General features: G+C 42.5%; 106 protein-coding genes, 3 pseudogenes and 1 riboswitch (2 of these 110 running past the window's edge). Of the genes and pseudogenes, 38 read left to right on the forward strand and 71 right to left on the reverse strand.

Going from position 1 to position 115,343, the window contains the following annotated elements; genetic code table 11:
* The 4 genes from NSU15_RS29835 to NSU15_RS29850 form a co-directional block, all read right to left on the reverse strand.
* On the reverse strand, nt 1-909 hold the 5' portion of the coding sequence (locus tag NSU15_RS29835; protein ID WP_339288569.1) for an EAL domain-containing protein. The gene continues 75 nt to the left of window position 1, outside the view; 909 of the gene's 984 nt are visible here — the first part of the coding sequence; it begins with the start codon at nt 907-909; its stop codon lies off the left edge, out of view.
* A gap of 127 nt (nt 910-1,036) precedes the next feature.
* Nucleotides 1,037-2,026, reverse strand: coding sequence for a sensor domain-containing diguanylate cyclase (locus NSU15_RS29840; protein ID WP_339288571.1), 990 nt, complete (start codon nt 2,024-2,026; stop codon nt 1,037-1,039).
* A 40-nt stretch (nt 2,027-2,066) separates the two neighbouring features.
* Nucleotides 2,067-2,861 carry an alpha/beta hydrolase gene (locus NSU15_RS29845; protein ID WP_339288572.1) on the reverse strand — a complete coding sequence of 265 codons (795 nt, stop codon included), beginning with the start codon at nt 2,859-2,861 and terminating at the stop codon, nt 2,067-2,069.
* Between the two features lie 120 nt (nt 2,862-2,981).
* On the reverse strand, nt 2,982-3,743 hold the full coding sequence (locus NSU15_RS29850; RefSeq protein ID WP_339288574.1) for an SDR family oxidoreductase: 762 nt from the start codon (nt 3,741-3,743) through the stop codon (nt 2,982-2,984).
* A gap of 266 nt (nt 3,744-4,009) precedes the next feature.
* Here NSU15_RS29850 and NSU15_RS29855 point away from each other — a divergent pair, with 266 nt between their 5' ends.
* The gene (locus tag NSU15_RS29855; protein WP_339288576.1) at nt 4,010-4,576 is read left to right on the forward strand and encodes a TetR/AcrR family transcriptional regulator; all 567 of its coding nucleotides are present in this window, start codon (nt 4,010-4,012) and stop codon (nt 4,574-4,576) included.
* Between the two features lie 64 nt (nt 4,577-4,640).
* Here the strand turns inward: NSU15_RS29855 and NSU15_RS29860 are convergent, their stop codons facing one another.
* The 3 genes from NSU15_RS29860 to NSU15_RS29870 are packed head-to-tail and all read right to left on the reverse strand — an operon-like array spanning nt 4,641 to nt 8,141.
* Nucleotides 4,641-6,701: a carbohydrate-binding domain-containing protein gene (locus tag NSU15_RS29860; protein ID WP_339288578.1), complete on the reverse strand. Its 2,061-nt coding sequence runs from the start codon at nt 6,699-6,701 to the stop codon at nt 4,641-4,643.
* Between the two features lie 23 nt (nt 6,702-6,724).
* Nucleotides 6,725-7,405 carry a DUF4956 domain-containing protein gene (locus NSU15_RS29865; protein ID WP_339288579.1) on the reverse strand — a complete coding sequence of 227 codons (681 nt, stop codon included), beginning with the start codon at nt 7,403-7,405 and terminating at the stop codon, nt 6,725-6,727.
* Nucleotides 7,398-8,141: a polyphosphate polymerase domain-containing protein gene (locus tag NSU15_RS29870; protein ID WP_339288580.1), complete on the reverse strand. Its 744-nt coding sequence runs from the start codon at nt 8,139-8,141 to the stop codon at nt 7,398-7,400. The genes NSU15_RS29865 and NSU15_RS29870 overlap by 8 nt, the downstream gene beginning before the upstream one ends.
* Nucleotides 8,142-8,516: 375 nt before the next feature.
* On the opposite strand from NSU15_RS29870, the gene NSU15_RS29875 reads away from it, so the two are divergent.
* Both NSU15_RS29875 and NSU15_RS29880 read left to right on the forward strand, forming a co-directional pair.
* Complete coding sequence (locus tag NSU15_RS29875) at nt 8,517-9,194, forward strand: response regulator transcription factor (protein WP_339288581.1); 678 nt, start codon at nt 8,517-8,519, stop codon at nt 9,192-9,194.
* A complete protein-coding gene (locus NSU15_RS29880; protein WP_339288582.1) occupies nt 9,194-10,468 on the forward strand; it encodes a HAMP domain-containing sensor histidine kinase in 1,275 nt (424 codons plus the stop codon). The genes NSU15_RS29875 and NSU15_RS29880 overlap by 1 nt, the downstream gene beginning before the upstream one ends.
* A 70-nt stretch (nt 10,469-10,538) precedes the next feature.
* Here NSU15_RS29880 and NSU15_RS29885 read toward each other — a convergent pair whose 3' ends face one another.
* The gene (locus NSU15_RS29885) at nt 10,539-11,294 is read right to left on the reverse strand and encodes a class I SAM-dependent methyltransferase (RefSeq protein WP_339288583.1); all 756 of its coding nucleotides are present in this window, start codon (nt 11,292-11,294) and stop codon (nt 10,539-10,541) included.
* Nucleotides 11,295-11,308: 14 nt separating this feature from the next.
* Nucleotides 11,309-11,851 carry a hypothetical protein gene (locus NSU15_RS29890; RefSeq protein ID WP_042192886.1) on the reverse strand — a complete coding sequence of 181 codons (543 nt, stop codon included), beginning with the start codon at nt 11,849-11,851 and terminating at the stop codon, nt 11,309-11,311.
* 95 nt (nt 11,852-11,946) lie between these two features.
* Between NSU15_RS29890 and NSU15_RS29895 the strand changes: the two genes are divergently transcribed.
* Nucleotides 11,947-12,861, forward strand: coding sequence for a phosphatidate cytidylyltransferase (locus tag NSU15_RS29895; RefSeq protein ID WP_339291521.1), 915 nt, complete (start codon nt 11,947-11,949; stop codon nt 12,859-12,861).
* A gap of 117 nt (nt 12,862-12,978) precedes the next feature.
* Here NSU15_RS29895 and NSU15_RS29900 read toward each other — a convergent pair whose 3' ends face one another.
* The 8 genes from NSU15_RS29900 to NSU15_RS29935 all read right to left on the reverse strand — a co-directional run bounded on the left by NSU15_RS29900 (nt 12,979) and on the right by NSU15_RS29935 (nt 22,107).
* Entirely contained in the window at nt 12,979-13,725 is a 747-nt protein-coding gene (locus tag NSU15_RS29900) for a uracil-DNA glycosylase family protein (protein WP_076120359.1), read from the reverse strand.
* A 20-nt stretch (nt 13,726-13,745) separates the two neighbouring features.
* Nucleotides 13,746-14,969, reverse strand: coding sequence for an amidohydrolase (locus NSU15_RS29905; RefSeq protein ID WP_339288584.1), 1,224 nt, complete (start codon nt 14,967-14,969; stop codon nt 13,746-13,748).
* Nucleotides 14,970-15,236: 267 nt separating this feature from the next.
* Nucleotides 15,237-16,766, reverse strand: coding sequence for a methyl-accepting chemotaxis protein (locus NSU15_RS29910; protein WP_339288585.1), 1,530 nt, complete (start codon nt 16,764-16,766; stop codon nt 15,237-15,239).
* Between the two features lie 137 nt (nt 16,767-16,903).
* Complete coding sequence (locus tag NSU15_RS29915; RefSeq protein WP_339288586.1) at nt 16,904-17,533, reverse strand: polysaccharide deacetylase family protein; 630 nt, start codon at nt 17,531-17,533, stop codon at nt 16,904-16,906.
* Nucleotides 17,533-18,135, reverse strand: a complete 603-nt coding sequence (locus NSU15_RS29920) for a polysaccharide deacetylase (protein ID WP_339288587.1) — start codon at nt 18,133-18,135, stop codon at nt 17,533-17,535. Before NSU15_RS29920 ends, NSU15_RS29915 begins: the two co-directional genes overlap by 1 nt.
* A 26-nt stretch (nt 18,136-18,161) precedes the next feature.
* Nucleotides 18,162-18,758, reverse strand: coding sequence for a sensor domain-containing protein (locus tag NSU15_RS29925; RefSeq protein WP_339288589.1), 597 nt, complete (start codon nt 18,756-18,758; stop codon nt 18,162-18,164).
* A 195-nt stretch (nt 18,759-18,953) separates the two neighbouring features.
* Nucleotides 18,954-20,741: a hybrid sensor histidine kinase/response regulator transcription factor gene (locus tag NSU15_RS29930; RefSeq protein WP_339288591.1), complete on the reverse strand. Its 1,788-nt coding sequence runs from the start codon at nt 20,739-20,741 to the stop codon at nt 18,954-18,956.
* 187 nt (nt 20,742-20,928) lie between these two features.
* Complete coding sequence (locus tag NSU15_RS29935; protein ID WP_339288592.1) at nt 20,929-22,107, reverse strand: PQQ-binding-like beta-propeller repeat protein; 1,179 nt, start codon at nt 22,105-22,107, stop codon at nt 20,929-20,931.
* A 164-nt stretch (nt 22,108-22,271) separates the two neighbouring features.
* Here NSU15_RS29935 and NSU15_RS29940 point away from each other — a divergent pair, with 164 nt between their 5' ends.
* The 4 genes from NSU15_RS29940 (at nt 22,272) to NSU15_RS29955 (ending at nt 25,687) form a co-directional block, all read left to right on the forward strand.
* Entirely contained in the window at nt 22,272-22,733 is a 462-nt protein-coding gene (locus NSU15_RS29940) for a DinB family protein (RefSeq protein ID WP_339288593.1), read from the forward strand.
* A 29-nt stretch (nt 22,734-22,762) separates the two neighbouring features.
* Entirely contained in the window at nt 22,763-23,377 is a 615-nt protein-coding gene (locus tag NSU15_RS29945; RefSeq protein WP_339288594.1) for a LysE/ArgO family amino acid transporter, read from the forward strand.
* A gap of 240 nt (nt 23,378-23,617) precedes the next feature.
* Nucleotides 23,618-24,601 carry a GMP reductase gene (guaC, locus tag NSU15_RS29950; protein ID WP_339288595.1) on the forward strand — a complete coding sequence of 328 codons (984 nt, stop codon included), beginning with the start codon at nt 23,618-23,620 and terminating at the stop codon, nt 24,599-24,601.
* A gap of 195 nt (nt 24,602-24,796) precedes the next feature.
* On the forward strand, nt 24,797-25,687 hold the full coding sequence (locus NSU15_RS29955; protein ID WP_339288596.1) for a diacylglycerol kinase family protein: 891 nt from the start codon (nt 24,797-24,799) through the stop codon (nt 25,685-25,687).
* A 103-nt stretch (nt 25,688-25,790) separates the two neighbouring features.
* On the opposite strand, the gene NSU15_RS29960 is transcribed toward NSU15_RS29955, so the two are convergent.
* From NSU15_RS29960 to NSU15_RS29970, 3 genes are all read right to left on the reverse strand, one after another.
* Complete coding sequence (locus tag NSU15_RS29960; RefSeq protein WP_339288597.1) at nt 25,791-26,972, reverse strand: multidrug effflux MFS transporter; 1,182 nt, start codon at nt 26,970-26,972, stop codon at nt 25,791-25,793.
* A gap of 236 nt (nt 26,973-27,208) precedes the next feature.
* Nucleotides 27,209-27,745, reverse strand: coding sequence for a DUF2798 domain-containing protein (locus NSU15_RS29965; RefSeq protein ID WP_339288598.1), 537 nt, complete (start codon nt 27,743-27,745; stop codon nt 27,209-27,211).
* A gap of 5 nt (nt 27,746-27,750) precedes the next feature.
* On the reverse strand, nt 27,751-28,308 hold the full coding sequence (locus NSU15_RS29970) for a TetR/AcrR family transcriptional regulator (RefSeq protein WP_339288599.1): 558 nt from the start codon (nt 28,306-28,308) through the stop codon (nt 27,751-27,753).
* 412 nt (nt 28,309-28,720) lie between these two features.
* Here NSU15_RS29970 and NSU15_RS29975 point away from each other — a divergent pair, with 412 nt between their 5' ends.
* Nucleotides 28,721-29,122: a Rid family hydrolase gene (locus tag NSU15_RS29975; RefSeq protein WP_076284986.1), complete on the forward strand. Its 402-nt coding sequence runs from the start codon at nt 28,721-28,723 to the stop codon at nt 29,120-29,122.
* A gap of 126 nt (nt 29,123-29,248) precedes the next feature.
* Here the strand turns inward: NSU15_RS29975 and NSU15_RS29980 are convergent, their stop codons facing one another.
* Entirely contained in the window at nt 29,249-30,661 is a 1,413-nt protein-coding gene (locus tag NSU15_RS29980) for an alanine/glycine:cation symporter family protein (protein ID WP_339288600.1), read from the reverse strand.
* A 199-nt stretch (nt 30,662-30,860) separates the two neighbouring features.
* On the opposite strand from NSU15_RS29980, the gene NSU15_RS29985 reads away from it, so the two are divergent.
* The 6 genes and pseudogenes from NSU15_RS29985 to NSU15_RS30010 all read left to right on the forward strand — a co-directional run bounded on the left by NSU15_RS29985 (nt 30,861) and on the right by NSU15_RS30010 (nt 36,812).
* The gene (locus NSU15_RS29985) at nt 30,861-32,426 is read left to right on the forward strand and encodes a catalase (protein ID WP_076120374.1); all 1,566 of its coding nucleotides are present in this window, start codon (nt 30,861-30,863) and stop codon (nt 32,424-32,426) included.
* 116 nt (nt 32,427-32,542) lie between these two features.
* Nucleotides 32,543-33,076: pseudogene (locus NSU15_RS29990) on the forward strand (SDR family NAD(P)-dependent oxidoreductase); the annotation flags it as partial.
* 133 nt (nt 33,077-33,209) lie between these two features.
* A protein-coding gene (locus NSU15_RS29995; RefSeq protein ID WP_139328450.1) for an IS3 family transposase occupies nt 33,210-34,561 on the forward strand; the annotation gives its coding sequence in 2 pieces (ribosomal slippage) (nt 33,210-33,597 and nt 33,597-34,561; 1,353 coding nt in all).
* Between the two features lie 27 nt (nt 34,562-34,588).
* Nucleotides 34,589-35,026, forward strand: coding sequence for a polysaccharide biosynthesis protein (locus tag NSU15_RS30000; RefSeq protein WP_339291523.1), 438 nt, complete (start codon nt 34,589-34,591; stop codon nt 35,024-35,026).
* Nucleotides 35,023-36,129: an undecaprenyldiphospho-muramoylpentapeptide beta-N-acetylglucosaminyltransferase gene (locus NSU15_RS30005; protein ID WP_042131624.1), complete on the forward strand. Its 1,107-nt coding sequence runs from the start codon at nt 35,023-35,025 to the stop codon at nt 36,127-36,129. The genes NSU15_RS30000 and NSU15_RS30005 overlap by 4 nt, the downstream gene beginning before the upstream one ends.
* Before the next feature lie 164 nt (nt 36,130-36,293).
* Nucleotides 36,294-36,812: a DinB family protein gene (locus NSU15_RS30010; protein WP_042131625.1), complete on the forward strand. Its 519-nt coding sequence runs from the start codon at nt 36,294-36,296 to the stop codon at nt 36,810-36,812.
* Between the two features lie 19 nt (nt 36,813-36,831).
* Here NSU15_RS30010 and NSU15_RS30015 read toward each other — a convergent pair whose 3' ends face one another.
* A complete protein-coding gene (locus tag NSU15_RS30015; protein WP_042131626.1) occupies nt 36,832-37,419 on the reverse strand; it encodes an NAD(P)H-dependent oxidoreductase in 588 nt (195 codons plus the stop codon).
* Nucleotides 37,420-37,540: 121 nt separating this feature from the next.
* Between NSU15_RS30015 and NSU15_RS30020 the strand changes: the two genes are divergently transcribed.
* A complete protein-coding gene (locus NSU15_RS30020; RefSeq protein ID WP_076120376.1) occupies nt 37,541-37,978 on the forward strand; it encodes a MarR family transcriptional regulator in 438 nt (145 codons plus the stop codon).
* A gap of 62 nt (nt 37,979-38,040) precedes the next feature.
* Here the strand turns inward: NSU15_RS30020 and NSU15_RS30025 are convergent, their stop codons facing one another.
* From NSU15_RS30025 to NSU15_RS30065, 9 genes are all read right to left on the reverse strand, one after another.
* Nucleotides 38,041-38,922 (reverse strand): SMI1/KNR4 family protein, encoded by an 882-nt coding sequence (locus NSU15_RS30025; RefSeq protein ID WP_076120377.1) that lies wholly within the window; start codon nt 38,920-38,922, stop codon nt 38,041-38,043.
* A gap of 371 nt (nt 38,923-39,293) precedes the next feature.
* On the reverse strand, nt 39,294-39,992 hold the full coding sequence (locus NSU15_RS30030) for an ABC transporter ATP-binding protein (protein ID WP_339288602.1): 699 nt from the start codon (nt 39,990-39,992) through the stop codon (nt 39,294-39,296).
* Entirely contained in the window at nt 39,992-41,113 is a 1,122-nt protein-coding gene (locus tag NSU15_RS30035) for an FtsX-like permease family protein (protein WP_339288603.1), read from the reverse strand. The genes NSU15_RS30030 and NSU15_RS30035 overlap by 1 nt, the downstream gene beginning before the upstream one ends.
* Before the next feature lie 122 nt (nt 41,114-41,235).
* Entirely contained in the window at nt 41,236-41,802 is a 567-nt protein-coding gene (locus NSU15_RS30040) for a TetR/AcrR family transcriptional regulator (RefSeq protein ID WP_042131631.1), read from the reverse strand.
* A gap of 160 nt (nt 41,803-41,962) precedes the next feature.
* On the reverse strand, nt 41,963-42,874 hold the full coding sequence (gene hprK, locus NSU15_RS30045; RefSeq protein ID WP_042131632.1) for an HPr(Ser) kinase/phosphatase: 912 nt from the start codon (nt 42,872-42,874) through the stop codon (nt 41,963-41,965).
* A 149-nt stretch (nt 42,875-43,023) separates the two neighbouring features.
* A complete protein-coding gene (locus NSU15_RS30050) occupies nt 43,024-44,340 on the reverse strand; it encodes an extracellular solute-binding protein (protein ID WP_339288605.1) in 1,317 nt (438 codons plus the stop codon).
* A gap of 48 nt (nt 44,341-44,388) precedes the next feature.
* Complete coding sequence (locus NSU15_RS30055; RefSeq protein ID WP_339288606.1) at nt 44,389-45,498, reverse strand: efflux RND transporter periplasmic adaptor subunit; 1,110 nt, start codon at nt 45,496-45,498, stop codon at nt 44,389-44,391.
* Between the two features lie 10 nt (nt 45,499-45,508).
* On the reverse strand, nt 45,509-46,366 hold the full coding sequence (locus tag NSU15_RS30060; protein WP_339288607.1) for a carbohydrate ABC transporter permease: 858 nt from the start codon (nt 46,364-46,366) through the stop codon (nt 45,509-45,511).
* Between the two features lie 14 nt (nt 46,367-46,380).
* Nucleotides 46,381-47,247 carry a sugar ABC transporter permease gene (locus NSU15_RS30065; RefSeq protein ID WP_339288609.1) on the reverse strand — a complete coding sequence of 289 codons (867 nt, stop codon included), beginning with the start codon at nt 47,245-47,247 and terminating at the stop codon, nt 46,381-46,383.
* 176 nt (nt 47,248-47,423) lie between these two features.
* On the opposite strand from NSU15_RS30065, the gene NSU15_RS30070 reads away from it, so the two are divergent.
* The 5 genes from NSU15_RS30070 (at nt 47,424) to NSU15_RS30090 (ending at nt 51,861) form a co-directional block, all read left to right on the forward strand.
* Nucleotides 47,424-48,134 carry a response regulator transcription factor gene (locus NSU15_RS30070; protein WP_339288610.1) on the forward strand — a complete coding sequence of 237 codons (711 nt, stop codon included), beginning with the start codon at nt 47,424-47,426 and terminating at the stop codon, nt 48,132-48,134.
* A 1-nt stretch (nt 48,135) separates the two neighbouring features.
* A complete protein-coding gene (locus NSU15_RS30075) occupies nt 48,136-49,524 on the forward strand; it encodes a HAMP domain-containing sensor histidine kinase (protein ID WP_339288611.1) in 1,389 nt (462 codons plus the stop codon).
* Nucleotides 49,525-49,671: 147 nt separating this feature from the next.
* Nucleotides 49,672-50,262 carry an urea carboxylase-associated family protein gene (locus NSU15_RS30080; protein WP_076120379.1) on the forward strand — a complete coding sequence of 197 codons (591 nt, stop codon included), beginning with the start codon at nt 49,672-49,674 and terminating at the stop codon, nt 50,260-50,262.
* A 106-nt stretch (nt 50,263-50,368) separates the two neighbouring features.
* Nucleotides 50,369-50,995 (forward strand): LysE family transporter, encoded by a 627-nt coding sequence (locus NSU15_RS30085; RefSeq protein WP_042131634.1) that lies wholly within the window; start codon nt 50,369-50,371, stop codon nt 50,993-50,995.
* A gap of 92 nt (nt 50,996-51,087) precedes the next feature.
* On the forward strand, nt 51,088-51,861 hold the full coding sequence (locus NSU15_RS30090; RefSeq protein WP_339288614.1) for a YqcI/YcgG family protein: 774 nt from the start codon (nt 51,088-51,090) through the stop codon (nt 51,859-51,861).
* A 4-nt stretch (nt 51,862-51,865) separates the two neighbouring features.
* On the opposite strand, the gene NSU15_RS30095 is transcribed toward NSU15_RS30090, so the two are convergent.
* The 3 genes from NSU15_RS30095 to NSU15_RS30105 form a co-directional block, all read right to left on the reverse strand.
* Nucleotides 51,866-53,176, reverse strand: coding sequence for an amino acid permease (locus NSU15_RS30095; protein ID WP_076120381.1), 1,311 nt, complete (start codon nt 53,174-53,176; stop codon nt 51,866-51,868).
* Between the two features lie 145 nt (nt 53,177-53,321).
* Nucleotides 53,322-53,906 (reverse strand): spore coat protein, encoded by a 585-nt coding sequence (locus NSU15_RS30100; RefSeq protein WP_042132573.1) that lies wholly within the window; start codon nt 53,904-53,906, stop codon nt 53,322-53,324.
* A gap of 131 nt (nt 53,907-54,037) precedes the next feature.
* Entirely contained in the window at nt 54,038-54,625 is a 588-nt protein-coding gene (locus NSU15_RS30105; RefSeq protein WP_042131637.1) for a DUF1349 domain-containing protein, read from the reverse strand.
* Between the two features lie 151 nt (nt 54,626-54,776).
* On the opposite strand from NSU15_RS30105, the gene NSU15_RS30110 reads away from it, so the two are divergent.
* Entirely contained in the window at nt 54,777-55,799 is a 1,023-nt protein-coding gene (locus tag NSU15_RS30110) for a hypothetical protein (RefSeq protein ID WP_076120382.1), read from the forward strand.
* Between the two features lie 65 nt (nt 55,800-55,864).
* Here NSU15_RS30110 and NSU15_RS30115 read toward each other — a convergent pair whose 3' ends face one another.
* The 9 genes from NSU15_RS30115 to NSU15_RS30155 all read right to left on the reverse strand — a co-directional run bounded on the left by NSU15_RS30115 (nt 55,865) and on the right by NSU15_RS30155 (nt 64,540).
* The gene (locus NSU15_RS30115; protein ID WP_339288617.1) at nt 55,865-56,341 is read right to left on the reverse strand and encodes a YiaA/YiaB family inner membrane protein; all 477 of its coding nucleotides are present in this window, start codon (nt 56,339-56,341) and stop codon (nt 55,865-55,867) included.
* A 190-nt stretch (nt 56,342-56,531) separates the two neighbouring features.
* Nucleotides 56,532-56,816 carry an alpha/beta-type small acid-soluble spore protein gene (locus tag NSU15_RS30120; RefSeq protein ID WP_339288618.1) on the reverse strand — a complete coding sequence of 95 codons (285 nt, stop codon included), beginning with the start codon at nt 56,814-56,816 and terminating at the stop codon, nt 56,532-56,534.
* A gap of 24 nt (nt 56,817-56,840) precedes the next feature.
* Nucleotides 56,841-57,026, reverse strand: a complete 186-nt coding sequence (locus NSU15_RS30125; protein WP_339288619.1) for a hypothetical protein — start codon at nt 57,024-57,026, stop codon at nt 56,841-56,843.
* A gap of 1 nt (nt 57,027) precedes the next feature.
* On the reverse strand, nt 57,028-58,620 hold the full coding sequence (locus tag NSU15_RS30130; RefSeq protein WP_339288620.1) for an ABC transporter substrate-binding protein: 1,593 nt from the start codon (nt 58,618-58,620) through the stop codon (nt 57,028-57,030).
* 53 nt (nt 58,621-58,673) lie between these two features.
* Nucleotides 58,674-59,555: a carbohydrate ABC transporter permease gene (locus NSU15_RS30135; RefSeq protein WP_339288621.1), complete on the reverse strand. Its 882-nt coding sequence runs from the start codon at nt 59,553-59,555 to the stop codon at nt 58,674-58,676.
* A 39-nt stretch (nt 59,556-59,594) separates the two neighbouring features.
* Nucleotides 59,595-60,515, reverse strand: a complete 921-nt coding sequence (locus tag NSU15_RS30140; RefSeq protein WP_042192982.1) for an ABC transporter permease subunit — start codon at nt 60,513-60,515, stop codon at nt 59,595-59,597.
* 169 nt (nt 60,516-60,684) lie between these two features.
* Nucleotides 60,685-62,265 (reverse strand): response regulator, encoded by a 1,581-nt coding sequence (locus tag NSU15_RS30145; RefSeq protein WP_339288622.1) that lies wholly within the window; start codon nt 62,263-62,265, stop codon nt 60,685-60,687.
* A gap of 5 nt (nt 62,266-62,270) precedes the next feature.
* Nucleotides 62,271-64,007, reverse strand: coding sequence for a sensor histidine kinase (locus NSU15_RS30150; protein WP_339288623.1), 1,737 nt, complete (start codon nt 64,005-64,007; stop codon nt 62,271-62,273).
* Between the two features lie 98 nt (nt 64,008-64,105).
* Nucleotides 64,106-64,540 carry an Lrp/AsnC family transcriptional regulator gene (locus NSU15_RS30155; protein ID WP_339288624.1) on the reverse strand — a complete coding sequence of 145 codons (435 nt, stop codon included), beginning with the start codon at nt 64,538-64,540 and terminating at the stop codon, nt 64,106-64,108.
* Nucleotides 64,541-64,699: 159 nt separating this feature from the next.
* On the opposite strand from NSU15_RS30155, the gene NSU15_RS30160 reads away from it, so the two are divergent.
* Nucleotides 64,700-65,182: a VOC family protein gene (locus tag NSU15_RS30160; protein ID WP_339288626.1), complete on the forward strand. Its 483-nt coding sequence runs from the start codon at nt 64,700-64,702 to the stop codon at nt 65,180-65,182.
* Here NSU15_RS30160 and helD read toward each other — a convergent pair.
* Nucleotides 65,146-67,569 carry an RNA polymerase recycling motor HelD gene (gene helD, locus NSU15_RS30165; RefSeq protein WP_339291525.1) on the reverse strand — a complete coding sequence of 808 codons (2,424 nt, stop codon included), beginning with the start codon at nt 67,567-67,569 and terminating at the stop codon, nt 65,146-65,148. The two genes, NSU15_RS30160 and helD, sit on opposite strands and share 37 nt — an antisense overlap.
* Before the next feature lie 296 nt (nt 67,570-67,865).
* Nucleotides 67,866-71,996, reverse strand: coding sequence for a glycosyl hydrolase 53 family protein (locus NSU15_RS30170; RefSeq protein WP_339288628.1), 4,131 nt, complete (start codon nt 71,994-71,996; stop codon nt 67,866-67,868).
* A gap of 245 nt (nt 71,997-72,241) precedes the next feature.
* Between NSU15_RS30170 and NSU15_RS30175 the strand changes: the two genes are divergently transcribed.
* On the forward strand, nt 72,242-72,448 hold the full coding sequence (locus NSU15_RS30175; protein WP_339288630.1) for a hypothetical protein: 207 nt from the start codon (nt 72,242-72,244) through the stop codon (nt 72,446-72,448).
* 88 nt (nt 72,449-72,536) lie between these two features.
* Here NSU15_RS30175 and NSU15_RS30180 read toward each other — a convergent pair whose 3' ends face one another.
* A complete protein-coding gene (locus tag NSU15_RS30180) occupies nt 72,537-72,923 on the reverse strand; it encodes a MerR family transcriptional regulator (protein WP_042131650.1) in 387 nt (128 codons plus the stop codon).
* 137 nt (nt 72,924-73,060) lie between these two features.
* Between NSU15_RS30180 and NSU15_RS30185 the strand changes: the two genes are divergently transcribed.
* The gene (locus NSU15_RS30185) at nt 73,061-73,819 is read left to right on the forward strand and encodes an SDR family NAD(P)-dependent oxidoreductase (RefSeq protein ID WP_339288631.1); all 759 of its coding nucleotides are present in this window, start codon (nt 73,061-73,063) and stop codon (nt 73,817-73,819) included.
* Nucleotides 73,820-73,877: 58 nt separating this feature from the next.
* Here NSU15_RS30185 and NSU15_RS30190 read toward each other — a convergent pair whose 3' ends face one another.
* The 7 genes from NSU15_RS30190 to NSU15_RS30220 all read right to left on the reverse strand — a co-directional run bounded on the left by NSU15_RS30190 (nt 73,878) and on the right by NSU15_RS30220 (nt 82,419).
* A complete protein-coding gene (locus tag NSU15_RS30190) occupies nt 73,878-75,080 on the reverse strand; it encodes a macrolide family glycosyltransferase (protein ID WP_339288633.1) in 1,203 nt (400 codons plus the stop codon).
* Nucleotides 75,081-75,356: 276 nt separating this feature from the next.
* Complete coding sequence (locus NSU15_RS30195; RefSeq protein WP_339288635.1) at nt 75,357-75,902, reverse strand: hypothetical protein; 546 nt, start codon at nt 75,900-75,902, stop codon at nt 75,357-75,359.
* Nucleotides 75,903-76,128: 226 nt separating this feature from the next.
* Nucleotides 76,129-77,493 carry an MATE family efflux transporter gene (locus NSU15_RS30200; RefSeq protein WP_042131654.1) on the reverse strand — a complete coding sequence of 455 codons (1,365 nt, stop codon included), beginning with the start codon at nt 77,491-77,493 and terminating at the stop codon, nt 76,129-76,131.
* A 75-nt stretch (nt 77,494-77,568) separates the two neighbouring features.
* Entirely contained in the window at nt 77,569-78,228 is a 660-nt protein-coding gene (locus tag NSU15_RS30205; RefSeq protein WP_042131655.1) for a dihydrofolate reductase family protein, read from the reverse strand.
* 21 nt (nt 78,229-78,249) lie between these two features.
* Nucleotides 78,250-79,386 carry an extracellular solute-binding protein gene (locus NSU15_RS30210; protein ID WP_339288638.1) on the reverse strand — a complete coding sequence of 379 codons (1,137 nt, stop codon included), beginning with the start codon at nt 79,384-79,386 and terminating at the stop codon, nt 78,250-78,252.
* Nucleotides 79,387-79,401: 15 nt separating this feature from the next.
* A complete protein-coding gene (locus tag NSU15_RS30215) occupies nt 79,402-81,342 on the reverse strand; it encodes an alpha-amylase (protein WP_081954224.1) in 1,941 nt (646 codons plus the stop codon).
* A gap of 36 nt (nt 81,343-81,378) precedes the next feature.
* Nucleotides 81,379-82,419, reverse strand: coding sequence for an alcohol dehydrogenase catalytic domain-containing protein (locus NSU15_RS30220; RefSeq protein ID WP_339288639.1), 1,041 nt, complete (start codon nt 82,417-82,419; stop codon nt 81,379-81,381).
* Nucleotides 82,420-82,720: 301 nt separating this feature from the next.
* Between NSU15_RS30220 and NSU15_RS30225 the strand changes: the two genes are divergently transcribed.
* Nucleotides 82,721-83,872 (forward strand): metallophosphoesterase, encoded by a 1,152-nt coding sequence (locus NSU15_RS30225; protein WP_076120397.1) that lies wholly within the window; start codon nt 82,721-82,723, stop codon nt 83,870-83,872.
* A 139-nt stretch (nt 83,873-84,011) separates the two neighbouring features.
* Here NSU15_RS30225 and NSU15_RS30230 read toward each other — a convergent pair whose 3' ends face one another.
* Entirely contained in the window at nt 84,012-84,566 is a 555-nt protein-coding gene (locus NSU15_RS30230; RefSeq protein ID WP_339288642.1) for a TetR-like C-terminal domain-containing protein, read from the reverse strand.
* A gap of 166 nt (nt 84,567-84,732) precedes the next feature.
* Between NSU15_RS30230 and NSU15_RS30235 the strand changes: the two genes are divergently transcribed.
* A complete protein-coding gene (locus NSU15_RS30235) occupies nt 84,733-86,196 on the forward strand; it encodes a DHA2 family efflux MFS transporter permease subunit (protein ID WP_339288644.1) in 1,464 nt (487 codons plus the stop codon).
* A gap of 137 nt (nt 86,197-86,333) precedes the next feature.
* On the opposite strand, the gene NSU15_RS30240 is transcribed toward NSU15_RS30235, so the two are convergent.
* Entirely contained in the window at nt 86,334-87,686 is a 1,353-nt protein-coding gene (locus tag NSU15_RS30240) for an amino acid permease (RefSeq protein WP_339288646.1), read from the reverse strand.
* 132 nt (nt 87,687-87,818) lie between these two features.
* A riboswitch (glycine riboswitch) is annotated at nt 87,819-87,899 on the reverse strand.
* Nucleotides 87,900-88,096: 197 nt separating this feature from the next.
* Here NSU15_RS30240 and adhP point away from each other — a divergent pair.
* From adhP to NSU15_RS30255, 3 genes and pseudogenes are all read left to right on the forward strand, one after another.
* Nucleotides 88,097-89,113: an alcohol dehydrogenase AdhP gene (gene adhP, locus NSU15_RS30245; protein WP_042131662.1), complete on the forward strand. Its 1,017-nt coding sequence runs from the start codon at nt 88,097-88,099 to the stop codon at nt 89,111-89,113.
* Nucleotides 89,110-89,908: pseudogene (locus tag NSU15_RS30250) on the forward strand (alpha/beta hydrolase). The gene adhP and the pseudogene NSU15_RS30250 overlap by 4 nt, the downstream one beginning before the upstream one ends.
* A gap of 203 nt (nt 89,909-90,111) precedes the next feature.
* Nucleotides 90,112-90,582 (forward strand): pyridoxamine 5'-phosphate oxidase family protein, encoded by a 471-nt coding sequence (locus tag NSU15_RS30255; RefSeq protein WP_339288647.1) that lies wholly within the window; start codon nt 90,112-90,114, stop codon nt 90,580-90,582.
* Nucleotides 90,583-91,153: 571 nt separating this feature from the next.
* Here the strand turns inward: NSU15_RS30255 and NSU15_RS30260 are convergent.
* A complete protein-coding gene (locus NSU15_RS30260; protein WP_042131664.1) occupies nt 91,154-93,397 on the reverse strand; it encodes a U32 family peptidase in 2,244 nt (747 codons plus the stop codon).
* A 122-nt stretch (nt 93,398-93,519) separates the two neighbouring features.
* Here NSU15_RS30260 and NSU15_RS30265 point away from each other — a divergent pair, with 122 nt between their 5' ends.
* From NSU15_RS30265 to NSU15_RS30285, 5 genes and pseudogenes are all read left to right on the forward strand, one after another.
* Nucleotides 93,520-93,783, forward strand: coding sequence for a hypothetical protein (locus NSU15_RS30265; RefSeq protein ID WP_339288650.1), 264 nt, complete (start codon nt 93,520-93,522; stop codon nt 93,781-93,783).
* A gap of 5 nt (nt 93,784-93,788) precedes the next feature.
* On the forward strand, nt 93,789-94,040 hold the full coding sequence (locus NSU15_RS30270) for a hypothetical protein (RefSeq protein WP_339288652.1): 252 nt from the start codon (nt 93,789-93,791) through the stop codon (nt 94,038-94,040).
* 362 nt (nt 94,041-94,402) lie between these two features.
* Nucleotides 94,403-94,570 carry a hypothetical protein gene (locus NSU15_RS30275; protein ID WP_339288653.1) on the forward strand — a complete coding sequence of 56 codons (168 nt, stop codon included), beginning with the start codon at nt 94,403-94,405 and terminating at the stop codon, nt 94,568-94,570.
* A 176-nt stretch (nt 94,571-94,746) separates the two neighbouring features.
* On the forward strand, nt 94,747-95,364 hold the full coding sequence (locus NSU15_RS30280) for an S-layer homology domain-containing protein (protein WP_339288654.1): 618 nt from the start codon (nt 94,747-94,749) through the stop codon (nt 95,362-95,364).
* Nucleotides 95,365-95,413: 49 nt separating this feature from the next.
* Nucleotides 95,414-96,633: pseudogene (locus tag NSU15_RS30285) on the forward strand (IS256 family transposase).
* Nucleotides 96,634-96,706: 73 nt separating this feature from the next.
* Here the strand turns inward: NSU15_RS30285 and NSU15_RS30290 are convergent.
* Nucleotides 96,707-97,132 carry a hypothetical protein gene (locus tag NSU15_RS30290; protein WP_339288656.1) on the reverse strand — a complete coding sequence of 142 codons (426 nt, stop codon included), beginning with the start codon at nt 97,130-97,132 and terminating at the stop codon, nt 96,707-96,709.
* Between the two features lie 166 nt (nt 97,133-97,298).
* On the opposite strand from NSU15_RS30290, the gene NSU15_RS30295 reads away from it, so the two are divergent.
* Entirely contained in the window at nt 97,299-97,703 is a 405-nt protein-coding gene (locus NSU15_RS30295) for a hypothetical protein (RefSeq protein ID WP_339288657.1), read from the forward strand.
* A gap of 422 nt (nt 97,704-98,125) precedes the next feature.
* Here NSU15_RS30295 and NSU15_RS30300 read toward each other — a convergent pair whose 3' ends face one another.
* From NSU15_RS30300 to NSU15_RS30320, 5 genes are all read right to left on the reverse strand, one after another.
* Nucleotides 98,126-99,676 (reverse strand): N-6 DNA methylase, encoded by a 1,551-nt coding sequence (locus NSU15_RS30300; protein WP_339288658.1) that lies wholly within the window; start codon nt 99,674-99,676, stop codon nt 98,126-98,128.
* A gap of 579 nt (nt 99,677-100,255) precedes the next feature.
* Complete coding sequence (locus tag NSU15_RS30305; protein ID WP_339288659.1) at nt 100,256-100,921, reverse strand: MAE_28990/MAE_18760 family HEPN-like nuclease; 666 nt, start codon at nt 100,919-100,921, stop codon at nt 100,256-100,258.
* On the reverse strand, nt 100,908-102,095 hold the full coding sequence (locus tag NSU15_RS30310; RefSeq protein WP_339288660.1) for a DUF262 domain-containing protein: 1,188 nt from the start codon (nt 102,093-102,095) through the stop codon (nt 100,908-100,910). Before NSU15_RS30310 ends, NSU15_RS30305 begins: the two co-directional genes overlap by 14 nt.
* 675 nt (nt 102,096-102,770) lie before the next feature.
* Nucleotides 102,771-103,250: a 23S rRNA (pseudouridine(1915)-N(3))-methyltransferase RlmH gene (rlmH, locus tag NSU15_RS30315; protein WP_339288661.1), complete on the reverse strand. Its 480-nt coding sequence runs from the start codon at nt 103,248-103,250 to the stop codon at nt 102,771-102,773.
* Nucleotides 103,251-103,381: 131 nt separating this feature from the next.
* Nucleotides 103,382-103,732: a helix-turn-helix transcriptional regulator gene (locus NSU15_RS30320; RefSeq protein ID WP_339288662.1), complete on the reverse strand. Its 351-nt coding sequence runs from the start codon at nt 103,730-103,732 to the stop codon at nt 103,382-103,384.
* Nucleotides 103,733-103,873: 141 nt separating this feature from the next.
* On the opposite strand from NSU15_RS30320, the gene NSU15_RS30325 reads away from it, so the two are divergent.
* A complete protein-coding gene (locus NSU15_RS30325; RefSeq protein WP_339288664.1) occupies nt 103,874-105,286 on the forward strand; it encodes an MFS transporter in 1,413 nt (470 codons plus the stop codon).
* A 96-nt stretch (nt 105,287-105,382) separates the two neighbouring features.
* On the opposite strand, the gene NSU15_RS30330 is transcribed toward NSU15_RS30325, so the two are convergent.
* The 8 genes from NSU15_RS30330 to NSU15_RS30365 all read right to left on the reverse strand — a co-directional run bounded on the left by NSU15_RS30330 (nt 105,383) and on the right by NSU15_RS30365 (nt 114,113).
* Complete coding sequence (locus NSU15_RS30330; RefSeq protein ID WP_076120603.1) at nt 105,383-105,550, reverse strand: CxxH/CxxC protein; 168 nt, start codon at nt 105,548-105,550, stop codon at nt 105,383-105,385.
* Between the two features lie 229 nt (nt 105,551-105,779).
* On the reverse strand, nt 105,780-107,531 hold the full coding sequence (gene cydC, locus NSU15_RS30335) for a thiol reductant ABC exporter subunit CydC (protein WP_339288665.1): 1,752 nt from the start codon (nt 107,529-107,531) through the stop codon (nt 105,780-105,782).
* On the reverse strand, nt 107,528-109,294 hold the full coding sequence (gene cydD, locus NSU15_RS30340; protein ID WP_339288667.1) for a thiol reductant ABC exporter subunit CydD: 1,767 nt from the start codon (nt 109,292-109,294) through the stop codon (nt 107,528-107,530). Before cydD ends, cydC begins: the two co-directional genes overlap by 4 nt.
* A complete protein-coding gene (cydB, locus tag NSU15_RS30345) occupies nt 109,294-110,310 on the reverse strand; it encodes a cytochrome d ubiquinol oxidase subunit II (RefSeq protein ID WP_076120605.1) in 1,017 nt (338 codons plus the stop codon). The genes cydD and cydB overlap by 1 nt, the downstream gene beginning before the upstream one ends.
* Nucleotides 110,307-111,701, reverse strand: coding sequence for a cytochrome ubiquinol oxidase subunit I (locus tag NSU15_RS30350; protein WP_076120606.1), 1,395 nt, complete (start codon nt 111,699-111,701; stop codon nt 110,307-110,309). The genes cydB and NSU15_RS30350 overlap by 4 nt, the downstream gene beginning before the upstream one ends.
* A 223-nt stretch (nt 111,702-111,924) precedes the next feature.
* Nucleotides 111,925-112,155, reverse strand: coding sequence for a cold-shock protein (locus NSU15_RS30355; RefSeq protein ID WP_042131698.1), 231 nt, complete (start codon nt 112,153-112,155; stop codon nt 111,925-111,927).
* 93 nt (nt 112,156-112,248) lie between these two features.
* Entirely contained in the window at nt 112,249-112,449 is a 201-nt protein-coding gene (locus NSU15_RS30360) for a cold-shock protein (protein WP_019914582.1), read from the reverse strand.
* Between the two features lie 419 nt (nt 112,450-112,868).
* The gene (locus NSU15_RS30365) at nt 112,869-114,113 is read right to left on the reverse strand and encodes a trypsin-like peptidase domain-containing protein (RefSeq protein WP_042131699.1); all 1,245 of its coding nucleotides are present in this window, start codon (nt 114,111-114,113) and stop codon (nt 112,869-112,871) included.
* A gap of 477 nt (nt 114,114-114,590) precedes the next feature.
* Between NSU15_RS30365 and NSU15_RS30370 the strand changes: the two genes are divergently transcribed.
* Nucleotides 114,591-114,800 (forward strand): hypothetical protein, encoded by a 210-nt coding sequence (locus NSU15_RS30370; RefSeq protein ID WP_042131700.1) that lies wholly within the window; start codon nt 114,591-114,593, stop codon nt 114,798-114,800.
* Here NSU15_RS30370 and NSU15_RS30375 read toward each other — a convergent pair.
* Nucleotides 114,766-115,343: the 3' portion of an MBL fold metallo-hydrolase gene (locus NSU15_RS30375; protein WP_339288671.1), read on the reverse strand. The gene runs 232 nt beyond the window's last position; only the last 578 of its 810 coding nucleotides appear in the window; the start codon falls outside the window, past its right edge — the gene reads right to left on this strand; it ends in the stop codon at nt 114,766-114,768. The two genes, NSU15_RS30370 and NSU15_RS30375, sit on opposite strands and share 35 nt — an antisense overlap.

The raw sequence follows: 115,343 nt of genomic DNA on the forward strand, positions 1-115,343 counted from the left end.
TTCAAAGTCCTCTCTAAACTCCACACCTTCTGCTAAAGGAACGGATTGTATTTCTAAAGCTTTTTGTAAAAATTGTTTAGCTATTTTCTGTTTGTTCAGATCGCTGGACACACCCTGCACATATTTCATATCCAGCTTCATGTAATGGGGTTTAAGCTCCCATAACATCTCGATTGTGCTGAAGCCCTCGCCAACATCATCTAAAGCGTATTCAAATCCCCGATCCTTGTAATATGTCAAAATAGCTTTCAAATGAGCGAGATCATCCACTTTCTCCGTCTCAACAACTTCAAAGACAAAAAGAGACGGATCGACGCCTAATTGATTGGCCAGTTCAACGGTTGATCTTAAGCAGAATTCTGGAGCGTAGATCGACGTTGGGATAAAATTAATAAACGTTTTTTTATTTAAGGGTGCAGCATATTTTACAGCAGTCATTCTACATAACCGGTCTAAAGCATATAAACGCCCACGATTCCGTGCCGCCGCAAATATCTCATTAGGATAGATTAGGGACCCATCTTCTTTTTTAAATCTGGATAGGAGCTCGTATGCAAAAATCTCTTCCCGTACGTTCACAATCGGTTGGAAGTGACAAGTAACTAAGCCCTTAGTTATAACCTCATCAATCCACTTCATATCAAGTACAGTGGGTAATTCGGATAGAGGTCTCCATGTTTGGTCATCTATACGGAATTCAGCCTGCTCCGACTCCATATGGTCATTACAGAAATCTAGAAAATCCCGCACCCCAGCCTCCTTAATCGTAATCACATTTTCTTCTACCTTATGTATCGTATTACTTCTACTCAAGTGATGAATAACCTCAGGTAAAATCCTTAGATTAAGCTCACCATGAGCCTTGATTTCAAAATTCAGCTCTCTTACTACACAATGATTACAAGCCACGTATACAACTCCTCTGATAATATGTTCTATAAAAAAAGATCCTTATTCTTATCCATTCAATCAACTTCGGTATATTCGATTAGAGCAAAGAGGATGTATCGTTTATAAATAACAAAAAAGCCCCCTGTTAAAGAAGCTTTTCATTCAAATCTATGCTATGCGTGACTCGGTTTCTCCCCTGTTCTTTAGAGGTATAGAGCGCTTGATCAGCTTTTTGCAGTAGGGTGGTTTCTGAATCGGTGGGAATAAATGTAGCTACACCAATGCTCACCGTAATCTGGCCCATTTCCCAAGTTGAATACGCGATAGATTGCCGTAAATTCTCAGCTATGGTCTTTGACTCCGAGACATCTGTATTAGGTAAAAGAAGTACGAATTCTTCACCGCCATATCTAGCCGCAATATCCTCTTTACGAGATTGCACTTTCAAGATACTTGACAATTTCTCCAGCACATAATCACCTGTCTGATGCCCATAGGTATCGTTCACTTTTTTAAAATGATCAATATCTATAATACACAGCGAAAATGCGGCTTGAACTTGGCCATACCCTGCAATCTGCTCTTCCAGCTTCTCTTGAAGAAACCTTCTATTCTTCAGTCCAGTAAGCTTATCTGTATTAGATAGCTCTACCAAAACGGCATTCATCTCCAACAGCTCGGCCTGCTTCTGTTCAATTTCCAAATGAATTCGCTTGAGCTCGGCAAGCGCCTGATCCTTTTCCCAGTAAGCTACTTCTATTTGCTTCTTGGCAGACCGAAGCTCCAGCTCATAGTCAATGCGTTTTCCCATCTGTACCAAGATACAATCAATGATCTCTACGCCTTCACACTCAAACCGTCTGCCATTTAGTAAATATGGAATCGATTTCCCTTCACTGTCTTTCAAATTTATAAATAACTCTTCCACTTGTCCATTTAGATTAATAAAAGGATAGAAGTATGAATGAAAAATAAGCTTGTTTGCCGTAGACATGATAGATTCAAAATGCTTATGCACCAAATCAACCTGTTTATACCCCATACGGTCCAAGAAAGTCTGATTCACGTCCTTGATTATTCCTTCATGGGTAATAGAAACATAGCCACAAGGCGCATATCTTAATCGGTCATCCATGATCTAAATATCCTTTCAACACAGCATAATCTCGTCCAGCTTACGTAAGATATTCATTAATTAAAGTGATGGTCTCGTTAGGATGGCTAATATGCGGGTAATGACCTTTAGCCTCCATCAACCGGAAGGTACTATTATTCAAGTGTTTATGTAGATATTCTCCGGCCGCTATAGGTACGATACTGTCATCCGAGCATTGCAGAATAAGTGTAGGGATTGTAGCCTTAGGTAGATCTTTCCGATGATCCGAAAAGAACGTAACCTCTGCAAATTCTCTTGCGATCACAGGATCTGCCGAAATAAAGCTGCGTTCCAGCTCTTTCGTTAACATCGGGTCAGGGTTGTTCATGGCAAGAGGAGCCATAAAGCTAGCCCAGCCAGCGAAATTCATCTCCATCATCTCCAGAAGCTCAGTAATATCGCTCTTCTCGAAGCCTCCAAAATAAGTATCTCCCTCATTTAAATAACATGAAGAAGGACCAATCATAATCATTTTATCAAAATAATCCGGCCGCTCAATCGAAGCAAGCATCCCGATCATAGAGCTAATCGAATGACCTATAAAAATAATATCTTTAAGTTCCAACGTTTCGATGACATCCAATACATCCTGTACATAGCCGTGGAGCGTATGATATTTATCTGTTGTATATGCACTTAAATCTGAGTTACCCGAACCTACATAGTCAAATAGAACGATTCGATATTTCTTCTCAAAAGAAGGCGTAATAAACTGCCACATGCTCTGGTCACACCCAAATCCATGCGCAAAAAGGATGGTTCTTTCTCCTTCTCCAATCACTTTCACGTGATTCCGCGCCTTAACATCGTTCATTTCATATAACTCCCTCTATAGTTAGCATTCTCTCTATTTTGAAGGGTTAACCTGGAAATATCAAGAGCATAAAAAACTCCGCTAGAACAATCTCTAGCGGAGTTTTTATGGTCGATTAGTTTAGAATGCTGAAGTCCAACCCGCATCGGCAGCGATGATAGCTCCGTTTACAAAACTCGAGTCATCCGAAGCCAGGAATAACGCAACTTGTGCGATTTCTTCAGGTGAACCTACACGAGGAATTACAGCCTGTGTTAGTTGAGTGCGGCTCATGCCGAACTCATTCATATTTTTCATAGAAGCACTAATGTTAGTGGCAGTAGCTCCTGGTGCGATGGCATTACAACGAATGCCTTTGTTGGCGTACATAAAAGCTGTATTTTTCGTCAAGCCTACTACTGCATGTTTGGAGGCAGTATAAGTTGCTCCAGCATGAGCACCACTTACGCCACCGGTAGAAGCGGTATTCACAATAACGCCCTTTCCTTTTTCGAGGAAAATAGGTAGCGCTTTACGTGTGGACCGCATTACACTTTTAGTATTTATATCAAAAATAAGATCCCATCGTTCATCCGTAATATCACCAACAGGTTCGAATCCATCCATAATACCTGCATTATTCACTAGTATATCTAGCGTTCCATATTCATTTACTGCGGTATCAATCATGTTATTGATATCTTCGACTAGAGCAACATTTACTTTCAACGCCTTAGCTACTCCACCATTACTAACGATTCCTGCTGCGATTTGTTCTGCACCTTCGAGGTTAAGGTCGGCTACAATCACTTTTGCACCTTCTTTAGCGTACAACTCTGCGATCGATTTCCCCATACCTGATGCTGCTCCAGTAACAACTGCAACTCTGTCTTGAAGTTTCATGTTGGAAGTCTCCTTTACGTTTATCTATAATGTAAGTATCAATTTATAAAATCTCTAAATCACTTAAAATTTATTCTACTCAAGTTTAATCTTCTGCAATTTAACTATCAATATACAAATGAGACACCAAATGTTCATAAATATATATAACTTGGAATTGTGTTGAAATAGGAATAGAAAATAGACAGTTAGGTGGTCTTCTGTTGCTTAAAAATCGAAGAACAAGTAAATCGAGGAAAGAATTAAAAAATGCATCGATTTTACTCATGGAAAAAAAGAATTTCCGCACCATTACGATAACCGATATTGTTACCCTTGCCGATTTAAACCGTGGAACCTTCTATAAGCATTATCAAACCAAAGAAGAACTTCTGAATGAGCTGATTGATGATGTGCTGGAGGATTTAATTAAGGCTTATAAAGACCCCTATCTCCATACTGATAAATTCGTGGTGAGTGAGCTTACTACCTCTAGCATCAAAATTTTTGAGCATGTCGTTTCCTACTCTAATTTTTATACCATCATTGTAAATTCCAATGTTCTGCCTGGGTTTCAAAATAAGATTTGCGACATCTTAAAGGAGCTAACTAAGCAGGACTTAGTCGCGGTTAATAACACTAACAACAATATAAATATCGAATTATTTTCTAGTTATACGGCCTATGCTCTATTTGGATTAATCATGGAATGGGTAAAGGGAGGATTCAAATATACTGCGAACCATATGGCAGAGCAGCTGATTCAAATTCTGTCTTTTAATTCTCACAATGTGATCATAAAGACTTCAAATCAACCCATTAAGCAGAATTTCATCTCTATTAATAGCGACTAATTATCTGTACCACCAAAAAGCCACTCCAATGTGCTGGAGTGGCTTTTAATATGCAATTTATAGCTTATGGTCTCCTTTTTCCACCACCACCACCGCCACCTGGACCTGAATTGGTGTTCGCGGTGGTTACTCCGGATTCATTCAGCCAAGTTACACTACTTGTGATTTCAAACGATACTACTTTCGCTCCTCCAGTATATTCGCCATCCGTATACAATCCATTTGCTTCACTGCCAGACGAGGTGCCTCCCGAATAGAGGGTGTATGATCCACCGTCCTTCAAATCCGGTGAACTGATCACGAGCGACTGATAATCCTTTGATGGAGCAAAGGTCAGGATCGCGTTGCCTTCGCTATCCTTTAGTTGAACCACTGTTCCAGCCTTTTGAGTCTGAGGGAACGTCATGCTGACTGCATGTTGGCCGGAGGTGTCAGATGTTGCCTGAGCCATACCCGAGCTTCCCGCGGCTATTAGAGTTCCGCCACTCTGATCAAAGCTGCCATCGTAATCCAGAGAACCGTTACCACCATTGGTAGGTCCATTTACAATTACCGTACCACCTGACATCACGATAGAGCCATTCGAATCCAATCCGTCACCTGTAGCATCGACCGTTAATGTTCCTCCACTAATTGTGAGCACATTAGCTGCAGCATCGCTGAATTGATCCTGCTCCTGAGGGCCACCTCCTACAGTCGCTTCGTCATTACCTCCTGCTACATTCACTCCATCATCAGAAGAGACTACATTAGCTTCGCCTCCGGATATCGCGATGTTGGCTCCTTCAATGCCTTCATAGCTCTTCGTTATATCAATCTTTCCACCCGATATCGCCACCAAGGCATCGGCATGGATTCCATCATCACCAGATTGGATTTGGAGTTCTCCATCTGTTAAGGCAATGTTGCTGTTGCTGTGTACTGCATCATCCGCAGAATCGATCGTAAATGTTCCGTTGTTGATACTGATATCTCCTCCAGCCTTCAACCCTTTTGTACTTGCTGTTTCGGATTCTGCCGTTGTCGTTGTTGATGTAGTTGATGCTTCCTGTGTTGGTGTCTCCGGCATTATTTCTGGTTTTGTTGCTGGTGTCGATGTTTCTGAGGTTCCTGGTGCTTGGCCACCTGTTCCTTGACCCCGGTCACCTCTCATGCCCATGCCTGCCCCTTGATCACCAGTCTTCACTTCGCCATTCTCGCTGCCTCCGCCCGTAACCACGGTGTACGTTCCGCCATCGATTACAAGTGTAGTTTCCGCCTGAATTCCGTCATTGCCGGCCTTAATATCGAACGTTCCTGCTGCGATACCAATAAAGCCTTTATCCGTTTCGGTATCATTGGTCGATTTGATTCCATCGCCTTCTGCCGTTATGCTGATATTTCCGTCTTGCATAGCGACAAGATCTTTACCTACAATCCCGTCATCGGCAGCCTTAATTTCAATAGTGCCACCCATAATTTTCAGATCGCCCTTGCTCGTAATTCCGTCATTATAGTTAGCGGAAACAGACAGCTTCCCGGTACCATTAATCGTTAAATCCGCTTTACTGAAGATAGCCGCACTCGGTTCATCTGTGGTTTCATCGGCATACACATAAGTTGCTCCGTCAGATACGGAGTTCTCGGTCCCGTCTTCCAAGGTGATGATCACTTTGCCCGCTTCTTTAATATCAATTGCTGCACTATCGCTGTTCGTAATGTTCACACCGTTCAGTATAAAATGCACAGTTCCTTCATCCTGATTATTAACTACAATCTGCCCATCACTCAACTTACCTGAAAGCACATAGGTTCCTGCTGCAGTAATCGTCACTGACCCATCCTTGGATTCAGCTCCCGTACCATCGACAACAGCGCTCGTACCAGCTAGGGCAATATCCGTCGATTGGTCCGCCGTCCAACTTGTATTTGAATCGTCTTCATCGAACGTAACCAGATCGGATAATTTGACACTTGCCAGTTGTACTCCAGTAGCAGCTCCGTTCTGAGTTATCGTTGTTCCCGAGGCTGCTGCTGTACCCGCCGCTTCAGACTGTGTTGTTGTGGAATTGGTGCTGCAAGCCGACATAAGTAATGCACACAATAGCAAGATTCCTACTTTACTTCCGGTTATATATTTATCCATTTTTCATCCATCCTTTCGTTATCTTAATAGTCATTAGCAGTTGGAGTCATGGTCAGAGACAGGTCTAAATTACCGTTCCGGGTACGAATCGCATCCAAAAATTCCTTCTGGTTCACAGCCTCGCCCAGCGTAACGGCATAGACTAGTTCATATAAACTACCAAGCTCAGTCGTTCTAATCTTCTTAAGCTCATACCCCACATTAAATTTGTTGAAAACTTCAGCGAATGCCTCCTCATAGCCCAGACTCTCTGGAATAGTCACTTTTAGTGTTTTTTGCGAAGTTGTTCTAACCCCAAAGTTAGTCCGATTCAGAATAAACATCAGAGCGCATAGGATAAGGGTGAACAAGACCGCGTATCCAAAGGAACCTACTCCACAGGCCAGTCCTGATGCCATGGTAAACAATACAAATGTGATATCCTTCGGATCACCAGGCGCACTTCTGAACCGAATGATGGAGAATGCTCCGGCAAGACTGAAAGCTCTGGCAACATTACTGCCAATAAGCAGAATGATGATGGCTACAATTACGGGCAGCAGTACCATCGTAAGTGTGAAGCTTTGCGAATACCCGCCGGAATTTGTCTTCATATAGGTGTAGCTAATGATCCCGCCAAGGGCGATAGCTATAAAAATAGTTAGGATTGCGTTGGTAAACGTCAACTCTGTACTCGTAGCTACGGTAAATAATGAATCAAGCATAGAGGGCACTCTCCCGTTCTGTTTTACTGTTCTTCAGCATTTTTTTATATTCGTTACCGTACTTGGAGAAGCTTGTACGGTACATTTGATGCTCTGAGAGCATTTTGGCCAGCCAGACCGGAATCGTGTTCTCAGCCTTTACTTCCATAAGCCACTGCCCCAGCTCCAGCAAAGGTTCGCCATAGACGCCGTGCTCCATCTTCAGATCGTACCGCCGACTTCGGATGTTCGTATCGAACGTGATTCTTAAATCGCGATTTTTTTTACAGAACAATGCTTTTCGGTCATACGACAGATACACCTTAGGCTCCAATTCATACCGCGTTAAAAAGTATTTAATCTCTTCAATCACCTGTTTGTTCATATAATCCTTAAATTCTGGCTCTCTACCGGTGGCAATAAAAGCATAAGCCTCGTTCAATTTGAGCGATGTTCTTCGTTTATTAACCAGCCCGAATACCTTTTTCTTGATTTCCAGATACACCTTTGTATCTTGATTCGGAACACCGTAAGCTCTTAAACGAAGCTTCTCTTTGTACTTGGGCTTCGCAAGACTGTTACGAATCAGGGTGTTGTGCTCGGTGTCATAATATAAGTTGGTGATGGAGTAAAACTCATGTTGTTTGTTGAAGTCGTCTAGTTCCATATATTCAAGCAATTGGTTATAAAATCTATAATAGGCTTCGTTGTCTAACAAATATTTGTTCTCATAACGGTTGAATACCTCAATCGCCATATCGGATCATTCCTTTCTGTTTATCGTTGTCTCATGTGCTTATGAATGTATCTTAGATCCCAAACCTTTAATGAATCTTAAATGGTTATACAAACTACCCCACTACAGGTGTAAATCGTAACTCCGGTGAATGTTGGACTTCCGGCCGCTGTTGTCTGCAGATTTCTTGATTTAAACTGCTATTCGCAGTGGAAATCCGCAGACAAAGGCGGACGCTATCGCTCCTACAGTTCCAAAATCCCCCTCCGTTACTTGCCACCTATTCAATTTTCACACTACACTTTTATACCAACCTTCATTAAGGTTCAATAAAGGTAATACTGATATAATGACCTCAATAACAAATACTGGTTCTATGTAGGGGATGGCAAAACCATGAGAATATTAATCGTAGAAGACGAGCTTCATCTCGCTGAAGCCTTAACTCAAATAATAAAAAAACATAATTATTCAGTAGACGCAGTCCATGACGGTAGATCGGGTCTGGATTACGCACTGAGCGGAATTTATGATTTGCTGCTGCTCGACATTATGCTGCCTGAGATGGATGGGGTTAGCGTCCTCAAGACGCTGCGCAAGAAAGGGGTATCCACTCCTGTTATCCTGCTTACTGCAAAGGGGGAGATAACAGATATGGTCACTGGCCTGGACTACGGGGCTGATGATTATATCGCCAAACCTTTTTCCTCGGAGATCTTACTGGCACGAATAAGGGCTGTACTAAGACGTAAAAGCGAGGTTATTCCAGATGATACTTTAAAGTTCGGGGATATTGAATTGAATACATCGACTCTGAAGCTTACCGTGGGTGGCAAAGAGATCAAGCTGAACCTAAAGGAAAGTGAATTATTGGAGCTTCTGATCTTGAGGAAACAAGCCGTAACCTCCAAAGAACAAATTATTGAGAAGTTATGGGGCTTCGATTCTGACGCTGAGCACAACAATGTGGAGGTGTACATTTCTTTTTTGAGAAAAAAACTGACCTTCTTAAGTTCGACTGTACGCATTAGTACAATCAGAAATGTAGGGTATGTATTAGAGGTGACGGCCTAATGTTCACGAAGCTCAGAAATCGATTTCTTATTGTTAACCTAGTAACTATATCCGTAATAATGCTGGTGGCTTTCATCTCGATTTATGTCATTACGTACCAAGATGTCCAAAACAATATTCAGATGGATCTTCACAGAATTATGGAGAACTACAAGTCTCCTGGTGGTGATACAGGACGAATGGGCTCAACTAAGGGAAGTTCCCAGTTACCCCATGCTGATAATAAACGTATGGATAACGGAACTCCGCCTCCAGAACGGTCCGTCTCATTTATGCTGAAGATAGATACAGCGTCGAACCTCATAGAGAAAGATTCCAAATTTACGATGGATGATGAATTTTATAATACGGCTCTGCAAGAAGCGCTAAGTGCCAATAAAGATACCGGAAGGTTCACCTTGGATAGCAGCAAATGGATCTTCAACATCCAGCATACGAATGATGGGGCGATGCTTGTATTTCTGGATATCACTGCAGAGCAAAAAATCCTCACCAATCTAATCTATACCTTCTCTGTAGTTGGCTCGGTGATGCTGATTATCTTATACTTCGCAAGCCGATTTTTTGCTAATCGTTCCATTGCACCGGTGAAGGAGGCTTTTGATAAACAGAAGCAGTTTATTGCTGATGCTTCCCATGAGCTGAAGACGCCATTGACCATAATTAATACCAATACAGATGTTCTTCTGTCCAACAGTGACGACACCATTCACAATCAGTCGAAGTGGCTGCAGTATATTAAATCAGAAACAGAGAGAATGACCAATCTGACCAATGATCTACTGTACCTGACTGAGATTGACAATTCCAGATCGACCATGATGTATTCAAAGTTTAATCTGAGCGATGCGGTTGAAAATATTATTTTGACGATGGAAGCCGTAATCTTCGAGAAGCATATCTCGCTTGAATATGACATTGAGCCTAACCTGACCGTGCTAGGGAACAGTGAACAGATCAAACAAGTGATTATGATCCTTTTGGACAACGCTGTAAAATATTCGAATCCAAAAGGCTCAGTCACCTTATCCCTTAAAAAGCAACATAATGACATGGTATTAGCAGTCACCAATACGGGTGAGGGTATTGCATCGGAGCACTTAGCAAGAATCTTTGACCGATTCTACCGTACGAATGCTTCCCGAGCGCGTAAACAAGGGGGTTATGGCCTGGGGCTGGCGATTGCCAAATCCATCGTTGAACAACATAAAGGAAAAATTTACGCCAAAAGCACGGTCGGCGAATCCACCACCTTTTACGTTCATCTTTCGTAACTAAAAGTAAAAAAAGACTCATTCCCTGTTATCACTAGGATTTGAGTCTTTTTAATATACTGATAATTTTCTATACTTCGCCCCAATAGACCTCTGTCTCATATTCAAATATTACTTTATCATCCTGTTTATTTCGTTCAAATAGGCTCCGCAGCTCCGTCATCATATTCTCGTAACGTGGATCTCCAGGGGCCGGAATGTAGGAAGACGATCTCGCCCGCCCGCTTAATCCTTCGAAATCAAACACCTGCTGATTGCTAAAGTGCGCTACTTGCATCTGTCCTGTCTTAAAAAAGGAACTAAGGATCTCAGGTGTAATGTTCTTATGATTAACTTGAGTGTAGTCCGTGCCGAAGGTTTGCACCAGCTGCTCATATTCCTCCAGAAATGGGGTACCGTAAGTACGCCGAGAATTCCATATCAGAACCGCCTTTCCGCCCGGTTTAAGAATCCGTCTGAACTCCAATTGCGCTGCGTCCCTATCAAACCAGTGAAACGCTTGGGCACACACGATAAAGTCTATGGAATGGTCCGAAAGTTCTGTCTTTTCGGCAGACCCTGGCGATACGCGGAAATGATTATCCTTTGCGAACTTCTCTTCCGCAGCTGTGCGCATTTCCGGATTTGGTTCAACGGCAGTCACGCGACTCCCGCGCTCCAGAAGCAATGCTGAGAATATTCCCGTTCCTGCGCCAATATCAGCAATATCACAATTCGGTTTTAGCCCAATCGTATGATACAAATAATCAATGGCTTCTTTAGGATAACTGGGGCGATATTTCACATACGAATCTACCCGATTTGAAAACCGTTCTTTGTTATTCATCTAAATACTCTCCCTTAGCTTTTAGGTTCGTACTCACTTAATTTGCCTTGATAGATCAGCTTCAGCCGATCGCTTTGCCGAAAATCATCCGGCGTTACGAGCGCAGGCAGCTTGTTCCATAGCTTAATGCCGGACCTCTCCAGAATTTCTGCTACAAATTGTGAGCAGAAGTAGGAGTTGCTGAATTCGACGGGTTCCTTTAGTGCGATACCAATCACGCCGAGAATATTATAAAGATACTTTTGACGACTTCGGATAAAGACTTTGAGTACCCGCTCCATTTTCTCCACTTCACGGGCTGTTACTTGAAGTTCGTAAAGAACACATGTTGTATTGGGATACTTACTGAACGTGCCTGTCTTAATATCCTCCTTCACGAATCCTCCATTCAGAGGGTTGCTTGGATGCTTTCTGCCAAAGCTATATAACTCGGAGAGCTCCCGATTAAAGGAGATCGAGGCATGATTATAAGGAGCTCTCGTGTAGCCTTGAATAAGCTTCGTAAAGAGCGTTCCGGTATTCGTAAGTAAGATAAAGACCGATGGATCATCTGCCATTTACAATTTTCCCCTTATCAAGATTGGACGTTTCCTTCATAATAACATATGAACCCATTAATGGAATCTACTCTACGACAAGTTGGTGATTAGCTATCGACCGCTCTCTATTAACGGTAATCCTGATTTTTGCAGCCTTATCGGCCATTCACTTGATGTATGCAGTTATAGGCAAATTACAGCCCAGTAAAGATTATACAGGGATCGGCTTCCGCATCAAAACCTGGTGGGGAATGCTTTTTATCTTTTGTTTGGCTACTCTCTTTAATCCAGTCGTCTCACTACTGGCACTAATGGTGCTGACCTTCTTCGCACTCAAAGAATATTTCTCCATGATAAAGTCGCGAAAGTCCGACCGCAGACTATTTCTGTGGGCGTATTTATCTATTCCACTACAGTTCTACTGGATTTATATCGAGTGGTACGGGATGTTTATTGTGTTTATTCCGGTCTATGTATTCCTGCTCCTACCGCTCCCTAGGTTGATCAATAAAGGAACAGTCGGTTTTCTACGCAGCGTTAGTTCAACGCAATGGGGACTTATGCTAATGGTTTTTGGGCTTAGTCATTTGGCATACTTTCAATTTGCTACACCGGAGTATGGAGCGGGGCTTGTATTATTCCTAGTAGTGCTGACACAGCTGAATGATGTGATCCACTATCTCGCATCCCTCTATCTGGGAAAGCGCAAAGTGGTCCCAACCGCCAACCCGTATTTAACCTGGGAAGGTTTTGCCTGTGCGTTTGTCGTAACAACCGGGGTCTCCTATTTGATCTATCCCTACCTGACGCCGCTCAACCCGATCTTCGGTTTCCTGTCAGGCATGCTAATCAGTTTGAGCGGCTTCTTGGGTAGCTTAACGGTTTCCGTGCTGAAGCGAGATTTGCTCATCGGTGATGGGGATAAATTCGTAGCTTTAAAAGAAAGCTATTTAAGCCGTGTGGATAGCTTGACCTACACCTCGCCGGTCTTTTTCCATGTCATCCGTTATTTCTTCGATTTCATGTAAATTAGTTTTCTACAACGATTTTGGTCGCTTGGCCGATAGGTTCTCCACTGCCTTGCTCCTTAGAATTAATCGTATCTTAACGTGAGGTTCAGGAAAAATGTCGCAATAGATAGCCGTTCAGGCGTTCCATAAATGATCTTGGAGCGTCTTTGTCATGTCCTCTCGATGGCTGGCAAACTGCTTAAATCTATGTCCGTTCGCCCCAGATGGATGAGGAAATCCCCATAAACAGCGGTGATCATCGAGCTTACCCTCAGAAACCAAAAGCTGGAGCATTTCCTCCACCGTTTTTCCTAAAGGAATAATTAAAGCTTGGCTCAGGATGCCCAGCTCCTGCTCTAACGACAATAGCGCACATTCACTAAGGAACGGATCTGAACGTAGCTTAGGATGTGCCCCATTATAATTTTTCTTCTCTACGAATACAGGAAAACGCAATAAAGAGGTGGTATGCAGGTTCGTTTGCTGCTTCTGAAACAATTGGTCACAAGAGGTAAGGTTCAAGTACTGATGAAGCCCAAGTGTATCTAGCATGTGAATTAACGTACTCCTCATGGAGCCTGCGAATCTCGCCGCTTCTTTTGCTTTTCTGCATACCTCTTCATCTGAAAGCCCGGCTTTCAACCCAATGACTGCTTCTTGTATGGCTATTCTCATTTGTGTAAAACCGGGTGTTAGTCCGATAATAATCACCTTTGCAGAAGGATTAATGTATTCATTGTGCGGTGCATAGTACATTTCAAGCTTCCCGCTTCGCTTCATTAGAAGCTTATCCACCTGCAGATCATCTTTCGATAGCGCGGTCCCCTTCGGAAGAGAGAGCATCGCTGCTTTATACTGTTGTAAATGGTTAGAGATGAGCATGTCATCCACCTCTCATATCCCTATAATGATCCACTCACGAGACACCCTTCGAACCATACCGCTTGACGGTCCGCTCTTCTTGCTACTGCTTCGGCCGAGCAGCTGGCATGCAGCAGCACAAAGCTTGCCGTGTCTCCTACTTTTGGCCATACCTGTTCACCTTTTAGATTAAGAGGCGTTATCCCTCCTGTTATGAATCTAAGGGATTGCGATAATGACCGTTCATCACTACACCCATATAACTCTGCGTACCGTCCCGCCTTCTCCAATTGATCTCCATTTCCAAAAGGAGACCAGTGATCCGTAAGGCTGTCTGTTGCCAGTTTCACTTGTACACCTTGGCTGTGCAGCATCGGTAGTGGCATCATCATTCTTCCAATAGGTACTGTGGATGCAATACCCATACTAAGTGATGCCATCCGTGCAGCCATTTCTTCTGCTTCCTGCTGCGGAGCACCTGCGAACCAGAATGCGTGACTAACGGTCACCTTGCCCTGTAAGCCAGCTTCTTCTGTGAGATCAGCCAAACGCGACAGCGTCTGCTTTCCTGCTTCTTTTCCATCATGTAAGTGAAGATCAATACCAGCATTATTCATTACTGCTAGCTCGACCATGGTCTGAAGTGACTTCTCGATATCTCCATCCACTGAGTATGGATCGACACCACCTACATAGGTTGCCCCCTCTGCCAGGGATTGCTTTACTAATTCAACAGAATTAGAGCGAAGCAGACCATGCTGCGGGAAGGCTACAATTTCAGATGATATCTTGCCGGAAAAGGTCTCCAAGGCTTGCATTGTTGCCTCTAAACGCTTCAGACCGCTGACAGGCTCAATATTACAATGACTACGCACATGTGTAGCACCAAACCGCTGTATAAGCGTCAAGATGCTCTCCGCTTGTTGTCTCGCCATGGGCAGCAGCTTAGGCAATAATATCTTCTCTTCCTCAATCCGTTCAAAGACACTGGACGCAGGCTTTACTGCCTTCCATGGTCCAGCAAAATATGTTTTATCTAAATGGATATGCGCCTCCTCAAAAGAAGGAAGCATTAATAACCCCTTGCAGTCATATTTAGGTAGATGACTCTGAAGCTCCACGTCCGCTCCAACCACTTCTGAAATCTTATCCCCGTCAATTCGGATATGACAAACCTTCGTATCCGTACCAACCACTTGTCCATCCTCAAAAACATAACCCTGCTCTAAACTTATATGGGTTAACCAGTAAGAAGCATTTAACATGCTACCCCATCCTTTTCTCAACAATTTAATATAGGTGCGAACCACATTCTAAATGTACTGTTATGGTACCATAGCCCTCACCATATAAAAAATGATTGAAAGGTTTTTAGCATAAGACTATATCGTAAACATCCCAACCTCTAACTTTAAAAATACAGATAACTCACTGAGTTCTCTAAGTTTGGTCGTCATCTCATCGATAGTCGCAAGCTGCTCCTCCGTGGAAGCCGCCACTTCCTGTGAGGAGGACGCCGACTGATCAATGAGCTATGAAGATTGTACCAGAGCCTTCAATGATTGCTGTGACATTGTAGACAACTCACCAAATATGCCTTGAATTCGCAGCGTGCTTTGGGTCGTTAGATTAACTTTCCGAACGATTTCCTCCAGGGATTGTTGCCCTTGTAACACTAAACCATTCTGTTGATTGACCACTTGTTGACTCGATTCCATCGTTTTGACCGCTGCATTCGTATCCGCTTGAATCGCGCCAACAAGCTCGGCAATCTGCTCGGCCGCTCTTTCGGAGCCTTCAGCAAGCTTACGGATCTCTCCTGCAACTACAGCAAAACCTTTCCCTTGTTCTCCAGCGCGGGCCGCTTCAATGGCTGCATTAAGCGCGAGTAGATTCGTCTGACTGGCTAATTCAGAGATCACGGTAATAATCTCACCAATTTGGTTGGATCGGTTGTTCAGCTGTGCAATAGTCTCTGTTGAGCGCTCAATGGAACTAACCATAGTTTCCAAGTGATCAACAGATGCCTGGTTTGCACGCTGGCCAGTTTGCACGGCTTGTATTAAATGATTGGAATCGTGAACTGTCTTTACCGTCTCCTGCATAATTCCCTCGGAGATTTCACCTGTCCGTTCCATCATCGTGAGTACTTGCCGCACATGCTCTGCTTGCTCCGCGGACCTCTCAGCCATGTCCGTAATAATCGTTGTGATTTGCTTAGATGTTTCATTCGTCTGCTCTGCTGAAACTTGCAGCAGCCCTGCATTTTCATTCAGATGATTGGCCTGTGAAGTGACATTCCCAACGATGGCCCGAATGTTATCCAGAAACTGATTCATGGAATACGCCAACATCCCAATCTCATCATTTCGCTTCATGTCCAGCTTCTTGGTCAGATCGCCTCCGTGTTCCACAAGCTCCATTACATGCTCATTGATCCTGCGCAGCGGTCGTACAATAAGTCGGGTTAAGATAATGAAGAGCACAACAATAAAAATAATCAAAGCGATAATAAAACCGCCTATAATTAAAAATTGGTTATCCATCATAGGCTCCAAAATCTGTTTTACAGGCATCGCCAGCACTAACTTATAATCTGTATCGCCAATCCTTGTAAAGGCATACACATTCTTCGAATCCTCCGTACCGCTAGTTCCCATAGATCGTGCTATGACCTCACCAACTTTTTGCAGTTGTATGTCCGGTTCATCAGATATAGCTTTACCTATAACGTGCTTAGGGTTCTGGCTTGCTACGTATCGTCCAGCTTTATCTATGACAAAATAATAACCTGCACCCTCCTCCTTCATTCCAGCCAAGCTCTTCTCGAAATCATTCGAGAATTGACTATTTAGTTTAGTAGAAGTAAGTTCCACCTTATAGTTAAGCTTTTGTTCAACTTCATGACTGAGAATTTCATTAAACTTAGAAAATGTGTACATACATAGACCTGCAAAAATCAACACCATGTATACTACAGAAACGGTCATAACGATGGTTCGAACAGTTTTCTTTTTCAATGTCAGAATTCCCTTCCAATCTAGTGACATCATGTCATCCATATCTACAGATTAATCTGACCGTGATGTTTGACTCTCGACCTAGCTTCTCCAATACGACTAGCTTCCTTGTTCAACAGCTCATCCACCCGCAGGCCCGTTAACCCCCTTCTAGGAATCTCCTTTAAGACTTCTTCCAGTCATGTGATCATGTTCAATGGCGCTTCTCGATCTGCCCCCGGTGTATCACCATTGTCGTGCAGAACGATGATAGAACCGGGTTTTATCTTTTTCAATAAGTCATGCTTTATTTGCGCTGCGCTAACTGACGCTTTCCAGTCCCCCACCATTACAGACCACAACACTACCCGATAAGAACGTCTAAGAAAGATAAGATCGCCTAAATTAAGGAGCCCCCACGGTGGGCGATACAAGATAGGCCGCTCTCCTGTAATCCGCTCCACAATATCAGCTGTTCGATCTACTTGCTTCCGTCTATTCGTCCATGGGGTGTAAATCCAGTTAGGCGTATGCGTATAATTATGAATGCCGATCTGATGTCCTTCCCGGTGCATTCGCTGGATTAAATCCGGGAATTGCTCAGCCTTTTTGCCTAATACGAAGAAGGTTGCCTTAAGGTCATGTTCATGTAACAAGTCCAGTAGTTCAGGGGTATAGCATGGATCTGGTCCGTCATCGAAAGTAAAAGCCACTTCCTTCGCAGCATTTCCTCTGGATACAACACCCCATCCTAATATTCGAGTAATCACAAACGGAACAATCATATAAAGAATAATCGCATCTATAGCTAAAACAAGGAGCGTCCACATTAGGAAACCGCCTCTTTCCTTCGAGGAGCAAACCGCGCTTTCAAAGACTGCTTACTAAGCACGAGCATCTTAGGAGACAACTTCTCCGTGCTGTCCTCAACGCGATGTTTCCCCTCCGGATGCAGCATCCGAAGTAAGAACCGAAGATAGATTCCGAACCATCGCCGCTGCCATTTGGACTTGATAGGATGCTGCTCAAACCCTATTCCATGAATGATCCCGCGGTGAAGTAGCGTAATCCCCGTTAACGCCTGCACTTTGCTTAGTTCTGGATTGCTATCCAGTTCACGACTAATCTCCTTCATGGCCTCGCGAAGCATACGTGCAATACGGATTCCGGCCCGGTCAGCGCCGAGTGTGCGCGTTAGCTGCACTACCTGACGATTATCCAGATGAAGCTCACCCACCCAATCTCCGGGAAGTATCTGATGCCCATCTTGGCAGACTATACTTTCACCGTGATACTTCAACACTACCAATTTACATATCCCGTATCTCCACACGGACTGGCTGCGGAATTTGGTGACAACAGCAAATAGGTTCTCCCACATCATCCAAAGGGATTGAGAGAATATTTTTATTAATGAAACTGAAGCTACCATTATTCTTCCTTCTTTCCTGTTTAAGATTATCTTCTAGCAAAATCTTTCACTAAACGCCGCGTATACCTGCCGATCATCTTTACCAGCCTGTTTCCGAGATAAGCACCTATCCATAGAAACAATGCACCTAACAGCATGAAAAAAAGTGAAATGTTCAGCGTATTATTTTCAATCCCGAATAACGATATAGAAGAGATGCCGAGTAAGTACAAGACAGGTGCGAACAAGAGAATAATAGGGGCCAAGTAAAAAAGAGTTGCACAGATAAGGCTGAGCATTCCAATTCCAAGTTGCAGCATCAACCCTATAATCGCTCTCCAATTATGTTCATTCAGAAACTCTGCCTTAACTTTTTCCCACAAGCTTCCTTCTTCTTGAGATCGGGTTGGGAGCGTGCGAACGGAGATATCCGTATAGACTTTCGTTCGAATTCGCTCATGCTGTAAAAAAGTCTCGGTAGAACGTAAAACATAATAAAGGATCGGAATCCCTACTAAGGTAAAGGACATCGCAACTCCAAAGGTGATGCCTACCAAATAAAAGCAGAAGTAAAATAGCCCTGTGGCAAAAGTAATTAATAAGAAACAGAAATTCCTCACATGTTTCCGGATCATTTGATTCATTTTCTTTTCTCCCTCTCTGCACTAAAAATTTGTTCATCTATGCAGCTCTTATGCTAATGCTCCTGATGTAAAATCGACCAGTGCCATAATGTCATATGACAGTTTTTCATACAAAGAAGCACCTTTCGCCTACTCCCACAAGGGAAAATAGACAACAAGGTGCTCGCTCTACAATTTCAGATCATTCGGTTTTAGTTATTCCGAAGTGCCAAAGGCTTTCTCTACAGCCTCTTCGCGTTTCCGGACACCTAGCTTAGCATAGATGGTAGAAGCATAATTCCTCACCGTTCCATCGGACAAATACAATTTGGCAGCAATGGACTTATAACGCATGCCCTTTGACAGACATTCTAGAATCTCCAGCTCACGCGGCGTCAGCCCATATTCATTACTCTGCTCAGTCGGCGCTTCAGAAGATGGATGCATCTCATAATGATCAATTAATACATTCGTAATATCTGGTGTGATCATCTTTACCCCCCGATGTACAAGACGTATTCCTTCGAATAGTTCTTGCGGCTCGGTAGACTTTAATAAGTAGCCATCTGCCCCGTTTTGCAGTGCTTCGACTGCCATATCTGTTTCTTGAAAAGTGGTCAGGATCAATACTCGTACCCCTGGCCATTTTTGCTTAATAAGCTTGGTTGCTTCTGCACCGTCCATACCCGGCATATTTAAGTCCATCAGCACCACATGAGGTTGATCTTGCTCGCAGAAGCTTATTGCTTGTTCACCATTCTCTGCTAACCCTAGGATCTCAAAATCGGGTTCCTGCTCTAAAATAATTCGCAGACTATCCCGGATATAAGGCTGATCATCTACCAGTAGTAAGCGAACCGTTTCCTCCTGTATCTCTTCAAGCCTTGGTAAACTGCAGGTCACTAGGGTTCCTTCCCCTGGCTTAGAGTAGAGATACACTTGGCCTTGCAGGTTAGAAGCACGTTCCTTCATCGCGTTCACACCAAATCCTGCTTTTAAATCTTTAGTGCCTAATCCATTATCCTGCACTTCCAGTCGAATTAACTTCTCTTCGTAATGCAGGGTGATGACAATTTCACTGGCTTGACCATGACGAACAGCGTTGGTTATCGACTCTTGCAAACATCTATATAAGGTCATTTTAGCCTGCTTGGATATTGTATAAGCCTCTCCGAAAGTTCTTAGACGAACCTTAACCTTCGAAAAGGTTTGGAAATCATCCACTAATTTCTGCAGGGACTGCATAAGCGTCAATGAATCCTGCGAAGAGCCGACATGGTGCAAATATCGACGGACATCATCTAGGCCATTACGAGTTAGCTTTAACAAGGTATCTATCTTTTGCTCCCCATCCGGGGTGTCCACCTCAGAACGTAAAGTTTCTAGTCCCATAATAATTGAAGTATATGAGTGACCCACCGTATCATGCAGATCTTTGGACAACCGATCTCGTTCTTCCAGAAGCGTCATACGCTCGACTTGTGAGATATACTGCTCCAAGACCGCATTCTGATCCTTAATGATTCCGCTCTGCTTGTGATTCACCACCAGTAAATGAAAAGCAAAACCAAGCGTATACACCAAACCAATATTCAGGATCATCGATACAGCATCCATTTGTTGTGACAATCTAGATAACATAATTGGAATCAGAATAACCGTGATCGGAGCTGACCAACGATAGGACTTCTGTGCACTATTGCTGGCAATCATAAAAGCGATAGGCAGGAAAGTTACATACGATTCAGGGAACAGAGCAGCCAAATATAAGCATAGACCACCCGAAAGGAGGATCTCCGCAATCAGATAATACTTGTAATGCAACTGCAAACAAAACCAAGGCACTGAAAAAGAGAGCACGCCCCATACAAACGCGATCCAGAAAGGAATCGTAAAATCCTCCGAGAGATAACACATGGTGATCATAAAAGAAGTAGAAAAACAAATCCGAAACAGGAGGACGAGCCAATCGTACCAGAACCACTGTTTGACCAGATTAAACAAGACATTTCCCCCTATAAATTCTGCTGACTAGACCCTTATTATAGTGTAACCCCCTGAGGCCTTACTAGTTACAAAAGGTCATGATATGGGATGACATTTCCGCTAAGGGTGTAATTACTGAATAAGAAAAAGGACGCCATCCCTTTAGGGGCAGCATCCTTGATCCATCCTCTATAGATTTCTGGAATTAAAACTTAATTCGTGAAAATCCATTATTCGTCATTACATACCCCACGCCGTTACCCACATAGTTGAAATTAATATCATCCTTCAGCTTAAAAGTATAATCTACTGCGAGCGTTTTAGGATTTAAAACATATGTGGCGGAACCCGGGAAGCCAAGCTCAATATTACCATCCTGTAATCGGTCCAACGATACAAAAAATTCTGTCTCATCTTTAAGCGCTACCGACTTAACCAATCCTTTGACATTATATAGAGACAGCTTGCCATTGGCATAAACCCCATAAACTTCACCAAGTGAGGATACGACAGCATCACCTGCGATATCTCTTCCCCACAGTAGATTACCTTTAGTGTTGAATCCGAATAACCGATTCCCTGTCTTTGGTATATTAGTACGGATTAGTACTGTTCCATCGGAAAGCACCTGATTGTAAGACACTTCAGTGTACGAATCGGCTGGCATTTGATATGTAAACACTGAATTTAAGGAAGAATCGAGTGCCTGGATACGTGAGCCTTTCCCACCACCGTAATTCGTTTGAATTAAGACACGATTTCCTTGCGCCAATACCGTTCCTTTATAAGAAATTTTTTTTACTTTGGTACCACTTTTATTAATTAAAGTTAGTGACCCGTTATAATTCCCATTGTTATCAAAATTACCTTGGGATGCAAAGACTAAACTCCCGTTATCAAGTCTATATAAGTATCCCTCTGTCTGAGACAAATTCACTTTCCATTTCCGTTTTCCGTCTGGTCCCACCGCATAGATCTGAGTTGCGTCAGGTGAAAGATTATCTGTAAAGGTTATGTATACCGTTCCATCTGGCGCCACTATATAATCTTTCGATTCACGAAACATCGCTGTGCCAGGGTCTGCAAAATTAACTGACCACTTTAGCTTCCCTGTCTGTATATCATAAGATTTCAGCGTATCAACCAACCATACCTTAGTTTGGGTAGCATGCTCTTCCTTAGTGTGGAGATACACTGTATTTAATGATGGAACCTCCACGGAACCCCCTTCTATGCTTTCTAATGCTCCCACAACATTCAGCTGACTCCATTGGGGGCTAGGTAATTTCGTTACTGTTCCAGCGGCCTCTACAACATTAAAAGATAGCGTACTGGCGGTAATCAGCAAGAGCGCAAGAAGACCTGTAAATATTCCTTTTTTCAAAAAATATCAACCTTTCTTTCCATAAATAGTATATATCATGTTACTTTACTACCTTTTTTAAGGGACAACAAGATTATATTAATCATCTTTTTTTATAAAGGCATAAATTGTATGATAGTACATATTATTTAGCCAGAAATTATAGATGAAGGGGTTGATAACCAATGGGCGAGAATATCCAGATACAAAATGTAATGGATCAATTAAACAAATGGCTCATTAAATTACCTCAAGAGTTCAACCTTATGTCAGAAGCAGAAGTGTCAGAACGCCCCCAGCCTCATAAATGGTCACGAAAAGAAATATTAGGCCATCTATGTGACTCCGCGATCAATAATCTTGAACGATTCATCAAAATTCAATATGAGGAGCAGCCATACATCCTGCAGAAATATAATCAAGAGAAGTGGGTTGATCTACAGGATTATCAGAATGCCTCTATCGAAGAAATCGTGCTTTTATGGAGCAGCTTAAATAAACGAATCGTCAAAGTCATTGCCACGATTCCTAATGACAAGCTGAGCTACCTCTGTGATTTAGGAAATCACCAACTAATGACTTTTGAATGGTTGATTCAAGACTATCTCGAACATATGGAACACCATATTCATCATCAAATTTTATAATGTATTAATCATCATCGGAGGAATCATCTATGTTAGCCGCACTACTTCACGGGATCGCCCTAGCCTTTGGATTAATTCTTCCGCTTGGCGCACAAAATGTTTTTGTATTTAACCAAGGGGCCTCACAGCCACAGTTTAAAAAAGCCATCCCAGTTATTATTACGGCCGCTTTATGTGACACCCTTCTTATTTTATTAGCCGTATTAGGTGTTTCCGTTCTTGTGTTTGCCATCCCTGTTCTGCAGACCGCTTTATTTGCTGTGGGACTTGTATTTCTTTTGTATATGGGATGGTCCATCTGGAGAAGCACACCTACCTCTTCATCCCAAGACGCAGCACCTCTATCTTCAAGAAAACAAATTCTGTTTGCGATGTCCGTTTCTTTATTAAATCCACACGCGATCATGGATACCATTGGGGTTATAGGCACCAGCTCCCTTAGTTATACTGGCATAGACAAAGTTACATTTGCCGTTTCGACTATCCTTGTTTCTTGGATTTGGTTCTTTGGGCTAGCTATAGCAGGAAAGTCCGTAGGACAAATAGATTCGAGCGGCAAAATCATGTTGATCATTAATAAGATCTCCGCGATTATCATTTGGATCGTTGCAGCATATATTGCTTACAAACTTTTTCAGATGTAATAGAACAAAGGTCAGCCCTATAGGGATGACCTTTTGTTAATATCTATACATATTCTTGTCCCTTCATTCAGTTCACTATATGAATCATTACCCGTACACCAAATCGTCGTATAATTAAGCCCAATTTACACCATAATGTACTAGAATTTTGACTTCTTGTTCGGAATGCTGTACATTACAAAGTGGACGAACAATCTACAAAGCAAAATACTATAATGTTCGCATTTAGAGGTGTATATAATGAAAAAAGTATTCGATTATGAAGATATTCAGTTAATTCCTGCAAAATGTATCGTAAATAGCCGTTCCGAATGTGATACAACAGTCTCCTTAGGTGGTCATACTTTTAGATTACCTGTGGTACCCGCAAATATGCAAACCATCATAGATGAGAAGATCGCCAGCTTCTTAGCCCAAAATGGCTACTTTTACATTATGCATCGTTTTGAACCGGAGAAGCGTACGTCTTTCATCAAGGACATGCACTCCCGCGGATTAATTGCATCCATTAGTGTCGGAGTCAAAGAAGAAGAGTACGATTTCGTTGAACAATTAGCTAACGATCAGTTGATTCCAGAATTCATTACTATTGATATTGCACATGGTCATTCCGAGGCTGTCATTCGAATGATCAAGCATATTAAACAGTACCTACCTGCTAGTTTCGTTATTGCTGGAAACGTGGGAACGCCTGAAGGCGTTAGAGAATTAGAGAACGCTGGGGCCGACGCTACTAAAGTAGGAATTGGACCAGGGAAAGTATGTATCACGAAGATTAAGACTGGATTCGGTACAGGGGGCTGGCAATTGGCTGCACTGCGCTTGTGTGCCAAGGCTGCAAGTAAGCCTATCATCGCTGACGGAGGCATTCGGACGCACGGGGATATCGCCAAATCCATTAGATTTGGTGCTTCCATGGTCATGATTGGTTCCCTGTTTGCAGGACATGAAGAATCTCCTGGTGATACCATCGAGATCGATGGAAAGCTGTATAAAGAGTACTTTGGCTCCGCTTCTGAATACCAAAAAGGTGAAAAGAAGAATGTTGAGGGCAAAAAAATAGTTGTCGAACACAAAGGCGCTTTAGCAGAAACGTTGAGAGAGATGGAGCAAGATCTTCAGTCCTCGATTTCTTATGCTGGAGGCAATAAATTAGAAGCCATTCGTAAAGTAGATTATGTTATCGTTAAGAATTCCATTTTTAATGGTGACAAGGTCTATTAACAAGCGTTTAAGCGAGAAATATAAGACATAAAGTATCGTGTGAAACTTATACTTTCTTATATTTTCAAAAAGAGGTGAGTAAGACGACTTAGGTCGCTCTTGCTCACCTTTTTTTAGGTTGTTATGATTTCCGCCATACCACTTTGGGGTAATCATCTAATAGGCTATTAGATTGAACAAGAGAGGATAATCCCTATGCGGCAAGCTATGATTATTATTAACCCCTCATCCGGTAAAGAAGAAGCTGGCGAATATGTCAGATATGCAGAAAGAGTTCTAGCTGATCAAGGCTACTTGGTTACGATCAAGGAGACGGAAAAAGAACTAGATGCAACTCGTTATTGTATCACTGCTTGCGAGGAGTGTTACGATCTAGTCGTCTCCATTGGCGGGGATGGCACGCTTCACGAGACCATTAATGGTCTTATGGATCAGAAACAACACCCAAAGTTAGGTGTAGTCCCTTTAGGAACGGTTAATGATTTTGCCCGCGCGTTACAGATTCCGCTGAATCCCGAAATAGCCATTCAAACCCTTGCCTCCTCTAACGTAAAGACAGTAGATATTGGTTGCTTGAATGACCGCTTATTCGGTAACGTTGTTGCTGTAGGTTCAATCGCCGGATCGTTATCCTCCGTATCAACCGAAGAGAAAACCAAGCTCGGCTCATTGGCATATCTAAAAGAAGGGCTAAAACAGCTTACAAGCACTTCCCCCCACCCTCTTGTCATTCATTATGACGAGAAGACATGGCAAGGCGATTCCCCGCTTTTTCTCGCCGTGTTAACCAACTCCGTTGGCGGATTCGAGAATCTGATACCTGATGCTGCGGTTGACGATGGTCTGCTTCACTGTTTTATTATTCAAGACCTCAGTATACTCAATACCATTACAGCCAGTATTTCTTTACTACTTGGCAACCTTAAGGATCATAAAGACGTTGTCTATTTCACGGCCCAAAATGTGACTGTGAGCTCTCCAGAAGCCGTAAGAACCAATGTGGATGGTGAAGAAGGTCCGATTTTACCAATTACGCTAAGTGTTCTCCCTCGTCATATCCAAGTCATTGTGCCGGAAGTAGACTAACAAATAAAAAGCAGTCCGGAACTCAAAAAGTTCCAGACTGCCATTAATCTAATCTATGGATGCCCCGTTCCATATCTTCTTTTTACAAATGACTTATAAAATTCTATTCCGCTACAATAAACTTTTTACTTAATAACCACATTCCGCCGCTGATCCCTAAGAAATAGATGGGCATTGTCAGTAATGAACCATTATGCAGAGCGCTCATTCCCCATGTCGCCAAGCTAACCAGCAAATAATACCCCAAGCTGAAGATCGCACCTGCTGTCCCCACAACATCCTGGAAATTGACAAGCGCAAGACTAAGACAATTAGGTAAGGCAATACCGGCCCCCATTAACATGACAAAAAGGGTTATTAGAATGCTTACCATCACTATCATATCCGGCAACGAGACAAGGCTGCCTGCGATTGTTAATAGGAAAGCTCCGCTGGTCATCACTAGACAACCGATGTGAATTATTTTTTCCGGAGCATAGACAGTTAATAATCTTTTGGAGATCATCGCTCCTATAATCGATGCCAGGGCTACAATAATGCCTAAGAAACCATAGACTCCCGGCGAAATGTTAAAGTGTTCAATGAATATAAAGGGTGCTTCAGCATAGTAACTAAATAAAACTCCATTGATGCCCCCGATTAGTAATCCAAACACCAGTACACGTGGCAACGCGAGCATTCTTTTAAATATAGGTAAAATGGCTACCTTTTTTCTCGCGGAAACATCAGTTGTTTCTGGCAGCTTCCAAAAAGCATACATAAATAACAACATACTTATCATTACTAATGTAAAGAAAACCGCTCGAAAGCCAAAAGCTTGATCCACGAATCCGCCAATAAGCGGCCCTAATGCTGGAGTAAAAGCAATCACAGCCGAGATTTGGGCAAACATGGCATGCCGCTTATTCCCGGAGACACTCTCCCGAAGAATCGTTTGGGTAATAATTGAGCCTGTTGCTGCTCCAAACGCTTGAATGAAACGGCTGACTAACAGTAGATCAATGGATTCCGAGTAAAAACACATCAAGCTTCCAATACCATATACAATGAGGCCACCCAGCATGGCTGGTCTCCGTCCGATGAAATCAGAGAGCCACCCCCAACAGAAAACACCTAAAGCAAATCCAATAAAATATATACTTAATGTTAATTGTACAGAACTATTGGAGACCCCAAGTGCTACGGCAATATCCGGCAAGGATGGAGTGTAGATCGTCTCACTAATTTGCGGAAAAGCCACAAGAGCAATCATTAGTAGTAAAGATGGTGCTGCGTATTTTTTCATATTAAATTCGCCCTCCTACAAGCTTATATCCTAGAACAACAAGAATATGAGCCTAGCTAGGGAAATGGGGGCATCATTATGGCAAGACGACTATAGATCATCATGTTCGATATTACCTTTCATGGTTAATCTTTCTTTGTTATATAGGAGGGTTTCAATTATTCAACCAAGATATCATTATATACGGTAATTGAAAAGCTCTCAAACGAATCGCTTCGCTTGAGAGCTTATTTATGTTACGAATTTTGTTCCGATAACCCATGTATAGTTACGCCAACAGTGCTCGATTTCTTTTTGTCCTGAGAAGCATGTAGCTTTACCATCACAAATCTTGCAAATGGCTGTATCAATATACTTTCTGCGAACAGTGCAATCAGGAAATTTCTTGGCCAATTCGCTAAGAAGTGATTAAACGTTTGCGAACTCAAACCGTTTCCGATAATGTCTCCAATAAACGTCATACAAAGTGACATTCCTAATACAGTAAACAAGATGCGGAATAGAATTTTGGCGTTGAAGCTATCGGTGGATTGTGTGAATTTAGCTGTCAGCTTTTCTGCAATACGACCAATAACAACAGGTTCAATAATCATGACAATTACCCAAATGATCGGAAACATTTTAAGAATCGTTAAGGCAACTTCACCATTGAATTCTCCAACCCCTAAAATGATATTTATTGAAGACATAAACAGTACAGTCAATGTACAGATGATTGCGCCGTATATTGCACCCTCTTTGCCGTTTCTTGGTAATCTTACTTCTTGATTCATGATGTTCATCCTTTCAATATTGTCGGTAATAGTTTGGAGATAGTCTTTAGGGGCGCTGTAGATTGTTGTGTCTGACACAGCATGATCGCACCCTCAATCGAAGTTGTCATCAATATAGCAACATCAGAAGCCGCTTCATTCGAGAAGCCTTCAGTTACAAGCTTCGTGTAGTAAACAGTCTGAATGTTCTCATAAAGTGAGTTACATGCTTGGCGGACAGGTTCACTGACCGTAGCCATTTCACTGACAATACTGCTAAATGTATAGCCTGTAAGCTTGCCCACGGTTTCTAAGTTGCGAATAAATTTATTAAGCATGAATTGCGTGGCCTCTTGCGTAGAAGAATGCCCTTTGAAAATGTCCTCCATATCTATTGTTATTGCTTCATTTAATCCCTTTAAACAAGCAATTAATAGTTCTTCTTTTCCATTTGGAAAATGATGATAGAGCGCTCCTTTTGTAACATCACAAGCTTTTAAAATTTCACTAACGCCTACACTCTTATAACCTTTTTCTTGAAAAAGGATTGTTGCCTTCTCAATTATTAGTGATTTCGTATCCACAATTACGTATCCCTCCTAACATACCAACCGGTCTGTTTGCTATTATAACAATATAGTATCCGTTAATGTAAGTGTTTTTTGCTTTATTTCAAAAAAATCATTGAAATTTTCATTTAATAGAGCAAAAAAAGTCCCTACTCATGTTGTGCCGGTGGAGGCAAAGTTGCCGTCTCACGTGGATTAATGTTATCATTCTGATGAAGTTATCTTACTTTAAATATGAAGGAGGAATACCTGATGAAAAAGAGATCCCTTAAATATTTATCTTTTGGTATTGGGTATTCTACTGCTGTTTTTTTCTAGAATTAATGATTGATAGGATAAGTCTGTCAAAAATTAAAACTAAAAAACAGTGGAGATATATAACCTAGCTATCGTTATGTATCTTCTATTTAAAGGAGACTTCATAAAAATGAATTTAAATAATAATGTGATCACAAGATATAATCCAGAAAATATTGCGAAACCCGTTGGTAACTACAGTCATGTAACAAAAATAAGCAGAAACGCGGAAATGTATGTATTTTCTGGTCAAATTGGAATCGATCAAAACAGTAATATCCCTACAGATTTTAATCAACAAGTAACAAACACGATGAGTAATATTGTGGAAGTCCTCTCTTCTCAAAAGTTGACTCCCGATAACGTAATCAAAATCAACATTTGGGCCACAGAAGAAATCGATTGGGATCATTTCTATGGAATTTGGAATAAAGTATTCGGGATGACGCCTCCTTCAATGACCATTGCTTATGTTAAAGGATTAGGTTTACCTGAATTGAAAATTGAATTAGATGTTTGGGCTGCAGGATAAACTATATTAAGCAGGACTAATTTAAAATACTGTACGCAAAACGAGCCTTAGAAGCAATTCTAAAGGCTCGTTTTTGTAATCTGACAGCAAAAAGAGCTCAGTCTCCTGAGCCCTTCAAATACATTTCTATCTTTTTATATCTGAAGAATTGCCCCAACCTTCAACGTTCTCGAGCCCCGGAATGCTGTCTTTATAGAAAACAGGATCCTTTCCTTCACGTTTCTGCTTTTTATAATCCTTCAAGGCGGCAAAGGCCACTTTAGATAATAGCAGGATGGCAATCAAATTCACGATAACCATGAAGCCCATAAATAAGTCGGCCAAATCCCATACCAATTGAACCTTTGCTACGGAACCAAAAATAATCATCGCCAAAACACTGTATCTATAGAATAGTAATACTTTTTTATTGGAATTCAAAAATTCTATATTAGTCTCACCGTAATAATAATTTCCAATTAACGTGCTGAACGCAAACAAAAAAATCATAATCGCTAGTGATCCGGATGCCCAAGAACCAATATGCTCGCTTAATGCGGCTTGTGTCAGCTTGATTCCATCCAGCCCTGGCTGCTTATAGGCATCAGACAACAAGATAATGAACGCCGTACTCGAACAAATGAGTAACGTATCTGTGAGTACGCCTAGCGCTTGCATTAGCCCTTGCTTCACCGGATGACTCGTGGTTGCCGTTGCCGCAGCATTAGGCGCACTACCCATACCCGCTTCGTTAGAGAACAAGCCACGCTTCACACCCTGTAGAACTACTGCACCAAGAGAGCCACCAGCGACTTGTTCAAATCCGAAGGCACTTTTCACAATGAGTGCGATAACTCCCGGGAGCTCCGTAATATTAATCAGCATTATAATAAGAGCAGCCCCAATGTAGAGCCCTGCCATTACCACTACAATGTATTCAGACATTCTTGCGATACGCTTAACACCGCCGAAGATAACCACCGCAAAGGCAGCAGCCATTACAAGCCCAAGAATGGCCCGGTTGGTGCCAAACGAATTTTCAAAAGCCACTGTGACCGTATTCGATTGGACCGCGTTAAATACAAGGCCGAAGGATAATGTAATCAGAACCGCGAATATCGCTCCCATCCAGCGCTTGTTCAGGCCTTTCTCCATATAATAGGCAGGGCCACCGCGAAATCCGGTCTTATCCTTCACTTTATATACCTGTGCCAAGGTGCTTTCTATAAAGCCGGATGCTGATCCAATAATGGCAATCACCCACATCCAGAAGATAGCCCCTGGACCACCTATGGCAATAGCAATTGCGATCCCCGTTATATTACCTGTCCCTACCCTCGCCGCCATACTAATGCAGAAGGCCTGGAAGGATGAAATACTATCTTTTGACCTTTCATTGGATCCTTTAAGAACCCGAAACATTTCTTTGAACATACCAAACTGTACAAATTTCGATCTTACGGTGAAATAAAGTCCACAAGCAATAAGAAGGATCACCAATATTTTTGACCACAAAAAATCATTTGTTACGCTAATCATACTATCTAAAAATTGTTGCATGTAATTCCGCCTCTCCATTCTGTCGATACCAAGTTGCTAAGCTTATAACGCATAGTATTTTCAAATATAACAGTCATTATTTCAAATGCCAATAAAAATTGTAACTTTCATAACATCTCTTGTCAGTGGGTTTCGCATACTTTTCAGAATTATGGTAGAAAATACTATTCATATCTGAATAGAGGTGGAGCTTTGTCATATGGATAAGGAAAAAGAAGATATGATTTTAACGGATCGACAGGGACATCCGATTACAGATAATCAAAATATACGAACGGTAGGAAATCGCGGGCCATCGACGCTCGAAAACTACCACTTCATCGAGAAGATATCACATTTTGATCGAGAGCGTATTCCAGAAAGAGTTGTGCATGCTAGGGGTGCAGGCGCTCACGGGTATTTTGAAGCTTATGGAAAAGTAGGCGATGAACCCGTCTCGAAGTATACGCGTGCTAAGCTATTTCAAGAAGCAGGCAAAAAAACACCTGTATTCGTACGATTTTCTACGGTAGTTCATGGTCTTTACTCTCCGGAGACCTTTCGTGATCCACGCGGCTTCGCCACAAAGTTCTATACAGAGGATGGCAACTGGGACTTGGTCGGTAACAATCTGAAGATCTTCTTTATCCGTGATCCGCTAAAGTTCCCTGACATGGTTCATGCTTTCAAGCCAGATCCTGTGACCAATCTGCAAAATCCAGAGCGGATGTTTGATTTCGTATCGAACTCACCTGAAGCTACTCACATGATTACGTTTCTGTTCTCTCCTTGGGGGATTCCAGCCAACTATCGGCAAATGCAGGGGTCTGGGGTCAATACCTACAAATGGGTGAATGAACAGGGTGAAGCCGTCTTAATCAAATACCATTGGGAACCACTGAAACATGGCATAAAGAATCTAACTCAGCAGGCTGCAGAAGATATACAAGCTAAAAATGTCAGTCACGCTACGCAGGACTTATATGAGGCGATTGCACGCAAGGATTACCCCGAATGGGAACTTTGTGTGCAAATCCTGAGTGACGATGAGCATCCTGAGCTCGATTTTGATCCACTCGATCCTACTAAGCTTTGGGATCATGAACGTTTTCCATTTTTACCTGTCGGAAAGATGGTTCTGGATCGGAATCCAGACAATTATTTTGCCGAGGTGGAACAGGTCGCTTTCGGGACTGGAGTTCTAGTAGACGGTCTGGATTTCTCGGATGACAAGTTGCTGCAAGGCCGGACGTTCTCCTATTCGGATACTCAGCGGCACCGGGTGGGCGCGAACTACATTCAATTACCGATCAACGCTCCAAAGACAAGGGTAGCAACCAATCAGCGGGATGGGCAAATGACTTATCATGTGGATAAGGCGCCTGAGCAAAACCCGCATGTCAATTACGAACCTTCCTCGCTTGGCGGGTTAAAGGAGGCAGCTCCTTCTGGCAAAGAACATCAACCGATGTATAATGATCGACTAGTTCGCGACAAAATTAGTCGGACAAATGACTACGGGCAAGCTGGAGATACCTATCGCAAGTTCGAGAATTGGGAACGGGATGAATTGATTCATAACTTGGTCGATGCCCTAAAAATTTGTGCGCCGGTTATTCAGAACAATATGATCGAGCATTTCACAAAGGCTGATCCCGACTACGGCCGCCGAGTGGCTGAAGGTCTTGCTCAAGCCAAAGCCGACCACAAACATCTAGGTACCTCAGATAATCGAGAGGGCGCGGAAATTGCAGAGCAATCTGGTACACAAACGGACGGATATTAAAGATCTAAAAAAGGGTTAAGGGGCCGATTGTAAAGGCTTCTTAACCCTTTGCCATATTCACGTAACATACCAACACTATGATTATTCTATAGCTAAGATCATAGGAGGAACAAATCGTGCAGAATACAACCATATTAATTACCGGAGGAACCGGATCTTGGGGACGGCAGCTAGTAAAACGTTTATTGGAAAGAGAACCTAAAGAAATCAGAATATTTTCCCGTAATGAATCTCTTCAAGTAGAACTACAACAGGAATTTCTTCATAATCCCAAACTAACCTTCATCATTGGTGATGTTCGTGATAAGCATGAACTGATGCAGGCTTGCTATCAAGTAGATTATATCTATCACTTAGCAGCCTTGAAGCATGTGCCGATCTGTGAACAACAGCCGGACAGTGCGATGAAGACTAATGTACTCGGAACTCAGCATGTGATTCAAGCCGCTATTAAACATGGCGTAAAAAAAGTAGTCTATGTCTCAACCGATAAAGCAGCGCAACCATCGAGCACCTACGGAATGACAAAATCACTCGGCGAAAAGCTAATGGTGCATGCCAATCTCAGACAAACCAAAACTCAGTTTGTTTGTGTGAGAAGTGGCAACGTCCTGGGCTCAACAGGCAGTGTGGTTCCTATTTTCAAACAAAGTATTGCAAATGGAAAAGACATTTCTCTTACAGTGAACTGTGACCCGTAAGATGGAAACTTTGAAAAAAGTGACCCTCTTACGGGTCATTTTGTGTTTTAATCGAAATATCGAAATAACGGAGGAAGCCTTCATGAATAACAAAACAAGAGGAAGCTCAAGGATATTCAACGAAAATGAGATCAAACAACTAGAGAACAATCCAAATGTAGAGAACGTGACGGAAAAGAGTATTACCTATTCACCAACGTTTAAGTTGGCTGCGGTTAAGGCCTATAAGGAAGGCCAAGCCCCAATGGAGATCTTCCTTAGCGCGGGATTTAACCTAGATATTATCGGTCGCAAGAAGCCTAAGCATTGCCTAACCCGTTGGCGTAATACGTATAATGCTCTGGGAGAGGCTGGACTACTAGAGGAACAACGAGGAAAAGGATCCCCGGGCAGACGACCGGCAGGGGAACTTTCTACCGAGGAAAAGTTAAAACGTGCAGAAGCACGAATCAAGCTTCTGGAGATGGAGAACGACTTCTTAAAAAAGCTGGAGGCGCTCGAAAAGCAGAAGATGCAGAGGAAACGTTGACCCCCTCCGAGCGCTACGAAATTATTAACCAAACGATACGTAAGCACGGTCTGCAGCGAATGACGCGTTATTTGTGTAAGCTAGCTTGTGTGAGCTTAAGCGGATATTACCGTTGGCAAGTCGCTGAGGAAGCAAGACAGTTGCGAGAGAAGGCAGACGAACGAGACGCTTTCCTTATCAAGAAACACTATGACGCTTTGAATGGTAAAGCTGGAGCATTGGTCGTGAAGATGTGGCTGGAACGGGAGAATGGTATCATCATGAATCATAAAAAGATTCGAAGATTAATGCGAAAATATAAGCTTGTTGCTACGATCCGGCAAGCAAATCCCTATCGCAAGATGGCAAAAGCCACACAAGAGCACCAAACGTGTCCCAACCTACTCAAGCGCCAGTTTGACCAAGGAGAGCCTGAGAAAGTTCTGCTGACGGATATTACCTATATGCATTATGGTAATGGACAATGTGCTTATTTATCCGTGGTGAAAGACGGGGCTACGAGACAAATTTTAGCTCACTACCTCTCTTCTTCATTGGCTATGCCAATTGTAGAACGAACACTGGAGAAACTACTTGAACGACTGGATGGCAATATTCATCCAGAAGCCCTTTTACATTCGGATCAAGGAATGCACTATACTCACCCTAGATTCCGCCTTCTCGTACGCGAAGCTGGGTTTACACAGTCCATGTCACGGAAAGGGAACTGCTGGGATAACGCCGCCATGGAGAGCTTTTTTGGCCATATGAAGGATGATTTGGAGTACAAGACATGTATGACTCTCTTGGAATTACGAACAAAGGTTGATGACTATATCGCCTACTATAACTCCGAGCGATATCAATGGACATTAAAAAAGATGACTCCCGATGAATTCAGGAGTCACCTATTAATTGCTTCTTAAAGGTCTTCTTTTTTCAACTTTCCACAAATACGGTCACAGTTCACAGATGCTAGAATGACTCGTTTTTTCTTAACCATAGATGATGCAATTACCTTACTCCTTAAGGCGACAGAAGACAGCAAAGGCGGAGAAATTTTTGTGACCAAGATGCCTGCATGTCGCATTAAGGATCTTGCCCAAGTCTTAATTGATAACTTATCAACTGGCCCGATCCAAATCAAGGAATCAGGAATCCGCCCCGGAGAGAGCTTAAGTGAGGCTCTAATTTCGGAATTCGAGAGCACATCTTCTATTCATCTGGATGATCACTATTATGTGATTCTCCCTCCTTTTCCTATAGAAGGGTTACAAAAAGTTTATGCCTCTTGCCCGCCCGTGGACTTCCAAAGCTATGATTCCGATCATGTGTTGATGAGCAAACCTGCGATAAAAGAAATGTTACAACAAGGTGGGTTTCTAGTATGAGTACCTCGATCGTATTTACAGGTGGAGGCTCCGCTGGCCATGTATCCGGCAACCTCGTGTTGATCCCTAAGTGTTTAGCAGAGGATTGGGACGTTCATTATATAGGTTCCGAACAAGGGATTGAGCGTAAGCTTTTGTCTGATTACAAGGAGGGTGTGACCTATCATCCTATTTCCACAGGAAAATTGAGACGCTACTTCGATTGGAACAATGTAACTGATGTATTCAAAATCATGAAGGGCATCTTTCAATCCTACAGGCTCCTACGAACCATCAAACCAAGTGTAATTTTTTCTAAAGGTGGATTTGTTTCTGTACCCGTCGTGATTGGGGCTAAACTTAACAAAGTGCCTATCATTATTTATGAACCGGACCTAAATCTTGGACTAGCTAATAAAATATCACTTCCGTTTGCCACTCATCTGTGTACAAATTTTCTGGATACTGTAACCCAGTCCGCTTCCCTCAAAGCCGTTCATGTGGGACCTCTCTTGAAGGAGCAATTCAAATTAGCTGATAAACAACGTGGTTTAGCCTTTTGCGGATTCACCTCTGCTAAGCCTGTTCTTCTTATTATGGGAGGAAGCCAAGGGGCACATAGCATTAACCAAATGGTGAACAATGTACTCGCTGAGTTGATAAATAAATTTCAAGTGGTTCATATTTGCGGGGAGGGAAAAGTTGATTATCACCTCTCGATGTCAGGCTACAAATCGTATGAATTCATTACAAGCTGTGAGTTGCCGCATTTATTAGCTATGGCGGATGTTGTCGTATCCCGTGCAGGCTCAAATTCTATGATGGAGCTTCTTTCTATGCAAAAGCCAATGTTATTAATTCCGCACACGAATGGTGGCAGCCGCTCTGGTCAACTTGCCCAAGCGCAGTATTTTCAACAAACTGGACTCGCTGAAATGTTACTTGAAGAAGAGATGACCACTCAAACCTTTGTTCATTCGATTATGACGCTATACGAGAACCGCTCTACTTACAAAGATAAGATGAAGCCTTATGAGAACGGCAGAGGAGCCTATAAGGTAATGAATTTAATCAAACAAGTAAGTGGTGAGAACTTAACAATGATCAAGGCAGGTACGGTTTAGATGGGAATGAAGCTAGCGGATTGGTTACTCCTCTGCTTTATCGCTGTCGTCTGTATTCTGGTTTATTTTGGACAAAAGATCCTGTAATAAACATTTCTAAATTGTACCGGGCTTTCTGGGGATGGGTATAATTAAAGCATCCATAATTTTAGGGGGAGAAACTCATGAAAAAGCATCCCGCGTTAGAAATGTATGATTATAATGTATGGGCCAATCAAACGATCATCCATCGCTTAAAGGAGTTGCCTAAAGACATTTATCATAAGGATATTCAGAGTGGTTTTTCTTCGGTAGCAAAGGTTGTGACGCATATTTATGTCGTGGAGAATATTTGGTTTGACTTGATTTCAGGACGAACTAGGAATGAAGCTAAAGCATCAGCTGCCCAATTAGAGCCCTTGTTAGCAATAAAAGATATTGAAGAAATGGATGTCCTCTATCGTGAGCTAACCAGCAAAAATAAAATGGTGTTGGCTAGTCAAATAGATAAGGATCCCACCGTTGTGTTAGATCATCCAACGATGGGATCGCTTGAGACATCCATTTCTGGCGCTATCTTTCACGTTGCGAACCATGGCAGCTATCACCGTGGGAATATCGGTACAATGCTACGACAAATGGGCCATACTTCAGTACTGCAGGATTATGTTGCTTATCTATACAACGAGCCGAAAAAATCATAGTGCTGCTGAGTCTATCTTATTAATTAGCTACAGATTTAAAATATTGATACACCTGATTTAGCTTCTTTTCATGTTTACCTTTCGGGCTCTCCATATTCCCAAACTCGAAAAACTTCACTTTCTTGATCCCACAATATTGAAATAATGCTTTTCTCATCAGCACTTTATGGGAGTTATTTAACCAGTATAAAGGATACAGGGTTGGCCCCTTCATACTGGAAATACAAACTACTGACTTCCCTTTCAGCAGCCCTTCAGGTATAAGCCCGCCCTTTTCTCTGTAAGCGAAATTAGAAGCGAACATTTGATCAATATACCCGAGTAGCATAGCGGGAGGCCGGCCCCACCAGATCGGGTACACGAACACAATTTTGTCGGCCTGACGAATCTGCTCACGATATTTCTCTAGCTTGGGATCGATATGCATGTCTCTTCTACGTTTGTTTTCATTAAAGACCAGCACCGGATCAAATTGCTCTTCATATAGATCAAGCACCTCGATCTTCGAGATCTTAGCATTCTCATTACTTCCTTGAATGACTTTATTGAAAAAAGCATAACTTAAACTTTTATGATTCGGATGTGTATAGATAACTAAAACGTTCATTGCTCCACCTCTTTAATTATCATTTGATAACAAAATCGTATCATAACCTTTATTTAGTTGTCAAATGATAATTGTATTATGATAATTAATTTGTTAAAGTTTAAACTAAGAGGTGATCGTTATGGACAAAGAAGCGTTTTTTCATAAATTTGTGACCTTTACGACGGCAGTCCATGAAGTAACATTCGACTTAACCAAAGATGTTAGACCGGAAGGTATTACGCCCGTTCAATATAGTATTCTGGAGTATATAGCGGTCAGTCAGCCTGTGACTCTCAGTCAAATCAGTGATTGTAAGAATATCTCTATGCCGAACACGAGCCGTGAGCTCAAGAAATTAACAGAAAAGAATCTTTGCGAAAAGCTGGATGTCGCAGAAGATCGGCGTAAGCAATTCATCCGACTGTCCGAAGAGGGACAAGCGATGATGAATGCAGCTTTTGAGCGGATCGGCGAACGTTTCCTGGACCGGATTAAGGATTCTTCTGTTGAAGAACTAGAAGAAATCAACCGAGCGCTGGATGTGCTTCAATCTAAGGTATTCCATAGCGACAAGTGATAAAGAAAGGCACTCCTGTTAAGGAGTGCCTCGGTAATCATATTCTTAGCCAGCGAAACCCACTATTTCACCAGTCCGCCGATAAAGGTCTCAAAATTGTCAGCCAAGCGTGTGATCTTGTATTTGTTATCTCGATCTACATGAATAACCTCGGGTTCGCCATCATTTCCAAACTCGCGGTAATCCAGCATGATTACTTCATTCTCAGAAGGACAATCACAAATCACCACGCCAACCTCAGGATAACGTCCATTCTCAATCACAGTCCGGCTGCCTGAAGCTCCACACAGCGACTTATTCTTATCTCGTCCAATCCCGAGGATCCCTGAGATCGTAATAAACTCTCCTGTGCCCGGAATCGGGTAGCGATTGTTATGAGGAATCCCCCCATTATGTAACTTCATCATTTCAACGTAATATTTTGGCAGCTTAAATACCAGCTCTTCTTCCACTGAAGCAATCAATGCATCTGTAGGCGGTTCAGAGATATATTCTGAGAACGCATACTCGCTGTCATCCCAAAAATTGGTGGTGTCGATCGCTACTACAGGCTTCTTTGCAGGTTTGCTCACAGGCTTCTTCGCAGCTTTCTTAGCCAATTTGCGTTTGATCCAACCCAAAAACTCCAAGGTGTCCTCATCATCAGGCTCTAGCTCATCTGCAATTGTAAATGCTTTTAAAGCTTCATCATACCGCTTAAGATAATAATAGGAAACTCCGATACGGTAATGCCAGAGTGGGTCTCCTTCGCCCTCTTCTTCAATGCTCAAATACTGCTCTAAGGCCTCTTCATATTGCCCGAGATTATTAAGCGCTCTTCCCAAGTGACTAGTTAAAACATAATCTCTTTCCTCTTCAGGAATTTCTGTTATTGCATCCACGATTTCCTGAAATTCATCTTCCTCATGCCACTCATCCAGTTTTGCCAATAGTTCATCACTCATCATTAATACCTCCTATTAACGATCACTCAAAATACCTATTAGAAATTATACCATTTATAGCCTATGACCTTCCAATCATGCATGCCCTCCTGCATATCCATACCCTTGAGGCGGTTATACCTAGGAATAGTATGTCGTAATAGGAATACAATCATCAAAAAAAAGCGCCGTGTCATCCACAGTCGCTCTTTGTTTACTATTCTTTTCACTATGAGAGCAGCCTTTAACAAAAGATTCAAACACAGCAACTGACTCGAACTGGTTGAGTACACCCTCTGATCTTAAATGATCCTCTAATTTCTCAATTAGATCTAGAACGGCTAATCTTAGCGGCTCTAAATCCGCCTGGGTTAATAGTACGAAGGCATAATTTATTTATAAACATCTTTTAGAGGAAACAAAGATAACTTACCATCCTCCATCCGGTATACTTTATCACAATATTCAAGCATACGCTCATCATGAGTAACCATAATCGCTGCTTTCTGGCGTGACTTCACCTCTTGCGCAATTAGACTAACTACTTCATGGGCCCGTTTAGTATCCAAACTTGCTGTAGGCTCGTCCGCCAAGATGACATTAGGATTATTTATTAATGCCCGAGCGATGGCTGTCCGTTGCTTTTCCCCACCTGATAACTCTTCTGGAAGACTTGTTAGCTTCGCGCCAAGACCCAGCTCTTCGAGCAGCTTAGCCGCCAATTGCTTATCCTCTCTAGTTACTTTACTCGACATCCTTTTTACTATTAGCAATTGATCCAAAACATTTAAATAAGGAACCAAATTTGAAGATTGCATAATAAATCCGATTTCTTGTAGTCTTATATTCGACAGTTCTTTGGCAGAAAGCGTAGAAATAGAATGCCCATTCAGCTTAACTTCCCCTTCTGAAGCTTCAAGCATCGCTCCAGCAATAGACAAGAACGTACTTTTACCTGAACCCGACGGTCCAACTACAGCCACGAACTCACCCGGCTCGACCGACAGCCTTACATGATCAAGTGCGGCGATACGATTACTTCCTTCAGCATAGTATTTTGTAACATCATTCATTTGTAATCCCTTAGTCATTATTCAATCCTCCCCAATGCCTGTAGCGGATCAATCTTTGTAATCTTTCGAACGGATACCATCGAACTTAACACAGCGATAATTAGTAAGATTACAGAATAAGTTACGACAAGATTCGTTTCCAGCTTGAAAGGCATACCCTTCGGCATAATGGCGGCTGTCCCATAAGTCAGTAAGATTCCAATTACAATACTAGTCAAAGAAATTATAAATACTTGCGATACAATGGCTTTTCCAAGGAATTTGTTACTAGCACCTATAGCTTTCATAATGCCAAACTGGTTGGTCTTCTGCATCGTAATTACATAGAAGAACACTCCAAGCACGAATGCTGAGATCGCCAGCAAAAATGCTAGCATCATTAAAATCGTACCATTCTCTTCCTTGTAGCCTGGCATCCCTTGAACAGCTCCTGCCCGGGTAACCGTATCCGTACCTGATAATTTGCTATTTATTACTTCTGGATCGATATCCTTGCCTTGCAGCATAATTGCATTAACCGGACCTGGAACTCCTTTATCTGAACCCGGAGCAGCAAAATTAATCTTCCGCCACTCCTCCATCGGAGTAAATACGGAAGCAACGTGGTTATAGGTCTGATCCTTCACAAACCCGACAATCGTCAATGATTCCGTTGTACCGTCTAACTGAAAAGTATCACCGAGGCTATAGCCCTCATCCTTCATGGTCGAGTTCACCAGTACACCAGTAGAATTCTCAGAAGTTAAGCTCTCCCCTTCCACGATAGCCGGCTCCAAGAAACTTCCTGGATTAATTCCTATAATTGCGATGTCTACCTTGTCCTCGTTCTTAGCACCTTGCCCTTTCAGCGCTGTTGCCATTGTACTTCCCATCGGTGCTGCAGCACTAACATTTGGCAATAGCTCCACTTTGGCCAATAACTGCTCAGACAGAAGGGACTTGCTCATCGAAGACTGCGACCCTTCTTCAAAAACTACATAATCAGCCTTCATAGTCTTGAATGTGGATGCAGCTAGTGTAGATAATCCAGTACCTAAACCTGATAAAATGAATACCAACCAAGCAATTAATACAAAAATAACGGTAATCATTGAAAACTTCATTTTACTATGCATCAATTCCTTCATAGCTAAGAACATTATCTTTTTCAGCTCCCTTTACATTTAATTTGACACATGTGTCAAATTAAATGGCACTGACACACGTCTAATTTATTAAACAACATAAATGACACATGTGTCAAATTTTATTCAAAATTAAATTAGCTCTTTGCGCCCCCAATCCACATTTCAAATAACACCTTACCCCAATCAGGCGTTGGGATATTTAACATATTAGGTGTATTAATTAGGTTAAAAAAAACGCCAATAAGTACAGGAAGTGGGATATCCTTCCGAAGGCTATTTTCCTGCTGTGCGCGTGCGAACAAGCCAGATAACTGAATCTTAAGAGTCTTATGTGCTTCCTCAATAAATTCAAGGTCTCTCGCCGCTGCAGCAGAATTCGCTGTGTTTATTTTACTGGCATCTCCCAGGAGCTGATGGAGCGAAGATTCTTCTACGTAAATAAGAAGTAACTGCTCAAGAGCGTCCATGGGATTTGCCTCATTAATTGTTAATGCCTTATCTAATACCGCTGCGATTACGCGCTTCATACAAGCGGCAACGATCTCTTCTTTATTAGAATAATATTGATAAATGGTACTTCGGGCGCCGGACAGATGCTGCGAGAGCAACTTGAGATGAAAGCCATCATAGCCATGATCCAATACTAATTTTTTTGTCATATCAAGCAGCTCGGCTTCAGTAAAAGATTGTTTTCTACCCATGATTCATCCCCTTTTCATTATTATCAGTTTAGCACACACAAAAAGTAATGCGTAGGTCATAATAAATAGACAGACTGTCCATAAGCAGTACTCTCACCTGCGGACAGTCCTTTCAAAAATACTAGGATATTCTATTTATTGATATGTTTTACCTTCACGACTACATCCCGTTTTCAATCCTCTGCATAAACTCTTCAACAGCGCTATAGCCAAGCTGCTTCAGATACCAGTTGTTAGCGGCAGCTTCGATTAGACCAGCTACGTCACGGCCGGGCTGAAGCTGGATTTCAATATGCGGAATTTGAACACCGAGATAATCTGTGAACTTCGGCTCCAGTTCGAGCTCATTGTTCAAGGAATTCTCTCGCCAAGGAGACAACTCGATGTCGAGTACAATTCGCGTCTCATCCTGAAAAGCTCTACGCCCGTACTGGCGTACAACGTTGATCAGACCAATACTGCGCAGCGCTAGGAATTCGCGGGTCGTCTCGTTATGTGTGCCGAGAAGCGTCGCTGGTCCCAGCTTCTTCAGCACCACGATATCATCCGCCACAAACCGATGGCCTCTTCTAATAAGCGTATGCGCGGTTTCGCTTTTTCCAATTCCTGACTTGCCCCTGAGTAGGACACCTATACCAGACACGTTTACACATACCCCATGAATTGAAAGCTCTGGCGCTAGCGCCTTCACTAGATAGGTATCAATCTTTGCAATGATCTCTGTCGTCGTCTCCTGCGTCCGAAGCAGCGGGATGCCCTCTTCTTCGCAGAATAGAGTTAAATAAGGAATCTCCTGCTGACCTGTCGTCACAATAAAGCAGGGTGGATGATACTTGACGATATTACCAATATGTAACTTGCGTTCTTCAACGCTTAGGGTTAACAGATAATTGATTTCCTTGCAGCCCAATACTTGTACCCGCTTCGTTGGGAAAAAATCAAAGTAACCCACGAACTCCAGACCAGGTCTATGCGCCTTTGAACGAGTGATTTCACGATCCATACAGCTAGCACCTGCAAGCACTTCCAGCTTAAACGTCTCCGTAAGGCTTTGAACGGTAGTCGATTTCAATGTTGTTCCCTCCTGTGGCTGCGTATCTTGAATACGCAATACGGTTAACGGGATATATTCAACGACAAATGGGATGATTCCTGCAAAATAAACAAAAGGCGCTCCATCACCGTTGAATGATTGAGCGCCTATCGATTAGAACGTTCTATTTACTCGTTAATGTAAGTGTTGACTCGATTTTGAATCAGCTTGCTGACGTCTTCAGCGGATTTCTGACCATTCATATATGAATCAAACTCTTCAATTGCAATTGAAACGACCTTATGATCACTAGATAAATTCCTACTTGCTCCATCTAGAAGCTGATGTAATTCTTGGATTTTAGTTTCTACAGTCTCAGCATCAAACTTCTGTTCTAGAAGAGGTAGTGTTCCCGCTACTGCCTGCTGCTTAGCATCATTAAGCTGTTTCTCCACAGTTCCCTTATGCAGCGGAAAGCCCTGTACCACTGGTGAAGATTGCATATCTTCGGAAAGCATGAACTTAATAAAGTTCCAAGCTTCATCTTGAACCTTGGACTTGCTGTTAATGCCTAAAGTAAAGTATGACTTAAATGGAGTTCCGTTATATTTTCCATTGACTGTTGGATTTTGATATAGTTTAAGCTTTGGATCAAGAACTTGAGAGAGGCCTGACATTGGATCGAAAAGGTTAGCTTTGCTGAACAAAGTTTTGGAATAATCGTACGAAAATTCCTCTTTAAGTACGCCTTCATCATACATCAATTTGATTTGCTTCATCATGTCTCGAAACAGATCAGAATCAAAATTAGCTTGACCTTGATCAATGAGCTTATCATAATTCGCTTCTATATACTCCGCTAACATTTGGATCGGAAATAGATTAACAAATGCTACATAATCCTCACCAACTTGTTCCTTAAGCTTTTTAGAAATTTTTTTAAATCCATCCCATGTCCAGGTCTTATCATCGATTTTAATATTAGCTTTTTCTAACAACTCTGTATTCCCAGTAAGCGCGTCGATGACAAATGAGAATGGCATTGCATACAATCCGTCCCCATCCTGGGAGTTCTTAAAGATATTTTGATAGTAATGATTTCGATCAAATTCTGAGTCCTGATCCATCAGATCATAGAAATTAGTCAGCATGTTCTTGGCGACATATTTGTCCTGCGGCAGATCGTTCATTACGATGATGTCTGCCCCTTTGCCGGACATCATCTGTGTGCTAACCGTTTGTATATATTTCTCAACATCGCTCTTTGAGAATGATTCGCTCGATGTCATTTCCTCCGTTTGAGGTCTGGCTAGATACTCTTTGATTTCAATTTGTATATCTGGGCGAATTTTTTTATATTGCTTAACCGCCTCATCTAAATAAGGAGTTACCGCCATGGTCGCAATCTCAATCTTATTGCCATTCTGGCCTGATTTTTCATTAGATGATCCTTCTGTACCTGATCCCACGCTGCTGCTAGAGCATCCCGATAATACGACTATCATTGCTAATAAGGACAAAACCCATCTTCTTTTCAAATTCATTCATTCCCTTCAATATACTCGGATTCGATTACCTTCCTGAAGTGGTTCACTTGATTCAATAATGATCTCATCATCAGGACTTAAGCCGCTCACAGTTACAATCTCATCTTCGGTTGAATCACCCGTTACAATATAAGCCTTGCGTGCAATAAACGTATTGCCGAGTGAGCTTTTCTTCTCCTCAACTACAAAGACATAGCTCCCTGTTGTATCTTTGTGAACCCATTTCTTTGGTAACACATAACCTTTTTCATTTGACTCCTTCTTTATATCCAGACTGACTTGTTCGCCGCCTTTAATACCATCATCGGAGACAGAAACGACAATCTGATAACTCGATTTATCGAATGATTCTTCTTCACTGCTCTCTTGGGATGCAGCTTTAATCTCTTCAATTACACCGTTAACCAGTGTATTGTCTTTCTGCAATCGAACAGAAACCTTAGATCCAATCTCGAATAATGCCGTATTATCCGACTCGACAGCAAATGAAAATTCGAAGCCCTTACCACTATCCATTAAGGTCAGGATTGTCCCCCCTTGTGAAGCATTTATACTATCCTCTGCTGTAATCTTTGTGACTTTTCCATCAAAGGGGGCAGTCAGTGTCTGTTTATCCGCTTTATCTTTGCGCAGCTTATTCATCTTTCTTTGCGCCAGTTCAAGATCCATATTATCCAGTTCAAGAGCTCGCTCTGCCTTGGCAATCACCTGCTCATCACCATCTATCAAAGCATTAAGCATATCCTCCTCCAGAATCTCCCGATTTAACTGTTGTTTCTTTAGCGTCGTTTCCTCTTGATAAATCTGCTCATCCAGATCAAAGCTATCAAATGTCACGAGCTTTTGCCCCTTCTTAACCTCATCATTCTCTTTTACATGTACCTTCACAATTTTTGAGCCAGTCTCATTCAACAAATCTACCTGCTTTCGAGGTGTTAAGACTCCACTCCCTTTAACCTGATGAACTAATGATTTCGAGGTAAGTTTCTCCGTAACTACTTTGGGCAGCGTCATCGTTTCGAGTGTTCTGCTAAAGAAAGTCAGGCCAGCCAATATCGCAAAGAACAATACAAACAAAGCAGCCGTTAATCGTTGTCGCTTAGATGTGCTTGTCATCTCATTTCCCCTATCCTTTAATTCCAGAAAGCTCTATGCCCTCAATAAAATATCGTTCCGCCAAAAGAAACAAGAGAATCATAGGCGTCATATACAAGACCGCGGCCGCAAAGGATACCCCAAGCGCATCTTCCTGTAGACGAGATAGAAAAATGGACAAGGGCTGCAAATTGGCATCCTGCAGAAAGATCAGGGGCTGCTCCACCATATTCCAGTAATCTGCAAACAGCAGAACAACAAGCGCTGCCATTCCAGGTTTAACCATAGGCAGGACAATCCTGATAAAAGATCGAAAATAACCCGCCCCATCCATTTGGGCTGCTTCCATATATGCCGTTGGAATTTGGAGCATAAATTGTCTGAGCAGGAACACACCAAACGCCGCAAATACCCCTGGTAAAATAATGGAGCTTGGACTATTAATCAGCCCTAGCCGATCGGACATGATATAGTTCGGCACAAGCGTGACCTGGAACGGCATGAGCATCGTGATCAGATACATAATAAATAATGGCTCTCTGCCAGGAAAACGCAGCTTGGCAAATGCAAATGCCGCTAATGTTGCCACCACGACCTGGCCTATAATAATTGGAAACACCATAAATACAGAGTTCCAGAACATACGAAGAAATTGCGAGGTTGAAATAAGCACCTTATAAAATTGCCCCAGCGAAACCCAATCTGGAACCAGCTTCAAATTCACAAAATCGTTCATCTGTGTGTTACCTAACATGCCGTAATTCAGCATAATTTCCTTCTCCGTCATCAAGGAGCTTACCATTGTAAGTACAACTGGAAATAGCATTACCAGCGCGATTACGGCTAAGAAAATAGTAAGTAGCATGGTTCTTATCTGTTTCTTGTTCATCTACACCCCTCCCTTTACTCCATAAATGAACGGAACTTATGTTCAACTCGGAAGAGCATCAACACAATGACTAAAATGCAGAGCACCATTAAGAAAGCTGCAGCCGACAGCTTTTGAATATCGAGCGATAAGAACATATTGTTCATATAGTGCTGAAGCATATAGATACTGTCATGAGGATAGTCACCCGCAACTAAATAAATTTCCCGAAATACCTTGAATGAGTTCAGAATCGACATCAGCATCACTAAAAATCCTGTCGGTATTAAATAAATCAAGGTGATCTGGTGCTTACGAGCCCAGCTTGCACCTTCCAGGTTTGCTATCTCATAATATTGATCTGGGATATTTTGCAGTCCAGCCAAGAATAGAACCACATTATAGCCAATGTTTTTCCATACATAGATAAAAATAATGACCCCTTGCGCCCACTCTGATTTCATCCAATCGATCCGCTCAATTCCAATCCACTCTAATGCATGATTGAAAAAACCATTCCAGTCAAATAGGATCTGCCATACGAGCACAATTGACGCTACTGGAACAACCAGTGGCAGTACATAAGAGGTACGCAGCCAATTCCGAAGGTAGACTCGTTTGTTAAGCAGCATGGCAAGAGAAAGTGACAACAGCATAAGGATCGGAACACCAATTATTGTGAACCAGAATGTATTCCCTGCCGCCTTTTGAAAGGACGAGCTAGCTAATAGGCTCTGATAATTGGCAAGCGATAACCCTGCCTCACCACTCGGATTCTCAAATGAAAATACAACACTCTGACCAAACGGAATCAAATAAAATAGCGCAAACCCGATCAAACTCGGAGCAAGAAAGCAGAACGCCACAAGAATCTCCTTGCGAGCCAAATATGAAATTCTCACAGCCTCAACCTCCTTTCGAGCTTGTTCCATACAAGCAACATGTTTACCGTACAAATAACTATTCTATAGATCAGCTTCGGTATTAATTTGGAGCAATTGTGGAAAAAGTATGGAAAAGCCCGCTTGAAAGGACAACTTTGTTAGAATAATAGATGTATTGGTTAGGGGGGCTGTTGATGAAGAACTATCAAATCGCAATCGTTGAAGATGATTGTCATATAAGAGATATCGTTGAGAATTTTTTACAGAAGGAAGGCTATAGCACCATATCGTTAGGTGCAGCAGAAGAAGCGCTCATGTTATGGAACACAGAGCGGCCGGATATGTGGATTCTAGACATCATGCTTCCAGGTATGAATGGCTACGAATTCTGCAAACAAATTCGCAAGGAAGCCGAAGTTCCTATTATTATGATCTCTGCTCGTGATGAGGAAGTTGATAAGATACTTGGACTTGAGCTTGGAAGCGATGATTATTTAACTAAGCCTTTCAGCCCACGTGAGCTGGTCGCACGAGTAAATCGTTTATTCCATCGGCTTAACTCCCTTACAGAAAGATCAGAACAGAGTATAGTCTCTTCTAAATCAAACGACCTCATCATCGATGAGCTTCGTCTAGTATTAGATAGTCGTCTGGTTTACTGGAGGTCTAAAGAAATTGAAATGACGGTGAAGGAATTTTCATTGCTTCATACCTTAGCAGCGCAACCGAATCGTGCTTTTTCTCGCAATGAGTTGTTAACTTTAGTGTGGGGGGATGACTATTTCGGTAGCGATCGGGCAATTGACGATTTAGTCAAAAGACTTCGTCGTAAAATGGAAGACCTGCCTCTTGAAACCGTTTGGGGCTATGGTTATCGAATGCGCGTGGATGGAGTGAAGACCTAACATGAAACTAATCTATAAGCTTCATTTATCATTTGGAATATTACTGGTATGCGTACTCGTACTTACAGCTACATTCGTTTATCCTCTACTAATGGACACACTAATCAATAATCAAAGAGAAGAGCTAAGATCACAAGGCAGTGCAATGATGGAGTTGGTCAATTCGTTACCTGTTCAAGACCAAACACCTTCTCAGTCAGCAGCAGCTATCGTACAGCCGGCTCAAGAAATTAATAGATCCGTCGATGCGTTACTCATAGAGCCGAATCGTAATATATTATTTAGTACAATGACTGAAGCGCAGACACAGACATGGCTACCGCTCATTGAACAGCATTCAAGTCACAATCAGCAGGATTTATGGGAAAATGGACAGGAGAAATATATTGTTGAGACCTTAACTTCTAATCCACAGAATCTTGATCCAGCTAGTGCTGTAACCCCAGCCACCCTTGTCTTGTCTACACCGCTGAGCAAAGTGAAATCATATCAATCAGAGCTTTTTACAAGAATGATGTTCATTATGGTGATTGGGGGCATTATTGCCTTTGGCCTAAGTTTATTTATTACCAAACGTCTCGTTACTCCTCTTGAGAAATTAAAGCTTGAGCTCAAAAAAGTTGAAAAACGCCAATTCGATGAGGTGCAGCTCATTCAAACTGGCGGGGAAATTGGTGAGGTAGCCCAAAGTGTCCATCATCTCGCAGGAGAACTTAAACAATACCATCATGCTCAAAGACAATTTTTCCAGAATGCTTCTCATGAACTTAAGACCCCACTAATGACGATTCAAGGTTATGCAGAGGGAATACGAGATGGTATTTTCACCGGGGATCGTGCTGACAATGGTCTTGATGTCATCTCAAGTGAATGTGAACGACTTAAGGGAATTGTTACAGAGATGATCTTGTTAGCCAAGCTTGAAAGTGAAGATGGTATTTTTGATCAAGAAGAAGTGTCAGTAGAACAATTAATCGATAAAACCGCCGATCGAATACGTCCATTAGCTATAAATGAGAGAGTTGACATCAAAGTAAAGTACGAGGTGGATAACCCGAGAAAACTTCATATTCATGGAGATTCGGAAAAACTCTTACAAGCAGTACTAAATATTATGAGCAATGCGATCAGACATGCATCACAAGCCGTGGATATAGAAATTTCGGAGCAGGATGGACAAGTGCAGATCGATGTCATTGATGATGGTCAAGGTATTCCTGATCAATTACTGCCTCAGCTATTTCAGCGTTTTATTAAAGGTAAGAATGGAGAAACGGGACTTGGACTCGCCATTTCACGTGCAATTGTTGAACGGTGCGACGGTACTATATCCGCTCATAACGGAGAGCAGGGTGGAGCTATCTTTCGAATGAGTTTCCCTTCAAAATAAATGCATTCTGATGCTCAAAGATTGTCATCGAATCGAATACGAACTCTTTCTATGATGCCGCCAGACAGCTCTATACTTTGCATGACTTTTTTGGCAAAGAGCCATACTAACCCTCACAGACTATGACTATCCCGAAGGAGAGTACTGATGAGCGAACAACAATGGCTGATTCCAGCAACCAAGGGATTGGGCTTCAAGTTGGACAAAGGACAGATTGTCCGGGTAACCGATGTAGAGGGTGAGCAGGTAGCCGATTTCGCTGCTTATAACGCCGTTCGCCCTAATGAACGGATTGACCCCGGTGTAACGATAGATGCTCTAGGCAAGATGAATGTGCTCCCGGGGGACATCCTCTATTCCAACCAATACAGACCACTGCTTACGATTATTAAGGATACTGTGAGGCGCCATGATTTCATTAATTCTGCCTGCCGTCCCGAGATGTATGAGGTGCTGTATAACAAAAAGGATCACGCCAGCTGCTACAATAACCTGAATGAGGCACTGGCGGAGTTTGGCCTGCCCGCTCCCGATCAGCATTATCCGTTTAATCTTTTTATGAATACTGTCATTGATCCTTCTGGAAAAGTCAGCGTGGAGCGACCGCTTTCTAAAGCTGGGGATTATATTGAGCTGCGGGCTGAGATGGATCTGATCATTGCCATATCGGCTTGTCCCTGCTCCGAAAGTGTCTGCAATGGGTATAAATGTACACCGATTGCCGTAGAGATCCTTTAGAGTATGTCGCAAAGAGGTTAGTGCCAAAAGGCTCGTCTTCTAACTTACCTACTTCTTGAATAGAATGACTTGTACAAGTTAACATCTCATTCAAGGAGCGATGACCATGAATAGCTTTTTAACCTATATCGTACTCGGAATATCGTTATCTGCACCGATTGGTCCCATCAATGCAGCCCAGCTCGACCGGGGAGCGCGGATGGGATTTTTCCAATCCTGGATGATTGGACTGGGAGCCATGTGTGCAGATTTAGTGTATATGCTACTCATTTACTTTGGACTAGCCCACTTTCTGAATACCCCGTTTATGAAAACCTTCCTGTGGACATTCGGCAGCTTCGTTCTCCTTTATACCGGAATTGACACTTTGAAAAATATCAATGCCGTGCCTGGATCCGCCTCGCGTGGTGCACAGACCGGTACTAGCGCCTTCCGTACTGGCTTTTTGATGGCACTGATGAACCCACTCAGCATTCTCTTCTGGTTAGGCATCTACGGCTCCATTCTGGCCAAAAGCATAGAAAATCAACATTTGGATCAGGTGCTGTGGAATAGCATGGGTATTTTTGTTGGTATTCTACTCTGGGATGTAGTGATGGCGATGTTGTCTAGCTTCCTTCATCGGTTCACCGGCCCTTCTATGCTCCGATTCATTTCCCTTACCGCGGGGATTTGCCTTCTTGGTTTTGGCATCTACTTCGGTTTTCAGGCTTTTACACAGTTGTTTGGCTAATATGTTTAACAAGCAGGAGCTTTTCTAGGCCTTCACCCATCTCCCTCCCTTCGCATAGGATGTTTTGAACTTAATGAGGAGGGTGTTTTTGGATGGCCCATTTGAACACAAAGGTCTGGCTCGATGAGCATCTAGCTGAGCTGACATACTGGCAGCAGGATGCTTTTCGTCAATTTACATCTATGATTGCAGATCCCGAAGGTAAATACCCCTGTATTCCGGGACGTCAGGGGTTTCTGTCCAATCATTTGCGTTTTGGTTTCGTAGCTGATCCACGAAGTGAGGAATCTGCAATAGAGGTCGCTCAATTACTTCGTCAATATGGGGAATGCTCACGGGATACCGGCAAATATGCGTCCCTTGTTCTTTTTTTCGAAACACCGGAAGATTTGGCCAAAGGTTTCACCATTGAGGAATATGAGGATTTGTTCTGGTCGGTTCTGGACCGCGTCAGCGCGGTGGACACGGTGCCCTGGCCGGATGAAATTTCTACAGATCCCTCCCATCCTTCGTGGGAGTTCTGCTTTGGTGGGCATCCGTATTTTGCGTTCTGCGCAACCCCGGCGCATGAGCTGCGGAGAAGCCGCCATACCCCTTATTTTGTCATTGCCTTTCAGCCGCGTTGGGTATTTGAGAATATTAACGATTCTACCGCATTTGGGCGCAATATGAAGAAGCAGATCCGCAAGAAGCTCGCTGACTACGATAGTGTTCCCGCACATCCTTCCCTTCAATGGTATGGGCAGGAGAGCAATTTAGAATGGAAGCAATATTTTCTACGAGATGACGAGAGTGCACCGTCTAAATGTCCATATACTTATATGAAGAACAAGTTCAAAGCAATAGGAATGAAATTTCACTCTTAAGCGCTTATGAAGTTTGTCCGCGTTTTTTCAAAAGGTGCTCCCTAAACCAGGTAATCAACGCAATGACACAGATGATCAGAAGGCTGGACCAGAAGCCGGGACGGCCCCCTTTTTCAAAAAGTGTACCTGCCACGGCAGCAATGATCAGCGCCATAGCGACCATGGATCTAATCCAACCGCCCATCTTTGGTTTCAGTAACTTAAGGAAAGAGGCAAGGATGAATAGCCATGTGTACAAAATAACTAGACCGGCCGCTGTGGTAATATGCTCAAAAATTTGCTTTGGCAGAAACAAGCTCAGTACAATTGTCACGCACAGGCCCAGCATATTGATACCAAGCGCGTAGAGCGGCATCTCCCTTTTTCCTTTAGTCACCGCCAGCCAAGAAGGAGCATCTTTATCCTCAGCCAAGGTCACCAGCATAGTCGAGACCGCATACAATGAAGCCACTAGAATGGAGAATCCGGCCACGATCATTACCCCATTCAGCACATATACAAGAATAGGTAGTTCCATCGCTTCAAGTGCAGCAATAATTGAGCTTTGATCAGGTCTCACTTTCTCAGGGCTCACGAATAATAGGGCGAGTCCTATCGATAGTACATACAGCAAGGTCACGCCCAGCAGCATAAACCTGCCTGCTTTCGGAGCTTCTTTGGAGTCCCGGAGATCCGACGCCATAAAGCCCATGACCTCAATGCCGCCAAAAGCATAGAACGCATAAAGTAATCCTTTCCAGGCACCCATCCAGCCTTTATTCAGCCATGCTGCCGAACTGTGAAGCGTATCCCAATTCCCCCTCCCTCTCAAAAGGGCAACCGCAGCGACCACGATAAACATCAGTACCGCGGCGATTTTAATCATGGCGAATAGATTTTCCGCTTTGTTAATCCCCTGGCTGCCTAGAATAATGACCAGCAGACCCATCACAGCATAAATTGCGGTAAAAATCCAAAGCGGCCAGCTCGGAAACCAGACCCGCGAGAACAGGCCCAAGGCAGTTAAGGTGCTGCCAAGTATTAGAATTTCTGAACACCAATAGATCCAACCCATGCCAAAGCCTGCCCAGCGGCCAAAAGCCTCCTTGGCATAACTACGAAAAGAACCTTTTTGAGGATCCTGCATAGTCATTTGGGCTAGCGCCTCATAGACGAACAAAGTTGCCACAGCCGCCAACACAAAAATAACCAACACCAATAATCCGCTTTTACGGATAGCGATGCTGGAACCAAGAAAGAATCCCGTGCCAATCGTGCAACCTACACCAAATAGAGTAAGCTGCCACCAAGGTAGCTTGCCAGTTGGAGTACCCATATGTATATCCCCTCCGTCTGGTTTTACTATGCGTTATCGGGTGCTATTTTATTCTGGTACAAGCTTAGGCAGGCACAAGAAAACCCGGCCTCTGTTCAATAACGAACGAAGCCGGGTAATTTACAATTTAGAGATCGGTAGTGCTCTAGTTGCTTGTCGGCATCTGAGGAGATCCGGCAGCAGGAACATAGGCATCCAGCATCTGCTGTATTACTGAAACCTGAAGCTGCGGAACCTGATAATAGGCATGTTTGTTCTGATAAAGAAACAACTCATAACCCATTTCAATAAATTGCTGCACCTGTGAAGCCAATACCCGGCGTAGCGCTGGGTTCGTCACTTCAGGTGATGACATGGCCAGCAAAGAGGCATGGGATTTGATTAGACCAAGCATATACCCGCTGACCCCTGCATCTTTCACATCTGTCAGTGACGTGTTAGGCTTCTTCGGCTGGGCAGGTTGGAGGCCGTAAACTGGCTGTGTCATATTCGGGATGAGATAGGTAGCCGTTTCCTGGCTCGGCTTTTGCCCTGTCTTAAAACATTGGCAGGTCAAGTTGTACTGATCCAGCATGAAATTGTACTGACGATCCAAGATGGACAGAAGCTCCTGATCCTGAACAAAAGTTCTGAATATCATGAACTGGTCCAGTACATTGATCTGGCAGGACAATACCTCGTGCACATCGAACATTTCGTGGGCGCCGTGACCTAGCTGCTGTCCGCCCATCGTCACGCTTCCTGACTGTAGTTGCTGCTGCAAAGTATATTCTCCTTTGTTCTTAGATGAGTACCCTCTATAATATGAAGGAGAAGATAGCCAATTATGCATGCTGTAGCCGCTTGAGTGCTTTATGAATCTTATTTGTGCTCCAACCACCGACATTCTGTTATTTCTAATTCTGTGAATGTTGCTGTAAATGACGAATCCTCTGGACTACAAGCATATAAACCAAAGTTTATATGCTCACTCCCTTCAAACAAATGGAATATACGCATCTGCTTAAATGTAATTCCATCAAGAGAATTTTCAACACAGAAGTCACTCTCACGCCGACTTAATCTGTAATACATTGTTTTTATTGTTGCATCGATATCTGTTGTTGCCCAATCTGAATATCCGTGATTCGTAACTACGCTACCCAATCTTTGATATTCTTCATTCTCATATTCAATCGATGCCTTGAACCAATTGTCACTGTCCTGATAAATAATTACTCCACACTGGTCAAATCTATGAGCGCTGTCAAAATCAGTTTTTACTATAAAAGAAAAGTATTTCTCGTCCGTCTTCATTAGCAGCGCAGGTGCATTATCATTTCTAAACCCATAATAGGTGCGTTGCCAAAAATCAGTATTAGGCTCAGTTACAATTTCAATCCTGTCATCTGTAATAGAAAAAGTGCTCGTTGGATGTTGCCAAAAGAGATTTTCTTTTATAAATTTCATTTCACTGCTCCTTATCTAACATGTCTTATGATCACTTTAACGGAGTAACTTTAGCTTTACAACTCTCCCTCAAGAAAGTTAATAAGCTGAAAATGCTCCAACTCACGTTGAATATTGCATACACATTCAAACAAAGGGAGATGTTCCGACAATGAGTGCTTATGATGTGCATATCGGCAAGCTAATCAGTGGAAGACGGGAATTGGATGGCAGTGGAAGCTATATCCTCTGTACCCCCGATAAGAAAATCATCGAGATGGATTCGATCAGCTCGACTGATGGTATCGTTGTGAGTTCCAAAGACGTTGAAGAAGCCTTATATGAGTTTTGTAAATCTGCTTTGAGGAATTATATCGCAGAGGGGAACAACAAGGATGTCTACACCTTTTCCATTTATACGGATACGTATCACGGAGACTATCTAATTTACATCAACAATCTGGAGTGTTTGAACCAAAGTGTGGAGGACGCCCTTGAACATAATCGTCAGCGGTATCTTGAAAGAAAAAACGACCACTATAACTTGGCCCGCGAGCAACTTTATCAGGAATTCAAATACGCAGAAGGTGACTACACATTCATGTATGAAGAAATACCTGAGCGGCTTCAGAAGTGGCTGAGTATTCTCTACTGCATCAACATGGACGAGCCCCGATATCTCGCAATCGAAGAAAACTATATGTTGGAGAAAACACTTGGAGATTCCCAGCTCTTCCTGATAGCCATTGATGTGATTCATCGTTTGGAGCATGACCTTCAGCAGCTCAATCGTACCGATGATTTCATCGCCTACGTCTCTGCGGCGGATGGGGTCGGAGGGGATTTTCTCACCACCAGTCAGTTGCTTCGAAAATGCGTTAGCGAGGAGCAGCTATATAAGGCGATGCCTAATGTAAACGAGAAGGACAAAGCCTTCCAGGTAGCCGTCAACGCAGTTCAGCAGAAACCGCTTAAAGGGCAGGTTCTTCATTGGGTTACTGTCATCGAGCAGGGTGAATTCGGTGAGGGCAGCCCTTACAGCTTCTGGAAAACCGACTACGAAGCGTACGAACAAATGATTGGACTCGGCGAACCGGCTGTCTCTTATATCAGAGAGCATTTGAATGGCGAACTGAAACAGGATACGAGGATGATTCTGGAAATGGTGCTGGAGGATTTGGATAAGAGATTTTAAAATAAAAAGGAGCTTCGTCACTACTCACGAAGCTCTTCTTTATAATCTATGATAATTGTCCCTCTTTATCCTTGAATGTCCCTCCTGGCATCTTGCTCGGCGAGAATCTCTTTGTCCTCGGCGTTATCTCTCGTCACTTTCTGAACGCCAACGGCGCTATATGAAATCAACAGAATAACAGCTATATAATACCCCTTTACATTCAATTGAAACGGAGCATTGTAAAGGCCAATAAAGAACATTGCATACCCAATCGCCAAACCCGCAAAAGCCATAATTGTGAAAGCCGCTGTATTTCTCATCCTGTGTTTCGGATTTTCCAGCTTCATTTCTTTATCCTCCGAATTGTCTCTAACGACCTTTTGCACAACGATACAGGTAATCGTAATTAACACCATACATAGCAAATAATACCCTTTTACATTCAATTCCCAATCGTCGTTGTACACCCCCAAGCAGAATAGAAAAAGACCTGCAGCCAATGCAAAATACGATACCCCCGTGAAAGCAGCCGTGTTACGTTTACGATATCTCTGATTCATCCGACGATTCCTCTCCCAATACAGAATTGAATGGCGTTATATCCTTCTTCACTATACCGTGGAACATCGGTAAAATTCTACCATTAATTAGGTTGTTTTGGGAAAACGCAAAGAAGACGGTCTCCGTCCCAGGCAAATTAGGACTAAAGCCGCCTCCCATGATTACTGCAACATTATGATTAGAAAAATGCTATTCCCTCTCCTGGTCCACCAATTGCTGCTGTGCTAGACGAATCATTTCGCGAACCATCGATCCACCAATTTTACCGCCGATCTGACCCACCGATTCTGTACTCAAATGTCCATTCTCACCGTGTTCCAATGGGATACCAAGTTCTTTTGCGACTTCGTATTTCACATCATCAGGCCGTTCCGGATCTACATCATAACCCTCGCGCCGCATTACCTCGGCTTTAAACATTTGCATTCCGCGATTGACTCCCGGTACTGCATATTTCCTGTTTCTTCTGGACATCCCTTATCCCCTCCTAAACATGTTTTAAGTAACATGCCCGGAAAGCGGAACCTCCACCCCTGTTGATTTGCTCCGATTATTTCCAAGCAGGGCGCTGAAAGGCCAACTGCCAGCTGTCCAATAGCGACTTGACTTCATATTCGGACGATCCTCAAAAACAGGAAGACCCGGCAGCCATTTCATGACCGTTGGGTCTTCCTTATCCTGCATCTTATTTATTCGCTAAGAAAGCATCGATTTGAGCTTGCAGCTCGGTTTGAATTTTATCAATACCAGCTGATTTCAGCTGCTTGTTCAGATCTGCAAGACCTTTGTCGATATCTTTAATTACGCCGTACTCCAGCGGAATGGCATAACGTAACATCACGTTGCCCACATTGGCAATTTCCGTCTTCACTTTGCTATTGTCGAATACAAAGGTTTCAAGCGCATAGTGGTAGACGTTGGCTTCCCAGCCCTTGGCCAGATCGTTAGCTTCTTGCGGGAATGCTTCATTGTCAAGGTTGAGCGGCGAATTGAAGTTCCAATTAGAGAAGCCGGTAAAGTTCGGATTTTTGTCGAGTGCTTTATATTTGGTGTCGCCAACCGGTTCATAGTGCACGCCGCTAATGCCGTACATCATCAAGTCGTGCAGTTCTTTATCATTCTGCATCAGATCGATCAGCATTAAGGAGCGTTCTACATTTTTGGAAGTCGCATGGATCGACGTACCGTTTTGTGTAGAAATAGCCACTGATTTTTTCTTGCCTTGGTTGATGTCAGCCAGTGCCACTTCATAGGGAGAATTTTCTTGGCGCATCAAAGCCATGAGTGATCCAAGCGTACCATTATTGTGCGTAATCGAGGCAGTTTTACCTGCTTTAAAATCCGCCTGATGATCGTTTTTGCTATTTAGAACGTTTTTCGACCAAGCATTGTTATCGGCAAGATCTTTGTAATACACGAGCAGATCTTTAAACTCTTGCGTTTCATAGACGTTAAAGACTTTGCCCGTTTCATCGGTTAATTTGAAGGCAAACGGAAGGTCGAGGTCAAACATATTCCATTCAGTTTGCTGCTTCAGTAATACACGGTCCAAATTATGATACTTCCAGTCTCCTGTTTCCGGAGTGAAAGGTGTTATTCCTTTTTCCTTTTCTGCTATCGTTTTCAAATAAGTAGCATATGCTTCTGGACTATTGATTTCAGGAAGATTGTATTTCTTACGCAAATCTTCACGATACAGAATCAGCTTTTCAACAGACTCCCCTCTATTTTGCGGAACCATGTACAGCTTTCCGTTTACTTTTGCCTGATCCCAACTCACATCAGACATAGCTGCTTTAGTTTGCGGCATATATTTGGTGAGCAGCTCATCGGTCAATTCCAGAAATCCGCCCTTAAGCGCCTGGTCATTATAGCCGGCCCAGTTTGCCGAATAGATAAGGTCAAAATCTTCATTTGCTGCCAGCTTCAGTGGGTATTTTTGAGCCCAGTCAGACCAGTCTAAGAACTCGCCTTCAAGGGTCGCATTAATTTTTTCTTTCAGCTTTTTGTTAATCTCAGCAAACACGCTATCATAGTCTATGGGTTTAGGCCCAACAAAAATCATTTTTAGCTTTACTTCTTTAGAGGTGTCGATGGTATCTGAAGCTTCGGCTGCATTTGTTGCACTCGCCGTTTCTGTAGGTTCACTTGTTACCTCAGAGGCATTATTTGTAGCCTTAGCGGGCGCATTGGCATTGTTGTTGCCGCCACATGCGCTCAAAATCATTACGAAGGTTAAAACGAGTGCGAGCATAATGAATCTATTTTTTCTCAGCATTTCAAGCCTTCCCCCTTGTATTCATTATATTGATAAACCGGATTTCCCCGGATTCATCCTTTCACAGCGCCAATCGTCAAGCCTTGAACAAAATACCTCTGAACGAATGGATAAGCTAACAAAATCGGACCAGTGGCCACAACCGTCATTGCCATCTTCAAGCTCTCGCTTGGGATTGATGTGGTTACGACTGCCCCTGCACCCATCATGGCTTTTCGCATGCCGTCCATATTACCAAGCATTTTGTACAAATAATATTGCAGCGGCATCAGCTTCTCATCAGAAATAAATAGAAGGGCATTATACCAGTCGTTCCAATAGGCAAGGGCCAGAAACAAACCAATAGTAGCTAGCGCCGGCTTGGAAAGAGGCAAGATTAGACGAGCGTAGATCTTAAAATCGCCTGCACCGTCAATTTTAGCCGATTCTACGATTGCTTCCGGAATGCTGCCCATAAAAGACTTCATAACAATGATGTAGAAGACGTTGAGCATCATCGGAATTACTAAAGCCATTAGTGTATCTTTTATATGGAGGTAGTTGACCATAAGCAGATACCACGGAACCAGACCGCCATTAAATAAAGTTGTAAAGAAGAAGAAGAACGAGAATTTATTACGCCACTTGAAATCTTTTCTGGATAGCGCATAAGCCGTCATCGAAGTCAGAAACAAGCCAAACAATGTGCCTATTAAAGTAACGCCTATGGTCACCATATAGGCTTGAATCATCTGGTCGGGATACTTGAATAAAATGCTGTAGGCTTCTGTTGAAAAGGCTGTAGGTATAAATTGATAGCCATCTGTTAATATTTTTGACTCTTCCGTCAGCGATGAAGATACGACAAGTATAAACGGGAATATACATAAAATTGCGAGAAAGATTAGGGATACATAACCAATACCCGAGAATATTTTACGATCGAGCTGCTTCATATCGTTACCTCCATTATGAAAACTGTACCTCTGATGCGGTTAGAATAAGGCGCGGTCTTTATCGTATTTACGAACAGCATAGTTCACAGTCATGATCGTTGCGAAGCCAAGAACGGACTGGAAAACGCCAGCCGCAGCCGACATGCCGATATCATTCGAAGTAATCAGCGATCTGAACACGAAAGTATCGATAACGTCCGTCGAAGAGAACAACAAACCGTTATTGCCGATCATGTTATAAAACATCCCGAAATCACCGCGGAAAATATTCCCGACCGCCAGCAGCACCAGAATAATAATCGTCGGGTAAAGATTTGGAATCGTCACTTTCCGGATCCGCTGAAAAATATTGGCGCCATCGATTTCAGCTGCCTCATACTGTTCAGTATCTATGCCCGTAATCGCGGCCAAGTACATTACCGTTCCGTATCCAAGGCCTTTCCAGGCGGAAACGAGAACTAGGATATACGGCCAATAGGCAGGCGTATTGTAAATATCAATAGGTTCTAGCCCGAGTCCTCTAAGGAGTGCGTTCACAGTACCAATATCATAATTGAGCAGGTTATAGGCAATCGCGCCGACAACTACCCATGAAATAAAGTAGGGAAGAAACAACGCCGATTGCGTAATTTTGCGGAACCATTTGCCGCCAACCTCAAACAACATAATCGCTGCAAAAATTTGCAAAGAGTTATTCACAACGATGAATGCAATATTGTACAATGCTGTATTTCGTGTTACCCGCCAGGCATCCCCTGATTCAAAGAAAAAGCGGAAGTTATCGAGTCCGTTCCAGGCGCTCCCAAAAATACCGCCCGCGTAATCATAATGCTTGAAGGCAATAATAATACCCGCCATTGGGACATAGGCAAACAAAAGAAAAAAAGCAACCGCCGGAGCCAGCATCAGCAACAGAACCCTATAGTTTTTTAAATCGCTCCAAAATGTATGCCCTTTCATCTTTGCACCCCTTTCTTCTCTATATCTCTCATTATAAAAGGACGCCAGCGGTGAGATAATTCAGCGAAACAACTAAACATAATACTAATTCAACGATTCATAAAGAATTTCGATAAAAAAGAAGCCCCTGTTCCATATAGAACATGAGCCTCCTCAATAAGAAATCGATTCAGATTTTATTTTTCTTCCGGTATTCGCCGGGCGACATGCCCATATATTGCTTGAACTGCCTATTGAAATAAATAATGTTCTTATATCCGGCTTGTTCCGCAATCTCATATACTTTCTTCGTCGGGTCCTCAAGCAGCTCGCATACCCGTTTCATACGCAATTCACTTAGAAAATCGCTAAATAAACTATTGGTTTCCACCTTGAACAAATGCCCCAGATAGTTAGGTGTAAAATCGAAATGTGCCGCGACTTCGTTCAGTGTTATTTTTTGATCTAATCTTTCTTTCACATACTCCGTGATTTCATCAATTAACTTGCGCTTTTGCCTTTGGCGTTTCAAATATAGCAGTTCAGACAGTTCAAAGAATCTTCTTCTCAGCCACGAAAGGATATCATGCACCGTTTCGAACTGAAACAGCACAAAAGGATGATGAGAATCCCAGTTCAAAATCTCGTACAAATGCTCATTCATTTGCTGCAGATCAGCATGAAGCTTAGAGGTAATCCGGATAATGATATCGTAGATGTCATTTTTCTGGGAGATCGGGCTGTCTCCGGCAAACAGCTGAAGCAAGCAATCATCAATAGTGGTAAGGTCGTAGTCGAGCATAGCCTTAAGCATCCGATCCACAATAACCTCTAAATCCGAAGCCATCTTTTCCTTTGGAGACCATTCCGAGGCATCTTGGATCAGCCTATTCTTCCCTACGATCCATTTAATGCTTAAAGCGGCCTGCGCCTGCCGATAGGAGTCATGTAGCTTCTCCGGGTCGGTCGTGTACATTCCTCTTCCGATCGTAATCGAACAAGAAAACTCCTGATAGAACGCCCGAATCAACCCTTCCAGCAAAGCTGTAAAATATTGTTCCTGAACCGCAGCAAGGATCACAAAGCGATAGTCATAAGTCGTAATCACCATGCCCAAACTTTGATCCTGAGCAAACTTTCGGATAAACTGATTGGCAGTGCTGCTCCATAAACTCCGCTCTTCTTCCGTCCAGGTTTGGATTCTCCGCGCCATGTCGTCGATCTCAATGATGGCAACCGCCGATGCACCTTGTAAGTATGGCTTGAGAACGTTGTGAATGTGCGTTTCAACCTGTCCCGGTGCAGCCTCGTTAAACCAACGCAGCAGCAGCTCCTGATTAACAAGCGTCAGCGTTTCCGACAAGGAAGTACGCTGCTTCCTCTCTTTATCAATTTTGGTACAGAGTTCGGTCAGCGTCTTGTTCAGCTCGTCATCATCAACCGGCTTAAGCAAATAACTGTATGCGTTCAATTGAATCGCTTCTTTGGCATAATTAAAATCCTGGTGTCCGCTAATAAAAAGAATTTGGACCTCAGGGTTGATCTCCTTCGCTTTTCGCGCAAATTCCACGCCGGACATAATCGGCATGCCGATATCAGAGAGAATGATATCAATAGGATATTGCTCCATCATTTTCAGAGCGGCAAATCCACTCGTGGCCGTTCTCACGCTATGCAAAGGCAAATGATCACTGCCAGCCACACGCCGTCTGAGCCATTCCAAATCGATTACTTCATCATCCACCAGCAGAACATTGATCTCCACCGCCATAATTCTCACTCCCCCATAACTTCCCTGATTTCCGCATTATCCACCGGCAAAATAATTTGGACTGTCGTTCCCGCTCCAAAGTAGCTACCGATTCGAATACCGAAATCGCTGCCGTACCTCAGCTTAATTCGTTCCTCCACGTTTCTCAGGCCGTAGCTGCCTGGTTGGTATGCGCTTGATCGCATTTTTCGAAGTGTCTCCGGTCGCATGCCAATCCCGTTATCAATAACTTTGAGTTCGATGCGGTCACCCAGCCGCTTTCCGGTAATACGAATCGCAATGGTCTCCCCGAACCAGGCGTGCTTGAATATATTCTCCACAAACGGCTGCAAAATCAGCTTGATAATAGGAACCTGTAAAATTTCCGGATCGACATCATAATAAACCTCAAAGGCATCCGCATATTTTACTCTCTGGATTTCCAGATACATCCTCACCTGCTCCAGCTCATTTTCAAGGGAGATATATACATGCCCATCGTTCAATGTGAGCCGATAAAATTTGGAAAGGCCTTGTACCATCTGCGTAACCTTCTCCACTTCCCCCAAATTAGCCAGACTGCCAATGGTCGAAAGCGTATTGTACAAGAAATGTGGACTGATCTGGGCTTGGAGTACATCCAGCTCTGCTTGCTTTTTCTGAATGCCCTGCACATAGACGTTCCGGATGAGCTCCTGAATGCTGGTCGCCATTTGATTAAAGCTATTCGCAATATATACAAATTCATCGTTGCCCGGAAATCCGATTCTTTTATAAAAATTACCCTCCTGAAACGATCGGACCAAATACACAATCCGCTTGATTTTCTTACCAGATATACGTGCAACTAGAAAGCCGATAATAGCCATCACCAAAAAACTGATGGAACAAACAGTGCTGATCACTTTCCGCATTCTACTAGCGTCTTTGTTCAAATAAGAGTGGGGTACACGCGCCTCAATGACATAGCTTGATACCGGAATATCTTCACTAATAATTAAATATGCGTCTTGTTTCGTATTTTCGGCAGCAGCACCCTGTTCATACATAGTCATTCCTGTAGCCCTGTCCAACAGACGAAGTTCAATCCCCTGTTCAATCGGAAAGGTATCAAAATTACCAAAAAGCTCATCAATCCTCGCCGTAACGCGAATATATCCGATAATAGCAGGTGCTGCCTTGGAAGAAACAAGCTTGCGAAAATATGAAATATTGCCTAGTTCACGGTCGATGTCCGCTTGAAGCCACAAGCTGTCTTTGTTATTCGCAACGATCGACTTAAACCACTCCGTATTCTTGATCACCTGATCAGAAAGAACATAATAATCACTTCTGCCAATGGGCGTCGACATATCATCACCGGTAATTTCAAGCATCGTCTCATTGACGGTAAAAAGCGCAAGTCTCAGCTTGTTTCCATACAATTGCAGAGGAGCCTTCATATAAGGAACGATATCATCTCTCATTTTGAGCATATTTTCCAAGGGATCTCCCCTGAATTGAAGAGCATTCTGAAAATTCGTATTTAGAAACAGCGAGTTGGTCATACGCTTGATTTCGTCTGTCTGGTATTCGATGTTGTTCCTCGTCTGCTTTAATGCGGTCCGGACATTGGTTTCCGCCATTTCAGTCCTGGACTCTACGAGCATTGTATAGGCTATATAGCCAACCAGCACATCTGTCAGCAATACAAGAATGAGATACGGAATCATCATCTTGTATGTGAATGGAATATACTTTTTACTAGACAGTTTCCTCTCCATGCGCATGCTCCCTTATATACGTATCAACACGACTGCTATTTTGACTCATTCAAACGAAAAGAAAGCGGTTACTATATCTTGTAATTGGAAACTTAGCTTTAGAGCAGCAATCTGTTTTCCAAAATATTTTTCAAGCTGATATGAGATTTGGAGGGTCCGAACTTTATAAGGTGATCTTGAAATTCAGCAACCGCTTCAATTGATGAGGTCTGTACCTTAATCAGATAATTATATTCTCCACTAATGCGGAACAAATCGGTAACTTCCATAGCATTGTTACAAAAATCGGTGAGCTCTTGGCAATGTTCTGTTTTGATTAGAATAAAAGTAGTCGTACCCCGGTTCAAATCCCGCAAATTAAAAGCTGTATGATACCCCGAAATGATGTTCTTTTCCTCCAACTTAATGATTCTTTCTTTAACGGATGGTTGTGACATCGAAACCTCTTTGCTGATTTGTGAAATGGGCATTCGGGCATTGTATTGCAATAATTGCATAATCTTTTTATCAATATCATCCATAAGATGCTCCATATCAAGCGCCTCCTAACGTTATTTAATAAAATAAACTCTTTCGTCTAAAATACCTTATATTCAATAACCATGTCAGTATAAAACACTTATCTTATATATGTATCACCTATTTTAATCCAACTATAATAAATAGTACATTAGATATAGGAGCGATTAAAGATGAGCGTAAAAAGCCTTGCACATATAGCGATTCAAGCTAAAGATTATAAAGCAACCCTATCATTTTATATTGACGTTTTGGGATTTAAGTTAGGTCATCATTGGAGTCTGCCATCCTTTCAAATCAAAGAAGCATGCATGCTGATTTCACCTGACCAGAAGACCTGCATTGAGATTTTTGATAACGATGCAGTGATCGCCGCTCAAGGAAAAAGAGCCTTATCTGAAGACGAAGTAGCTCACGGAGCGTTATTACATTTCGCCTTTTACGTGGATAATGTTGATGAAATGTACCAAAAAGCCCTTGCTCATGGAGCAAAGGCTTTTATAGAACCAGCTTCTCTTTCTCTTGGCGAGCCGTCTCTCCTGATCAAGAACGCGATCATCCACAGTCCGAATGGAGAAGTTATCGAATTTCTTGAAGAGGTTGATTTTGATATGTCTAATTACACTTCCTCATACAAAGAGGGATCCAAGGCTTGAATAAAGTAAGACCAGTCGCTTGTCGTGTACAGCAAAAGGCGATGCATCGCGCGCGTACAAGCTGTATAAAAGAGTTTACGCTCGCTCTCCCGATGATACGTCTGCGTAGAAGCATCGTAGATTAGCACCGCGTCGAATTCTACTCCCTTAGCAAGATATGCGGGAATAACCAACGTACCCTTCTCAAAGGTGAGCGTCTCCTTCGTAACAAGCCGCAGATTTTCGCAACCCTGTGCAGCCAATGCCTCATAGGCCTCGCGGCTTTCCGCAGCAGTCTTAGTAATAATGGCAATGGAGTCGAGACCTTCAGCTATAAGCGCAGTAAGATCCTCTTTTATTTGTGCCGCCCGCTGCACGTCGTTGCTAGCCTTCACAAGGTGCGGCTTTTCGCCGCCCCTTTCAAAAGGCACGATCTTTTCATTAGGTAGAAGCGCCTTCGTAAACTCTACAATTTCGCGAGTAGAACGATAGCTTCGAATTAGACGAAATAGACTCGTTTCCTCTTCACCATAGAGCCGTATCAAGGGAGAATCTACCTCTTGCAGATTCGTCGCTTGCGGGAATATCGCTTGGCTGAAATCACCCAGTACCGTCATGCTGGCGCGGGGAAACAATTGTTTGAGAAACGCGAATTGGAACGGCGAATAATCCTGTCCTTCGTCAATAAATAAATGCCGCACCATTGTATTCGTGCGAGAACCCTCAATAAGCTCTTTTAAATACAGGAATGGGGTCTCATCTTCATAAAACAGTTCGATACGGGTCAGCTTTTCCTTCGTTTGCTTACAGATTTCTAGCCATTGATCAGGCACTTCGGTCGCACCCGTCATTTTCTGATAAGTGGCTTCATCACTAAATAACTGCTCGTATAATCCAATTGTATCTATGAATTTTAACCGTTTGGCATCCCGTCTCAGCGGTTTGAAGTGCTCCTTCACGATCATACGGCGCAGCAGCTCTTCTTCCTGCGCACTAAAATCAAAGACGTTCTCTTCCCCGTCCTTCTGAATACGAAAATCGCCATAGATTTCAAGATACTGTTCCGTAAAATCGAAGACAGCTTCTTCTCGCCGGTACTTCTTAAGCACCTCACTGTAAGCTTCGGCATATTGATCGTTGTCGAGGTAATCGACTTCATCTTGAACCCAGGGCGCTCCCATTTCCTGACGCTCTAGCTTAGTCAGCTCACGCAGCAGCCATTCACGTAGTAAAGCGACGCGATTAGCCAATCGTATAGAGCTGTCGTAGCTGTAAAATTGCGATTTCATTTGCTCCGCAGTAATCAACTCGCGGTCCCGGAAACAGATATTGTGGAAGAGGATACCTTCTTTTCCTAACCATAACGCGTAGCTTTGAAGAGCATGCAAGAAAGCCTCAGAAGCCTTATATTGCATCCCCGTTAACCGTGCTTCATAGCCCTGCGAGGATTGTGACGTTAGTACATATTCAATTTGCTCGAAGGGGTCCTCTAGATGAACCGTGGCTCCAAGCCAATAAGCAAGATACTCCTGAAAGGTAGTTTGCTGCATATTCTCCTCACCGAGCTCAGGAAGCACCGTCGATACATAACTGTTAAACATCGGATTTGGCGAAAAAAGAACAATCTGGTCCGCCTTGAGCCTATCGCGGTGTTTGTATAATAAATAGGCTACCCGTTGCAGCGCTGCGGACGTCTTTCCGCTGCCAGCCGCCCCCTGCACAATAAGCATACGGCTCTTGTCATTGCGGATGATGGCGTTCTGTTCCTTCTGGATGGTCGCCACAATGCTCTTCATTTGTGAATCTGCGCCTTTGCCAAGCACCTGCTGAAGCAATTCGTCACCGATCGTTAAGCTCGTATCGAACACGTTCTGGAGCTGACCATAACGGATCTGATATTGCCGCTTCAGCATCATCTCACCTGTAATCTGTCCTCCCGGTGTTTCATAAGCGGATGGCCCCGGGGAATGGTCATAGTACATGCTTGCAATAGGAGTTCGCCAGTCATACACCAGAAAGTCCACACCGTCTGCATCGACGAAAGAAGCCACTCCGATATAAATTTTCTCACTTGCGCTCAAGCCGTCTTCTTGGAAATCCATTCGCCCAAAATAGGGGGACGGCAGTAGCCGTTTCATATTTTTAAAACGCTGTACCCGTTGCCGGTGACTGCGTTCCCGCTCGGAGAGCAACGCTTCTTGCTGCTTTATGCTGTAAAAGGTCTCCTCGAAATCTTCGTCTGTGCTCGTATTGACCGTGACTTCTTCCCAAAACCGCTTGCGAATGTCCACCACTTGATCACGTAGCCCAGTCACTTCTGGTTCTAGTTCTGCGATTCTTAATCGCAGCTTTTCCGTAACCAAACCAAGCCGCTCTTGTTCTTGCTGCCAATCCTTTACGTCTACCATCTTCACGAACACGCTCCTTTTCATTCTGGTTATAAAGAAGCAAAAATTAAAATTTGACAAACTGTTAATCCACATGGTATTATAATAGTGTAGATAAGATGTTACATTTATGTGTAAATACGTGAAATAAACAGTGATTATCTTATAATATCATGAACTTTGTTTGCATGCAAATTATTTATATAAGTAAGAGGAACCGGCTGGGTTTGCCGGTTCTTTTTTTATGTGATCAGCATGGTTGCACATAGCAAATAGACCGTCCTCGGACGGTCTATTTGCTTACTCAAGTAAGTTTACTATTTAGTTTGTAGCAGATTCATAATGATGGTTACTGCCTCTGCTCTTGTTGCGGTCTCATTTGGTGCAAATACATTACCGTTACGTCCGCTCACAATGCCTGATTTCTTCACGGCTGCAACCGCATCCTTTGCCCATGCAGGAATTTGGCTATCATCAGTAAAGCCTGTTGATGCCGCCGTTGTTAAATCTGCTCCTGCTGCTCTAGCGATCATAACTGCCAGCTCCGAACGTGTTATGCTCGCTGCCGGACGGAAGGTAACATCCTCATATCCGCGTATAATCTTCGCCTCTAAGGCTTGTGCAATGGACTTCTCGGCCCAAGCAGGAATTGTATCTGTGAAGCCCAGTTCTACACCATTTCCAGTAGGCTTCAGCGCATTCATCAGCATCACCGCAAATTCAGTGCGTGTCACCGTAGCATTCGGCTTGAACGTTCCGTCGGCATAACCCTTAACGATCCCTTCGCCCACCGCTCGCTTAATATTAGCCTCTGCCCAATGTCCCGAGATATCGCTAAATTGAGTCTCTGTTGTCAGTTCAGTAGATGTATTTGTTACCGGTAAACCAGTCGCTTGATCCACTACGAGTACAGCAAACTTCGTAAAGTGATCCACATCTGCAGCAATACGATTTCCATCTATTTTACCGCCATTAACTTTCACCCAGCTCTTCTTTACTTCATCATAATAAAAGATTGCTACAGTTTGGCCGCTCTTCACTTGTCCTGAATCGAACACAAAGGTTAGCGTGACTGGATTACTAAAGTTCTCCGCGAAGTTTTTTAGAACTTCATAGATCGGACTTACGAGAATCTCATGATTGCTAAGAAGACTCTGCGAATCGAGCACTTTCTCAATCGTTAATGTCAACTGCTTGCCTGAAGCATTAGCTGGAATAGAGATTACAAGCCCATTATCCAATCTGACCTCACCTGATTGACCTACCGGAAGCGTCAGCTTCCCATTGGAGGAGATAACCGGAAGTACGACATTAGAGGTACTAGCACCATCATTACCACCGTCTCCATTGCCATCAGAACCGTTATCTTGCGCAGCTCTCGTTATTGTTGCTGTGTATCTCGTACCTGTGCCATCTTGGGCAATTACGAATAACTCCACTCGGTTACTGCCTACTTCAAGGGGAAGCTCTATGCTTGTTGCCCCACTTGCCAAACTTATTGGACCAGCCACAAGTGTATTGGCACTATTGTACATACTTACTGTCAGGGTACCATAAACAGCATCGCTGGCCGTTGCCGTCACTGTGAAGTTAGATAAGGAATACGGTACACTCGCAGTATAATCGTATACACTTCCGCTCACCGTTTGATCCAATGTTATACCGCTCAAATTCAAGCTATTCAAGCTTGCACTAGAACTTAATGTTGTAAAAGTAATCTCCTGCCCATAGCTTACTCCGGTTGCATTTACTGCATAGGCACGTACATGATAGGTAGATCCAGATTGAAGTCCTGCAAGACTTACCGAAAAGGCTCCTGTTCCACCTGATTCAGCTATAGCTTTACCATCCTCAATTGTCGGAATGGCATTAGTAGAATATACGATTCCTCGCTCTGTAACCTTAGCGCCACCGTCCGAGGTGATGTTTCCTCCAACCGTAGCTGTCATAGAAGTGATATTTTGTACTTCTGCATCTGTATTAACAATAGCAGGTTCCTCAATGCCTTTGACAAAGCTTAGATAGAAATCATCAATGGTTCCCCATGCGCCGCCATCGGCTTTGATATTTGCTCCGATCGTTAGCGTTCCATCGGTAACGAGAATATCCCGAATCTCAGGATTATTCCACTGTGTCCATCCCTTCACACCAGTGTCTATTTTTACTTCTTTACCATCCGTTACAGCAAACAGATTCATGTTGGGGTTTACAGCATCTCCCCCTTGAATAAACATTGAAAGATTATAATATCCCGGCTTCAGCCCAGAAATGGTCTGCTCCACTCTAAAGTCCACTGCTTTCGCCGAGTAGAAATGTAGAGAGTAGTTGCCCGTCTTGGCATCTGAGACTTTGTTTTGGAAGTCTGTGTGTGGTTCTTTAGCGTTAGCATAGGTGATTTTCCACATGCTTCTATCGCTATTTTCAAAGCCAGCATTGACGATAAAGTTCTCTTTTTTAATGACTAGAAAAGCCTTAACCGTTTGACCGCCTTCTACCGTTCCACCGATCACATAGCTGCCCGCTCCCTGGCTAATAGCTTGCTCAAGCGCAACCTGATCCCACGTTACTGGAATCATTGCCGAACTTCCATCATTGTAAATAACACTTACGTCTTTCGGCAGATGGATTGGCTCCCCAGCAATCGCTGTGACGGTTACATCTTTTACTTCATCTACAGCAATCGGAGCAACAGCACCTGTATTAACGTATTTAAATACATTCAGTGAAGCAAGCGGATGTCCGTTAAAATCAAACAAAGCCTGATTGTCAACAGCACTTCCTCCGTACCATTCCCCTGCATCTTTTGGATCATATTCCTTGGCGTAGCTAGATGCCCAGCCTGAACCGTATTTTTCCCAAATCGACTTATTCTGCTCCAGATTATCTTTCGGACCTACCGGAAGCCATGCAGGTTCCCAATAAAATACACCTATTCCCGCTTCACCCACATTCGCAACAGCTTCGATCACGTCTCTAACCGAGTTGGCCTGACCTTGAACGCTGATAGGATAGTTTAGAGTTTGACCCGAGCTTTGAGGCGCTGTATTTCCGTGTCCATCTCCATCCTCAGCGGTATACGCGTACGAGGTTTCGGCTACCATTACTTTTTTTCCATAAGTATCAGCCACTTGCGTCAACACGGATGTCAAATTGCTTAAAGTGCCGTGCCAGAACGGATAATAAGAACTTGCAAATACATCATAGTCTACATTATTATTCTGCAAGGTTTTCGCATAGGAAGCATATCTGCCTGCCCCCTCAGGATTTGTAAAATGCAGAGCGATCAGAATATTAGAATCGATCTCTCGAATCGCTTTACTTCCCGCACTAAACAATTGGCTAATCTTCGTCCAATCAGATTCACCGACGAATTGTCCATTCGTTTCATTACCAACCTGAACCATGCCAACATCGATATCTGCATCAAGCAGGGCTTCCAGACTTACTTTGGTATATTCGTAAAGTGCAGTCTTCTTATCTTCAAAACTCAAGTTTGCCCACGCCTTAGGCGTATGCTGCTTGGCGGGATCGGCCCAAAAGTCTGAATAATGGAAGTCGACCAGTAGCTTCAGACCGTTTGCAGTCGCTCTTTTCCCGATTTCGATAGCGGTTGCCAGGTCATTATTACCACCGCCATAACCATTACCAGTTGTATCAAAAGGATCATTCCATATCCGTACCCGAACGTAGTTAACCCCGGCTTCATGTACGGTTGTAAATATATCCTGCACTTCTCCGTTTTCATTATAAAACTCGACTCCGCTATTCTCTAAAGAAATAATACTGGAGATGTCCACGCCCTTAATAAAATCAGGCTGAAGTCCTTCTACCTTCTTCACAAAAATATCTGCCGGCACCGGCTGGGTCGTATTCGTACTCAGCTGTTTCAACTCAAAGCTGTCAAGGAATCCATAAGCACTTGGAGCGCCACTTATGTTCGCACCAACCTCAAGGCTCGGGGTATCCTGCTTCAAGATAAATTTCAGGCTGAGCGTTCCCCAAGCATTATAGCCAGTGGTAGCAACAGCGGATGCCTTCTCGTCACCCGCAAACAATTCAACATTCCCTGTTTCCTTGTCAGTACCGCCCATCGACTTGACTGAGAGCTCATAGCTTCCCGCAGGGAGATTCGTTATGGTCTGCTTAAGCGCGATCGTCTGGTTTCCAGTAGCGGCTTTGTTCATCCAATATTTGAAAGCATGAGCTCCTTCATCTGGATTTAGCCAAGTATCATCGGCATATGCAAAATGCTTAATTTCTACTTGATCCCAATCTGCCGTATTTATAATCCATGATCCATCTTCCCAAAAATTCTCCTCGAAACCGCCATTTACTATTAACGAACTATTCGAATCTGCAGCCAAAGCACTCCTCATGTTGAATGAGAATGAACTTAACATCAACAACACTGCTAAAAAGATTGAGATACCCTTTTGATTAACTCGCATGTTCTGATCACCTTCCATTCTAAATTTTCAAATGCATATGTGTGCGTTCTAAGTTATGTAAGCACTTACAAACCAATATACCAATAGTTAAAATATTTAGTAACGGATGAAAAGAAAACATTTTGTATGCTTAGGCAAGCTTTATAGGCTTTAATCTTCATTTTCCACTATTCTGGAATAGATGATATTAAATAGATTTTAATCTCCATCTAATTATACAAGGGCCCTCAAGGAGGAAAAATCATTTGCTGGAAAACGAACTGGATATCAAAAAAGCGCAGAAAGACAACCCATTTGAAATCAAAACCACTCGCGTTGCTGTGGGAGAGACTTCTGTGCGTATTGCTTTAGCAGTTAAAGGCACTGCCGGGGCTTACAAAATAGATGCCAAAGGTAAAGTAGTTAAAAATTACAACAAACAACTGGAGATCAAAATTCCTCTAAAAAAATAATTGTTATCGCTGCAACAGAAGGGGATTACCTGTTGGCCGTTAGGCCTGAGGTAATCCCCTTTTGCATGGATGAAGTGTAATTGTACTACTAATCATGCATAGACAAATCCAGTGTATTCCCTTTACTAATGAAGGATTTATAATTGGTAATTTTGTCGTTTAGCATCTTCTCTGTCTCTGTTAAATGCCTGATTTGATCCTGAACTGAGCTTCTATGATCTTCGAGAAGATCCAAACGGGCTTGGCTTGTATGCTCGCCCTCTAGGTATAACTGGGCATATTGCCTGATCTGTGCGATAGGCATTTGGGTTTGTTTCAACCTCAGTACAAATCGCAGCCAAGCAAGATGAGTATCCTCATATACCCTTTCTCCATTGGCATTGCGAATCGGAGCAACGATCCCTTCTTTTTCATAATATCTCAGTGTATATGTAGTTATCTCCAATAACTTGGATACCTCGCTAATCGTGTACATACGAGTCCTCGAATCTAATATGTTTTGAAAGTCACCCTGATTATAAAAAACATTTGCCTTAGAGTAAACTCTAACCTATATAATCAAATCGCTGTAGGATAAAATTACAAGCTCGCTTAAAAATGGGAGGAAATCACATGAAGTACACTGTAATTACCGGCGCTAGTTCAGGGATAGGTTATGAAACTGCTCTAGCTTTTGCAGCGCGTGGAAAAAACTTAATTCTTGTTGCCCGCAGAAAGGAACAGCTGGAGGAGTTACAGTCTGAAATTACCCGTATTCAGCCTGATGTAGAGGTTATCATTCGAACGACTGACTTATCCGTTATTGAGAATGCTTATTCACTTTACGAAAGCTTGCAAGAGTATCCACTCGAAACCTGGATCAACAATGCCGGATTTGGGAACTTTGCTTCAGTGGCCGAGCAAGATTTAAATAAAATAACTACAATGCTACATCTGAACATAGAAGCGTTAACTATACTCTCCTCTCTATTCGTTCGAGACTACTCCACTATTGAAGGCACCCAATTAATTAACGTTTCATCTGGTGGCGGTTATACGATTGTGGGCAATGCTATAACGTACTGTGCGAGCAAGTTTTATGTAAGTGCATTTACTGAAGGACTGTCTCATGAGTTGAAGAGTCAAGGTGCACCTATGCAGGCTAAAGTGTTGGCACCTGCCGCAACAGAAACAGAATTCGCGAAGCATGCTTTTGATATCACGGATTTCGAATATCACGGTACTGTGCCTAAATTCCATACCGCAAAGGAGATGGCTGGATTCATGCTTGATCTGTATGACAGCAATCATGTGGTGGGATTAGTGGATGGTTTGACGTACGAATTTGAGTTGAAAGATGCTATTTTTAATTATGTGGAGCGTACGCGATAGACTTGTCTTGTAAGTTAAGGCATGAAGAGGGCCATCCTTCAATGGATGACCCTGCAAACTAACCAAGATATTGAAGCCTCCATTCGAGAATCTCATCCACAGCTTGATGTGACCCACCGGATGTCCGAAAAGAATCTTTAATCGTTGCAACAGCTTTTTGGAATGATGGAAGAGTCAGCACACGCTCTACAGCTTCACGTAGTTCAGTTGCAGTTAATCCTTGCATTTGTAATTTAATACCCGCTCCTGCATTGGCGACTTGCTCAGCAATGATCGGTTGATCCGCGCTTTGTGGGATTACAATTAGAGGAACCCCGTAATAGAGACCCTCATGCACACTGTTCATTCCACCATGAGTAATGAATACTCTCGAGTTTTGCAATACATTCATTTGTGGAACATAATTTTTCACAATGAAGTTTTGCGGAATTTCTCCCAAATCATAGATTTGGACTTTATTCCCAATGGACATCACAATCGTATGATCCATATTCCCGAATGCCTTAAAACAGAGCTTATAGAAATCTATGGCTTGGTTGAAAACTGTGCCCATTGAGATGTAAATTAATTCTTTTCCCTTAATTGCAGAAAGGCCAAAATCATCTGGAGTTGATCGTGAGGAGATAGATGGACCCACGAACTTATACGATTGATCCAGGGCTTCACCATAAGGTTGAAACTCCCTTGTCGTATAAACGATTGTAAGTGGTGCAGGATTACAGAACACTTCATAAGGAGAATGGATTCCCACGCCGTATTCTTCTTTTGTTTTTGCCGTCAGGCTTTGAAATCTATCGTCCACAGCTTTTACTATTTCTGCAGGAGCTTCCATGTAAAACTGCTCCATAAGTTGATCAAATGATGCCTTTGTCTGTACAAAAGAAGTACAAGAGTTGATTGCAGGAAGCTTGAGGATTTGAGCAATTAAACGTCCGCAACCAAACATGGAATCATGAATGATGTAATCGAAATGCTCCCCTTTGATCTGCTCAAGAACGCCCGGAATAACTATATCCGCTGTAAGTAAAAGCCCATTCACTCTTTCGAGTAAATAATCTCTTCCACCTGAAATAAAAGCCTTTATATATTGTTGATCGTCCAATGTACGAACTATAGCGCCCGTCTCCTCAATACGTTCCCGAAAAGCTTCTATAGAGAAGTACACTACCTCTTCTCCACGAGAAATAAGCTCCTGTACAATACCAATCGTTGGATTGATATGTCCCTCTGATCCTGCATTAATAAATAAGACACGAGCCATCCCTTCCACTCCTCAGTTATGACCTAAATTATGATGTATGTAGCTCCAATTCTGTCCTTTTCAATGTACCCATTATACGTTCATCAACAGCCGACTTCTACTTCTCAAATGGATGATCGCAAAAACCATTCTACAGCGTTGCATCGGCCTCTCAATCTTCAAAGAAATTGTAGAATTATACCATGGCAGCGTGCGATTGCTCGAGGGAACAACGACAGAAACTATTTTTCAGATTACAATTCTCAAAAATCCTCCTAGTGATCGTTTGAATCAACGTTAGTCATATTTACTTGTTCTGCGCGCTTTATTGTACAAATAAACGGCTGTGACGGCTGCGCTCAATGTCCCGCAGATCATATCCATCATCGTGTCGCTCAAACTACCGTTTTGTGAATGTAATCCGAATAGATGATCTACCATAAACTCATAAATCTCCCACATCCCAGCCATGGCAACAGCAAACAGGAAAGCGAACCAGATGATGATGGAAGGTAAACCGCCCAGCTCTTTACGCTTAGCCATCTTGATCAAAATGAATTGTCCTACGAAGAATAGAATAACTCCGGACAGCAGATGTTCAATCTTGTCTAGATAAGGGATGAACGCATACATATTGAATAAATTGGCGAGCATCATCGTAATCGTGATAAAGATTAGCACTGAGAACCGCAGTGCAGGAGGCAATTCGCTTCTAGTCCATGTGATTAAGCCCCTAAAGAGTAATAGGACGACAATGATAAGACCCGCTTGAAAGGTTTTACCATAGTTCCCAATCACGCTAAAATAAACAAATGATACACCGCATACGATGTACAAAATCATTTCAAAAACATCATTGAACCTATACCTTCTAGAGGTTTCTCGCATAGCAGTTCCTTTCTGACTAGATCCGTTTAACTAATTATCACCCATTCAAAGCCACCCCATACGACAATCAAATCGGTAGCAACAAAAAGACCCCTGAGATATTCCCATAAGCGGGAATACACGGGGTCTTAAGCCAACCAATCAGCCCAGATAGTTGCAGAGTTTTATGTAACCTTAACCTCTACATCGCTTTTTCAGCCAAATCGCTAACTAAATTTCTCATCCACTTGCGGGAGTAAATCCGGGCATAGCCAAAACCGAAGCGGACAAGCTCCTCCAGTGAGATGACAAGGTACACGAGGTAGACTGGCTGCTTCCAGACGTATGACAGCAGCAGTCCAGATGGGACCCCAATCAGCCACGTTGCTGTCGATTCCATGCTGAATACGAACTTGCTATCTCCCCCGCTGTTTAGAATGCCACCCGCTATAATCATATTAGATACTTTGACCCAAAGAAATCCAGCGAATACGATAACGATATACACACCCATTTGTTTGGCATCCTCGGAGATATTAAATGCGGATACATACAGCTTCGAACCTGCCGCAATGATAGCCCCTACAATCAGAGAGATAATGATACCAAGCCGAATGAATTTTTTCGCGTGATCGAGTGCGATATCTGTTTCGTTCGCACCCAAACGGTTGCCAACGAGCACCCCGGCTGCACTAGCCAGACCGGATAATAAGCCGATACAAAGCCCTTGCAACGGGAAGGTAATGGTCATTGCTGTCATTTCCGTCGTTCCCATGCGGCTATAGATGATTGCATATGCCGTTTCACCCAACACCCAGATCAATTCCGTTAGCAACAGCGGATAAGTCGTTCCAAAAAACTTGCGGACGAGCGGTTTAGGAATGATGAACAAGTTCTTTAACCCGACAGCTCCCGGTAACCGATACCGGTACACGGCGCCAATGATCAATAAACATTCGATTACTCTGGAAACAAGCGTAGCGATAGCCGAACCCTTCAAGCCGAGTGCAGGAGCGCCGAAGTGGCCGAAGATAAGCACGTAGTTCAGTATAAGATTCAATCCAACTGCAATTAAGCTAACATACATCGGCCATTTGGCATGCCCGGTACTGCGCAAAATCGCAGAATACATCATCGTGAGCATGACAGGCACAAAACCGATCGACATAATCTGTAGAAAAATGTACCCGTCATTTATTACATTCGCATCTGTAGTGAACATACTCAGAAAGAACGGCGAATCGATGAATACAGCCGCAGAGAACAGGAACGAGAACGCGAAGCCGACGATCAGACCGAGACCCAGCACCTGGGAGACACTTTTGGAATCTTTGTTCCCCCAAAATTGGGCAGCAAAAATAGATACACCTGTCGATAAACCGGCTAAGACAACCGCGATAATTCCGTATATTTTGGTGGACATCCCCACCGAGGCAATCGCCACATCTCCAAGCTGACCGACCATCAATTGATCCGTCAAATTGAGCAATGCCATCAGTAAGCTCTGAAGTGTGACGGGCACAGCTATTTTATACACACTTTTGTAGAAATTCTCTTTGTCTGACATGTATTGTTTACAACCCCCATATTCTTAGTTTTTCCACAATCCATAGCCTTTTGCAGTCTATGACCTTGTGAGAGGTCATACTACTTTTTTGTAGCGCATGAGCGTGTAATTATCTTTTGGCTGAATTTCTACAACTTTGAACTTTTTTGCAAAGCTCAATTGCTGGTACCCGTCTCCATCCACTAAAGTAATGTTCGTGGAGCCGCCTATAATGATCGGTAGCTGCATCAGAATAATTTCATCAACGATATCCTGATTGAAAATATGCCAGTTCAAAAATCCGCCGCCCTCGACCATCAGGCTAGTAATCCCATAATTTTTCTCAAGCTGACGTTCAAGCTCAACGAAATCGACTTTATCCTCGCCGCAAATGAGGCATTCCTTGCCTCTTTCCCGAATCTGCTTGATTTTTTCTTCATCCCGTCCTTTCTCGGTTGTGACAATAATCGTCTTCCCCTGATCCGAGAGAACATTGCAGTCTAGCGGAATATCCAAGGTAGTTGTCGGAATGATACGAATTGGATTTTTGTTCTCCTCATATCGATTAGTAAGAAACGGATTGTCTGTCAGGATCGTATTTTTTCCAACCATAATGCCCTGCACGTTCCCCCGAAATAGATGGATGAATTCCATATCCTCATTGGAAAACAAAGAAAAAAGCTCTTTACTCGAATTACCGGCTCCCATCGTGAGCTTTCCGTCAATCGAAATTTGGCTGAATATCGTTGTTTTCATTTGTTTTCTCCCCGTCTCTTATTAGCTTTTAAATGCGCCCCAAGATACTTGGAGACTTTGCTCTATTTTTTTAAGCGCTTGTTCAGGATTACTCAAGGGCAACTCGATAAGACCTGCATTCAGTGCCTCCCATACGTGGATCATGAAGGGGAAAGTCGGCATCGGCCTTGCTTGATCCAATAATGATAAAATCATTTTTTTGTTAGGTGCCGCAATATCAGTTAACCGTTTAAGTGTTCCTTCCTGTGCCGGAATCCGCTGCACATCCAGCGTCCACATAGTTTGGCATTCATCACTCAGCATAAAACGCGTGAATGATAAAATATCTTCCCGCTCCTCTGATGTTAACGAATGATTGGGATAGATCAGGCCGATGGAAGAAGTCATGGATTGCGATTGCCTCCCCTCGATAACCGGAAGCTGGCAAACCGCAAGTCTATGATTCATATGCTTATCCAGATGATTATAAATCCACTCGCCACAAATAATGGCGCCGATCTTACCATCAATGAACTGCTCTAGCAGTCCTGTAGAACCATCAAGACTTACAAGTACACCTTGATCCATCTTGTCGCGGATAAATTGTAGTGCCTGCTTCATTTCAGCGGTGATGATATTCGGCTTTCCATTCTGTACAGGCCAACCACCAAAAGCCGTAAGGAACGGAATAAACCAATAGCCCTGTTGTAAATCTGCGCCAATCGGCACGATACCTTGTGCGGATAACCTCTCAGCTTCCTGTTCGAACACATCCCATGTCGTCGGCGCACTAGTGAAAATTTCCGGGTTGTAGTATAGGACCAGATGATTGCCCCTCAATACCGGAATACCATACTGAACGCCATCCATTTGCATCGTTGAAAGGGTCCCTTCAGTCAACACATCATCGAGCAGCCCGCCAGGCACCTCGGAGTAGAGGCCATTTTCGACATAAGAGGACATGTCGGCGGGAACCATCGCCAGGTGCGGACCTTGGTGGGTATCCTTAATTCGGTTCAGGCGCGCAGTCAGCTCTGTAATATTCATCACTTGAGGTGTAACTTGTACGTCAAAGCGCTCCGTATACAGCTTGCAAATTCCCTCTAACACCTCAATCGAGGTATCTCCCGGACCATCAAACTCATGCCATAACACGATTTCCTTGTTTTTCTTTTCCATTGCAACCTCTCTCCCTTAACTAACTTGTCTATGATTGTTTACTAGCACTAGTGCCTGATTAGGCGCAAGCAGTAAGCTTTCGAACACCTGACCTACGCTGCTGTCCGTTAAGGAACTATCCAGTGTCACGGACATTGGGTATCGACCAGGTACGGCAGCCTTTAAATCGACTTGGCAGGAAGTATCAGCACTCAAGTTAAAGCAGCATAACAGCGTCCGATCCCCGTGCATATATCCGTACAGAACAGTACCCTCCGGGGACTGAGCCACGAAAAAATTCTCTGGCTGAACTAGCTGGCGCCAGTCTTTCTTGAATTCACTTAGCTCCGTCAGCAGCGGCAGCATCGGTGCAGGATTGGTCCAATTAATCTGCATGACGTTAAAAAAAGCACGAGAAATCTCTTCTCCGTTCGTGTTGTCTCCAAGACCGCAGTTGAGGGGCTGCTCTTCATTCATTTCATAGCCCGTCGTCACATACGGAATGGCGTTCGGAAGAAATTGATTAAACACCGCGATCATTCGAGCAACGTCTATACCGCCACGGCTCGTGATCCGGGGAGTATCCGCCGTCTCTGCACAGGCAAACACATGAATGTTCAACTCCGGCAGCTCCTCTAAGAATGAAACGAGATTCTCCTTAGTAATCTGCGTCATAACGTTCCATCCGCTGCCTAGCATAATGTTGTAACCGGTGCTCGCTGCCTTCTTGTGGTTACGATTGAACAAATCTTCGCTGATCAAGATTGCATTCGGATTCAGCTGTTTAATCGTATTAAAAATTCGAGTCAGCAACGGTGTTGGAAGCACATGTCCGATGTCGATGCGAAAGCCGTCAATTCCATATTTTTCGAGATTAAACCGTACGGCCTCCTCCAGAACATCCCAGAGCTCCAAATTCGGCTCCTCTCCAGGATAGTCATTGCATTTAATCGTATCAAAAAGGACATATGGCGCCTGATCCGGACTTATAAGATGTCTCACTTGTGGAGAAAAGTCCTTGTATAAGCGTAAAAACGTAATGTCTGTCCAAATCGGCTGCACATCATTTATCCAATCCGAATGCGCTGGAGCAGTCGTTATCCCCATCTCTCGCTCCACCAAAGTTAATATCTCCTCCCCAGTTCTATCAGCCCTCTCTTTTAATTGCTGCCAAAGGATTGGATGAAGTTCATTGGGCGGCAGTGAGAACTTCCGCAGAAATGCTGCGGTCTCCTGGCTTTGATAGACCATCTCCAATTTATCAGGCGTACACTCCTCAAAAAACCCAAGCTCAGGGATCGGTGGCGGCGCAAAGCCTTCTAATTCATCCATCTTGATCCAATACACCCATTCAGGATGTTCATTAATGAACGCGCTGTTTTTCGCCGTTACACGGGGAATGAAATCAACAACCGTCTTAATATCAAGCAAATGACAAGCTTCTACCAAAGCGCTAAGCTCATCGTGGATCGTGAACTCTTCCATACCATCCAACAAGCTATCATGCAGGTTCTGGTCCAAGTGAAATAACGACTGCACCGCGTAAGGTGATCCGATATCCCCCTTCAGATTTAACTTGCTGTACTGGTTCACAGGAAGCATGTATAGAATATTAATGCCCATTTTTTTTAGCAGCGGCAGAAGAATAAGGAATCTTAAAAAAGTACCAGATTCGATTGTTCCATCATGGTTGTAATCCCAAGCCGTCGAATAGCGAATAAGCGAGGAATAGATCGCGCTGTCGTCCAGATTTGTGCGTTCCTTAAGCAAATACCTCCACGAAAGCTTGTCCACATACTTCAAATGCTCCGTCAAAAAATCATACGGATGTACACAGATTTCACCGTCTTTTTCAAAGAGAACACGCTCATACTGGCACTCATTCCACACTGCAGGGATCCAAATGGGCTCCACGTCTTTATCCTTGTGTGTAGACAAGTAGTCCTGAACTAGCCTAAATTTGCTATCGTTGCTCATTATCAGTGCCACCTCTCATTGATTGTAGGATTTCGTTTAGGGAACAAAAACCGTCTTTACGGTTTCACTCCTAACCACCTTCAAAGAGTTCAACTCATAGCCGATCAACTCGTCTATCGCTGCTTCATGCTGACTGAGCCTAACTTTTCTAGTTACCAGCTTCTCCAGTTCAGGTGTTTCAGCGGCAAACCGCAAAGCCTCCTCGAACATGTAGCGGTATTCGCCTGCTGCAATAATTTTGATTGCAAGCTGTACGAATTTGGTAGGAGAAAAGGTATACCGGTACTTTGCATTAATACCAAAAGGAACGATGCGCCCCCCGCGCTCAATCCACTTCTCTGCCATTTCGAGCTGTGTCCCCACTGTGTCGATAATCAGATCAAACTTATGTCCCTCGCAGATTTCATCCACAGTAGCTTGATTTAATTGGGAAGGTGTCAGAGCGAAATCTGAAATCTCTCTGGCAAAAGCCAACCGATAGGGATTAATTTCTGTCGCTACCGTGAGCGCGGATTTGGATTTACTCACAATTTGACTTAACAATCCCATCGGACCCGATCCAAGAATGAGCACCTTATCCTCTGCTGAGACGTTAGCCTCTTTGAAATTGTGCAGCACACAGGCAAGTGGCTCGATCAAGACTGCCGTCTCCCAGCTCATATGATCAGGAAGGAGGTGTGCAAACGTTTGTGCAGTAGCATAAAAAAAAGTGAATGTCCCGTTTCGATTCAATCCAGCAATAGGCATTCCATTTCCATCCTGACCCGTACATAGGTGCGGCTGTTCCTTCAAACAAAAATAACATTCATTGCAGCTTTGATTCGGATCGATAACTACGCGGTCCCCCACCTTAACACGGTCAACGTTACTGCCGATTTCGACTACAGTCCCTACAGCCTCATGACCGCGAATGACCCCTGATATTCCTTCCTCTTTACCGGTTACGACTGCTAGATCTGTTCCACAAATACCTGTCATCTCAATCCGGATCTTAACTTCATCCGGGGCTGTGATCTGTGGCTCTTCCCATTCGCATAGCTCCAGCCTATGATTGGATGTCCACACCAGCGCTTTCATACGCATACTTCCTTTCTGTTTGTGTTATCCATATTCGCCCAGAATATATCATACCCACCATGTAAAAGTAAGGTGAATATTGTCGTAAAATGCTATAGCTTACATTTTTATATAAATTTCATATAAGTAAGCGCTTTAAAATATATTCAAACCGTTTCGATTCTTCTTATTCAAAATCAACTCTCTCCTCTTCCAACATGAAAAAATATGTTACTCTTACTGAGTACATGACTATTTATTCATTCTTATTGATAATAATTGTTTACTCTCAGAAATCTAAAGAAAAAGGGTGGTACATCATATGATATTTGCATTTCTGTGTATATTCGCTTTGTACGCGGCAACTAACTATTATATCGCGAGAAAGATTTTTAAATGGCTGCAACATATATTTCCAAATGTAAACGGGATTCTATATGGAGTCATCTACAGCTTATGTGCGTTAACAATCATAATTAATTTACTATTGTCCTCTTCAGCTATGACGACCGATTTAAGCATCGTTAACTTTTTGGGTCAATTCGGGGACTATTGGATGGGGATCTATTTCTATTTGCTCTTACTATTGATCCTTTCAGATATAATCTTACTGGTTAGTAAGTGGGTTAAAATCATCCCCTCTCCTACACCAGCGCGTGTTATTTTTCATACAAGATCAGTAGTGTTAGTTCTAGTCATAGGGTTAGTGTCTTATGGGATTTATAATGCGAATCAGTTAAAAGAAGTCACTTATCCGATCCAAATTCATAAAAACACCTCATTAGATCATTTAAATATTGTTCTGATCAGCGACTTACATTTGGGCTACATAAATGATGTGAAATTTATTGAAGACGTTGTTGATCGTATTAATGGATTACAGCCGGATATTGTGTTAATGACAGGGGATATCTTTAATGGTAACTACTACGCGCTCTCTAATCCTTCCAAAGGTATGGAGTTATTAAGTACCATTCAGTCCACCTATGGAGTTTATGCTTGCTTAGGCAACCATGATGCAGGACGATCATACGATGAGATTGTGAACTTTATAGATAAGAGTAATATTAAACTTCTAAATGATGAGCATGTTGTTATAGACAATCAATTCGTTGTTGTTGGTAGGAGGGATTCATCACCGATTGGCAATCAAGGAAACCCAAGAGCAATTACTTCCGAAGTGATGAGTAAGATTGATACAAATATGCCCGTTATCGTAATGGACCATCAACCAACGAATATGATTCAATACGGAGATGACGTCGATCTAATCATTAGCGGACATACGCATCAAGGACAAGTATTCCCTGGAAACCTAATCACCAACGCTATGTTTACAGTAGATTATGGCCACTATCAGAAGAATTCGAACAGTCCTCACGTCATCGTTACATCTGGTGCAGGGACTTGGGGACCGCCATTACGCATTGGCACGAATAGTGAGATAGCACTGATTAAGGCTGAGTTTAAATAATATGATTTTTTGAAAAAAGCGGACAGCCTTTGGACGAGAATTAACGTCCTAGACTACCGCTTTTTATTGTTTCACTCACTTCATTCTGACTTAGAATAGCTATCGGTTCCCCAAATCCCCCTGCAGCGTAGTCTAGCGCTTATAAATACCTTCTTTTATACATCAAGGTAATCTGCCCCGCTATGTATTCCGCACTATATTGGCTGCCATCCTTAATCCACCACATAATAATTCCAAGTAGTGATGCTGCAATTATATCAACAGAGACTACTTCTTTATTGGGGTCTATGTTTCTGGCGTTTCTTCGTTTTTCGACAGTATTCTTTAACAGGTTGGTCAAGTGGTTTTTGAAGCCTTTGTGCTCCATCAATACAGCAAAAACTTTCCGGTATTCATAAAAATAATTTAAAAATGTGACCAGCTGCTCCTGTTCATTGTTGCTCTCCATTTGTAATAGCGGTTCAACCTTCATGGATAGGTCATCAAAGATTTCATGTACAATCTGGCGCAATAAATCGTTAATATCCTCATAATGCAAATAAAACGTTGCACGATTCAGTTCAGCACGGTTGGCGATTTTTTGGACAGTTAATTGAGAAATCTCCACATTGTCGGCCAACAATGAAAAAACAGCATTTTTCAGCATCTTTTTTGAGCGAATGGCTCGTGGATCAACTCTTTTATGTTCGGACATTTCATCCCTCTATTATCGTTTATATAGTATTTCATCAACTAATTTACCCATTCTGTCGATTAGTCGACATTTTCAATAAAATTGCAAATAGGAATACCGTTTAAATGCTGATATGATTTATTTTATCGACACTATGTCGAAAAAGCAATGAAGAGAGGCCTGCACCATGCAAGAAGACATTAAGAAAATTAATAAAGGGATCTTACTAACCATTTTAATTTTTGGTTGTTTCTTATCCACACTCAATCAGACACTTTTAAATGTCGCCTTAAGTAGTCTGATGGAAGTCTTTGATGTTACGGCAACAACCGTACAATGGATTTCCACGGGCTTTATGCTAATCAACGGGATATTGATTCCGATTACAGCCTATTTAATGAAACGTTTTACAACACGTCAATTATTTATAAGTGCCATGTCATTTTTATTAATCGGTTCGATTATTTGTGCAGCGGCGCCGAGCTTTAGTCTACTCTTAATCGGACGAATGATCCAAGCTGCGGGTGCTGGCATAATAATGCCGCTCATGATGAGTGTTGTGCTCGCCATCTTCCCCGTTGAGAAACGTGGCAGTGCTATGGGACTGCTCGGACTGGCAATGATATTTGCTCCTGCTATAGGGCCGACTCTTGCGGGATTTGTTGTCGAATACCATTCTTGGCGCTGGTTATTTATCGGCCTCATCCCACTTGTTATCCTTGTTATAGCGTTGGCATTCAAGTATTTAGTGAATGTATCTGAGACCTCTAAGTCGAAGCTTGATGTGGTAAGTGTTCTTTTATCAACCGTCGGATTCGGCCTGATCTTATACGGCTTCAGTAGTGCAGGCAGTAAAGGCTGGGACGATGCAATAGTGATTCTGACCTTAGGGATTGGGATCGCTGTAACGGCTGTATTCTGTATAAGACAAATCAAGTCTGATGATCCACTGCTAAACCTGTCTGTCTTCAAAAATAAAGTTTTTACGATGACGTCTCTTATTAACGTATTGATCACGATGATGATGTACGCAGATATGATTTTATTGCCTATTTATCTGCAGAATGGCCGTGGTTTCACAGCATTTGATGCAGGATTGCTCTTGTTGCCGGGGGCACTTGTAAATGCGTTCATGTCGCCCGTCACCGGAAAATTATACGACCGTTTTGGTGCCAAGCCGCTATTCATTATTGGTTTACTCTTTATTATTCCATCTATGTGGGCGGTAACCGATTTGTCTCAATCGACAACCTATATGTATCTAATGATTCGTACCATTGGTCTTCGAATTGGATTAAGCTTCATCACTATGCCACTCAATACAGCCGGACTAAATGCGTTGCCCAAACAACTAGGTACGCATGGTACAGCAGTGAACAATACCGTTCGTCAAATTGCTGGCGCCATTGGTACTGCTGTCGTAATTACAATTTATACCGTGCAGGCAACAAGTCATGCGGCCACAGTGATGCAGAGCAATCCCTCTACTACTCCTGAAATCCTTAAATCCCTAGCATCCATTCTAGGGGCGAGTGACGCCTATTACTTCATGATGATATTATCCATTGCCGCATTTGTTATAACATTATTTATGCCTATGAAGAGCAAGATCACGATTGAAAAGAAAGCAAACCTAGCTAGCGAAGAATAGACTCATAAAGTGGAACGTCAAAAGGACAGCTGCCCGTTGTCCTTTTGAATTATCCTCATAGCTATTTTCAGCTCACTAGCTTTGGTTTCAGCCCCGCATCCCTAGTAGCCGCTACTTAATGTCTGCCTCACACTAGCTTAATTACTTTTCCCCTTCTTACCTCTAATCGAATACAGGATGAATAATAAAATAAACCAGATCGGAGTACACAATAAAGCCGGGCGTGTCTCTCCAGCGAACAGCATAATGATCAGTATTCCAGCGAACAAGGTTAAGACAATATAATTAATAGCCGGTGTGAACGGTGCTTTGAATTTGGATTTCGCCTGTAAATCTGGCCGGTTTTTTTTGTACTTAATATGGCAGATGAGCACAATTCCCCACACCCATATAAAACAAATGGCGCTAATCGTTGTCACGATTCCAAAAGCCTGCTCCGGAATAAGTTTACTTAAAAGAGCTCCTACAGATATGACAATTGTAGAAATGAATAACGAGTTACCTGGTACATGGTTTTTATTCAGTTTGCCCAAATGAGATGACGCCTGGTTATTTCTACTCAAATTATAGAGAATTCGGCTTGTTGAGAACATCCCACTATTACAAGCGGAAGCCGCTGAGGTTAGTACAACAAAATTAATAATCCCTGCGGCAATTGGAATCCCTACTAAAGTAAAGGTTTTTACAAAAGGACTCTCTGCCGGACTAAGCTCCGTCCAAGGGTTAATGCATAGCAGGACGAAAAGCGCGCCGACATAGAAAAATAGAATCCGTAAAGGAATTTTATTAATTGCAGACGGGATATTTTTCTCCGGATCCGCTGTTTCCGCTGCTGACACACCCACCAACTCCACACCGACATAAGCAAATACAACCATTTGAAAAGAGAATAAGAAGCCTGATATGCCGTTCGGAAAAAAGCCCCCATGCTCCCATAGATTCCGTATCGTCACCGATCCTGCATCCGTCTTAAACCCTATGATCAGTAAAATGACCCCAAGACCAATCAAGGCGAGAATCGTAATTACCTTAATTAAAGCAAACCAAAATTCCAGTTCCCCAAAACTTTTTACAGTTAATAGATTAAGTCCTAATAACACGACTAGACAGGCTATGGCAGGAACCCATTGCGGGATATCAAACCAATATTGTACATATACGCCAACAGCGATGACATCAGCCATAGCCGTCATGATCCAGCAAAACCAATAGGTCCAACCGGTAATGAATGCGACCCGTGATCCAAGGTAGTCTTCAGCAATATCCGTAAACGATTGATAGCCCGCTTTAGATAATAGGAGCTCTCCCAGTGCTCTCATCACAAAAAACACAGCAATACCCACGATTAAATACGTGACCATAATGGATGGGCCTGCCTTCTCTATCGCCTTGCCTGATCCCAAGAATAATCCTGTACCGATGGTGCCGCCAATAGCAATAAGTTGAACATGCCGATTAGCCAGCTCTCTCTTTAATTCTGGTTGTGCCATACCTAGTTCCCCCTTGTGAGTACAATAAATTGGAATAAAAAAAGAGAGATTGGATGTCATCCAATCTCCCAGATCGTAAGAATATCAAATAATATTTGCCTACTGATGTCGATCAGCATGACAAATATATATTCGTACTCTTCTGTCCTTTTGCCTGAGATTGTGAACCCTTCGGCGCCGCGGAAATTCCGCAGTCTCTCCAGAAGCTGCTCCAGCTAAAGTGTAATCCTTAGCCATCATAGCTCGTGAATTATGAAGTTGATAAAGCGGTAACGCAGTAAAGCTGTTCTGATATTCTAACATATTACTTCTGATGTGAGTGTTAATCTGTGATAAAAGTCTCAAGAATTTAAAGTAAGCCTCATGAACATACTACTTTTTGAAAAACAAAAAGCTAAAGGAGTATGCTAATGAAAGCCGCTGTAGTAAAACAATTTAAAGAAAAGTTAGAACTACAAGACGTACCTAAACCAAAACCCGGACACAAAGAAATTCTTGTCCACATTCAGGCGTGCGGAGTGTGTCATACTGATTTGCATGCTGCTCATGGCGATTGGCCTGTCAAACCGAAACTCCCTCTTATTCCCGGACATGAAGGCGTTGGGATTATTGAAGAAATAGGTGAAGGAGTTACACACTTAAAGGTAGGGGACCGAGTAGGAATTCCGTGGCTGTATTCTGCTTGCGGTCATTGCGAATATTGTCTCACAGGAAGAGAGACCCTTTGTCTGGATCAGCAAAATTCCGGATATTCCGTAAATGGCGGATATGCAGAATATTGTGTAGCAGCTGCCGATTATGTAGTGAAGGTTCCTGATAATCTAAGTTTCATCGAAGCGGCACCTTTATTTTGCGCTGGCGTTACGACCTATAAAGCTTTGAAAGTATCAGGTGTAAAGCCAGGTGAATGGGTAGCCATTTTCGGCGTCGGAGGATTGGGTCATCTAGGTGTACAATATGCAAAAGTAATGGGAATGAATGTAGTGGCCATCGACACTTCAGATGAAAAGATGGAGCTTGCCAAACAGCTTGGCGCAGACAAAACCGTAAACGCATTAAAAGAAGATGCGGCAGTCTGGATTCAAAAAGAAATCGGCGGAGTGCATGGTGTCGTTTGTACGGCGGTTGCAAAAAAAGCATTCGACCAAGCCTACCGGGCCATTCGTCGCGGCGGTACCTGCGTCATGGTTGGGCTGCCCCCTGAATCCATGGATGTTCCGATCTTTGATACGGTATTAAACGGTACAAAGGTAGTCGGTTCGATTGTCGGCACTCGCAAAGATTTGCAAGAAACATTGCAATTCGCTGCAGAAGGAAAAATCAAAACCATTATTGAGACACGTAAATTAGAAGATATTAATGAGATCTACGATCTGATGTTAGAAGGCAAAATCAATGGTCGAATCGTCCTTGATATGACGAAATGATCAATATGAATTATTGTGTAAAAGGAACTGGGAAACCTATTTTGGTGATAGGCAGCAGTGTTTATTATCCTCAACTATTCTCAGAAGATTTATATGATACATTTAGGATTTGTGAAGCCGCCCCGAACTCTACAACCGGAAGATTATAGATTGGAGAAAGTACTAGGTGATATAGAGACGGCAAGGCAAGATCTTAACTTAACAAATTTCATCTTATTAGGGCATTCAGGACATGCTTTCATGGCTTTGGAATATGCTAAAAAATATCCTTACCATGTCCAAAAAGTTGCCTTATTGAATTCAGCACCTACAAATAGCGAGGAAAGACAGCATCATAGTTTTGCATTTTTTAATGAGACAGCAAGTCCGGAGAGAAAAAGACAGTTCGAGAAGGATATTTCTTTGTTAGAAAGTGACATTCAGAAAGATCCTGAACGGCGATTCGCTCACATGTGTATTCGGATGGGAGCCCAAAGCTTTTATGACTATACATTTGACGCAGCTTACATGTGGGAAGATGTATATACGAATATGCCAATTATCGATTATCTGTGGGGAGAAGCATTCGGAGAATTGAATCTTATACAATCACTCGCTAACTTCAACAAACCAGTATTTATCGGTTTAGGCAGGTATGATTATTTGGTAGCGCCTGTTTCACTTTGGAATTCTGTTAATGAAACCTATAAGCACGTCAAAAAAGTGATCTTTGAGCATAGTGGTCACAACCCGATGTTTGAAGAACCTCGAACCTTTGACAATGAGCTAAGCAACTGGATCCTTGAGGACAATTGAGGCTTTCCTTTGTATAACGAAAAACACTAAGTTGATTCTTAGTGTTTTTTTATTTCTTGCTCTTTTCAGTTAAACCATACCTAAGTCGAACAGAGGATTATGATAACGATTTAATATTTATCGTATTATTCCTCACATGCACTAAGATTTGACAATGATAAGCTTAACATTGTATACCTTATGATACTTTAGGAGGTAATATAATGAGCAAGTACGACGAAGCCATGAAGCTCCTGGAAGAACAAGTGGGTAACAAGGATGGCCTGATCTCTCTGTCCACTATTGCGCTGGAACCAGGGACCGATGGCAAAAGCCGTCCCGCCGCCCGCATTGTGGACGCCTATTATGAGGACGGCGCGTTCTACACCGTCACCTACGCAACCTCAGGCAAGATGCAGCAGATCGCCCAAAACCCCGAAGTCGCCGTTTGTATCATCGTCGAAAACTTTACGGCCGATGGTATCGGTGAAAACCTGGGCTGGGTATGTGACGAGAAAAACGCTGAGATGATGACAAAGCTGCGCACAATATTCGCCGATTGGTATAACGAAGCCAATAACGACGAAGACCCTAACACATGCCTGCTGCGCATTCGCCTGACAAAGGGCCTGTGGAATGACGCCCATAAAGGGATCAGAAATGAGATTGATTTTGTCAATAAGACGGCAAGTTAAGTGGTCTATGTGGTTTCAATATTTTGAGGATATAAAAAGAGTTATGAGAAGGGCGAATGAAGTTTTGAAAGACTTGTACTGGAGAATGGAGATTTAGAAATGATCTATCGATAATGTACCTAAGCTTCTTAACTTGGAAGTTCGATATTTTGGACCTAGTCTATCGTCTACTTCGATCCTAAGATTTCTACAACTAACCAATGTAGAAACCAATGTAGATTCAACGATAGAGGGATTTCTGCTGAAAAGGGTCGGTCTCTCAAAAAGACTTTTCCTTACTTCTGACACGTTCCACTGCGATGGTTGAAGCGGCAAGTTTTAGAGCCGCCCAGTACTGGGCGGCTCTTTCTTATTCTTTTATGTTAAGCTGAACGATTAGCAAGGAAGACAGTGATATACTGGACAGCAATACAAAAATAATTTCCACGATTAACCAACATGCAAAACTTTATACGTGGAATACCCAATCGCAGAGTCTGCCGTCCCGGCATTTATGTACAACATAATCTGACCGCTGACGCTGTTGGATTCGCTCCCGCCATGATATCGCCAGAACCATCCCTTTGACTACCTACAAAATCTCTTTATTAAAATGTCCTCTTGTTTCTGTTTCCTGATTAAAGATTGCATTATTCATTGAGCCATTTAATTTACCTGACGCCATATTAATGACTTTCATAACCTGCTCTTTTGATTCAACTGTGAAGTTTAATCTGAGCGCCTCGATTCCTTTGATGTTTTGTAGCTCATCTAAAAGATTAAGCGTCTTCCCATTAAGGAGAGTCGTTGTACAATCATTATGGGAAATTATAGGGAACGTTCCGTGCTCATCTTTTAACTCATAGCTCTTCGTTTTGCAAATTCTGCATTGATTCATTTTTTTCATCGGACAATATTTTGTAAACATCAAAGGAACCTTACCATATACAATCATTTCCAGTGCAGGATAGCCGTCATTTTCTTCATAATAGGCATTCATTAAATCTTCAATTTGGCTCTTATTCAATTCATAAGATAAAGTGACTCGTTTTGCACCTAATTTATATAATTCATAGCAACTAGTAGCATTAACAACATTTAGAGAATAGTCCGTAACAAACGGATTAGTTTCTCTGTAGTGATAAATTCCACCATATCCTCCGATCAGCAGCTGCCCTTCTTTTTCCTTATAATCATTCTGATTTCTTCTAACAACGTTTTTAAAATAGATTTCCTTAATTCCACAGCTCACGCAAGCATCGTACTGCTCCCTAGTCGTTACAGAGGCCGTAAGGTATGGTTTTTCAGAGGCAAAGCTTATTTTTTCTTTTGCTTTCAAAGCCTTGGTTCTTTTCTTTTGGCTGTTAAGCTTTAAGTCATATAAGCCCAGTACAATATCTCTTCTTGCTGCATTTAACAGTTTAGCTGGTATAAATGCATTGCATTCCTCAAAATCCACATGATTAAGTTCGAATATAGTATCATTTAATCTTGAAAATTGCTTTATTACCTGGTCTTTTGTTGTTGGATTATTAATGGCTTCGCCTAGTATTTCCTCGCTTTCATATGAATAATTAAAGCCTAAGCCCTCCGCATCTATGAAAAGCTTTGAATCTGGACATGCATATACTCTAATATCGAGGTTAAACCGCTTAAATTCTTTTTCCAGTGATGATTCTAATTCTTTGCTATAGAAATAATCCTTCGTTTTATATACTAAATCTCCCTTAGACACCTTTTCTTTGATTTTGATATAGCAGACATCATCTGCTTTGTTGATTAATTCGCCATCTTTATCGTACAGTTTTACAACAGTTAAATTAACATCTTCATTGTTGTGACTTATTCGGATGGTATCGTTTTGATTTAAAGAACGTGTAAGTGTTATTTCATACATGTCTTTAACAATCTTGCTAATTGTTCCAATTTCATAACCAAAGTTATTAGGTCTTAAGATGTTTGTAATATTCCTCTTATCTTCGCGAAATAAATATCCTTTAGTAAATGTTCGATTGAATGTTTTTTTCAAATTTTCTTTATCTTCTTCGGTTATTTTATTATCTAAGGCCATGCGATATTTGGATACAACATTAGCAACATACGTAGGCACTTTCATTCGACCTTCTATTTTTAAAGAATCGATTTCTTTTAAATCATTGATATAATCGATTGTGTTTAAGTCCTTAGTAGATAGAATATGGTTTTTCCCTAAAGATGTATCTGATGTCTTGTCCATTAGTTCATACTCCTTACGGCACGAACCAACACATCTTCCGCGATTTGCGCATCGATAGCCGATTAATCCTGACATTAGACAGTTTCCCGAATAAGATACACATAAAGCACCGTGAACGAAAATTTCTAAAGGTATTTCAGCTATTTTTTTGATCTCTTTTACTTTTTCAATCTCAACCTCACGGGACAGAACAACTCTTTTAGCACCAAGTTCTTTAAATAATAAAGTTCCGTCTAAATCGTCTATTCCCATTTGAGTTGAACAATGTGCTTCCATATCAAGAAAGTTTTTAACGATATAATCGAAAGCAGTCAGGTCCTGAACGATAATGCCATCAACACCGATTTCATTTAATTCGTGTATCTGCTCTTTCATCTCTTCAACTTCGTTTTCAAAAACGATGGTATTCATTGCAACATAGATTTTAACATTCCTCAGGTGCGCATACGCAACAGCCTCTTTTAACGATTCTAAATCAAAATTAGATGAGTATGCACGTGCACCAAATTTTTGCATGCCTAGGTATACTGCATCACAACCATTAGATATTGCAGCTTTTAAAGCTTCCATATTTCCTGCTGGAGCTAGTAATTCAGTCATTTTTTCCTCCTTATGACCCATAAATTAAAAAAAATTTGTAGTACTTGTGATACGCTCTACGTAACATGGAGCTGCTGAAGGAGATTATCCAGAAGGGCTTCAAGACGCTTGGACTGATGGAAGTGATCAGTCCCGTCACCGCAATCAAGGCGATTGAGATGAAGCACAAGCTATTCAACGGGGGCACAGGTGCTATGCGCTCTACGGCCTGGAAAGAGATCAAGGTGCATGAGGCAGCGCGCGAACAGGCCATCACCATAGCTATTCTTGAGTTTATCCCGATGGAGCAGCATGATGCTGTGACCCAGCGCATGGAGGATGTGACGCGGCCTTACTATGATTCAATTGGCCTAGAGGTGAAGCATACCGGCAGATGGAGGCCATGAATTGATTGAGCATGCCAATAGACCAATACAATTTCAAAAACGGTGGTGAAAATAAGATGGAACAAATTTATGTGCGTCAGACTGTAAAGCGAATACAGAAGCGGTTGAGCCATAGTGAAAACGGAGCAGCTTTCAAAGAATCGATTAAGGAAGCCGTCACCGTTGGCGTTGGACAGCATGATGTAGTGATCGAGCTTATTGATACTTTGACGCGCGGGTATTACCAATCTATCAGCTCGGGTAAAGCCTATGCATAGCAAGTGGCAAGAGAGGCAATAGAATATCATGCGTAATGAAAAAGAGAACACCTACGATGGACATTCTCCTTTGTGTGGCTTGTTAAAGTGTGGGGTAAGGTGGTGTGTGAATATGGTCAGGTGTCGATACATCGCCCATCTCACATGTTTTTCTAGATTCGCCAGGGGCTCCAGGTCAAGCTGTGGCACTTCAGTTGCTAGACTTTGATTTCAAAATTCATGGCCGTAACTGCCCATGCCGGAATAACCTTGTCATCCACGAAGCTGGTTGTAACAGTCGCTTGAATGGACAGTCCTAGTGCGTTAGAGATTATGGCCGCGATTCAATCAGTGCATGCTCAGCAGTCCCATCTGAATAAGCGGTGAACTATCAGCCCTATTGGGCACTTGCGAGTCATTTGTACAAGCAAGTGAACCGACAAGAAGATGTCCATGCTGCTTATAGCCACGCCATTGGACTAAGCTCGGACGTTCTCGTTCGACAATTTCTAAGCCGCAAAATTTCTGAGATCGAGATTCGGCATCGATAAGGATTTTTGAGGGTTCCTGTTGAGAATGCCCAACTATCCTTAAAGTCGCCAGCTGCTAAATAACCCCGGGGTGTAGATTATTTCCCTCAAAAATCTACTTAAAATTGAATTAAATTCCGATATAAGCCTTTTGTCAGATTTACACTTTAAAAAAATAAATTAAGGAGCGTTTTTCTATGAAAAGGAAAGTTTCAAAATGGATTCTTCTATCGTTAGTAGCTTGCTTACTCATTCCAAGTGTAGTTGCCGCAACAGAAGATACTTCGCCACCTACAAAGACTTCTAAAGATTTCACAGATTTAGCAGGTCTGGACGCGGCTCTTCTTGCCAAAATTGATGCATTGCTGGCCAAAGGATACATGGAAGGTAATGGCACCGACAATTTTGATATTACGGGAAACATGACGCGTGCGGAATCTGCTAAACTTGTAGCTAAAATTTTTAACTTAACCGTCCCGTCAGGAGCCACTTCGTCCTTTAAAGATGTAGATGGTACGGATGCTTCTTCGGCTTGGGCAATTCCGTTTATTGAAGCGGCAAAAAAAGCTGGAATCATTGATGGCATGACAGACAACACATTTGCACCAAAAGATAACGTAACTACTGGGCAGCTTGCTACAATGCTAGTTAAGGGGTTTGGTAAAAAATCCGAGGTGCAAACGACGACTCCATGGTACCAGGGTTACTTAGATGTTGCCAAATTAAGTGGGATTGATTTAGGCACCGATGGAGCCAAGCTTGCTACTCGCGCCGATCTTGTAGTCGGATCTGAGTCTGTAAAATATATTGTGTAAACTCTCAAACCCATTAAAATGGAAGTAAGAGAAAGGTTGGGGAGAACACATGGGACTTTGGACAAAACAGCAGTTACGGGAATTTATTAAGGAAAACAATTTGGTAAGCGCACAGGATGCGCAGAATGCTCTAAAAGAGCTGTTTGCGGAGACGATTCAGGAGATGCTGGAAGCCGAAATGGATACTCATTTGGGCTATGGAAAGCATGAGGTGAAAGCGAAGCTCACGCCAAACAGCCGTAACGGAAAGAGCCGTAAAACCGTAGTCAGTGAGTATGGTGAGCAGGAAATCGCTATTCCTCGGGATCGGTTGGGCGAGTTTGAGCCCTTGGTCGTCAAGAAGCATCAGTCGAATGTAACGGGCATCGAAGAACAAATTATTGCGCTGTATGCGAAAGGGATTAGCACCCGAGAAATTCAGGACCATTTAGGGCAGATGTATGGTATTGAGGTATCTCCAACGCTCATTTCCAATGTCACGAACAAGATTGTGCCTCTCATTAAAGAATGGCAGAACCGGCCTCTGCAAGGGGTCTATGCCGTCGTCTATTTGGATGCGATCCACTTCAAAGTCAAGCAAGATGGGGCCATTATCAATAAGGCTGCCTACATGGTCATTGGCATTGATCTGGACGGAAACAAAGACGTGCTGGGGATGTGGATTGGTGAGAATGAGTCCTCCAAGTTCTGGCTGGTGTGCTGAATGAACTGAAGAATCGCGGGGTTCAGGACATTCTCATTATCTGCGTGGATAACCTGTCCGGATTCTCTCAAGCGATTGCCGCCTGCTATCCTCAAACGGAAATCCAGAAGTGTATTATTCACCAAATCCGCAGCTCCACACGGTACGTGTCGTACAAGGATATTAAGAAGGTAACAGCCGACTTAAAGCCTATTTACAAGGCAGCTACCGAGGAAGGTGCCTTGCTTGAACTCGACCGTTTCGAGGAAGTTTGGGGAGCGAAATATCCCCTCATTATCCGTTCCTGGCGGACCAATTGGGACGAACTCGCTACCTTTTTCAAGTACCCGCCTGAGATCCGCAAACTGATTTACACCACCAATATGATTGAGAGTTACCACCGTCAGCTTCGTAAAGTGACGAAGGGAAAAAGCATCTTTCCCACAGATGAGGCGCTACTAAAAATGCTCTATCTGGCCACCGTCGACGTCACTCGGAAATGGACAGGACGTGTCCAAAACTGGGGGCAAATGCTGCTCCAGCTGTCGGTCTTTTTCCCCGATCGGGTCGGTCAACACTTGCGTTAAATTCGCGACTTCCCCCTCGGGGGAATCTGTGCTTAAAAGAGTTTACACAAAATTATTGACAGACCCTCGGATCTTATGCAGCAACAGAAGCTATAGACAAAGCTAAAGCATCAGAAACAACACCAACACCAACATCAGCACCAGCACCAGCACCAGCACCAGCACCAACACCAACACCAACACCAACATCAGCACCAGCACCAGCACCAGCACCAGCACCAGCACCAACACCAACACCAACACCAACACCAACACCAACACCAACACCAACACCAACACCAACACCAACACCAACACCAACACCAACACCAACACCAGTACCAACACCAGTACCAACACCAACACCAGTACCAACACCAGTACCAACACCAACACCAGTACCAACACCAGCTCCATCCACTATCGCACTAAATAAGATTAATAATAGTGTTGGAACATGGATCAATGTTGATGAGACGACTTTCTCCACAGCAGGCATTGAGAGCGTTTCGTCACTCAATTTATCAGCTGTTCTAGCTGCACTCGAAGCTGATGGAGGCTCTCCATGGAATGTTCCAGAAATTCAAGCCATCGTCAATATGGTTATTAACGATATTACGACGAAGCAATCGGCACTTGAATTGATCAATGCTGCATCAGCTTCCCATTAATGGACCGATGTTACTGTGACGACTTTTACTAATGCAGGTATTACAGGCGTCACATTAGAAGACCTAGTAACTTTCCAAATCCAAATCGCATTGGAGACCGATTACACACTTCCAAGAATAGTCTCTCAAGTTCAAGAGATTGTTGTCGAGGCGCAAAAAGCAATTGTCGTAGATGCAGCGATAAATGTAATCTTTGATTATTTGAAATCAAATGATCTAGGAACTGCTCCTGACCTAGAAGTATTCCAACGTGCTGGATTAACCAGAGTAACAGATTCGAACTTACCAGATGTCTTATCTGCCCTTGTATCTGCCTATGAGTATGGTCTTTCCGGTCAAGATGGATTAACACCTCTGTCTCCTCATAAACAAGTTATCGAGGATGCTATTAATCGTTACTTAGACGGACCTAATGCTTAAGGAAGCTTATACTCGTAACACGACAAATAGTTTACTTATTCAACCGTGAATTGAAGGTAGCTCTCAAGCGAGAAAATAATTTATACGAGAAAAATAACGGTGCAAGGGAGGTTAACCCTTCACCGTTATTTTTTGTTTGTGGAAGCTAAGGAAAGTATAAAAGTAATTCAGAGCGAAGAAGATTTCGCCCTACTTATGATACGGTTCCCCCTAACAACTATAGAGCGAAATCAAAGAGCACACTATCAGATGCCCCTTGAAGAAAGTAGTATAAGTAATTTGATCAAATTTAAGGTAAATTTTCACTTCGGATAAATATTACTTTTAGCGAATAGTTAACACTCCATAAGCAAAAAAACTCCAAGTTTGTCTCTCCTATCTTACGACAGGATTTACTTTTCTTGAAAGTGTTTTGATGTATCTCATACTTTGGAGTCGGTTCTAATAGAACCTTGCTCTCTTTTATATTTCTGATTAATATCTTCAAAAACACACATGTTTAGTAAATTATCAAAAGTATAGTTATTGAAAATTTTTGAATTATACATTCTACCTAGTTTCTGAAGTTGTTCAATATTAGGATATTTTATATTTTCTTTTAGGTCAGTAGCATTTATTTGAGTGTTCCCACTAAAAGTTCTAAAGTAGAAATCCACAAAATTTGAATTCATATAGATCCATAGTCCTGTAGCTAGATTAATATCATTTATTTCTTTTCCATTCATATGAAAATAATTAATTTTATTATCAAAACCAACTTTATCACCAAAATATTTTTTTCCATCAAAAATTGCTGCTTTAATTCTGCTAGGCTCTTCCTTAGAACTCATTCTATTTACAAGAACATATAGACCTGAATCCCTTAAATAATTTGCACACTTTTCTGTACTAACTATATAAGGTGGTTTATTACTCTTATAATTAATATCAATATCCATATTTCTTATATTATGAGAGTAAATCATATGGTAACTATTTTCTTCTCTTTCTTTACGCAATGCATCTCTGTTCCGAAAATCTACAATTGGACCAGTCGATATATTCAATCCTAAATCAACTAAACTGAACTCTAAACTTTTCATTTTATTTTCAATTTCCTCATCGACTTCAGGAACAATTCTTATCACTTTCTGTTTATCAGTTGGGAAAACAATTTCCTCATACTTCTTTTCAGATGAAACTATTGTTGAAAAATCATTGTCTTTTGAGGTTAATATATTTACTTTTCCTTGTTTTCTATCTTTTACTACTTTCATTATCACGGTTTCTTGTAAAACATCATCATAGAAGATATCTGTTCTTTTTTCGAATAAGTGAAGAGTATCCAACGAACAAGTTTCTAATAAATCCAACCTAAATTTATTAAAATATGGACCATTACAAAAACTTCTAGGTGTTACAGATACCATTTGTCCATTTTTAACTAACAAAGATTTGCCTATGAATAAAAAAGCAGCATACTGATTTGGTACATAAATATCTAACTGTCTTAGTTCCAAATCATACTCACTATACGCTTCTAACTTTTTGTAAGGTGGATTCATAATAATGAAATCGTAGTAGGTTTTATTTTTTATATTTTTTTTAGCATCCCTTATAAAATCTTTATTAATTATATTAAAAGTAACCTCAATCTTATGTTTAGTACACACGGCTTTACACTCTTCCAACGTCTCATTTAATTTATCTATAAGATTAAGGTCAATTTCATACAAATCTACATGAACGCTTGTAGGTCTAATATTCCAATGAGACATTTTAATCATAAATGATAAGGTTAAATTTCCTGTGCCTGCACCTGGATCTAGTAATTTTATTTTTTTCTTTTTATTAGTATCAAAGAGACTTGCCATATATTCGCCTACTTCTAATGGCGTAAAATACTGTGCAAATCTTTCTTTATTTCGTTTACTTAAACCTTCTATAGAGGTTGTCATTGAGCGTTCATTATTACTTGCATGCAATAAGTTCATATAAAGACATCCTCCCTCTATTACATTATATATTGTCCATTAATAAAATGTAATTACTTTACCTAAATACCTAGCCAATTCACTAAACAATCATTCATAAATTAATGTTAATTCTAGAGTAAAGGACTGAATAATTTCAGGCCACTTCCAAAAAAAATCCCATACAGAGGAGGGTCTTCCCAATTCACTGCATTATCTTTCAACCCATGCCATTCCTATACGCCGGAGGATTCATCACTGTTGACCCAAGTTCTTTACAGTTTCCTTGGGCTTCATCTATATTCACGAGACCCGCCTCCCTCTTTTCCCTTCGTAGGGACTTTTTTACGACGTGGCAGGATTCACTTCATATTGCTGTCTGGGTTGTCGCTCGCCCTATCTCTGACAGGTACTTTTGTCGATGAGCTTTTTCACACAGATTTCGCTAGGTGCAAGCATCCTTGCTACAAAGATGGCTTGGTCCCTCCTTTGGTTGGACATTCACCAACTGGGTAATGCGTGCCTTTGGGCACGCAAAATAGTAAAAAGGGACAGTATACATGTGAATATACTGTCCCTTTTTACTATTTTTTAGTTTTTTTATTTAATATGTCTTTTTTCTTCCGCAGCATCAACAATCTGATTTTTAAAATCTTCCATAATCCATATTACCTGATTATAAAGTTCTTCATAATTATAGTCTTTTCTCCTATAATCTTCACCATGGACTATTTCATGCCTTTGCTTAAGCATTTCATAATCGATATATTTATCTCTAAGTTTATATCTAGAATAATCTAAGTTAAGACTAATTAAGATCTCTTTAAATAATTTAAAACTTAAATTAGATTCTGTGTTAATAATTCTATTAAAGGGCTCATCTGTGTATTCTAGTGTGAATTTTCTTGTAGAACTTCTATCTATGTAATCTAAAACACTGGTATATACTGATATCTTTTTAGTATCCTCTATTTTCGAAAAAGTCTCTCTCACGAAAAAAGCTACAAAATTATTTGTCAGTTCATTTACTTTAAATTTATTATCTATAATATATAAGACATAATAATTTGCTGCTGATCTAACAAACCCTTCCCAATGAGCACATAATAAAGAAATACCACTTCGAATTAGAGTACTCTTACCTAAAGATGTATTATTTTTTTTGATAGCCATTCGCAACTGAAGCAACTCTCTTTTTCTCCAACTAAGATCCTTTTCTATTGCATCTTCTAAGGACTCTAGTTCTTTAAGATTATTCCGTCTCATACATTTCCTTAGATAAATCAGTAAGTATTTTAAATCTTGTTATTGCTCTTTGTCCTTTTTTAGTTGCTTCAACAAATTGTTGGTGATTAGTAATCATTTCAACTTTTCTATTTAATTCATCCTTTTTAGTTTCCCAGTAATCAATATTTTGAGCTAAGCCTGTAATAATTGCCTCATACATTGAAAGGGAAAATTTAGCGTTAGACTTCTTAAATACCTCATCACCTAACACCTCATCTAGAATTTGAAGTGATTTTATCAATTCAGCTCCATATTTGTTTATATCAGATGTATTATCTTCCATCATATTAATTAATTCCTCAGTAAAATAATCTCTAATATTGATACTTAAATCAATATCACTAGTGTCAATATACCTGGATACTAGATACCTTACTACTAATTCCTTATCGAACTGTTCCTGTATTTGTTTCTTAGTTAATTTTATTATTTTTTTGAAAACAGTATTTGTCGAAACTGCATTAATAATATCTAAATAACTCGATCTAATCATTGCCATTAGGCAGTTTCTTAATTCTTGAGGCTTTAACTCAGATATATTAGTGTTCAACCTTTGAAACATTTCATATTTTGCTTTAGGATTCTCTGTACTATCAATAATAATAATATCTAGCTTACCTCTTTTAATTTTCCTTCTTATGTCTGAGGTCAATGACCCCCAATCTACACCTTCTAAGGACGGTAAGTATTTGGTAGATATTAATTTACTTTGTGGGAGTTTTTTCATATGTACCTCAGTTGATTCTATCACTAGAGTTTGTTCACTCTCACTAACTTCAACTGTAGCAGTAGTTCCTTCTTCACTTTCTTCTTCATTTTCTTCATCTTCATCAACAGCAAATTCAAAATCTTCTGGCACGCGGAGTTCTCCCATAAATTCTAGAATAGTACTGATCCTTTGTAATCCATCAATTACGTTCCATTTCCCATCACTCTCTTGTGCTACAAAAACCGGAGGAATTGGGATACCTAAAATAATCGATTCAATTAAATCTGATTTTTGTTTTAAATTCCATCTAAAATATCTTTGATAAGAAGGTGATATATTAATTTCGTCGTCATTATATATATTGGCTAACTCACCGATAGACATAGAATATGAATCTGTTTTAATTTCATTAATATTTCTTTGTATTTCTTCTTCTAATGCCATGCGTTCCTCACCCCTAATTTTATTAATATACCTAATTGTACCATAATTGTTTCTAGTATGATGTCTAAATAACTATCTATGAGATTCTATTAAATTATCCGGATTTCCTTGTAATTAATTATATAGTATTCACCTCACTGATACTAAAAATGCTGGTACGATAAAAATGGCTTCAGTAATATACGTAATAAACTGTTAGTAAATAGGGTAATCTCTTTGACTCATAATATAGATAAAGACTTGCTCAGCTCTTTAACTACAACTGTATCACTACTACATCGGGATGATTCTTCTTTAATCCCTTAACGATTGCTCCAATTTCTTCAAGTGTTCTACCTGTAAATCCTCCTCCGAAAAAATTTATTCTCAAAGTTTTCTTTCTTATAATCATCGAAAGCAGACTCTTTTCCCCAAATAATATTTATCTCACCAGTCTCACCGACAGTAATAATTCATCCTGAATATATGAAAAACTTCCCCTCTCAGCAGAATTATAAAAACCTCGCGTGTACCCTTCAGCTTCAGAAAACCAACGGATTTGGACTCCGCTTTGTAAATCAGTTCGCTGTCACTTGGCAGATACAGTTGAGGCTTTCTAAAATAATACTGTAATATTATGGTTTTCGTCAATGATATAGAGATATTACGATCATCTAATTTATCAAAATTTTCGCTCTACTTATGATACGGCTCCCCCCGATTTATCTTCACCGCGCGATAAATCTGCTCCACCAGCACCAGGCGCATGAGCTGATGGGGCAGCGTCATGCGCCCAAAGCTCATGCGCTGCTGCGCGCGGCGCATGACCTCATCGGAGAGCCCGTGGCTCCCTCCGATGACGAACACGACATGGCTCGTCCCGTAGGTGCCGAGCCTGTCAATTTCTGCGGCAAGCTCTTCCGAGCTCCATAGCTTGCCGTCAATCGCGAGCGCAATGACATGCGCCTCGCTCTTTATGTGCGCGAGGATGCGTTCGCCCTCGCGCGCCTTAACAATACCAACCTCTGCTTCGCTTAGAGAGTCGGGTGCTTTTTCATCTGCCACCTCAATCATCTGAAACTTCAGGTACGGTGTCAGCCGTTTAGCATACTCCGCGATGCCATTAATCAAGTACTTTTCCTTCAATTTTCCTACGCCAATAATTTGAATAAGCATAAGTTCCTCCTGTCAAAATCCTCTATAGAAATAGCAAAAGGACGCGCAATAGGCCGTCCCTTGAGTTTTAGCAAGTAGCTTCCTAATCTTTCGCATTCCTTAAATGTCCTATTCTTCAGACAATCCATCCCCTACTTACTCTCCTCCCGCTCTTCCATTGCAAAATCCGGCTTTTCCCCAGCTTCGTAAGCACCCAATATAGAATCCAGCAAGCCTGGGAACCTTGCGTTAAGATCCTCCGTCCGCAGCGACAGTATGCGCTGGGTTCCTTGCACCCGCGTAAACACAACCCCTGACTCGCGCAGCGTACGGGCATGATGAGACATGGTGGATTTGGCGATCGGAACGTTGAATCCGTTGCAAGCCTGTTCTCCATTTCTATGAATATCCGATACGATATGGAGGCGAATCGGATCGCTGAGCGCATACAATACGGAAGCAAGCTGAATGTCCTTGCGGTCCGGATGAAATAGTATTTTCATGGATGATTATCCCCTTTGTCCTACTTTTAATGCGAAAAAAATATTGGAGTTCCTAATTGCATTTTATATCAACGCATGCTATATTTCAATTGTTCGTAAGTAATCGAACTATTAAACAATAATAAAAGGAGTGCTTCGCACATGACTTCTGTAAATAACCTTTCCGCGAGTGCGGATCATGAAGCCTCCGCTCCGGAAGCGACTCTTCCACGGGAAGGCCTGCTGACTCTTCTGTTCAGCATCGCTGTGGTTCTCGTCATCATGAATACAGCCATGTTCAATCTGGCACTGCCTGATGTAACCGAAGCCTTCGGCATTACAGCTGCATCCGCTTCTTGGATTGTTACCGGGTATTCCATTATGTTTTCGATTGCCTCAATCACGTACAGCCGGCTCTCTGATTTTTTGCCGATCCGCCGCCTGCTGGTGATAGGTCTGTTGACGCTGGGCTTTGCGGCTGTAGCCGGCTTCTTCAGCACCAACTTTATCTTTCTGCTTATCGTGCGCATTCTACAGGCGTCGGGCGCGGGCGCAGTAATGTCCTTATCTCTTGTTCTGTTTACACGTTATGTCCCGCAAGCCCGTCGCGGCAAAGCGATGGCGACGATTATGTCAGCCGTTTCACTCGGCCTAGGCCTTGGTCCGGTCGCGGGCGGAGCCATCGTCGAATATCTCGGCTGGATCTGGTTGTTCGCTGTAACGGCAGCTATTTTGCTTCTTGTGCCGTTGTTCCTTATCCTGCTGCCTAAAGAGGTGCCCACCCGAGGCTCCTTCGATGTGCTTGGTGGGCTGCTCTTGGGCGTCGGCACCACCGGTCTGCTGTTGTTCCTGACTAGTGGGCTGTGGGTGGCCTTAGTCGCTGGACTTCTTGCCATCGCTTTATTTGTTGGCCGCATCCGCAGCACGCCCGACCCATTTGTAATGCCCGCACTATTCCGTAACCGCTCATATCTCGTGCTGGCGGTGGTCGGTATCGCCTCCTATCTGTGCAGCTTCGCCACCTTGTTCCTGCTGCCACAGATTTTGACTCATCGCTTTGGCTTCAGTGCAAGTCATGCCGGGCTTGTGATCTTTCCAGGATCGCTGCTCGCAATCTTCGTTTCCCGTTCCGTCGGACGAATCATCGACCGTTATGGCAATGCGGGGATATTACGTTTCGCTCCACTACTTGTGCTGACTGCTACCGTCCTGTTCGCTGTTTTTGCGGGGCGATCCTGGATTGCCGTCATGCTCATCTATATGATTATGAGTCTTGCCTTCACTACATTGTCCAGTAGTGTATCCAATGAAATCTCACGGATTCTGCCTTCCTCACAAATCGGCTCCGGGATGGGGCTGTTCCAGTTACTGCAATTCTTTAGTGGCGCCTTCAGCGTAGCTATGGCCGCAAGTGCACTGGAATGGCAGCGTGGGCTGCCGCTCCGGGCCGCTTACTCCAACATTTACTGGGGACTCTCTATTGCGGCGCTAATTGCCATCATCTCAGCCATTGTCTACCGCCGTAACAGCCGAGGTAGTTCACTGGCTAACATGACAGATGCGGCAGATGCATAAGACTAATGAGCCCTCCAATATAGTTTTCCACGCAAAAACACCTTGCGGCCCATTTCCGGGACTGCAAGGTGTTTTTTTATAAGTCTTAACGGTCCTTTAGACCACCAAATATTCAGCGTTCTTCTCACATTGGGTGCACTTTGCCGGCGGGTCCCAGTCAGAGAATTCCGTTTCCTTCAAATCCACTACATCTGGTGCATCTTCATACTCGTCCACAAACAAATCAATAGCTAATTCCACATGTTCTTTACATACTACATACATTCAACCAAGCATCCCTTTCTGTGCCGCTACGGCCTAATACTCCTTCTATTGTTCTACCATACTTCCCACGAAAATGGAACTCCTATCTATCCATTCCAGCGATCTGTTCATCCATTGTCTATATTCTTGCCCTTCAACAAAAAAAGATTCCTCCCACCCCGAAGGGCAAAAGGAATCTCATCACTTCTCTCTCTCTATTTTCTATAAATATTATTTTAAACTCTCCATCCTACCCTAGAAACTCCACCGGACGATCCAGCTCATATAATCTGCGGTAACGCGGTTCTTTTTTCATCAGCTCCGCATGGGTTCCACGCATTTCTACCGAGCCATTTTCCATAAAAATTACTTCATCCATCTGCTCCGCACCGACCAAATGATGCGTTACCCAAATTAGTGACTTACCCTTCATGGCTTCGAACATTGTCTTCAAAAGATCACGTTCCGTCCGCGGGTCCAACCCTACAGTCGGTTCGTCTAGTATGACGACAGGTGTATTTTGCAGCAAAATACGAGCTAATGCTATCCGCTGACGCTCTCCACCGGAGAAACGTTGTCCGGCTTCACGGACAAAGGTATCATATCCATCTGGCAACGAGGAGATCAACGTATCCATTTTGGCTAAGGCGCCAGCTTCTTTAATCGCTTGTTCGGAAGCCTTCGGATCACCCATACGAATATTGTTGGCTACCGTAGTGTCGAATAAGTGTGGGCTCTGATTAAGCACCGCTATAATAGAAGGAATATGCTCACCATAGGCATCTGCAGCGATACCATTAATCGTAACCGAGCCGTCAGAAGGCTCAATAACACCTTGAATAGCCTTTAATAACGTCGATTTACCCGCACCACTTCGGCCGATGATCGCAATCTTTTTACCTTGTGGAATGTCGAGGCTGAGATCGCGAACCGACCAGTTAGCCTCTGAACCATAGTAGTAACCTACATTTTCGAGCTTGATGTGAGCACTCTTCATGGCCTGAGGTAGAGCATCGACTACAGTTACTTTTTCAGAGACGATGTTCTGCTCAGTTCCATTTACACCAGACAATCGCTCTAAGGAGTTACGGTACTGCGGGATTTTCTCCACCGCTTCAGACACTGGCAGAAAGGCATCTGCTACAGGAAAAACAACCAGTACGAACGCCGCAATCAATGTGCCCGCAATAGCACCATCTGCAAACTCTCCAGCGGCCCAATACAGCATAGAAAGCACGCCAATCCCAATTACCGCTTGCCCAATGAACGTACGAAGGCGTGCCCAACTGCGCAGCGCTGCATCGGTTTGGGCTACCTTTCTCTCATCTGCTTCATAAGTGTCTACGAACTGGCTTTGCCGCCCACTAATGACCCAATCACCCATGCCAAGCACGGCGTCAGTCAGCTTTTGATAAAGACGATTACGCTCTACTTTCACTTCACGTTGGCGCTTCTGTGTGAAGAGCAGAGATAAGAACGGCAACACCACTACTAACACCAATATATACAGAGCCATCAATAGCGCAAAAGCGATATCAAAAGTACCCAGTGCAATCACAGCAGCCCCGTAAATCAGCAAAGCAATGACGCTTGGAAATACGGTGCGCAGATATACATTTTGTAAATATTCAATATCATCCGCAAGCATCCCGAGAATATCCCCAGTGCGGAAACGTGAGGACAGAAACAACGCTTGAGGCTCCAAAATATTGTACAAACGCACACGCATCTTAGATAGAATTCGCAAAATCGTGTCATGCCCAACTAGGCGTTCCACATAATGAATCACAGCCCGACTCGTCCCGAACGTCCGCACACCGACAATCGGTACATAGATCATTAGTATATTTTCGACAGGTGTAGATGCTTTTGAGATCAGAAATCCTGAGGTATACATTAATGATGAGGCTGTAAAAATCGTCAATGCCCCAAGCACGATAATAAGCACAAAACGCCAAAAATACGACGATACATACGGAGCAAACCATCCTTCACGTTTCAATGGATTCCCTCCAATTGCGACCCAATCAACTCATAATACGCACCCTTGCGGGCAAGCAACTCCTGATGGGTACCGATTTCTGCCACTTGTCCTTGCTTCATTACTACAATAATGTCCATATCCAGCATCCAGTGCAGGCGATGTGTTGCCAAAAAGACCAGCTTACCTTCAAAAAGAGGCACCATCGTCTCCTTCAGCTCATATTCGGTCTCAATATCCAGATGTGCCGTTGGCTCATCTAATAACATAATCGGACGACTGCTGAGTAAAGCTCGAGCCAGCGCAACCCGCTGCTCCTGCCCACCACTGAACGAACGACCTCCGCCGCCGATCATTTCATCCAAGCCATTCGGAAGGGTCGCCACCAGCTCCGATAATCCGGTAGCTTTCACAGCTGCAGCCACAGCTTCCATAGAAGCCTCTGGGTAATAAAAGCGAATATTATCAGCCAATGTACCGCTAAAAATATAAGGACGCTGTGGGATATATGAAGTCTGCTTTCTCCAAGCCTCATCCGTTAATGCGCTAACCGTTGTACCGTTAACCGTGATACTTCCTGAAGTAGGGTGCAAAAAGCCCCCTAATATATCCACTAACGTAGATTTACCGGCCCCGCTCTCTCCGATAATTCCAATTTTGCTTGCTCCTTTAAATTGCAGGTTCACCGCTTCCAGCGAAGAAAGACCGGCTTCCTCGTATTTCACACTGACATCCTTTAATGTAATTACGCTATTTTTATGCCAAGTGAATATCTCTTCTGATGTTTTTGATGCAGAATCTAAGGCTTGATTACCATTAGAACCTACTACTTCAGCTTTCACTTCATCCTGATCTATAATGCTTTTCATTGCCTCAGCGGCTTCCTTACCATCGAGAGTAGCATGGAAATCTGAACCCACCAATCTGACAGGCAAGAAATATTCCGGTGCCAAGATCAGAATGGTTAAGCCAGTAACAAGCGTCATCTGATCGTTGACCAGACGCAGACCGAGACTTACTGCAACGGAAGCAACGGATAACATCGTAAAGAAGTCCAGTGCAAATGAGGACAAAAAGGCTACTCGCAGTGTACGCATCGTCGCCGAGCGATATCGATCGCTGACGGTGGCAATACTCGTGCTATGACTACGGCTGCGGCCCAGAAATTTCAGCGTTTCTAGCCCACGGAGGGAGTCTACGAAATGATTAGATAAGGTGCGATAAGATTTTAGCTGACGGTCCATCTGCTTGCGAGCCGTCATCCCGATCAAGATCATAAAAACAATAATAATCGGCATGGTGATCGTAAGAATAATCCCACTCGCGGTATCCATCTTGTAGATATAAATAAGCACCAAAATCGGTGTAATTGACATCCCTACCATTCTAGGGATAATCGCTTCTAAATATGTGCGGAACTTTGTTACACCTTCCAGCACAAGTGTGACAAGATCCCCGGTTCCACGCCCGCCCACCATTCTGGGTCCAAGCTGGAAGAGCTTATCCATCATTTCCCTCCGCATGTTGCTGCCCGTTGCTTCCGCAAAGCGGTAAGAGATACGGCTCATCAGCATGGCGCAAGCATGGCGCACTAGAAATGCAAGAAGGAACAATAGCGAAGTAGCCCATTGTTCCTTCAGAGGTTCTCCCGCAAATAGCGCAGAGATGACTTCTGCCAGCCATTTGGCCAGCAGAAGTATGGGCATGCTTTGCACCAGGGTAAGGAGGCCAACGATCAGAAAGACCGGCTTAACTCCTTTATACCCAAGCAAATTTTTATCCATTAGTATTCAAGATGCTCCTTCTCGTGAACGCGTTTATGAAAGACAAAGTAACTCCAAATTTGATATCCCAATACGAATGGAAGGATGGTCAGTGCCACAATCGTCATTACCTTTAAAGAGTAATGTCCCGAAGCCGCATTGGTGATTGTCAAATTAAAGGCTTGATCGATTGAACTAATCATAACACGTGGGAATAGTCCTACAAAGACTGAAGTTACCGACAACGCCATTACTGCTCCTGTCATTCCAAAAGCGTAGCCATCCTTCTTCTTCTTCATAAAATAACCCGATAGCACAAAAGCGATAATTCCGAGCGCTACAATAATCATAAGAACCGTTCCGCGCTGCTCGAAGATATCAGTCATATTATAAGTCATAATCACAAAAGCAGTAAATAAAACTGCAAGTGGGATCAACAATCTTTGTGCCATCTTCCGAGCACGAGCCTGTAGATCACCCACTGTACGCAGTGTTGTGAACATGAGACCATGCACCAAACAGAGAAGAACTACCGTAAGACCTGCTACTACAGTATATACATTCACGATATCTGTAAAACCTGCGTACATTTGCATATCGCCATCAATAGGCAAACCTTTAATAAAGCTGGCGAACACTACCGCAAGGAGGAACGGTGGGAGGAAGCTGCCAATAAAGATACAAGCATCCCAAGTTCTTTTCCAAGCTACAGAATCTCGTTTACCTCTGAATTCAAAAGCGACACCACGCGCAATCAAGGCTAATAAAGCAAAGACAAAAGGAATATAGAATCCGCTAAACAACGTTGCATACCATTCCGGAAAAGCCGCGAACATTGCGCCCGCACCCGTTAGCAGCCATACCTCATTAGCATCCCAGAAAGGTCCGATAGAGTTAATCAGTACCCGGCGCTCTGTATCATTTTTAGCGAGAATCTGTGTTTCCATTCCTACGCCGAAATCAAAACCCTCCAGAAAGAAGAACCCTATAAACAGAACTGCAATCAGCACAAACCACAATTCATTAAGAGATATCATTGGGCGCCCTCCTCATTATATGGATCATGCGAATCCCCGTGATCGTTATCCATCGCATAAGGACCTTTTTTAATTACTTTTATAAACAAACCAATCAGTACTAATCCGAGAATTGCGTAAATCGTTGTAAAAGAAATAACAGAGAATAGAACCTGACCGCTCGTAATATTAGGCGACACACTGTCTTCCGTGGTCATCAGTCCGAATACCGTCCATGGCTGACGCCCGAATTCGGTCATGACCCAACCCGCTGTATTCGCGATTGGAGGAAGCAGTAATCCCCATAACATAAACCGCATAAACCAGGTGTTTGGACGGTCCATCTTTTTGCGCCACATTAAATACATAGCGTACATACCCAGTACAATCATTAACGTTCCTGCTAGAACCATGATCCGGAAACTCCAGAATGTCGTACGTACAGGTGGAATATAGTCACCGGGGCCATAGGTTTGCTCATACTCAGCTTGCAGTTCAAGCATACCTTTAACTTCACCGGAAAATTTACTGTATGAAAGGAAGCTCAGCATATACGGAATTTGAAATTCTCCAGTACTTTCTTGCTTCTCAGGATCAATATTTGCCCATACGGTCCAAGGTGCTGGGTCACCACTCTTACCCCATAGTCCTTCGGAAGCCGCCATCTTCATAGGTTGAGTCTCAACCAAATACTGTGCTTGCGCATGGCCTGCCACGGCTACACCGATAGAAGAAATAATACCTACGATAGCTGCAATTTGAAAAGATTTCTTAAAGAAAGATACATCTTGTTTCTTCAATATCTTGTACGCACTAATACCCGTTACTAGGAAGGCACCTGTTGCATACGCAGCAAGAACCGTGTGCGGGAATTCAACCAACAATTGTCCATTCGTAATAAGTGCGAAGAAATCATTCATTTCTGCACGACCATTATTAATCGCAAATCCTACTGGATGCTGCATAAAGGAGTTCGCTGCCAGGATCCAGAAAGCAGATAACATCGTACCGAATGCTACCAGCCAGATGGAGGCCAAGTGCACTCTCTTGGACACTTTGTCCCAGCCAAATATCCAGATTCCAATAAACGTAGACTCCAGAAAAAAGGCTGCCAATGCTTCTACTGCAAGCGGAGCCCCGAAGACATCACCCACAAAACGTGAATAATCAGACCAGTTCATCCCGAACTGAAATTCCTGTAAAATCCCTGTAACTACCCCTACTGCAAAATTGATGAGGAACAGCTTTCCCCAGAACTGCGCCATTCTTTTGTACTCTTCATTGCCTTTTCTAACGTACATGGTCTCCATAATGGCAATCAAGAGCGCTAGTCCGATTGATACCGGTACAAAGAAATAGTGGAATATTGTCGTCGACGCAAATTGTATACGCGACAGCATTACTGTATCCATATTTTTCCCTTCCTTCTCCCCTTTTCGTTAATTATATTGTGTCAAAAATTTAAACGTCTTTTTGTGATTAATGTCACACAAAGGGGTGTATTTAACGGTAAAATTCAAATGATTTGTGACAAAAATCACAATTTACCATAAAAAAAGCAAAAAAAATAAGACGGTTTAACCGTCTTGAAGTTGTTCACTGCTCTATAACAAGCTTGACTCATAAAGGCATTGGTTAGGTAATGGAAATACCCTTCTTCAGCGATTTGAGATCGCCATTCGAATTAAGCAATTGTGGTAGCATCTTCGTGCTGCGAACCATTGGAGAGTCACATAGACGGCAAGAAGGCGCATGTTCAAATGCGAAATTATCCCTCATCCATCCGTTGCATCCATCATTGGTACACGCCCAAATCGCGGTATTTTCTTCCGGTATTTCTTCCAAAGGTTTCTTCCGGTAGTTCATTGCCGTTCCTCCCATCCTGTAAGTCAATAGTGACTAACTAGATATAAAAAGACCGTCCCAACTTTCAAAAAGCTGGGACGGTTTCTTCTATTATTACAGTTTTACAACGTTTTCGGCTTGTGGTCCACGGTTGCCTTGAACAACGTTGAATTCAACGCGTTGGCCTTCGTCCAAAGTTTTGAAGCCGTCGCCAGTGATTGCGCTGAAGTGAACGAATACGTCGCTTCCGCCTTCAACTTCGATAAATCCGAATCCTTTTTCTGCGTTGAACCATTTAACTGTACCTGTTTGCATGTGTGTTACCTCCACAAATTTAAATTAATATGTTCTTTTTATCTTCAAACAAAGAAAAAATTCACACATTGAAAAAGGTTGTATTGCCAAATATAACAGCCCTTTTCAATGCGAAAATTAGGGACTAAATGTATGATTGATATCATATTACCACACCTGATTAGCAAAGGCAAGCTGGCATCCGGATTTATCCGGTTCTACCCTAATAAGTATTACCTTCCAATGTAAGGGTTGCCAGTCAGCCCAAAATTCATTAAATCAGCTTATAATTGCCATATTTATCAAATCTTTAGAAGAAACAAATCCCCGATAGCGATACAAAGTATCGCTATTTCAGGAAGGTCTACCTTCACAACTGAAGGGGTAGTCCGCTCTACTTGTCATTACTGCTATATCATTATATGCCGACTTTCAGTATATTATTCCTCTGGTTTTTCAAGAAGTTTAACTGTCGTCTGATTGACCTTCCCATTTCGGTAATAGGTGATCTTCAGATCCTCGCCAATCTTCGTTTGATTATATAAATACTTGCGAAGGGAAAGTGTGGATGTAATAGGCTCATCATTAAACTTTGTAATTACATCATTAAATTGTATTCCGGCTTCCTTTGCAGGTCCAACAGCATCCAGAACGACTACCCCATCCTTAACATTATTCGGTAGGTTCAGTTCCTTACGTTGATCCTCTGCAAGAGGAACGTAAGGATTATTTAAATCTACGGAATATACACCTAAGTAGGACCGGGCAATACGCCCTTTTTCAGCCAGTTCATTTGCGGTATCTATCACATGGTTAGCTGGAATTGCAAACCCTAGACCCTCTACACCTGCATCGGAGATTTTCATCGTGTTAATACCGATGACTTTACCATCCAGATCCACAAGTGCTCCGCCGCTATTACCTTCATTAATCGCCGCATCGGTCTGAATGACCTCTTGCTCCCAATCATATACGCCGTCCTGATTTAAGGATACAGGAACCTTCCGTTCAGTATAGCTGACAATCCCTGAGGTCAATGTGTCTCCAAGTCCTAAAGGGTTACCAATGGCAATCACTGTTTCACCTAGGCGAAGCTTGGAGGAATCTCCTAGCTGTGCGATCGTATTGATCCCCTTAGCATCAATAGAAAGAACTGCGATATCACTCACTTTATCCGTGCCAACAAGTGTAGCTTTACGTGTCTCACCATCTACTGTTACAACCTCAAGATTGCCGGAGTCTTCGATAACATGGTTATTAGTAATAATAAATGCTTTATTATCTACCTTTTTATAAATCACTCCAGAGCCTAATGCTGACTCATCCAGAATGTTCAATTCTTTATTATCTTCCTTATGATTGATAATACTTACTACTGCAGGACGAACCGTAGCAGCGGCTTGAATGATACGGTCAAACGGATCACTGCTTGGAGTAACCTCCCCAGTTGTTGCTACCGACTTCGGGGCAGTTTCATGACTCATTTGTCCAGTAAGCACACTGAATAAGAACACTGCCACCACAGCACTGATTAAGGAGCAGACGGCGGATATTTGCCAAGTGGATAAACCCTTGCGCGATCTTCGCACAGAATGCTTGCGGTTTGCAAATGATCCCTTTGATGCTTCATCCCCTCTGGACCGTGATACTTTAGTTGAATAGAAATCGTCATCAAACAATCCCACCGAAAATCTCCCCCTTCTATTGCCAAGCGTCCACAGTCTCTAAAACTTGAACCTAGCAATCACATCCCAAGCATAAACGCCTGTGCCGTCCTTAATAGAACGAAACGCATTTATGCGAGAATTACAAGACATACAAGAACCTTAGATGCAAAACACTTATGTTCTTATATTTCAGCACATATTACTGCATACTTTTAGACTCTCACAATCACTAAAAGGTTTCACTTTATCCATTAACCCCACAATAGTTTCAGTTAATCGAAAGAATATTAGAATCTTTCAATATATCTTCTCTATTAGGAATATTTTGCAACTTAAAAGACTACAATAATAGAAATGTTCCTTAAATTTAGGTTTTGCTCATTATGTCTACAATTGTATCACAGGCAACCCTCAATTCGTGATTTTCCTGAGGTAAAAGGTCTGCGAATTTTTTACAACTCCAATTTTGTTTTTACTATATAAGGAGGTATAATTATGAATTCTTTTTCTACAAGTATGGATCTGGTTGAGTTTATCGGTAAACTTGGTGATTTAAAGGATGAACACTATCATATGACCCTTGCCTTCAGTGCTATGATCGAATTAATGATCGATAAAGGCCTGATCTCCCGCCAAGAATTAGAACAAAAAACCGCCGAGCTTGATCAGCTTATGACAACTGGCTCAACTTATCCCATGGCGTAGGCTGATCATAATACGTATCACAAAGCTTAAACTCACTATCCTTGAAGAAACAACCCCGATCCTCCATTGCGCAACGTACCGACATTTTAGCCAAATCCATCATATTATGATCCCGGCTTAAATGCGCTAAATAGGTACGCTTGGTCCGTCCTGTGAGAATCTCACTAAGTGCTGCTCCGGCTGCTTCATTAGACAGGTGACCCATATCGCCAAGTATACGTCGTTTCGTATTCCACGGATAACGTCCCATCCTCAGCATTTCAATATCATGATTCGCTTCCAGTACCAATACGTCTGCATCTGAAATCGCATCTCTTACCTTGTCGCTAACATACCCAAGGTCCGTAGCTACACACAGCTTCTCTTTTCCATCATAAAAATTGTAACCTACCGGTTCCGCCGCATCATGAGAAATCGCAAACGACTCTACTCGCAGACTGCCAAAATCTCTATGCTGCCCCGACTCCATAATGATTCGGTTATAGTCCGGTATTTTGCCAATGCCTTTCTCTATAGCACCCCAGGTATTGGTGTTTGCATAAA

Source organism: Paenibacillus sp. FSL E2-0201, assembly GCF_037963325.1.
Classification (GTDB): domain Bacteria; phylum Bacillota; class Bacilli; order Paenibacillales; family Paenibacillaceae; genus Paenibacillus_AQ.

Bases quoted from the DNA above. Each gene is read 5' to 3' on its own strand.
- NSU15_RS29840 (WP_339288571.1), bottom strand. From the start codon at position 2,026: ATGGATGACCGATTAAGATATGCGCCTTGTGGCTATGTTTCTATTACC.
- NSU15_RS29845 (WP_339288572.1), bottom strand. From the start codon at position 2,861: ATGAACGATGTTAAGGCGCGGAATCACGTGAAAGTGATTGGAGAAGGA.
- NSU15_RS29850 (WP_339288574.1), bottom strand. From the start codon at position 3,743: ATGAAACTTCAAGACAGAGTTGCAGTTGTTACTGGAGCAGCATCAGGT.
- NSU15_RS29855 (WP_339288576.1), top strand. From the start codon at position 4,010: ATGGAAAAAAAGAATTTCCGCACCATTACGATAACCGATATTGTTACC.
- NSU15_RS29860 (WP_339288578.1), bottom strand. From the start codon at position 6,701: ATGGATAAATATATAACCGGAAGTAAAGTAGGAATCTTGCTATTGTGT.
- NSU15_RS29865 (WP_339288579.1), bottom strand. From the start codon at position 7,405: ATGCTTGATTCATTATTTACCGTAGCTACGAGTACAGAGTTGACGTTT.
- NSU15_RS29870 (WP_339288580.1), bottom strand. From the start codon at position 8,141: ATGGCGATTGAGGTATTCAACCGTTATGAGAACAAATATTTGTTAGAC.
- NSU15_RS29875 (WP_339288581.1), top strand. From the start codon at position 8,517: ATGAGAATATTAATCGTAGAAGACGAGCTTCATCTCGCTGAAGCCTTA.
- NSU15_RS29880 (WP_339288582.1), top strand. From the start codon at position 9,194: ATGTTCACGAAGCTCAGAAATCGATTTCTTATTGTTAACCTAGTAACT.
- NSU15_RS29885 (WP_339288583.1), bottom strand. From the start codon at position 11,294: ATGAATAACAAAGAACGGTTTTCAAATCGGGTAGATTCGTATGTGAAA.
- NSU15_RS29890 (WP_042192886.1), bottom strand. From the start codon at position 11,851: ATGGCAGATGATCCATCGGTCTTTATCTTACTTACGAATACCGGAACG.
- NSU15_RS29900 (WP_076120359.1), bottom strand. From the start codon at position 13,725: ATGCTCATCTCTAACCATTTACAACAGTATAAAGCAGCGATGCTCTCT.
- NSU15_RS29905 (WP_339288584.1), bottom strand. From the start codon at position 14,969: ATGTTAAATGCTTCTTACTGGTTAACCCATATAAGTTTAGAGCAGGGT.
- NSU15_RS29910 (WP_339288585.1), bottom strand. From the start codon at position 16,766: ATGGATGACATGATGTCACTAGATTGGAAGGGAATTCTGACATTGAAA.
- NSU15_RS29915 (WP_339288586.1), bottom strand. From the start codon at position 17,533: ATGTGGACGCTCCTTGTTTTAGCTATAGATGCGATTATTCTTTATATG.
- NSU15_RS29920 (WP_339288587.1), bottom strand. From the start codon at position 18,135: ATGGTAGCTTCAGTTTCATTAATAAAAATATTCTCTCAATCCCTTTGG.
- NSU15_RS29925 (WP_339288589.1), bottom strand. From the start codon at position 18,758: ATGAATCAAATGATCCGGAAACATGTGAGGAATTTCTGTTTCTTATTA.
- NSU15_RS29940 (WP_339288593.1), top strand. From the start codon at position 22,272: ATGGGCGAGAATATCCAGATACAAAATGTAATGGATCAATTAAACAAA.
- NSU15_RS29945 (WP_339288594.1), top strand. From the start codon at position 22,763: ATGTTAGCCGCACTACTTCACGGGATCGCCCTAGCCTTTGGATTAATT.
- guaC (WP_339288595.1), top strand. From the start codon at position 23,618: ATGAAAAAAGTATTCGATTATGAAGATATTCAGTTAATTCCTGCAAAA.
- NSU15_RS29955 (WP_339288596.1), top strand. From the start codon at position 24,797: ATGCGGCAAGCTATGATTATTATTAACCCCTCATCCGGTAAAGAAGAA.
- NSU15_RS29960 (WP_339288597.1), bottom strand. From the start codon at position 26,972: ATGAAAAAATACGCAGCACCATCTTTACTACTAATGATTGCTCTTGTG.
- NSU15_RS29965 (WP_339288598.1), bottom strand. From the start codon at position 27,745: ATGAATCAAGAAGTAAGATTACCAAGAAACGGCAAAGAGGGTGCAATA.
- NSU15_RS29975 (WP_076284986.1), top strand. From the start codon at position 28,721: ATGAATTTAAATAATAATGTGATCACAAGATATAATCCAGAAAATATT.
- NSU15_RS29980 (WP_339288600.1), bottom strand. From the start codon at position 30,661: ATGCAACAATTTTTAGATAGTATGATTAGCGTAACAAATGATTTTTTG.
- NSU15_RS29985 (WP_076120374.1), top strand. From the start codon at position 30,861: ATGGATAAGGAAAAAGAAGATATGATTTTAACGGATCGACAGGGACAT.
- NSU15_RS30005 (WP_042131624.1), top strand. From the start codon at position 35,023: ATGAGTACCTCGATCGTATTTACAGGTGGAGGCTCCGCTGGCCATGTA.
- NSU15_RS30010 (WP_042131625.1), top strand. From the start codon at position 36,294: ATGAAAAAGCATCCCGCGTTAGAAATGTATGATTATAATGTATGGGCC.
- NSU15_RS30015 (WP_042131626.1), bottom strand. From the start codon at position 37,419: ATGAACGTTTTAGTTATCTATACACATCCGAATCATAAAAGTTTAAGT.
- NSU15_RS30020 (WP_076120376.1), top strand. From the start codon at position 37,541: ATGGACAAAGAAGCGTTTTTTCATAAATTTGTGACCTTTACGACGGCA.
- NSU15_RS30025 (WP_076120377.1), bottom strand. From the start codon at position 38,922: ATGAGTGATGAACTATTGGCAAAACTGGATGAGTGGCATGAGGAAGAT.
- NSU15_RS30030 (WP_339288602.1), bottom strand. From the start codon at position 39,992: ATGACTAAGGGATTACAAATGAATGATGTTACAAAATACTATGCTGAA.
- NSU15_RS30035 (WP_339288603.1), bottom strand. From the start codon at position 41,113: ATGTTCTTAGCTATGAAGGAATTGATGCATAGTAAAATGAAGTTTTCA.
- NSU15_RS30040 (WP_042131631.1), bottom strand. From the start codon at position 41,802: ATGGGTAGAAAACAATCTTTTACTGAAGCCGAGCTGCTTGATATGACA.
- NSU15_RS30050 (WP_339288605.1), bottom strand. From the start codon at position 44,340: ATGATAGTCGTATTATCGGGATGCTCTAGCAGCAGCGTGGGATCAGGT.
- NSU15_RS30055 (WP_339288606.1), bottom strand. From the start codon at position 45,498: ATGACAAGCACATCTAAGCGACAACGATTAACGGCTGCTTTGTTTGTA.
- NSU15_RS30060 (WP_339288607.1), bottom strand. From the start codon at position 46,366: ATGAACAAGAAACAGATAAGAACCATGCTACTTACTATTTTCTTAGCC.
- NSU15_RS30070 (WP_339288610.1), top strand. From the start codon at position 47,424: ATGAAGAACTATCAAATCGCAATCGTTGAAGATGATTGTCATATAAGA.
- NSU15_RS30075 (WP_339288611.1), top strand. From the start codon at position 48,136: ATGAAACTAATCTATAAGCTTCATTTATCATTTGGAATATTACTGGTA.
- NSU15_RS30080 (WP_076120379.1), top strand. From the start codon at position 49,672: ATGAGCGAACAACAATGGCTGATTCCAGCAACCAAGGGATTGGGCTTC.
- NSU15_RS30085 (WP_042131634.1), top strand. From the start codon at position 50,369: ATGAATAGCTTTTTAACCTATATCGTACTCGGAATATCGTTATCTGCA.
- NSU15_RS30090 (WP_339288614.1), top strand. From the start codon at position 51,088: ATGGCCCATTTGAACACAAAGGTCTGGCTCGATGAGCATCTAGCTGAG.
- NSU15_RS30095 (WP_076120381.1), bottom strand. From the start codon at position 53,176: ATGGGTACTCCAACTGGCAAGCTACCTTGGTGGCAGCTTACTCTATTT.
- NSU15_RS30100 (WP_042132573.1), bottom strand. From the start codon at position 53,906: ATGGGCGGACAGCAGCTAGGTCACGGCGCCCACGAAATGTTCGATGTG.
- NSU15_RS30105 (WP_042131637.1), bottom strand. From the start codon at position 54,625: ATGAAATTTATAAAAGAAAATCTCTTTTGGCAACATCCAACGAGCACT.
- NSU15_RS30110 (WP_076120382.1), top strand. From the start codon at position 54,777: ATGAGTGCTTATGATGTGCATATCGGCAAGCTAATCAGTGGAAGACGG.
- NSU15_RS30115 (WP_339288617.1), bottom strand. From the start codon at position 56,341: ATGAATCAGAGATATCGTAAACGTAACACGGCTGCTTTCACGGGGGTA.
- NSU15_RS30120 (WP_339288618.1), bottom strand. From the start codon at position 56,816: ATGTCCAGAAGAAACAGGAAATATGCAGTACCGGGAGTCAATCGCGGA.
- NSU15_RS30125 (WP_339288619.1), bottom strand. From the start codon at position 57,026: ATGCAGGATAAGGAAGACCCAACGGTCATGAAATGGCTGCCGGGTCTT.
- NSU15_RS30130 (WP_339288620.1), bottom strand. From the start codon at position 58,620: ATGCTGAGAAAAAATAGATTCATTATGCTCGCACTCGTTTTAACCTTC.
- NSU15_RS30135 (WP_339288621.1), bottom strand. From the start codon at position 59,555: ATGAAGCAGCTCGATCGTAAAATATTCTCGGGTATTGGTTATGTATCC.
- NSU15_RS30140 (WP_042192982.1), bottom strand. From the start codon at position 60,515: ATGAAAGGGCATACATTTTGGAGCGATTTAAAAAACTATAGGGTTCTG.
- NSU15_RS30145 (WP_339288622.1), bottom strand. From the start codon at position 62,265: ATGGCGGTGGAGATCAATGTTCTGCTGGTGGATGATGAAGTAATCGAT.
- NSU15_RS30150 (WP_339288623.1), bottom strand. From the start codon at position 64,007: ATGGAGAGGAAACTGTCTAGTAAAAAGTATATTCCATTCACATACAAG.
- NSU15_RS30155 (WP_339288624.1), bottom strand. From the start codon at position 64,540: ATGGAGCATCTTATGGATGATATTGATAAAAAGATTATGCAATTATTG.
- NSU15_RS30160 (WP_339288626.1), top strand. From the start codon at position 64,700: ATGAGCGTAAAAAGCCTTGCACATATAGCGATTCAAGCTAAAGATTAT.
- helD (WP_339291525.1), bottom strand. From the start codon at position 67,569: ATGGTAGACGTAAAGGATTGGCAGCAAGAACAAGAGCGGCTTGGTTTG.
- NSU15_RS30170 (WP_339288628.1), bottom strand. From the start codon at position 71,996: ATGCGAGTTAATCAAAAGGGTATCTCAATCTTTTTAGCAGTGTTGTTG.
- NSU15_RS30180 (WP_042131650.1), bottom strand. From the start codon at position 72,923: ATGTACACGATTAGCGAGGTATCCAAGTTATTGGAGATAACTACATAT.
- NSU15_RS30185 (WP_339288631.1), top strand. From the start codon at position 73,061: ATGAAGTACACTGTAATTACCGGCGCTAGTTCAGGGATAGGTTATGAA.
- NSU15_RS30190 (WP_339288633.1), bottom strand. From the start codon at position 75,080: ATGGCTCGTGTCTTATTTATTAATGCAGGATCAGAGGGACATATCAAT.
- NSU15_RS30195 (WP_339288635.1), bottom strand. From the start codon at position 75,902: ATGATTTTGTACATCGTATGCGGTGTATCATTTGTTTATTTTAGCGTG.
- NSU15_RS30200 (WP_042131654.1), bottom strand. From the start codon at position 77,493: ATGTCAGACAAAGAGAATTTCTACAAAAGTGTGTATAAAATAGCTGTG.
- NSU15_RS30205 (WP_042131655.1), bottom strand. From the start codon at position 78,228: ATGAAAACAACGATATTCAGCCAAATTTCGATTGACGGAAAGCTCACG.
- NSU15_RS30210 (WP_339288638.1), bottom strand. From the start codon at position 79,386: ATGGAAAAGAAAAACAAGGAAATCGTGTTATGGCATGAGTTTGATGGT.
- NSU15_RS30215 (WP_081954224.1), bottom strand. From the start codon at position 81,342: ATGAGCAACGATAGCAAATTTAGGCTAGTTCAGGACTACTTGTCTACA.
- NSU15_RS30220 (WP_339288639.1), bottom strand. From the start codon at position 82,419: ATGAAAGCGCTGGTGTGGACATCCAATCATAGGCTGGAGCTATGCGAA.
- NSU15_RS30225 (WP_076120397.1), top strand. From the start codon at position 82,721: ATGATATTTGCATTTCTGTGTATATTCGCTTTGTACGCGGCAACTAAC.
- NSU15_RS30230 (WP_339288642.1), bottom strand. From the start codon at position 84,566: ATGTCCGAACATAAAAGAGTTGATCCACGAGCCATTCGCTCAAAAAAG.
- NSU15_RS30235 (WP_339288644.1), top strand. From the start codon at position 84,733: ATGCAAGAAGACATTAAGAAAATTAATAAAGGGATCTTACTAACCATT.
- NSU15_RS30240 (WP_339288646.1), bottom strand. From the start codon at position 87,686: ATGGCACAACCAGAATTAAAGAGAGAGCTGGCTAATCGGCATGTTCAA.
- adhP (WP_042131662.1), top strand. From the start codon at position 88,097: ATGAAAGCCGCTGTAGTAAAACAATTTAAAGAAAAGTTAGAACTACAA.
- NSU15_RS30255 (WP_339288647.1), top strand. From the start codon at position 90,112: ATGAGCAAGTACGACGAAGCCATGAAGCTCCTGGAAGAACAAGTGGGT.
- NSU15_RS30260 (WP_042131664.1), bottom strand. From the start codon at position 93,397: ATGACTGAATTACTAGCTCCAGCAGGAAATATGGAAGCTTTAAAAGCT.
- NSU15_RS30280 (WP_339288654.1), top strand. From the start codon at position 94,747: ATGAAAAGGAAAGTTTCAAAATGGATTCTTCTATCGTTAGTAGCTTGC.
- NSU15_RS30300 (WP_339288658.1), bottom strand. From the start codon at position 99,676: ATGAACTTATTGCATGCAAGTAATAATGAACGCTCAATGACAACCTCT.
- NSU15_RS30305 (WP_339288659.1), bottom strand. From the start codon at position 100,921: ATGAGACGGAATAATCTTAAAGAACTAGAGTCCTTAGAAGATGCAATA.
- NSU15_RS30310 (WP_339288660.1), bottom strand. From the start codon at position 102,095: ATGGCATTAGAAGAAGAAATACAAAGAAATATTAATGAAATTAAAACA.
- rlmH (WP_339288661.1), bottom strand. From the start codon at position 103,250: ATGCTTATTCAAATTATTGGCGTAGGAAAATTGAAGGAAAAGTACTTG.
- NSU15_RS30320 (WP_339288662.1), bottom strand. From the start codon at position 103,732: ATGAAAATACTATTTCATCCGGACCGCAAGGACATTCAGCTTGCTTCC.
- NSU15_RS30325 (WP_339288664.1), top strand. From the start codon at position 103,874: ATGACTTCTGTAAATAACCTTTCCGCGAGTGCGGATCATGAAGCCTCC.
- NSU15_RS30330 (WP_076120603.1), bottom strand. From the start codon at position 105,550: ATGTATGTAGTATGTAAAGAACATGTGGAATTAGCTATTGATTTGTTT.
- cydD (WP_339288667.1), bottom strand. From the start codon at position 109,294: ATGGATAAAAATTTGCTTGGGTATAAAGGAGTTAAGCCGGTCTTTCTG.
- cydB (WP_076120605.1), bottom strand. From the start codon at position 110,310: ATGATATCTCTTAATGAATTGTGGTTTGTGCTGATTGCAGTTCTGTTT.
- NSU15_RS30350 (WP_076120606.1), bottom strand. From the start codon at position 111,701: ATGGATACAGTAATGCTGTCGCGTATACAATTTGCGTCGACGACAATA.
- NSU15_RS30355 (WP_042131698.1), bottom strand. From the start codon at position 112,155: ATGAACTACCGGAAGAAACCTTTGGAAGAAATACCGGAAGAAAATACC.
- NSU15_RS30360 (WP_019914582.1), bottom strand. From the start codon at position 112,449: ATGCAAACAGGTACAGTTAAATGGTTCAACGCAGAAAAAGGATTCGGA.
- NSU15_RS30370 (WP_042131700.1), top strand. From the start codon at position 114,591: ATGAATTCTTTTTCTACAAGTATGGATCTGGTTGAGTTTATCGGTAAA.